Source organism: Actinopolymorpha sp. B9G3, from assembly GCF_040120725.1.
Taxonomy (GTDB): domain Bacteria; phylum Actinomycetota; class Actinomycetes; order Propionibacteriales; family Actinopolymorphaceae; genus Thermasporomyces.
On the sequence record NZ_JBEEAB010000009.1, the window covers coordinates 115,344 to 230,686 of the forward strand.

99 protein-coding genes, 1 tRNA gene and 1 pseudogene (2 of these 101 cut by a window edge) are annotated in these 115,343 nt (G+C 69.4%); 51 read left to right on the forward strand and 50 right to left on the reverse strand.

From position 1 onward, the window contains the following. Positions 1–194, reverse strand: partial view of a spermidine synthase gene (locus ABNF93_RS17370; protein ID WP_349329127.1) — the 5' end (the start) only. It extends 739 nt beyond the left edge of the window; only the first 194 of its 933 coding nucleotides appear in the window; it begins with the start codon at positions 192–194; the stop codon falls past the left edge of the window. Positions 195–352: 158 nt separating this feature from the next. Here ABNF93_RS17370 and ABNF93_RS17375 point away from each other — a divergent pair, with 158 nt between their 5' ends. Further along, positions 353–781 carry a hypothetical protein gene (locus ABNF93_RS17375; RefSeq protein WP_349329128.1) on the forward strand — a complete coding sequence of 143 codons (429 nt, stop codon included), beginning with the start codon at positions 353–355 and terminating at the stop codon, positions 779–781. 57 nt (positions 782–838) lie between these two features. Here the strand turns inward: ABNF93_RS17375 and arfB are convergent, their stop codons facing one another. The 3 genes from arfB to ABNF93_RS17390 all read right to left on the reverse strand — a co-directional run bounded on the left by arfB (position 839) and on the right by ABNF93_RS17390 (position 4,429). Then, on the reverse strand, positions 839–1,210 hold the full coding sequence (gene arfB, locus ABNF93_RS17380) for an alternative ribosome rescue aminoacyl-tRNA hydrolase ArfB (protein ID WP_349329271.1): 372 nt from the start codon (positions 1,208–1,210) through the stop codon (positions 839–841). A 298-nt stretch (positions 1,211–1,508) separates the two neighbouring features. Continuing rightward, complete coding sequence (locus tag ABNF93_RS17385) at positions 1,509–3,230, reverse strand: ABC transporter substrate-binding protein (RefSeq protein WP_349329129.1); 1,722 nt, start codon at positions 3,228–3,230, stop codon at positions 1,509–1,511. 2 nt (positions 3,231–3,232) lie between these two features. Next, positions 3,233–4,429, reverse strand: a complete 1,197-nt coding sequence (locus tag ABNF93_RS17390; RefSeq protein ID WP_349329130.1) for a LacI family DNA-binding transcriptional regulator — start codon at positions 4,427–4,429, stop codon at positions 3,233–3,235. A gap of 193 nt (positions 4,430–4,622) precedes the next feature. Here ABNF93_RS17390 and ABNF93_RS17395 point away from each other — a divergent pair, with 193 nt between their 5' ends. The 3 genes from ABNF93_RS17395 (at position 4,623) to ABNF93_RS17405 (ending at position 9,428) form a co-directional block, all read left to right on the forward strand. Next, on the forward strand, positions 4,623–5,423 hold the full coding sequence (locus ABNF93_RS17395; protein ID WP_349329131.1) for a ChbG/HpnK family deacetylase: 801 nt from the start codon (positions 4,623–4,625) through the stop codon (positions 5,421–5,423). Between the two features lie 31 nt (positions 5,424–5,454). Further along, a complete protein-coding gene (locus ABNF93_RS17400; RefSeq protein WP_349329132.1) occupies positions 5,455–8,190 on the forward strand; it encodes a hypothetical protein in 2,736 nt (911 codons plus the stop codon). A gap of 179 nt (positions 8,191–8,369) precedes the next feature. Next, entirely contained in the window at positions 8,370–9,428 is a 1,059-nt protein-coding gene (locus ABNF93_RS17405; protein WP_349329133.1) for a LacI family DNA-binding transcriptional regulator, read from the forward strand. A gap of 30 nt (positions 9,429–9,458) precedes the next feature. Here ABNF93_RS17405 and ABNF93_RS17410 read toward each other — a convergent pair whose 3' ends face one another. Both ABNF93_RS17410 and ABNF93_RS17415 read right to left on the reverse strand, forming a co-directional pair. Further along, entirely contained in the window at positions 9,459–10,541 is a 1,083-nt protein-coding gene (locus ABNF93_RS17410; RefSeq protein ID WP_349329134.1) for a glycoside hydrolase family 172 protein, read from the reverse strand. A gap of 171 nt (positions 10,542–10,712) precedes the next feature. Continuing rightward, positions 10,713–11,393, reverse strand: a complete 681-nt coding sequence (locus ABNF93_RS17415) for a GOLPH3/VPS74 family protein (protein ID WP_349329135.1) — start codon at positions 11,391–11,393, stop codon at positions 10,713–10,715. 239 nt (positions 11,394–11,632) lie between these two features. Between ABNF93_RS17415 and mgrA the strand changes: the two genes are divergently transcribed. From mgrA to ABNF93_RS17440, 5 genes are all read left to right on the forward strand, one after another. Then, the gene (mgrA, locus tag ABNF93_RS17420; RefSeq protein WP_349329136.1) at positions 11,633–12,658 is read left to right on the forward strand and encodes an L-glyceraldehyde 3-phosphate reductase; all 1,026 of its coding nucleotides are present in this window, start codon (positions 11,633–11,635) and stop codon (positions 12,656–12,658) included. Positions 12,659–12,830: 172 nt separating this feature from the next. Then, entirely contained in the window at positions 12,831–13,823 is a 993-nt protein-coding gene (locus ABNF93_RS17425; protein ID WP_349329137.1) for a methionine ABC transporter ATP-binding protein, read from the forward strand. Continuing rightward, on the forward strand, positions 13,820–14,515 hold the full coding sequence (locus ABNF93_RS17430) for a methionine ABC transporter permease (RefSeq protein WP_349329138.1): 696 nt from the start codon (positions 13,820–13,822) through the stop codon (positions 14,513–14,515). Before ABNF93_RS17425 ends, ABNF93_RS17430 begins: the two co-directional genes overlap by 4 nt. Then, on the forward strand, positions 14,512–15,396 hold the full coding sequence (locus tag ABNF93_RS17435; RefSeq protein WP_349329139.1) for a MetQ/NlpA family ABC transporter substrate-binding protein: 885 nt from the start codon (positions 14,512–14,514) through the stop codon (positions 15,394–15,396). The genes ABNF93_RS17430 and ABNF93_RS17435 overlap by 4 nt, the downstream gene beginning before the upstream one ends. A 124-nt stretch (positions 15,397–15,520) precedes the next feature. Then, on the forward strand, positions 15,521–15,676 hold the full coding sequence (locus tag ABNF93_RS17440) for a hypothetical protein (protein WP_349329140.1): 156 nt from the start codon (positions 15,521–15,523) through the stop codon (positions 15,674–15,676). Between the two features lie 44 nt (positions 15,677–15,720). Here ABNF93_RS17440 and ABNF93_RS17445 read toward each other — a convergent pair whose 3' ends face one another. The 3 genes from ABNF93_RS17445 to ABNF93_RS17455 form a co-directional block, all read right to left on the reverse strand. Next, the gene (locus ABNF93_RS17445) at positions 15,721–16,908 is read right to left on the reverse strand and encodes a carbohydrate kinase family protein (RefSeq protein ID WP_349329141.1); all 1,188 of its coding nucleotides are present in this window, start codon (positions 16,906–16,908) and stop codon (positions 15,721–15,723) included. Positions 16,909–17,088: 180 nt separating this feature from the next. After that, complete coding sequence (locus ABNF93_RS17450) at positions 17,089–18,042, reverse strand: sigma-70 family RNA polymerase sigma factor (protein ID WP_349329272.1); 954 nt, start codon at positions 18,040–18,042, stop codon at positions 17,089–17,091. A 288-nt stretch (positions 18,043–18,330) separates the two neighbouring features. Next, complete coding sequence (locus ABNF93_RS17455; RefSeq protein ID WP_349329142.1) at positions 18,331–20,106, reverse strand: ATP-dependent DNA ligase; 1,776 nt, start codon at positions 20,104–20,106, stop codon at positions 18,331–18,333. An 80-nt stretch (positions 20,107–20,186) separates the two neighbouring features. Here ABNF93_RS17455 and ABNF93_RS17460 point away from each other — a divergent pair, with 80 nt between their 5' ends. Next, positions 20,187–21,347 carry a quinone-dependent dihydroorotate dehydrogenase gene (locus ABNF93_RS17460; protein WP_349329143.1) on the forward strand — a complete coding sequence of 387 codons (1,161 nt, stop codon included), beginning with the start codon at positions 20,187–20,189 and terminating at the stop codon, positions 21,345–21,347. Between the two features lie 12 nt (positions 21,348–21,359). Here the strand turns inward: ABNF93_RS17460 and ABNF93_RS17465 are convergent, their stop codons facing one another. The 5 genes from ABNF93_RS17465 to ABNF93_RS17485 form a co-directional block, all read right to left on the reverse strand. Continuing rightward, positions 21,360–22,838, reverse strand: a complete 1,479-nt coding sequence (locus ABNF93_RS17465; RefSeq protein WP_349329144.1) for a S1C family serine protease — start codon at positions 22,836–22,838, stop codon at positions 21,360–21,362. A 247-nt stretch (positions 22,839–23,085) separates the two neighbouring features. Then, positions 23,086–24,546, reverse strand: a complete 1,461-nt coding sequence (locus ABNF93_RS17470; RefSeq protein WP_349329145.1) for an ATP-binding protein — start codon at positions 24,544–24,546, stop codon at positions 23,086–23,088. 46 nt (positions 24,547–24,592) lie between these two features. Then, complete coding sequence (locus tag ABNF93_RS17475) at positions 24,593–25,273, reverse strand: response regulator transcription factor (protein WP_349329146.1); 681 nt, start codon at positions 25,271–25,273, stop codon at positions 24,593–24,595. Positions 25,274–25,416: 143 nt separating this feature from the next. Continuing rightward, a complete protein-coding gene (locus ABNF93_RS17480; RefSeq protein WP_349329147.1) occupies positions 25,417–25,695 on the reverse strand; it encodes an acylphosphatase in 279 nt (92 codons plus the stop codon). A gap of 32 nt (positions 25,696–25,727) precedes the next feature. After that, a complete protein-coding gene (locus ABNF93_RS17485; protein ID WP_349329148.1) occupies positions 25,728–26,216 on the reverse strand; it encodes a hypothetical protein in 489 nt (162 codons plus the stop codon). Positions 26,217–26,363: 147 nt separating this feature from the next. On the opposite strand from ABNF93_RS17485, the gene ABNF93_RS17490 reads away from it, so the two are divergent. Continuing rightward, entirely contained in the window at positions 26,364–26,915 is a 552-nt protein-coding gene (locus ABNF93_RS17490; protein WP_349329149.1) for a hypothetical protein, read from the forward strand. Here the strand turns inward: ABNF93_RS17490 and ABNF93_RS17495 are convergent. Further along, entirely contained in the window at positions 26,888–28,339 is a 1,452-nt protein-coding gene (locus ABNF93_RS17495; RefSeq protein ID WP_349329273.1) for a DNA polymerase IV, read from the reverse strand. The genes ABNF93_RS17490 and ABNF93_RS17495 overlap by 28 nt on opposite strands. Positions 28,340–28,535: 196 nt before the next feature. On the opposite strand from ABNF93_RS17495, the gene ABNF93_RS17500 reads away from it, so the two are divergent. From ABNF93_RS17500 to ABNF93_RS17510, 3 genes are all read left to right on the forward strand, one after another. Next, positions 28,536–29,747: a DUF4192 domain-containing protein gene (locus ABNF93_RS17500; RefSeq protein WP_349329150.1), complete on the forward strand. Its 1,212-nt coding sequence runs from the start codon at positions 28,536–28,538 to the stop codon at positions 29,745–29,747. A 178-nt stretch (positions 29,748–29,925) separates the two neighbouring features. Continuing rightward, positions 29,926–31,410, forward strand: coding sequence for a glutamate-cysteine ligase family protein (locus ABNF93_RS17505; protein WP_349329151.1), 1,485 nt, complete (start codon positions 29,926–29,928; stop codon positions 31,408–31,410). 168 nt (positions 31,411–31,578) lie between these two features. Next, entirely contained in the window at positions 31,579–31,890 is a 312-nt protein-coding gene (locus tag ABNF93_RS17510) for a WhiB family transcriptional regulator (RefSeq protein WP_349329152.1), read from the forward strand. A gap of 57 nt (positions 31,891–31,947) precedes the next feature. Here the strand turns inward: ABNF93_RS17510 and ABNF93_RS17515 are convergent, their stop codons facing one another. Then, complete coding sequence (locus ABNF93_RS17515; protein WP_349329153.1) at positions 31,948–32,466, reverse strand: hypothetical protein; 519 nt, start codon at positions 32,464–32,466, stop codon at positions 31,948–31,950. Positions 32,467–32,602: 136 nt separating this feature from the next. Here ABNF93_RS17515 and ABNF93_RS17520 point away from each other — a divergent pair, with 136 nt between their 5' ends. The 4 genes and pseudogenes from ABNF93_RS17520 to ABNF93_RS17535 form a co-directional block, all read left to right on the forward strand. Continuing rightward, positions 32,603–32,995 (forward strand): universal stress protein, encoded by a 393-nt coding sequence (locus ABNF93_RS17520; protein ID WP_349329154.1) that lies wholly within the window; start codon positions 32,603–32,605, stop codon positions 32,993–32,995. Positions 32,996–33,068: 73 nt separating this feature from the next. Then, entirely contained in the window at positions 33,069–33,638 is a 570-nt protein-coding gene (locus ABNF93_RS17525; RefSeq protein ID WP_349329155.1) for an HhH-GPD-type base excision DNA repair protein, read from the forward strand. 203 nt (positions 33,639–33,841) lie between these two features. After that, complete coding sequence (locus tag ABNF93_RS17530; protein ID WP_349329156.1) at positions 33,842–35,509, forward strand: RNA polymerase sigma factor; 1,668 nt, start codon at positions 33,842–33,844, stop codon at positions 35,507–35,509. A gap of 232 nt (positions 35,510–35,741) precedes the next feature. Next, positions 35,742–36,971, forward strand: a pseudogene (locus ABNF93_RS17535) (RNA polymerase sigma factor); the annotation flags it as partial. 10 nt (positions 36,972–36,981) lie between these two features. Here the strand turns inward: ABNF93_RS17535 and ABNF93_RS17540 are convergent. Together ABNF93_RS17540 and ABNF93_RS17545 are read right to left on the reverse strand one after the other, a co-directional pair. After that, complete coding sequence (locus ABNF93_RS17540) at positions 36,982–38,595, reverse strand: hypothetical protein (RefSeq protein ID WP_349329157.1); 1,614 nt, start codon at positions 38,593–38,595, stop codon at positions 36,982–36,984. A 380-nt stretch (positions 38,596–38,975) separates the two neighbouring features. Next, positions 38,976–39,188: a DUF7455 domain-containing protein gene (locus tag ABNF93_RS17545; protein ID WP_349329158.1), complete on the reverse strand. Its 213-nt coding sequence runs from the start codon at positions 39,186–39,188 to the stop codon at positions 38,976–38,978. A gap of 368 nt (positions 39,189–39,556) precedes the next feature. Between ABNF93_RS17545 and ABNF93_RS17550 the strand changes: the two genes are divergently transcribed. Together ABNF93_RS17550 and ABNF93_RS17555 are read left to right on the forward strand one after the other, a co-directional pair. Then, positions 39,557–41,650, forward strand: a complete 2,094-nt coding sequence (locus ABNF93_RS17550) for a DNA gyrase/topoisomerase IV subunit B (protein ID WP_349329159.1) — start codon at positions 39,557–39,559, stop codon at positions 41,648–41,650. A 112-nt stretch (positions 41,651–41,762) separates the two neighbouring features. After that, positions 41,763–43,133, forward strand: coding sequence for an APC family permease (locus ABNF93_RS17555; RefSeq protein ID WP_349329160.1), 1,371 nt, complete (start codon positions 41,763–41,765; stop codon positions 43,131–43,133). Here ABNF93_RS17555 and ABNF93_RS17560 read toward each other — a convergent pair. From ABNF93_RS17560 to ABNF93_RS17575, 4 genes are all read right to left on the reverse strand, one after another. Next, positions 43,072–44,820: an MFS transporter gene (locus tag ABNF93_RS17560; RefSeq protein ID WP_349329161.1), complete on the reverse strand. Its 1,749-nt coding sequence runs from the start codon at positions 44,818–44,820 to the stop codon at positions 43,072–43,074. The two genes, ABNF93_RS17555 and ABNF93_RS17560, sit on opposite strands and share 62 nt — an antisense overlap. Before the next feature lie 45 nt (positions 44,821–44,865). Next, the gene (locus tag ABNF93_RS17565; RefSeq protein ID WP_349329162.1) at positions 44,866–45,567 is read right to left on the reverse strand and encodes an LppX_LprAFG lipoprotein; all 702 of its coding nucleotides are present in this window, start codon (positions 45,565–45,567) and stop codon (positions 44,866–44,868) included. A 215-nt stretch (positions 45,568–45,782) separates the two neighbouring features. Further along, positions 45,783–48,242, reverse strand: coding sequence for a DNA gyrase/topoisomerase IV subunit A (locus ABNF93_RS17570; RefSeq protein WP_349329163.1), 2,460 nt, complete (start codon positions 48,240–48,242; stop codon positions 45,783–45,785). 104 nt (positions 48,243–48,346) lie between these two features. Further along, on the reverse strand, positions 48,347–48,613 hold the full coding sequence (locus ABNF93_RS17575; protein WP_349329164.1) for a hypothetical protein: 267 nt from the start codon (positions 48,611–48,613) through the stop codon (positions 48,347–48,349). 123 nt (positions 48,614–48,736) lie between these two features. On the opposite strand from ABNF93_RS17575, the gene ABNF93_RS17580 reads away from it, so the two are divergent. The 4 genes from ABNF93_RS17580 (at position 48,737) to ABNF93_RS17595 (ending at position 52,445) form a co-directional block, all read left to right on the forward strand. Further along, entirely contained in the window at positions 48,737–49,282 is a 546-nt protein-coding gene (locus ABNF93_RS17580) for a hypothetical protein (RefSeq protein WP_349329165.1), read from the forward strand. Continuing rightward, a complete protein-coding gene (locus ABNF93_RS17585) occupies positions 49,279–49,929 on the forward strand; it encodes a GNAT family N-acetyltransferase (RefSeq protein WP_349329166.1) in 651 nt (216 codons plus the stop codon). The genes ABNF93_RS17580 and ABNF93_RS17585 overlap by 4 nt, the downstream gene beginning before the upstream one ends. 55 nt (positions 49,930–49,984) lie before the next feature. Beyond that, entirely contained in the window at positions 49,985–50,569 is a 585-nt protein-coding gene (locus ABNF93_RS17590; RefSeq protein ID WP_349329167.1) for a hypothetical protein, read from the forward strand. A 259-nt stretch (positions 50,570–50,828) separates the two neighbouring features. Further along, positions 50,829–52,445, forward strand: a complete 1,617-nt coding sequence (locus tag ABNF93_RS17595; RefSeq protein ID WP_349329168.1) for an ABC transporter substrate-binding protein — start codon at positions 50,829–50,831, stop codon at positions 52,443–52,445. Between the two features lie 407 nt (positions 52,446–52,852). Here ABNF93_RS17595 and ABNF93_RS17600 read toward each other — a convergent pair whose 3' ends face one another. Beyond that, a complete protein-coding gene (locus ABNF93_RS17600) occupies positions 52,853–53,083 on the reverse strand; it encodes a hypothetical protein (protein ID WP_349329169.1) in 231 nt (76 codons plus the stop codon). Between the two features lie 234 nt (positions 53,084–53,317). Here ABNF93_RS17600 and ABNF93_RS17605 point away from each other — a divergent pair, with 234 nt between their 5' ends. After that, positions 53,318–55,996: a bifunctional acetate--CoA ligase family protein/GNAT family N-acetyltransferase gene (locus ABNF93_RS17605; protein WP_349329170.1), complete on the forward strand. Its 2,679-nt coding sequence runs from the start codon at positions 53,318–53,320 to the stop codon at positions 55,994–55,996. Between the two features lie 173 nt (positions 55,997–56,169). Here ABNF93_RS17605 and ABNF93_RS17610 read toward each other — a convergent pair whose 3' ends face one another. Beyond that, on the reverse strand, positions 56,170–57,165 hold the full coding sequence (locus tag ABNF93_RS17610; RefSeq protein ID WP_349329171.1) for a Gfo/Idh/MocA family protein: 996 nt from the start codon (positions 57,163–57,165) through the stop codon (positions 56,170–56,172). A gap of 96 nt (positions 57,166–57,261) precedes the next feature. Next, positions 57,262–58,263 carry a Gfo/Idh/MocA family protein gene (locus ABNF93_RS17615; protein WP_349329172.1) on the reverse strand — a complete coding sequence of 334 codons (1,002 nt, stop codon included), beginning with the start codon at positions 58,261–58,263 and terminating at the stop codon, positions 57,262–57,264. 474 nt (positions 58,264–58,737) lie between these two features. Here ABNF93_RS17615 and uvrA point away from each other — a divergent pair, with 474 nt between their 5' ends. The 3 genes from uvrA to ABNF93_RS17630 all read left to right on the forward strand — a co-directional run bounded on the left by uvrA (position 58,738) and on the right by ABNF93_RS17630 (position 63,745). Beyond that, entirely contained in the window at positions 58,738–61,950 is a 3,213-nt protein-coding gene (gene uvrA, locus ABNF93_RS17620) for an excinuclease ABC subunit UvrA (RefSeq protein WP_349329173.1), read from the forward strand. A gap of 11 nt (positions 61,951–61,961) precedes the next feature. Next, positions 61,962–62,603 carry a nitroreductase family protein gene (locus ABNF93_RS17625; RefSeq protein WP_349329174.1) on the forward strand — a complete coding sequence of 214 codons (642 nt, stop codon included), beginning with the start codon at positions 61,962–61,964 and terminating at the stop codon, positions 62,601–62,603. 170 nt (positions 62,604–62,773) lie between these two features. Further along, positions 62,774–63,745: an NAD(P)/FAD-dependent oxidoreductase gene (locus ABNF93_RS17630; RefSeq protein WP_349329175.1), complete on the forward strand. Its 972-nt coding sequence runs from the start codon at positions 62,774–62,776 to the stop codon at positions 63,743–63,745. Positions 63,746–63,780: 35 nt separating this feature from the next. Here the strand turns inward: ABNF93_RS17630 and ABNF93_RS17635 are convergent, their stop codons facing one another. Beyond that, entirely contained in the window at positions 63,781–64,860 is a 1,080-nt protein-coding gene (locus ABNF93_RS17635; protein WP_349329176.1) for a Gfo/Idh/MocA family protein, read from the reverse strand. Positions 64,861–65,339: 479 nt separating this feature from the next. On the opposite strand from ABNF93_RS17635, the gene ABNF93_RS17640 reads away from it, so the two are divergent. Further along, on the forward strand, positions 65,340–66,554 hold the full coding sequence (locus ABNF93_RS17640) for a S8 family peptidase (protein ID WP_349329177.1): 1,215 nt from the start codon (positions 65,340–65,342) through the stop codon (positions 66,552–66,554). 94 nt (positions 66,555–66,648) lie between these two features. On the opposite strand, the gene ABNF93_RS17645 is transcribed toward ABNF93_RS17640, so the two are convergent. Beyond that, entirely contained in the window at positions 66,649–67,455 is an 807-nt protein-coding gene (locus ABNF93_RS17645; protein WP_349329178.1) for a helix-turn-helix domain-containing protein, read from the reverse strand. 73 nt (positions 67,456–67,528) lie between these two features. After that, positions 67,529–68,254 (reverse strand): class I SAM-dependent methyltransferase, encoded by a 726-nt coding sequence (locus tag ABNF93_RS17650; protein WP_349329179.1) that lies wholly within the window; start codon positions 68,252–68,254, stop codon positions 67,529–67,531. A gap of 35 nt (positions 68,255–68,289) precedes the next feature. Here ABNF93_RS17650 and ABNF93_RS17655 point away from each other — a divergent pair, with 35 nt between their 5' ends. Then, positions 68,290–69,681: a hypothetical protein gene (locus tag ABNF93_RS17655; RefSeq protein ID WP_349329180.1), complete on the forward strand. Its 1,392-nt coding sequence runs from the start codon at positions 68,290–68,292 to the stop codon at positions 69,679–69,681. A 60-nt stretch (positions 69,682–69,741) separates the two neighbouring features. On the opposite strand, the gene ABNF93_RS17660 is transcribed toward ABNF93_RS17655, so the two are convergent. Genes ABNF93_RS17660 through ABNF93_RS17670 form a run of 3 tightly spaced genes read right to left on the reverse strand, consistent with a single transcriptional unit; the run spans position 69,742 to position 73,809 of the window. Beyond that, positions 69,742–70,542 (reverse strand): class I SAM-dependent methyltransferase, encoded by an 801-nt coding sequence (locus ABNF93_RS17660; RefSeq protein ID WP_349329181.1) that lies wholly within the window; start codon positions 70,540–70,542, stop codon positions 69,742–69,744. Positions 70,543–70,589: 47 nt separating this feature from the next. Further along, positions 70,590–73,367, reverse strand: a complete 2,778-nt coding sequence (locus ABNF93_RS17665; protein ID WP_349329182.1) for a PEP/pyruvate-binding domain-containing protein — start codon at positions 73,365–73,367, stop codon at positions 70,590–70,592. Continuing rightward, on the reverse strand, positions 73,339–73,809 hold the full coding sequence (locus ABNF93_RS17670) for a MarR family winged helix-turn-helix transcriptional regulator (RefSeq protein WP_349329183.1): 471 nt from the start codon (positions 73,807–73,809) through the stop codon (positions 73,339–73,341). Before ABNF93_RS17670 ends, ABNF93_RS17665 begins: the two co-directional genes overlap by 29 nt. Positions 73,810–74,307: 498 nt before the next feature. On the opposite strand from ABNF93_RS17670, the gene ABNF93_RS17675 reads away from it, so the two are divergent. Next, a complete protein-coding gene (locus ABNF93_RS17675; protein ID WP_349329184.1) occupies positions 74,308–75,837 on the forward strand; it encodes an MFS transporter in 1,530 nt (509 codons plus the stop codon). A gap of 237 nt (positions 75,838–76,074) precedes the next feature. Here ABNF93_RS17675 and ABNF93_RS17680 read toward each other — a convergent pair whose 3' ends face one another. After that, entirely contained in the window at positions 76,075–77,295 is a 1,221-nt protein-coding gene (locus ABNF93_RS17680; protein WP_349329185.1) for a hypothetical protein, read from the reverse strand. Between the two features lie 368 nt (positions 77,296–77,663). Between ABNF93_RS17680 and ABNF93_RS17685 the strand changes: the two genes are divergently transcribed. The 7 genes from ABNF93_RS17685 to ABNF93_RS17715 all read left to right on the forward strand — a co-directional run bounded on the left by ABNF93_RS17685 (position 77,664) and on the right by ABNF93_RS17715 (position 83,319). Continuing rightward, positions 77,664–78,653 (forward strand): AAA family ATPase, encoded by a 990-nt coding sequence (locus tag ABNF93_RS17685; protein WP_349329274.1) that lies wholly within the window; start codon positions 77,664–77,666, stop codon positions 78,651–78,653. 95 nt (positions 78,654–78,748) lie between these two features. Continuing rightward, the gene (locus tag ABNF93_RS17690) at positions 78,749–79,702 is read left to right on the forward strand and encodes a DUF58 domain-containing protein (protein WP_349329275.1); all 954 of its coding nucleotides are present in this window, start codon (positions 78,749–78,751) and stop codon (positions 79,700–79,702) included. Further along, positions 79,699–80,652 (forward strand): VWA domain-containing protein, encoded by a 954-nt coding sequence (locus ABNF93_RS17695; RefSeq protein WP_349329186.1) that lies wholly within the window; start codon positions 79,699–79,701, stop codon positions 80,650–80,652. The genes ABNF93_RS17690 and ABNF93_RS17695 overlap by 4 nt, the downstream gene beginning before the upstream one ends. Before the next feature lie 139 nt (positions 80,653–80,791). Continuing rightward, the gene (locus ABNF93_RS17700) at positions 80,792–81,553 is read left to right on the forward strand and encodes a DUF72 domain-containing protein (protein WP_349329187.1); all 762 of its coding nucleotides are present in this window, start codon (positions 80,792–80,794) and stop codon (positions 81,551–81,553) included. Positions 81,554–81,710: 157 nt separating this feature from the next. Continuing rightward, complete coding sequence (locus ABNF93_RS17705; RefSeq protein ID WP_349329188.1) at positions 81,711–82,205, forward strand: DUF3145 domain-containing protein; 495 nt, start codon at positions 81,711–81,713, stop codon at positions 82,203–82,205. A 645-nt stretch (positions 82,206–82,850) separates the two neighbouring features. Next, entirely contained in the window at positions 82,851–83,033 is a 183-nt protein-coding gene (locus tag ABNF93_RS17710) for a hypothetical protein (RefSeq protein WP_349329189.1), read from the forward strand. A 55-nt stretch (positions 83,034–83,088) separates the two neighbouring features. Beyond that, a complete protein-coding gene (locus tag ABNF93_RS17715; RefSeq protein ID WP_349329190.1) occupies positions 83,089–83,319 on the forward strand; it encodes a hypothetical protein in 231 nt (76 codons plus the stop codon). An 8-nt stretch (positions 83,320–83,327) separates the two neighbouring features. On the opposite strand, the gene ABNF93_RS17720 is transcribed toward ABNF93_RS17715, so the two are convergent. The 4 genes from ABNF93_RS17720 to ABNF93_RS17735 all read right to left on the reverse strand — a co-directional run bounded on the left by ABNF93_RS17720 (position 83,328) and on the right by ABNF93_RS17735 (position 89,074). Next, on the reverse strand, positions 83,328–84,737 hold the full coding sequence (locus ABNF93_RS17720; RefSeq protein WP_349329191.1) for a (Fe-S)-binding protein: 1,410 nt from the start codon (positions 84,735–84,737) through the stop codon (positions 83,328–83,330). A gap of 61 nt (positions 84,738–84,798) precedes the next feature. Next, a complete protein-coding gene (locus ABNF93_RS17725; RefSeq protein ID WP_349329192.1) occupies positions 84,799–86,007 on the reverse strand; it encodes an FAD-binding oxidoreductase in 1,209 nt (402 codons plus the stop codon). Beyond that, the gene (locus tag ABNF93_RS17730; RefSeq protein ID WP_349329193.1) at positions 85,988–87,442 is read right to left on the reverse strand and encodes an FAD-linked oxidase C-terminal domain-containing protein; all 1,455 of its coding nucleotides are present in this window, start codon (positions 87,440–87,442) and stop codon (positions 85,988–85,990) included. Before ABNF93_RS17730 ends, ABNF93_RS17725 begins: the two co-directional genes overlap by 20 nt. A gap of 213 nt (positions 87,443–87,655) precedes the next feature. Beyond that, the gene (locus tag ABNF93_RS17735) at positions 87,656–89,074 is read right to left on the reverse strand and encodes an MFS transporter (RefSeq protein ID WP_349329194.1); all 1,419 of its coding nucleotides are present in this window, start codon (positions 89,072–89,074) and stop codon (positions 87,656–87,658) included. A gap of 129 nt (positions 89,075–89,203) precedes the next feature. On the opposite strand from ABNF93_RS17735, the gene aceB reads away from it, so the two are divergent. Then, positions 89,204–90,802, forward strand: a complete 1,599-nt coding sequence (gene aceB, locus ABNF93_RS17740; protein WP_349329195.1) for a malate synthase A — start codon at positions 89,204–89,206, stop codon at positions 90,800–90,802. Between the two features lie 235 nt (positions 90,803–91,037). Here aceB and ABNF93_RS17745 read toward each other — a convergent pair whose 3' ends face one another. The 4 genes from ABNF93_RS17745 to ABNF93_RS17760 form a co-directional block, all read right to left on the reverse strand. Continuing rightward, the gene (locus ABNF93_RS17745) at positions 91,038–91,805 is read right to left on the reverse strand and encodes an SDR family NAD(P)-dependent oxidoreductase (RefSeq protein ID WP_349329196.1); all 768 of its coding nucleotides are present in this window, start codon (positions 91,803–91,805) and stop codon (positions 91,038–91,040) included. Between the two features lie 47 nt (positions 91,806–91,852). Continuing rightward, a complete protein-coding gene (locus ABNF93_RS17750) occupies positions 91,853–92,956 on the reverse strand; it encodes an enolase C-terminal domain-like protein (protein ID WP_349329197.1) in 1,104 nt (367 codons plus the stop codon). 338 nt (positions 92,957–93,294) lie between these two features. Continuing rightward, the gene (locus tag ABNF93_RS17755) at positions 93,295–93,972 is read right to left on the reverse strand and encodes a DinB family protein (protein WP_349329198.1); all 678 of its coding nucleotides are present in this window, start codon (positions 93,970–93,972) and stop codon (positions 93,295–93,297) included. Positions 93,973–93,982: 10 nt separating this feature from the next. Further along, positions 93,983–96,712: a hypothetical protein gene (locus tag ABNF93_RS17760; protein ID WP_349329199.1), complete on the reverse strand. Its 2,730-nt coding sequence runs from the start codon at positions 96,710–96,712 to the stop codon at positions 93,983–93,985. A 133-nt stretch (positions 96,713–96,845) separates the two neighbouring features. On the opposite strand from ABNF93_RS17760, the gene ABNF93_RS17765 reads away from it, so the two are divergent. Further along, positions 96,846–97,331 carry an MSMEG_6728 family protein gene (locus ABNF93_RS17765; protein ID WP_349329200.1) on the forward strand — a complete coding sequence of 162 codons (486 nt, stop codon included), beginning with the start codon at positions 96,846–96,848 and terminating at the stop codon, positions 97,329–97,331. A gap of 13 nt (positions 97,332–97,344) precedes the next feature. Here the strand turns inward: ABNF93_RS17765 and ABNF93_RS17770 are convergent, their stop codons facing one another. From ABNF93_RS17770 to ABNF93_RS17795, 6 genes are all read right to left on the reverse strand, one after another. Next, positions 97,345–98,808, reverse strand: coding sequence for an acyl-CoA carboxylase subunit beta (locus tag ABNF93_RS17770; RefSeq protein ID WP_502877589.1), 1,464 nt, complete (start codon positions 98,806–98,808; stop codon positions 97,345–97,347). A 121-nt stretch (positions 98,809–98,929) separates the two neighbouring features. After that, the gene (locus tag ABNF93_RS17775) at positions 98,930–100,165 is read right to left on the reverse strand and encodes a beta-ketoacyl-[acyl-carrier-protein] synthase family protein (protein ID WP_349329201.1); all 1,236 of its coding nucleotides are present in this window, start codon (positions 100,163–100,165) and stop codon (positions 98,930–98,932) included. 120 nt (positions 100,166–100,285) lie between these two features. Continuing rightward, the gene (locus ABNF93_RS17780) at positions 100,286–100,531 is read right to left on the reverse strand and encodes an acyl carrier protein (protein ID WP_349329202.1); all 246 of its coding nucleotides are present in this window, start codon (positions 100,529–100,531) and stop codon (positions 100,286–100,288) included. A gap of 73 nt (positions 100,532–100,604) precedes the next feature. Further along, a complete protein-coding gene (locus ABNF93_RS17785) occupies positions 100,605–101,603 on the reverse strand; it encodes a beta-ketoacyl-ACP synthase III (RefSeq protein ID WP_349329203.1) in 999 nt (332 codons plus the stop codon). Further along, a complete protein-coding gene (locus tag ABNF93_RS17790) occupies positions 101,600–102,799 on the reverse strand; it encodes an acyltransferase domain-containing protein (RefSeq protein ID WP_502877592.1) in 1,200 nt (399 codons plus the stop codon). Before ABNF93_RS17790 ends, ABNF93_RS17785 begins: the two co-directional genes overlap by 4 nt. A gap of 87 nt (positions 102,800–102,886) precedes the next feature. Beyond that, complete coding sequence (locus ABNF93_RS17795) at positions 102,887–104,005, reverse strand: PucR family transcriptional regulator (RefSeq protein ID WP_502877593.1); 1,119 nt, start codon at positions 104,003–104,005, stop codon at positions 102,887–102,889. 357 nt (positions 104,006–104,362) lie between these two features. On the opposite strand from ABNF93_RS17795, the gene ABNF93_RS17800 reads away from it, so the two are divergent. Next, complete coding sequence (locus ABNF93_RS17800; RefSeq protein WP_349329206.1) at positions 104,363–105,376, forward strand: PHP domain-containing protein; 1,014 nt, start codon at positions 104,363–104,365, stop codon at positions 105,374–105,376. Between the two features lie 15 nt (positions 105,377–105,391). Here ABNF93_RS17800 and ABNF93_RS17805 read toward each other — a convergent pair whose 3' ends face one another. Continuing rightward, positions 105,392–105,853 carry a YdeI/OmpD-associated family protein gene (locus ABNF93_RS17805; protein ID WP_349329207.1) on the reverse strand — a complete coding sequence of 154 codons (462 nt, stop codon included), beginning with the start codon at positions 105,851–105,853 and terminating at the stop codon, positions 105,392–105,394. Between ABNF93_RS17805 and ABNF93_RS17810 the strand changes: the two genes are divergently transcribed. The 5 genes from ABNF93_RS17810 (at position 105,852) to ABNF93_RS17830 (ending at position 109,129) form a co-directional block, all read left to right on the forward strand. Next, a complete protein-coding gene (locus ABNF93_RS17810) occupies positions 105,852–106,094 on the forward strand; it encodes an NfeD C-terminal domain-containing protein (RefSeq protein ID WP_349329208.1) in 243 nt (80 codons plus the stop codon). The genes ABNF93_RS17805 and ABNF93_RS17810 overlap by 2 nt on opposite strands. A gap of 5 nt (positions 106,095–106,099) precedes the next feature. Then, entirely contained in the window at positions 106,100–106,957 is an 858-nt protein-coding gene (locus tag ABNF93_RS17815) for an alpha/beta fold hydrolase (RefSeq protein ID WP_349329209.1), read from the forward strand. Positions 106,958–107,125: 168 nt separating this feature from the next. Further along, positions 107,126–108,535, forward strand: coding sequence for a flotillin family protein (locus ABNF93_RS17820; protein WP_349329210.1), 1,410 nt, complete (start codon positions 107,126–107,128; stop codon positions 108,533–108,535). A gap of 36 nt (positions 108,536–108,571) precedes the next feature. Further along, the gene (locus ABNF93_RS17825; RefSeq protein ID WP_349329277.1) at positions 108,572–108,853 is read left to right on the forward strand and encodes a dihydrofolate reductase family protein; all 282 of its coding nucleotides are present in this window, start codon (positions 108,572–108,574) and stop codon (positions 108,851–108,853) included. A gap of 36 nt (positions 108,854–108,889) precedes the next feature. Then, positions 108,890–109,129, forward strand: coding sequence for an NAD(P)-binding domain-containing protein (locus ABNF93_RS17830; protein WP_349329211.1), 240 nt, complete (start codon positions 108,890–108,892; stop codon positions 109,127–109,129). Positions 109,130–109,236: 107 nt separating this feature from the next. Here ABNF93_RS17830 and aceE read toward each other — a convergent pair whose 3' ends face one another. Further along, the gene (gene aceE / locus ABNF93_RS17835; protein ID WP_349329212.1) at positions 109,237–112,002 is read right to left on the reverse strand and encodes a pyruvate dehydrogenase (acetyl-transferring), homodimeric type; all 2,766 of its coding nucleotides are present in this window, start codon (positions 112,000–112,002) and stop codon (positions 109,237–109,239) included. A 209-nt stretch (positions 112,003–112,211) separates the two neighbouring features. Here aceE and ABNF93_RS17840 point away from each other — a divergent pair, with 209 nt between their 5' ends. From ABNF93_RS17840 to ABNF93_RS17860, 5 genes are all read left to right on the forward strand, one after another. Next, entirely contained in the window at positions 112,212–112,412 is a 201-nt protein-coding gene (locus tag ABNF93_RS17840; RefSeq protein WP_349329213.1) for a DUF1918 domain-containing protein, read from the forward strand. A gap of 28 nt (positions 112,413–112,440) precedes the next feature. Next, positions 112,441–112,854, forward strand: a complete 414-nt coding sequence (locus ABNF93_RS17845) for a YjbQ family protein (RefSeq protein ID WP_349329214.1) — start codon at positions 112,441–112,443, stop codon at positions 112,852–112,854. Positions 112,855–113,125: 271 nt separating this feature from the next. Continuing rightward, positions 113,126–113,557, forward strand: coding sequence for a DUF3052 domain-containing protein (locus ABNF93_RS17850; RefSeq protein WP_349329278.1), 432 nt, complete (start codon positions 113,126–113,128; stop codon positions 113,555–113,557). Between the two features lie 21 nt (positions 113,558–113,578). Further along, positions 113,579–114,043 (forward strand): peroxiredoxin, encoded by a 465-nt coding sequence (locus tag ABNF93_RS17855; protein ID WP_349329215.1) that lies wholly within the window; start codon positions 113,579–113,581, stop codon positions 114,041–114,043. A 74-nt stretch (positions 114,044–114,117) separates the two neighbouring features. Beyond that, a tRNA-Val gene (locus ABNF93_RS17860) sits at positions 114,118–114,189 on the forward strand. A gap of 21 nt (positions 114,190–114,210) precedes the next feature. Here ABNF93_RS17860 and ABNF93_RS17865 read toward each other — a convergent pair. Together ABNF93_RS17865 and ABNF93_RS17870 are read right to left on the reverse strand one after the other, a co-directional pair. Next, positions 114,211–115,161: an SEC-C metal-binding domain-containing protein gene (locus ABNF93_RS17865; protein WP_349329216.1), complete on the reverse strand. Its 951-nt coding sequence runs from the start codon at positions 115,159–115,161 to the stop codon at positions 114,211–114,213. A gap of 96 nt (positions 115,162–115,257) precedes the next feature. After that, on the reverse strand, positions 115,258–115,343 hold the final stretch of the coding sequence (locus ABNF93_RS17870; RefSeq protein WP_349329217.1) for a Gfo/Idh/MocA family protein. It continues 946 nt past the right edge of the window; only the last 86 of its 1,032 coding nucleotides appear in the window; the start codon falls outside the window, past its right edge; it ends in the stop codon at positions 115,258–115,260.

Sequence of the window (115,343 nt, forward strand, 5' to 3'; positions counted from 1 at the left end):
GTCGGATCGTCGAGATGGACATACGAACTGGGTACGCCGTTGACGACCACGAACCACCCGGCGGGGTCATCGCGGTCGACCGTGAGCTCCGCGCTGCCGGTGCTGATCGCGTGCGCACCGGCGTACGCGGCCGGTCCAGCGTCAGCCCTGCGCGGCTGCCGCCGGGTGCGGGCAGGAGGACGGCGGTCGGGCACGGCGCCAGCGTGGCATGACCGACAGCGGCACTGGTCGGCAGGTGGGTGTGGATGACCAGGTGATCCGGACCCAGGTGATCCGGACCCAGGTCCCGGGCCTTGCCACCTCCGGGCGTGCGAGACTGCAGAGGACGGCATGATCACGGCGGAGGTGACCAGTGGCCGGCAAGGGACGGATCGCCAAGACCGCGGTGACGTACGCGATGAAGTACGGCCCGCTCGTCTACGAAGCCATCAAGCACGGCCGCGAGCCGGCACAGCGCGCGGTCCAGAAGGCGCTGGCACGGCAGGCTGATCGCAAGCGCGCGCTCACCCACGCGACAACCGTGGTCGACGGCTCGGTGCTTCGGGTGTTCCACGAGGCCGAACCGATCTGGGTGGTTTTTTCCAAGGACACGCCGGTGGCGAGCTACCCCGCCGTCGACGTGCCGCTGGCCGACGTCCTTCAACACGCCGACCTGAGTCTGCGGGTCACGCCGCCCCCGCCAGGATCGAGGCGGCTGCCCGAGTTGGACATGTCGAAGCTGCCGAAGGTCCCGGATCTCCCGGCGCTCGCTCGCAAGGCGCTCCGCCGCGGGCACCGCTGACCCCGCGCGACGGGCAAGAAAGCTCCTCGGGCGGTACGCCCGAAACGTCCCCGAGTCTCAGCTCGGAGGTTGGCGGAGTCGCTTGATGTCGCCGCGCCGCTTCTTCTCCTCGAGGCGGCGCTGGTGCGCGCCCTTGGTACGCCTGGTCGGCCGGCGCGGCTTGGGCGGTGGTGCGGTCGCGTCCTCCACGAGTGCGGTCAGGCGGGCGAGGGCGGCACGGCGGTTGGCGAGCTGCGAGCGATGGTCAGACGCGGTGACGGTGAGGACGCCGTCCACGAGCCGTTCCGCCAGTCGCCGCAGGGCACGCTCGCGCAGGACCGGGCTCAGCGCCTCCGACCGGGCGAGGTCGTACGACACACTCACCCGGGAGTCCGTCGTGTTGACCGACTGGCCGCCCGGCCCGCCCGAGCGGGAGAAGCGCCATGACAGCTCGTGTGCGTAGCCGCTGAGGTCGAACCCGCTTCCCCGCCTGGGCGTGCGGGCGGACCCGCGGTCAGGGTGCTCGTCATCACGCACGGGGGACAGCTCCTCGGTGGTGGACGGCGGGCAGGCCCGATCGTCCGTCGTCGACCAGGCCCACCTCCACCCTACGCACGGGCACGCGTACCACGCCCAGCCGCCGAGCCGCCTGCTCGGCCGCGAGCCGCCTGCTCGGCTGCGAGATCGCCTCGGTCAGCCGCGAGCCGCCTGGTCGGCTGCGAGATCGCCTCGGTGAGCCGCCGCGTGCTCAGCCGACGGCCGGACGGACCTTCTCGGCGTACCACGGCGCGTAGACCTGTGCGTGGAAGTCGGGCGCCTCCTGCTGCCACACCTTGTCCAGTGCGGCGTAGTACCTCCGGGCGGACTCGACGAACACCTCGTCGTCGATGCTCGACGTGAAGCCGTCGTTGGTCTTGTTCACCGTCTGCTCGAGCTTCGCGAGCTCGGCCCGGATGTCGCTGACCTTCCGTTCGAACGCCCACCGGTTGATTGCGTCGTCGGACGCCGTTCCCGATGGACCGGGGCTCTCCTCCGCCGGGAAGAACTGCTCCTGCGGCGGGGTCGGGTTCAGCTTGGTGCCGGCCGAGTAGGCTTCGACGATCTCCTTGCCCCACGCCTCCTCAGCGCTGCCGGGCAGGTCCTCCAAGCTCTCGGCGAACACCGGGATCATCGTGTTCGTCGGGATCATGGAACCTCCGACATAACCGCCGTAGACGTTGCGCAGGTCCTTCGTCTCCTCGTTGATCACCTTCATCTGCGTGGTGAGGCCCGGACCCATCATGTAGGTGTGCAGGTTGACCGCCTTGTCGAGCACGTCGTCCTCGGCGTCCGGCCGGAACGAGATCATCGCGTTGCCGTAGCGGGCCGTGCCGTCGTAGAAGCCGGTCTCCCCGAACGGCAGGGGGATCCAGCCAACGATCTCTTCGTACGGCTTGCCGGTCGGCGACACGAACTTCGCCGCCTCCGGGTCATTGGGGCTGTGGACCAAAGCCGCCGGGTTGCCCATCCACATCCCGACCTCGGCCCGGGTGAAGGCCGCGTTGGCCTGCCCGTCGTCGAACGTGATGTCCGTACGCACCGACTCGTCGTCGAAGACCATGCCCCGGAACAGCTCGACCGCCCGCACCCACGTGTCCGCGTGGGTCGTGAAGTCGGCGCGCCAGTTCCAGGTCGTGTCGGGGGCGGGTACGTCGGTGAGAAGCCCGTGCGCGTTGGCGGACAGGAACGCCCAGTAGTTCCAGTTGACGAGGGCGATGCCCTTGCGCTTGCCCGACGTGGTGGCCTTCGCGATCTCGCGGACCCGCTGCCACGTCCACGTCCGGTCGAACGGGATGTCGGAGATCCCGGCCTCGGAGAGGAAGTCCCGCCGGTAGTAGAGACCCTGACCGGCGCCGGAGTATTCGTACGGCAGGCCGTAGCGCTTGCCGTCGAGCTGCCAGAAATCCCATGCCGGCTTGACGACCGGGTTGAGCTTCCTGCCGAACTGGTACTTCTCCGCGAGTTCGGTGATGTCGGCCGCGAGCCCCTGGACGAAGGCGTTGCGGATGTTGCCCGATCCCCAGCTGCCCAGGACGTTGCCGATGAACAGGTCCGGCGCCGTGCCACCGCCGACCGACGCCACGAGGGCTTCGGTGTCCTGGATGTCGGCGTTGATGTGGGTGAGCTTGACGCCGGGATTCTGCTTGAACCAGCCCTGGAGCGCCTCGGCGTACCCCTTGGCGTTGGCGTCCTTCTTCCGCTTGTCAGCCGACGGCATGACGGGATAGGGGTCCGCGTTCGGCACCCCACCGATCTTGAGGGTGACGTCAGCCGAACCGCCGCCCGCTCCGGAGTCCTTCTGGCAGCCCGACAGCGTAAGGCCGCCGGTGGTCAGTACGGCGCCCGCGGCGAAGGCACGCAGCATGCTCCGCCGGGTGAGTGTGCCTCCCATCTCCTGCAGTGGCGAGTACGTCGACTGTGGATCGCCCATGGCTACGGCTCCCTTGACGGCGGTTCCGGACGTCCATCGGGCGGCCGGGGGTGGGTGTGGGGGTGGGGGTGGTTGCGGGAGTGGTGACGGGGAGGTGCGGTGGAGTCGCGGACGACCAGCGTGACCTCGAGCAGGGTCTCCCGGCCGGACATCGCCGGGCGCTGGATGCGTTGGACGAGGTGCCAGACGCCCTGGGCGCCCATGAGTCCCTTGTCCACGCGCACGGTGGTGAGTGGCGGGGCGGCCTGGCCGGCGAGCTCGATGTCGTCGTAGCCCACGACGGAGATGTCTCCCGGGACGGAGATGCCGCGTTCGCGCAGGGTGGCGAGCGCGCCGAGTGCGGTGGCGTCGTTGCAGCAGAAGACCGCGGTCGGCGGAGTCGGGAGGTCAAGCAGTTCGGCCATCTGCGCGCGACCGCCTGCCGGGCTCAGCGTGGTCGTGCGGATGAGTGCCGGATCGACGGCGTACCCGGCGTCGGCGATCGCCCGGCGATACCCGCGGAGCCGGTCGCTGATGGACGGGAACTCCGCAGGTCCGGCGATCATCGCCGGGACCGGGTCGGTGTGGCCGAGGTCGAGCAGGTGCCGGGCGGCGAGGTAGCCGCCGCGTTCGTCGTCGTTGCGTACGGCGTCGAGAGTCGCCGCCCGCGCGGCACGGACACCGCCGAGCGAGCGTGTGCCCCCGGGCGAGTGTGTACCTCCGAGGGAGACGCCGTTGTCGACGAGGACGCAGGGCACACCGGTCGCCGTGATCTGGTCGATCGTGTGGTCCGGCAGGTAACCGACGAGCAGCAGGCCGTGCGCCTCGCGGCGTTGGACGGACAGCGGAAGGGGATCGTGGCGGTCGATGCCCACGACGAGTTCGTACGACAGACTCAGCCCGAGCGTGGCGCACACACCCTGCGCACCCTCCAGGACCGACGAGTAGAACGGGTTGGTCCGCAGGGAGTGCTCCATCAACCGGATGACGAGGCCGATCGACCGCACACCTGGGACGGCAGTGTCGTCTGTGGGCCGGACCGTCGTCCGGCGAAGAGTTGGCCGGTAACCGAGTGCGGACGCGGCGCGTTCGACGGCGTGCCGGGACGTCGTGGAGACTGCCGCCTTGCCGGTGAACACCGCCGAGGCTGTCCCCAGCGAGACGCCCGCGTGTTCGGCGACCTGCCGCAACGTCGCTCGCCTCCCCGGTGGTCCGGCCACTGACATCCCCGACTCGACGCGTCGTTTCAGATCAACATTTCAGAAGGTGTTTCAGACGTTTCAGTGAACGTAGACGTCCTGATTCGGCTGGGTCAAGGCATGGAACTGGCCAATATCCGGTCGTACTCTTCTGGAGTTCAACTGAACGATCTGGTGAACGCCAGACCGGGATCCCCTCGACGACGGGAACGGTATGAGACTGCTCGTCCGCGCCGACGACGCCGGACTGTGTGACGCGGTGAATCGCGCGATCGCCGAGGTGGTCACCGGCGGCATCGCCGGCAACGTCTCGGTGATGGCACCCACGCCCACGTTCGACCAGGCCGCTGCGATGCTCCTCGCGCTCGGCGCCGACCGCACCCACGTCACGGCGGGCCTGCACGTGACCCTGAGCAGCGAGTGGCAGTCACCGCGATGGGGACCCATCCTCCCGGCCACCGACGTACCCTCCCTGCTCGACGCCAGCGGATGCTTCTTCCCGTCACCGGCCGACCTCCGGGCGACCGGCCGGTTCGACCTCGACGAGGCGGAGGCCGAGGTGGCTGCCCAGCTCGGCAAGGCGCGGACCACCGGCCTCGAGATCCGCTACCTCGACGAGCACATGGGAGTGGGCAGGGTGCTGCCCGGCCTGGGGGAGCGGCTGCGAGACCTGGCCCGGAGGGAGGCGCTCGTGTACGCGCCGGACCTCGCCCGGCTGCCGCCGCTCACGTCCGCGTCGGCTGGCCCCGGCCCCGACACCGACCTCGCCGACCGGATCCGTGCGGCTGAGGACGGCACCTACCTGATGGTGACCCATCCCGGCATCGACACACCCGAGTTGCGCGCGATCCGCGGGGTCGGTTACCCGGACGTGGGTGCCGTCGCGGCGGAGCGGGACGGCGACCGGCGGGCTCTGCTGAGTCCGGACGTGCGCAAGGCCTGCCAGGACCGCGGCGTCACCCTGATCAGCTACACCGACCTCGACGCGGTCGAGGTCCCGGCCCCACCGAGTTGACCGGAGTCCCACGCCCCGAGGAGATTCTGCCGTGACGCGAACCCGATCCACGAGCGATCCAGAGGAGAACCCGGCCGGCCGGATGGGCCGGCGCACATTCGTCCACGGTGCGCTCGGCCTGGGCATCGCGGGAGCGGCCCTCCCGCTGCCCGTGCTCGGATCCGTGCGCCCGGCGCTCGCGGCCCCGCCCGAGGTGGATCCGCTGAGCTTCCTTGTCGGCACGGTCCGCAACAGGTTTACCGCGGACACGAGCCGGGTCTGGGCGGCGGACCTGTCGGAGTACCTCGACCGGGAGCAGCAGACGATCCGCAGCGCGACCCGCGAACTCACCTGGGACTACGGCACCGGCGTCCTGACGATCGCCACCGCGCGGACCCAGGGTGCGGTCGGCTTCCTCGGAGCGGCGGGCCGGCTCGACCTGGGCGACGTCGTGCTCTCCTGCGGCAACGAGTACGCCTCCGTCCTGGTGACCGCTCTCGACGACCGCCCACTGCGTACATCGGAGCTCGTCCTCGTCCAGGCCGTGACCGAGGAGGAGGCTTACGGCTGGAGGGTCGACGGCGACACGATCGCGGGGGTGGGCGACCACCCGGTCGGCGTACGCGAGATCGACGCGAGTGTGGAGTTCGCGCACCTGCCGGGGACGCATGCGTACGTCCTCGATGGCAACGGCTATGTCAACCGCGCCCTGCCGGTGGAGCGCAGCGGAGAAGGAGGCCGGCTGGCGTTGCCCGCGGACGCCCTCTACACCGTGATCGCGCGCACGCCGCGCGACGACGATGCTCCCGACGGCGAGGACATCCCGTACGTCTGGTGGGAGGGCGAGGGGCCGGCGGAGACCAACTTCCCCGCCCAGACGGAGTTCTCGCCGACCGAGGAGGAGAAGCACCTGCTGTCCGGCGGGGACTGGCTCAGCAACGCCGGCACACGCGGGGCCGACGACCCGGAGGCCTACGCCCGTTACGACGTCGACGTGCCAGACGACGCCGACTATCACCTGTGGGTACGGAAGTTCTGGCACCACGGGCCGTTCCGCTGGCGGTTCGACGACGACGGGTGGCGGGTCGTCGACGACTCGTTCGGGCTCGCCGACTCCACCTACATCCGGCGGTTCCTGGGTGCGGACTGGGTGCACGCCGGGAAGGTCCGGCTCGCCGCGGGCAGCAGGTCGTTCGAGCTACGCCTGCTTGCCGGGCCGGGTGAGGCGCTGACGTCGTGCTTCGACGCATTCCTGCTGACGCCGGGGTTGTTCGTCCCGCGGGGGAAGTTCAGGCCGGGGGAGTACGGCCGCGTGGCCAACCCGGGTTTCACGGCGTTCGAGCCGGGAGCCGACGCGTTCGCCACGTCCCCGATCGATCTGCGCCACCTGAACGAACGCACTGCAGGCGAGCGCGGCTTCGTGACCAGCCACGGCGGTCGTTTCATCCTGGGCAGTGGTAAGCCGGTCCGATTCTGGGCGGTCAACGTCGGACCGGAGATCATCCGGCAGGACCAGGGTTCGGTCGACTACCTCGCACGGTTCCTCGCCAAGCGGGGCGTCAACCTGGTGCGGATCCACGGCCCGATCTTCGACGACGGATCGGGCGACCTCGCCGCCGTGGACATGGCCTACCTCGACCAGCTGCACTACCTCGCGGCCGCGATGAAGCGGGAGGGCATCTACACCCACCTCAGCTTCTACTTCCCGCTGTGGGTCCAGCTGGGATCCGACGTCGGCTTCCCGGCGTACGACTCGATCGGGAACAAGAACCCCTTCGCCCTGCTGATGTTCGACCCGGATTTCCAGGAGGTGCACCGGGCGTGGGCACGCACCCTGCTCACGACCCGCAACCCCTACACCGGAAAGCCGCTCGCCGCCGACCCGGGCGTCGCGATCGTCGAGATCCAGAACGAGGACAGCTTCTTCTTCTGGACCTTCAATCGGGGCAACATCCCGGCAGGGCACCTGGCGATCCTCGACACGGCGTTCGGGTCCTGGCTCGCCGGCCGTTACGGCTCGGCGGCGGACGCACTCGCCGCCTGGGGTGAGGGCAGCGAGGTCGACGGGGACACGCCGGGCGATGGCGTGATGGTGGTGCAGGAGGCATGGATGATGACCTCCGACGCGCATCCGGCCGACGGACCGATGAGGCGGCGGATGCGGGACCAGCGGGAGTTCATCGTCGCGCAGCAGCGTGGGTTCTACGCCGACACGGTGCGGTACTGGCGCGAGGACCTCGGAGTCCGCAGCCTCATCACGGCGAGCAACTGGATCACCGCACAGCCGTCGACGATGGACGCCCTGGAGCGCTACACCTACACCGCAACGGATGTGGTCGACCGCCATGACGCGTACTTCGGCGGCCGTCACGAGGGATTCGGGTCGAGCTACATGATCGACGTCGGGCAGACCTTCGACGACCGGTCCACGCTGACCGAGCCCGACGCGGCCGTGGTGAAGTTCCACCGGATCGCGGGGTTCCCGCAGACCGTGTCGGAGACGGGTTGGCCCAACCCCAACCGGTTCAAGGCCGAGTCCGTGGCGCTCTGGGCGGCGTACGGATCCCTGCAGGGCATGGGCGGCGTGGAGTTCTTCGCGCTGGACCGGATCGGCTGGCGGGGGAGCCCCGGCAAGTTCACCACGATGGTGCCGAGCATCGCGGGCCAGTTTCCGGCGTACGCCCTGGCCTATCGGCGGGGTGACATCACCGAAGCCAAGCCGGTGGTCGACCTCACCCACTCGCTGGCGGAGCTCTACGACTTCGGCGAGACGCCCGTGGTCGACTGACTTGCTGGCCGACGGGCAGAGGAGACGGGCAGAGGAGGCGGGCAGAGGAGGCGGGCAGAGGAGGCGGGCAGAGGAGGCGGGCAGAGGAGGCGGGCGACAGCTGCCTGGATAACATGCCGGCAGTTACGCGGAGTGGCCAGGTCACCAGGCCGGCCGTCACAGGGAGTGGGTGCGAGCGGATGTCGTCGGAGCGGCGGCCGACCCTGCGGGAAGTGGCCGAGCGCGCGGGAGTCTCCATCGGCACCGCGTCCGGCGTTCTTTCCGACAAGGGTTCGGCTTCCCGGGAGACCAAGGCCGCGGTGGTCGCCGCCGCGGAGGAACTCGGCTACACCCGACGTCCCCGCCAGTCGACCCGGGCCGCCGGTTCCGCGCTCACCACCGCCGGGATCCTCGCCCGCCGCCTGCACTTCCCCTCGCCGGGAAATCCGTTCTACATGGAGGTGCTCAACGGCGCCCAGCGCGCCTGCGCCGACCTCGGGATCGCCCTCACCCTGGAGACGGTGGAGGACGCCGACGACAGACAGCTTCCGCTCATCGTCGCGCGGCGCCAGGCGCAGGGCCTGCTGATCCTCGGCTCGCTCGACGACCGGTTCATCCGCCGCCTGCTGGACGCGGGAACGCCTTGTGTCACGGTGGATCACACTGTCGAGGACCTTCCGGTCGACTGCGTACGCAGTGAGGACGAGCACGGCGGGTATCTCGCCACCCGGGCGCTTCTCGATCTCGGACACACCGACCCGCCGCCGGCGATGATCGTCGGGCTGCCCGAGCTGCGGCCGCTCGCGGACCGGGTGGCGGGATATCGCCGGGCACTCGCCGAGCGAGGGCTTCGGGTGCCGCCGCGCTACGTGCAGCGGTCGGCCGACCTCAGCTTCCCCGCCGGTCGCGCGGCCATGGACCAGTTGCTCGACCTGCCGACGCCGCCTACGGCGGTCTTCGCCAGCAACGACTCGACCGCGTTGGGAGCGCTCGAGGCGCTGCGCACGCGGGGGATCGCGGTGCCTGAACAGTGCTCGGTGATCGGGTACGACGACATGGAGATGGCATCCCACAGTCCGCCGCCGCTGACGACTGTCCACGTCGACATCGACCTGCTGGGCGCGCAGGGGATCTGGCACCTCGTGCAGCGGGTGGCCGCGCCGGCGATGACGCGGCGGGTGACCTGTCTGGGCGTACGCCTCGTGACACGAGACTCGACCGCGCCACCGCCGCAGCAGCGCAGCCGTTCCGCTGGATGAGGGCGCCCCTCATCCAGAAGGCAGGCCCGCTCAGATGATCTCGAGGTAGTCCCGGTCGGGCAGCTCCGGGAATGCCGCCGTCGGCAGTGCCTGGTACCAGTACGCCACCGACGCGATGTCGTCCTGCAGCGGGAGATAACGGGTTCCTGTGCGCCAGCCGAGTGCCTGCATGGTGACGCGGAGTCCGTCGCGGAACCGGATCGGATCGGTGATGTGCCAGCGGTAGAGGCTGAACCGGCTCTGCGCGGCGTTCGGGTCCTTGCCGTCGGGCATCACGACGAGCGGCATTCCGGCGTACGGCGTCGTGAAGGTCTGGTAGTTGCCGTCGACGTGGAATCCCCACGCACCACAGAAGTAGTCCTCGGTTCCGGTACCACAGATCGTTGGTGCATCCTCACCGTCGATGAACCATTTCAGCTCACCCTCGCCCCACCAGCCGTTGTTGTTGACGCCCCACGCGACGTAGGTGCCGACGAAGTGGCCGGACCCCGAAATCCCGTCGATGATCGTGTAGTCCTGTTTGTATGGCAGCGGGTTCGTACGCCGGAACTGGGCGTGGAAATAGGCCGCGTCCTCGGGCACCTGGGTGAGTTGGTAATTCACCTGATAGAAGAGGACGGAATCCTTTTCGGAAAGGTTCTCCACCGTGATCCGGCAGCGGCGCCGGAATGGCATCTGCCAGTAGCAGTTGAACCCGTTGCGTGGATTGACGCAGACCGGGAGTGAGGAGATCTGTGCGAAGGGTCCCCAGCCCGAGGCGAAGAAGTCGCCGAGTGGGGTCTCCACCGACGGCTGCTCCTGGTCGTCCCAGTAGATCCGCAGGATGAGGAAGCGGATCTCGCCCGCAGGGGTCATCCAGATCTGCTGGATCGAACCCGGCCCTTCGATGTCGGCGACCTCGAAGGTCGTTCCCGCCTTGATACTCACGGCCGGGCTGACCTTCCAGCCGGTACCGAGGTCGCGTGCCGCGTCAGCGCCGAGGCCCTCGGTCGCCAGCGCTCCCTTGCCTGGCTCACCTGTCGGGTTCTCCGCCGAGATCGATCGCGACTGCGCATCGGAGAGGCGGTAGAGGTTGCCGAGGTTGAGACCAAGGCCGTCGAAATTCGAGGTCACGAGATCAACTCCGTCAGGTCGCTGTGTGGTGCGGATGTCAACGTTTGTCGGGGCCCACGTCGCGTGGTGAAGAAAGAAGGACACATCGACCTGAAAGGCTAGTATGTTAGATTGTGAATGGCATCCCCGTCGGTGGGCAAGTTACGGGGGGCGCGACCGTTATCGGCGCTCTCAACCGCCCGAGCCTGATGTCGCTGCCGCCGTCGCCGCGATCGTCGCGACAGTGGCCGCGTTGACCGCCTCGACCGCCCGTCGTACGGCGTCCGCGGCCCAGGCTCCCTCTGCTATCTCCTCCGCGCGTCGCTTGAGTGCGCGCCTGTCCAACGACTCGACGACCTTCGGTACCACGTCGATGGCCGAGAGCAGCGAAACCAGCGCCCCGATCCGGTCGTCCGGCGTCAGGCCGACCACGAGGACGTCGTGCAGGCGTTCACGCAAGGCGTTCTCGTGACGGGAATCCTCGGCCGGCCACCTGGTCGTCGGGAAGATGCCCAGAATCCTGCCCTCCTCGCGGCGGAGGATGCCTCGGTCCGCGAGGCCACTCAGGAGCCGGGCGCGCAGTCCCTTGCCGAGCGGCCCTATCACGCTGTCGGGCTTCTTTCCGTTCTTGCCCGCGATGAACGTCAGAGCGTCGTCGAGGACCGGTTCGCCAACGGGTGCGTGGTCGCGGACGACGAGCCGCCCCTTCCTGACGTTCTCCTCCCGGGTTTCCGCGACGTCAATCTTGCCTTGCAGGGCCAGTTCGAGAAGGAGTGCACCAGCGATCGCGTGGTCCAGTTTCGTCCCGTCAGTCACGGGTTTTCCGGTGGCGTCGTCGACCAGGAGGAGGAGAAGGTCTTCAGCGAGGAGCATGTGGGAGCACCTCTTCCGTCTGCCGGGTGCCGACGAGCAGCCCCGGTCGTCGGTCATCGGTCATCGGTCGCATCTGGTCATCGGTCAACACATGGGGGCATCGGACATCGACCGAAGTCCCAGGATAGGCACCGCGTCCACCGGCGGACACCTGAGCGGACTCCGCCGCTTCCCGGTCGTTGTCCGGCTCCGGAAGCCGGCAGAGGGCCTGTCCCACCCGCGTGGGAGACTCCTCGGCCATGGGATATGACGCTGCAGCAGATCGCTATGACCGGATGACATACCGCCGCTCCGGCCGCAACGGGCTCCACCTGCCCGCCGTGTCGCTCGGGCTCTGGCACAACTTCGGCGACGACATGCCGCTCGAGCGGCAGCGCGCGATCCTGCGCCGGGCGTTCGATCTCGGCGTGACCCACTTCGACCTGGCCAACAACTACGGGCCTCCCGCCGGGTCGGCCGAGCTCAACTTCGGCAAGCTGTTCCGCCAGGACTTCGCGCCCTACCGCGACGAGCTCGTCATCTCCACCAAGGCCGGTTACTACATGTGGCCCGGGCCGTACGGCGAGTGGGGATCGCGCAAATATCTGCTGTCCAGCCTCGACCAGAGCCTTTCCCGGATGGGACTGGACTACGTCGACATCTTCTACTCCCACCGGTTCGACCCCGACACTCCGCTCGAGGAGACGATGGGAGCGCTCGACTCCGCCGTCCGGCAGGGAAAGGCGTTGTACGCCGGCATCTCGTCGTACTCACCCGAGCACACCAGGCAGGCCGCCGCGATCCTCGCCGATCTCGGCACGCCCCTGCTCATCCACCAGCCGTCGTACTCGATGCTCAACCGCTGGATCGAGGAAGCGCTCGTCGACACGCTCGGCGAGCTGGGAGTCGGTTGCATCGCCTTCTCGCCCCTGGCCCAGGGCATGCTCACGGACAAGTACCTCGGCGGCATCCCCGAGGGATCGCGGGCGTCGCAGGGGAAGTCACTTTCGCCCGACCAACTGTCGGAGAAGAACCTCGCGCACGTCCGTGCGCTCAACGCGATCGCGGCCCGACGGGGTCAGTCGCTGGCGCAGATGGCACTGGCGTGGGCCTTGCGGCATCCGCAGATGACGTCCGTCCTCATCGGTGCCAGCAGCGTCGAGCAGTTGGAGGACAACGTCCGCGCACTCGACACGTTGGACTTCAGCGCTGACGAACTCGCCGAGATCGACGGCCACGCGGTCGAGGCCGGCATCAACCTCTGGAAGCGTTCCAGCACCAGCTGAGTGCCTCCGGCAAGGGGCGCCGCGCCCCTGGTGTCGACAGAAGTTGATCACGCTGGTTGACTACGCGCGTGCTTGTGCCCGACGATCTCCTCTCGTCGGTCGCCGAACCCGCGACGAGTCACCTCCTTCGAGCGGACGTCCTCACGACGTACCCCCTTCGAAAGCCCTGCCCGTGATCGAACTGGACGACATCCAGAAGAACCGTCGGCTCTCCGGCCGCGAGAACGTGGAACTCGACGGCGTGGACCTGCATGTCGAGGCCGGCGAGATCTGCGGCGTCATAGGCGAGTCGGTGTCCGCGCTGCGGACCCTGGTGCGCTGCGTCAACCTGCTCGACCGCCCCGACGGCGGCAGTGTGGTCGTCGCCGGGCAGGATCTGACCGCGGCGAGCCGGTCCGCGCTCAGATCCGCTCGCCACGGCATCGGGATGCTTACCGGCGATGCCGGATTGCTCGACCAGCGGACCATCGCGCGGAACGTCGGCCTGCCGCTGGAGTTCGCGGGCGTACGCCAACGGAAGCGTGACCTGTTCGTCGACGAGATGCTCGACCTGGTGGGCCTGGCGGAGTACGCGGGCGCCTACCCGGCCGAGTTGGGCGTCCTGGACCGCTCGCGCGCTAGGATCGCCCGGGCGCTGGTGGCCGGTCCGCGGGTGATGCTCTGCCACGAGCCGACCAGGGACCTCGACCCGGCGACCGGTTCCCACGTCCTCGACCTGGTACGAAACCTCGCGCGACGGTTCGGTGTCACCGTCCTCCTGGCCACCCAGCACCACGTTGTGGTCAAGGCCGTCTGCGACTCCGTGGCCCTGCTGCGTGACGGGCGAGTGGCCGAGCACGCCATGGTGACCGACGTGTTACGCAGGCCCGACTCCGACCTCGCCGGAGCACTCCTGCCCACCCTTCCCGACCCTGTGACAGGCGCCGACCGTGACCGGCTGCTCGCCGACCTCACCTTCACTGGCGATGCCGAGCACGAGATCGCGCTGACCGAGACAGCAAGGGCCTGCGGTATCGACGTGTCAGTCGTTGCCGGCGGCGTCGAGACGATCTGTGGGCTGTCCGTCGGTCGGCTGCGTGTCGAACTGATCGGACCGGGGGAGGACTGCCAGAGGGCCCTGCTCAGGTTCGCCGATCTTCACCTCACACCGAAAGTGCACATATGAGTCAGGCCATACAGCTGAGTCAGGGACGGTTCAGTAACTGGAACGCGGTGGGGCCGGAACTCGCCGACGCGACACTCGCGACGCTGTCGATGGTGTCCCTCGCGACGCTGCTCACTGTCGCCATCGGCCTTCCACTCGGCGTACTCCTCATGTCGACCGGGCAGGGCGGGCCGCTGCACATGAGCCGGTTCCACCGGATCCTCGGTGTGGTCCTCGATACGGGCGGAAGCCTGCCCTTCCTCGTCCTCCTGATCGCCGCGATTCCCCTCACCCGCAGGCTGGCGGGTGAATCGGTCGGCGTCCTCGCGGCCATCGTCCCGCTGACGCTCGCAGCCGTCCCCTTCTTCGCCCGCCGGGTCGAACGGAGTCTCGGCAAGGTCGACCGAGGCCTCGTCGACGCGGCGTACGCGATGGGCGGGCGCACCCGCCATATCCTCGTGACTGTGCTGCTCCGCGAAGGCCTCTCCCGTATCGTCACCGCGCTCGCGTTGACGATCGTGGTTCTGCTGGGCTACAGCGCCATCGCCGGCTTCGTCTACCCCGAAGGTCTCGGCCGGTTGGCGATCACCTACGGCTACTCGACGTTCCGGGCAGACGTCATCGCCGCGATCGTCGTCGTGTTCGTCGTCCTCACCCAGCTCGTGAAAGTGGGCGGGGACCTCGTGGCCCGGCGGCTGGAGCACCGGCGATGACGGCGCCGGCGCGAGCGGCTGCAACACGCCGGGGCACCGGGCGGATACCGTCGACACCCGCCCGGTGGGTCCGCGGGCTCTGTGCGTTCCTTCTCCTGCTGACTCCTACGGCCTGCAGCTCCGAGGCGATCGGGCTGTCGTTCAGCACCCCGCGAGTCCTCAAGGTCGGCGTCACGCCGCGCCCGGACGGCGAGATCCTGGCCCATGTCGACAAGGCCGTCGCCCCGGCCCTCGGATTCGAGCTGGATCCGGTGCGCTTCACCGACGCGGCCGCGGCGAAGGAGGCGCTCCGCGACAAGCTCATCGACGTGGCGTTCGTACGCAACGACCCGGAGGCGGCGGCCCTTGGACAGGTGACGCCGGGTCGAGGTCTTGCCTTCGTGGCACCGGTCTTCGTCGAACCGCTCGCGGTCTACTCCTCGACCATCGCGCGCGTGTCCGATCTGGAGGAAGGCGGCGAGGTCCTGATCCCGAGCGAATCGGCAAAGGCCGGTCGCGCCCTGCGGCTCCTCGCGGCGCACGGCGTGGTTCGCCTCCGCGAAGGTGCGGGAACGCAGGCGACGGTCCGTGACGTCACCGCAAACCCGAAACACGTACGGATCACCGAGGTGCCGGCGGAGGAGATGCCGCGCGGCTACGACGACGCCGTCGCCGCGGTGGTCGACGTGTCAACCGCCCAGCGGACCGGCCTGACGGCAGCAGGGGGCAAGGTGCTGGTGCTGGAGCCCGCCGACGGTAACGCCTACGTCAACGGGCTCTTCGTCCGTGCCGGCGACGAGGACGATCCGCAGGTCAGCAAGCTCGCCGAACTGCTGCGGTCGCCGAGCGTGAAGGCGTTCATCGAAGACACCTACGACCACACGATCATGCCGGCGTCCTGAGACATGTGCCGCCGCCGTCGCGGGACGTCTCCAGATCCGAGTAACCCCTAGGGGGAGGTTCCGGGTTCTTGGGCGAGGTGGATGATCGTCCTACGCCGTAGAGTGGGGCACCAGGAGGTGGACGATGCTGAAGATCCTGCTGGTGATTGCCGCCGTCTGGTTGGCGATCGCCGTGATCAGCTTCCTTTTCAAGTCACTGCTGTGGCTCGGGATCATCGCTCTGGTGCTGTTCCTCGCCACGAGCGCCTGGGGCTGGGTCAGGCGCAACTCCGGCGGCTGACCTTCTTTCCGCGCCGCCGCGGACGCACTCCGCGCGCGGCGCGCTCAGGGCTCGATGCCCCCGGTCTGGAAGCCGATGGTCGCCGACGCCCTGCGCACAGCACCGACGGGAGCCTGCGGTACGACGTCGTCGAGGAACGCGTAGTCCTTCGCCACGTCGCCGAGTCCGGGCACCCGCTTGGCCACCTGCCACCAGCCGGCGATGTCCGCCCACCCGGGCGCGGACAGTGACCCACCGAAATGCTGCACCGACAGGGCGGCACACAGGTTCGCGAACCGCAGCCGGTGCAGCAGCGGCCAGCCGGCGAGCGTGGACGTGACGAATCCGGCGGCGAACACGTCACCCGCACCGGTCGTATCCAACGCCTCCACTGGCAGCGCCGGGACGTCGGCGCGTTCACCCGTCTCGTTGTCGACCGCGAGCGCGCCCCGGCTGCCGCGGGTCACAACGGCCACCGGTACCAGGTCACCGAGCTTCGAGAGCGCATCCTCAGGTGTCGTCGTCCGGGTGTACGCGAGCGCTTCGGGGGTGTTCGGCAGGAACGCGTAACAGTCGCTGAGCCGATCCAACAGGGCCGGCGACCACTGCTCGGTCGGGTCCCAGCCGACGTCGGCGAAGACCCTGGCGCCGTCCGCGGCGGCCCTGCGCGTCCAGTCCTCGGCCTCCGGTCCCAGATCGACGAAGCATGCCCGGGTGTGTGCGACGCCCTGGCAGCTGATCATCTCGTCCGCGCTGAGCGGCGGGTCGTGGGCATGTGTGATGAGACTCCGGTCGGACTGGTAGGCCAGCGAGACGGTGACCGGTGAGTGCCAGTGCGGGAACCTCCGCGATGCCGAGAGGTCGACGTCCTCCTGCTCGGCAAGGGTTCGCCAGCAGAAGTCGCCGTAGACGTCGTGCCCGAACGCCGCCGCCAAGGACGTACGCAGACCCAGCCGGGAGAGCGCGATCGCGAGGTTGGCGACGCCACCGGGCGAACACCCCATGCCCTCGGTGAAGATCTCCGTACCGCTCTCCGGTGGTGCACCCAGGCCGGTGAAGATGATGTCGAGGAAGACCGTCCCGGAGACGAAGACGTCGAACGGCGGATCGTCAGCGGTACGAAGAACGGCCAAGGGGTCATGCGACGGACCTCGACCGACCACCCGGCCGAGCTCCCAGGGGGTCGAGCCGAGCTGACCGCCTGCGGCGGCGTCGCCCAGGTCCGGACCCGGCTGCTCTTCCGCCGTGTCCATCGACTCTCCCTTGCTGATCGCGCGTTCTCCCCGATGTGGGGACCCACCGTAGCGTGGCGGTACCACCGATGTCGGGCGGATAGCAGACGTTGCCTTGCGCCCGACCTGAACCCAAGGCGTCCCGGCCGGAAGCACCGGCCGGGACGCCACGGGGGTTGGGAACGTAGGAAAAACGTCAGGTCAGGCCGCGTTGGGCCCCACGAGATCTGGCTCGGCGAGCTTGCGGAGGCGGTGGAGGGCGTCGCGTTCGAGCTGGCGGACCCGCTCGCGGGACAGTCCGAAGCGCTCGGCGATCTCGGCGAGCTTCCACGGCCGGCCGTCGTCGAGGCCGTAGCGCAGCCGGACGATCTCCGCAGACCGGGCGTCGAGGGTCTCGATCAGCGCGGCGAGACGGGAGCTGGACTCCGCCGCGACGACGGTCTCGTCCGGGCCAGGCATCACGTCCCGCGCCACCAGGTCGCCGAGCGAGGTCTCGCCGTCGTCGTCGACCGTGACGTCGAGCGACACGTGGTCGCGGCCCCAGCTCACGAGTTCCTCGACGCGGCTCTCGCCGACGCCGAGTTGGGCGGCGAGCTCTGCGTTGTCAGGCTCGCGGCCGAGCTCACGCTCGAGCGCGCGCCGGGCGGCACCGAGCGCGTTGAGGTCTTCGACCACGTGGACCGGCAGCCGGACGACCCTTGCCTGCTGTGCGATGCCGCGGGTGATCGCCTGGCGGATCCACCAGGTGGCGTAGGTGGAGAACTTGTAGCCCTTGGTGTAGTCGAACTTCTCGATTGCCCGGATGAGTCCGGTGTTGCCCTCTTGCACCAGGTCGAGCAGGGGTAGGCCCGATCGGCCATACCGGCGGGCGATGGAGACCACCAACCGCAGGTTGGCCTCCAGGAAGTGCCGCTTGGCGCGGCGGCCCTCATCGCTGATCCACACCAGCTCGTCGGGGGTCGGTTGCGCCGGAACCCGCCCGCGGTCGCCGAGGCGGTTGTCCAGCAGTTGCTCAGCTAGTTGACCGGCTTCGATCGCCTTGGCAAGCTCGACTTCCTGGGCCGCGTCGAGCAGCGGCGTACGCGAGATCTCGTCGAGATAGCGACCCACAAGATCGCGATCTTCGACGTAGTCCTCGGCATGACGACGGCGCAGTGGCAAAGTGTGTCCTCCCAGCTCCGACACGCGGATCACCGAACCGCTCGGGTGATCCGTCACCAGCTCAACGTCTCAGGTGTCCGACCGAATTCCCGGTGCGGGCCTGTTCATGCGTACCGGCCTGCCCCGAGTCCCGAAGCTTGATCGTCTGGGCGTCGTGACGAGGCGTGGATCCGTCCCTTGTCGGGCATACCGCGGTCTTGCCGCTGGGCATTGTCCGGGCGTGGCCAATCACCCACATCGGTCTCCGGACGGATTTGCAGTGCCGTGGGACGCCTCGGGCAGCTACGGACCACTGCCGGCGTGGATCGCCCGGACTGTCTCGACCGTGTCGGCTTCGGTGGCCGTCTTGTCGTCGCGGTAGCGGAGCACGCGGGCGAAGCGCAGTGCCATCCCACCGGCGTACCGGCTCGACGTCTGCACGCCATCGAACGCGATCTCGACCACCAGCTCCGGCCGGACGTAGACGGTCCAGCGGTCGCGGTGCGACTCGAGCGCGAGCAGGCGCTCGGTCTGCCAGCGCAGCAGCTCGTCGGTCAGTCCCTTGAACGTCTTGCCGAGCATGACGAACTCGCCGGTCCGCGGATCGCGGGCGCCGAGGTGGAGGTTGGACAGCAGTCCGGTACGCCGGCCGTGACCCCACTCGACGGCGAGGACCACCAGGTCGAGGGTGTGGCGCGGCTTGACCTTGATCCAGGCAGCGCCGCGCCGGCCTGCGTCGTACGGCGCGGTGAGGGCCTTGACCACGACCCCTTCGTGGCCACGTTCGCAGGTGTCGGAGAAGAAGGTGGTGGCCGCATCCAGGTGAGATGTGACGATGCGGGGGACCCGCAGGTGGGAGGGGAGCACGCGTTCGAGCACCGCCCACCTCTCCGTTCCGGGCTCGCCCAGGAGGTCGCGGCCGTCATGGTGGAGGACGTCGAAGAAGAATGCCCGGACCGGCACCGCCTCCCTCAGCTTCGCGACGTCGGTGCGGCTGCCCACCCGGCTGGCAGTCACCTGGAAGGGGCGCGGCCGATCGGCGTCGTCGAGGGCGATGACCTCGCCATCGAGCACGATGGCACCGCTCGGCAGCGCACGTACCGCCTCGACGATCTCGGGGAGTCGGCCGGTCACCTCGTCGAGTGTGCGGGTGAAGATCCGGACACTGTCGCCCTCGCGGTGCACCTGGACCCGGACGCCGTCGAGCTTCCACTCCAGCGCGGCCGGCCCGTCGATCTTCGCCAGCGCGGCGGCCATGTCGGGCGCGGGTGAGGCGAGCATGGGCCGCAGCGGCCGGCCCACCGCCAGCCGGAACTGGTCCAGCACGCTTGCCCCGACCCGCGCGGTGGCCCGGACAGTTGCGCCGGTCTTCGCGTCGGAAGCCCCATCCGCGGTGCCACTGTCGGAGCCAGTGCCGCTGTCGGTGCCAGTGCCGCTGTCGGTGCCGGTGCCGCTGTCGGTGGGAGTGGCGTCGTTCGCCGCGGCGACGGCCGCGCTCGCGACCGGAGCGATCGCTCCCGCGACCATGATCGCTCGACGGACGTCGGCGGCGGGAAGGGCGCTCGCCTTGATCACGGCGTCGACCATGACGCCGTCGAGCGCGCCCTGGCGGAGCTCGCCACCGATCAGCCCGGCGAGGAACCGCTGCTCCGGTGCGGTCGCCCTGGCCCAGATGTCGGAGAGCAGCTGCCGGCGACGCGCCTGTGAGCCCGGACCCGCGATGCTCGAGATCTCCTCGAACGCCCGGTCGACCTCGCTCACCCCGAGGCTGGCCGTCTCACTCGGCGCGGGAAGATCCCGCAGGGCGGCGTAGCCCACTCCCGTGCGCCGCTGCCGGAGCTCACCGGCGAGATAGAACACCACGAGCGCGACCTCGTCGGGATCGGCGGCCCGGAGGCAGTCGGCGATCTCGCGGACCTTCGCGAGCCGCGAGGACGTGCCGGACACGGTGGCGGAGGCCTGCGCCAGGTCGACGAACAGCATGACACCATTCTCGCGGAGCCCGCCGACACCAGGCCTGACCAGCCCGATCGCCGCTGCCCCACCGACCGACTGTCCCGACCGAGAGCCCTGCCCCACCGACCGACTGTCCCGACCGAGAGCCCTGTCCCGACCGAGAGCCCCACCGAGCCCACCGCCGCCGACCTGCCGGAGCGAGGATGTACAACCTGCTGTTCGCGTGGGTGCTGAAGCGCCTGCCGGCCGAGACCGCGCACCGGCTGGCGTTCGGACTGATCCGCCTGGTCGGCGCGACACCGGGAGCCGCTCGTATGCTCCGCCGGTGGCTCGGACCCGTTGATCCGGTGCTCCGCGTGCACACACTCGGGCTCGATTTCGCTGGCCCTCTCGGTCTCGCTGCCGGTTTCGACAAGGACGCGGTCGGAGTCGAGGCGATGACCGCGCTCGGGTTCGCGTACGTCGAGGTCGGCACGGTGACCGCACGGTCCCAGCCGGGCAATCCGGCTCCGCGCATGTTCCGGCTTCCGGACGATCGCGCCCTCGTCAACCGGATGGGGTTCAACAACCACGGCGCCGCCGTCGCGGCGCAGCGGCTCCGGAAGTGCCAGGACCGTCGGCGGGGCGGGGGCGAGCCTGGCAGAGGCCCGCTGGGTGCCGTCGGGGTCAACATCGGCAAGAGCAAGGTGGTTCCGGAGTCCGAGGCTCTCGCCGACTACGCGAGCAGTACGCGGCTGCTCGCCGACGTCGCCGACTACCTCGTCGTCAACGTCAGCTCGCCGAACACGCCCGGGCTGCGGAACCTGCAGGCCATCGAACACCTGCGGCCGCTTCTCCTCGGCGTACGCGAGGCACTGGACGAGGCGGCGAGCCGGCGGGTACCGCTGCTGGTCAAGATCGCCCCCGACCTCGCCGACGCCGACATCGACGCTGTGGCCGACCTCGCGCTCGAACTCGGCCTGGACGGCATCATCGCCACCAACACGACGACCGCGCGCCAGGGACTGCAGACGGCGCCAGCCGCGGTCGAGGAGATCGGAGCGGGCGGGCTGTCGGGAGCTCCGCTGAAGAGGCGTGCGCTCGAGGTGCTCCGCCGCCTGCGCGCGCGGACCGGTTCCCGGGTGGTCCTCGTCGCGGTCGGCGGCATCGAGAACGCCGAGGACGCCTGGGAACGCGTCAGGGCCGGGGCGACCCTGGTCCAGGCGTACACCGGATTCATCTACGGCGGGCCGCTGTGGCCGCGCCGACTGCACCGCGACCTCGCGCGGCTGGTGCGGGAGGCGGGTTACTCGTCCATCGGCGACGCCGTGGGCACGGCCGGTCCTCCCGAACCGTCCGTGCCCACCAGGTCCCCTCGGCGGTAGTCGCTCGCCAGCTCAGCGCGGCAGGGGGAACGGGAGCCCGCCCTCGTCCTGCTCCTGCTCCGGCGCCTGCTGTGGCGCCCGGCCGCCGTCGCTGCCCAGGGTTGCGGAGGCGGTCTGCGTGCGGCCGTCGCGGACGAATGTGAGAGTCACCTTCTCGCCCGGGCGATGCGAGCGTACGGCGGCGATCAGCGCGTCGGCGTCGGCGATCCGGCGGTCACCCAGCTTCGTGATGACATCACCGTCGCGAAGCTTGGCGTCCGCGGCCGCACCTCCCGGCGTGATCGAACGGATGGCGGCACCTTCGGTCGTACCGTTCTCGGACGTGGCAGGTGAGACGGTCACGCCGAGCTGGGCGTGTTCGGCCCGTCCCTTGTCGATCAGCTCCTTGGCGATCGGGCGGGCCTGGTCGATCGGGATCGCGAACCCGACGCCGATCGAACCCGACTGTCCGCCCATCGAGCCGCCGACCGTCGCGATGACGCTGTTGATGCCGACGACCTGCCCACCCATGTTGACGAGAGCGCCACCGGAGTTGCCGGGGTTGATGGCGGCGTCGGTCTGGATCGCGTCGATGACGGTGTTGGACGAGGCCGAGTCACCCGCGCGTACCGGCCGGTCGAGGGCGCTGACGATGCCCGACGTCACCGTGCCGGACAGGCCGAGCGGCGAACCGATGGCCACGACGTTCTGTCCGACCGAGAGGGCCGAGGAGCTCCCCAGCTTGGCGGGGGTCAGGTCGGTGACGCCGCTGGCGCGGATGACGGCGAGGTCGGTCGTGGGGTCGAGCCCGACCACCTCCGCCTTGGCGCTCCGGCCGTTGCTGAACGTGACGCTCATCTCGCCGCCCTGCTCGGCCGGAGCGGCGACGTGGTTGTTGGTGAGGATCAGCCCGTCGGCGCTGAGCACGATCCCACTTCCGCCTGTCGCACCCTGCGACGAGGCGACCGCTATGGAGACCACGCTCGGCAGGAGCTTGTCCGCGACCTGTTGCACGCTTCCGGGCGGTGCGTTCGAGGCGTTCTGCCCTCTGGGTACCTCGTCGAGAGCGGTCGCCGTCGGTGTGGCCTGCTGGTCCCGGGTGAGCAGATACGTGGCGGCCGTCCCGGTGCCGCCGCCGACCAGGCCGGCCGCGACGGCCACGGCCACGACGGTGGCGGCGGCCATGCGCCTGGGCCTGGGGGCGGGCTTGTCGGGATGACCACCGGACATGCCCGGCGGGTACGGCGGCTGGTTGGGTGACGGCCCGCCGTAGGGCTGCCCGTACGACGGTCCGCCGGCAGGTCCTCCTCCTGGCGAGTCATGGCCGTACGCATGGTGGGCGGGGGGCCCGTACGCCGGCATCTGCCTGGTGTCCTCGCGCCCGCCGGAACCTCCAGGTGGCTGTCCCGGGCCGGTTTGACGCTGGGCCGTCTCGTCGTTGCTGCCCTGGGGCGCCGGGTCCGGCGTTCCCTCAGGGCGGCGCGGCTGGCCCGAAGGTGTTGTCTCGCTCATGTCCTCAAGGTTCGGCCTGGTAGCTGAGATCACACTGAGAGGGTGCCCAGAGGTCCCGAAGAAACCCCCATGTCCGGTCAGTCCGGCTTCGGGCTCCCTGGCCCCGGCTCCTGACGCCGGCGACGCCGGGAGCGAAACGCCCACCGTACGACATGACCGCGACCACCGGGCGCGCGTCCCCTGGTGGCACGCTTCCGGATCCGGCGGCGATGGGTGGAGACCAGAGCCGCCGGAAGCCCGTCCTTGCTCAGCGGTCCGGTGCGGTGGGTGGGGTTCCGGGCTCGCCCGCACGCGCGTGGCCCGGCGTACCGGGAAGCTGCAGTGTCAGCAAGGCGCCGCCACCTGATGCTCGGCCCGCGCTGACGCTGCCCCCGTGGCGCTCGGCGACCTGCTTGACGATCGACAGGCCGAGCCCTGATCCGGGCATCGTCCGGGCCTCCTCCGAACGGTAGAACCGCTCGAACACGTGCGGCAGATCGGCGTCGGCGATGCCGGGACCCTGGTCCGCGACGTCGAGCACGCCTCCGCGCAACGTGACCGTCACGGCGGCCTGCGGCGGGCTCCACTTCGCGCCGTTGTCGAGCAGGTTAGTCACCGCCCGTTCGAGCGCCTGTGCGTCGCCGAACACCGTCCACGGTTCCGCGCTCACGTCGAAACGCAACCCGGGTGCGCGCCGGCGTACACGTTCCACGGCGTGCCCCACGATGTCGGCGAGGTCGACGGGAGCGTGAGTCGCGGCCGGCGGGTCCTCCCGCGACAGTTCGACCAGGTCACCCACCAGCGACGAGAGCTCCGCAACCTGGGCGCGGACGTCGCGCAGCAGTGCCTCCCGGTCGGCGGGCGACAGCCCCGGTCGGCCCTCGCTCTGCGCGAGCAGGTCGAGATTGGTCCGCAAGCTGGTGAGGGGTGTACGCAGTTCGTGGCCGGCGTCGGCGATGAGGCGGCGTTCGCGCCCGCGGGAGTCGGCCAGTGCTGACAACATCGCGTTGAACGCATGGGCGAGCCGGGCCAGCTCGTCTGTGCCCTGCACAGGAATCGGTCGCAGGTCACCGGTCCGGGCGACGTGCTCGGCGGCGGCGGTGAGACGGCGTACGGGGCGGAGACCGGTCCGGGCGATGCCCATCCCCGCCCATGCCGCGACGGCGACTCCCGTGCCTCCGACGAACAGCAGCACCAGCCCGAGCCGCTTCAGCAGCGCTTCGGTCCGTTCGGTCGACTGGCCGAGGACGAGCGCGAATCCGCGGACCCTGGAGGCCGGCACCGCGACGACGCGGTAGGTCTTGCCGTCATCGCCTTCGGCCGTACGCACGCTCGAGGGGAGGAAGCCGCGCGCGACGTTCAGCTCGGGCCTGCCGAGCGGGGGATTGCGGAACCTGCCCTCCTCGGTCTTGGACGCGATGACGCCGGTGTCGGCGCGGAGGAGGGCGATCCGGATGTCGGCCGCACCGAGCGCCTCGGAGGGGATCTGGGCAAGCACCTGCTGGTCACCCAGCGGGCTGGACGCCGCCGCCTGAGCGCGTTCGAAGAGGCTGGCGTCGATCTGGCGGAGAAGTGACACGCGGACGGTGACGTAGGCCGCGATGGAGACGAGGACCACGATGAGTCCCACCCCGAGCGCGGCGAGGAGCCCGACCCGCGCGCGCAGACTGAGACTGCGCTCGCGAGGCCCGGACGGGCGGGGAACGGACGGGCGGGGGCCGGAACTCACGGGAGGACTCTCGGCTGGAGGTTCGCGGCGCGTCTCATGGCGCGACTCACGGTGGGGTGTCACGAAGGACGTAGCCGACGCCTCGCACAGTGTGCAGCAGCCGAGGTTCCCCGCCAGCCTCGGTCTTGCGGCGGAGGTAGCCGACATAGACCTCCAGGGAGTTCGCCGAGGTCGGGAAGTCGAAGCCCCACACCTCCTCGAGGATCTGCGTACGCTCCAGGACCTGCCTGGGGTGGCGGAGGAAGAGCTCGAGGAGCGCGAACTCGGTACGTGTCAGGCTGATCGCCCGTTCACCGCGGAGGACTTCCCTCGTGCTCGGCTCGAGCGTGAGGTCGGCGTAGGCCAGCGTCGTGCCGTCAGAGCCCGGCGTCGCGCGCCGGAGCAGGGCTCGCAGCCGGGCCAGCAACTCCTCGAGCGCGAACGGCTTGCTCAGGTAGTCGTCCGCCCCGGCGTCGAGGCCGGTGACCCGGTCCGCCACCGCGTCGCGCGCGGTGAGGACGAGGATGGGCACATCGTTGCCGGTGGCCCGCAGCGCCCGACAGGTGGCGATTCCGTCGAGGCGCGGCATCATGACGTCGAGGATCACCGCGTCGGGATTCTTCGCGGCGACGCTTCGCAGCGCCTGCTCACCACTCTCGGCAAGCTCGACCTCGAAGCCGTTGAAGACGAGCGACCGGCGCAGGGAGTCCCTGACCCCCTGATCGTCGTCCACGACAAGGATCCGCACGAGACGCAGTCTGCCCCCTCGACCTGAACGCACGCTGAGCGCAATGCGGTGCTGACCTGCGTGGTCTCGGGTGTGCGTTGCAGGCCCGCCCGCACCGGGGTGGTTTGCGACGTACGTCCGCGTCATCGTGGTTTCCGGGCCGCTCAGCGGCGGATCTCGAACGACGTGAGGCCCTCCACCCGCTCGTCGTGCGACTCGAGGTGCAGGACTTGGGCGGTGGGTGGACCGGTTCGGCACCAGTCGAGCATCGTGGCGACCTGGACCTCGGTGCCTTCGAAGACGGCCTCGACGGCGCCGTCGTGGCGATTGCGTACCCATCCGGCCACTCCGGCGGCGTTGGCCGCGCGCCGGCAGCTGTCCCGGAAGAACACTCCCTGGACCCTTCCACGGGCGACGACGCGGGTACGAATGATCGCGGACATGCCACCAGCATGCCCAAGGCCGCACGGACAGGTCAGGCTGCGAGGGCGGGGAGCTGGCCGGCGGTCGTCCCGGACCGGCAGCGCCAGCCGTGCTCGGTCACCAGGAAGACGTCCGCCACCGGCAGGCCGTACAGACCTGACTCGTCGGTGAGAGCGTGCAGCCAGGCGTCGTCGGTCGGAAGCCAGACGACCCGACCACGCCGGCAACGGACCATGACGACCGCATGGGTCGGTGGGCTGGGCCGTTCCTTCGGCGCCATCGTGGCGAGCATGCCGCGGAGGGCGGTGCGTGCCTCCGCAGCACCGATTGTCCCGCCGGACGAGCCGGCGGGCGACCTGCCGGACGAGGCGGCGGGCGACGGTGGCGGCAGGTCGATCCAGCCGGCATGGTCGACGTAGGAGCGGGACAGTCGGATGATCGCCAGGACGACGCGATCGCGGCCGAACGGCACGTGTCGGCCGATCCGGCGCAGGAGCGTCCCGGGATCACGCTGGGCAACGGAACGACTTGTTCTGGTCACACAGCCAAGCCTGCCCGATTTGCGCCAGATGCCCCGGTAGTTATCCACAAGTAGCACGCTGTGGATGATCGACACCTGACAGTGCCGCCGATCGGGCATGCTTCCGTCCACCGTTTCACCGGGAGGAAGCCGCAACGGGGAGGAAGCGTGGAGAGATTCCATCTGGTCGGTTGCATCCGAGTAGATCCGCCGCTGCGGCGGGTTGAGTTCGAGTACCTCACGGCGTTCGCCGAGTCGCGCCGGTGGAGCCGGCCGGATGGCCCTTACGCGGTACCCGGCAACCCGCTCGCGGAGTGCCTGGACTCGTCGCTCGACCTGGCGAGCTACGGCGTACCAGCGGAAGGGCAGCCGGGCCTGTTGTGTCCGTGGATCCCGAGCCGGGCCGGGGAGATCCTCGTGCCGGTGGACGGCCTGCCCGGTGGCAACGGGCTGCCACCCGGCGAAGTGGCCGGGTGGCTGGACTATCTGAGCGAGCACTTCCTCCGTCCGGGCGCGCTGACCGAGAAGGTCGACGAGGGCCCGTCGGCGGAGACGTTCGTCGACTTCGGTTTCGATCACGTGCTGAACGGTGCGGCGGCGGTGTCCAGTGACCGCACCGGGCTCTTGACCCTTGTCCGGGTCGCGGCCAACCAGATCAGGGTCGAGGCCGTTTCCGAGAGCGTGCCGTCCGGTCAGTCGGACCAGGTCAATAGTGTGTAGGGCGCGAGGTCGGGGTCGTCAGCGGCAAGGGTGCGCACGACGCCCGGGGTGGTTGTCGCGGTCTCGAACCGGACCGTCACCCGACCGAGGCCCGCTCCCCAGACCCAGCCTCGGCCGTACGACGCGTGAACGGCGTCCGCGCCGGGCATCCAGCGCCGCGCGCCAGGCTCCTGTGTCGCGTCACCCGCGTGAGGTCCGCCGGCATCTGTGCTGACGTCGGTCTTCCGCCCGCTGGCCTGACCCGCTTCGCTGGCCTGACCAGCGCCGGCGGGCGGCTCGGTCATGTCCGCCTGCCCCCACTCCGCACCGGCAGTGCCCGCGGAGGTCGCGTCCTGGGGGAGGGCGTCGTCGCGGGAGGAGAACAGATCCTGCTGGGCCCAGTCCGCGAGTCCTGACACACCCACGCCGAGCAACCGCACCCCGGCCGACGTGTCGACCTCCTGGAGCAGGCGGCGGGCGAGGGCCGTCACCGTCCGGCGATCGTCGGTGGGGCCGGCGACCGTGGCCGAACGGGTATGAGTGGTGAAGTCGAAGAGCCGGATCTTCACCGTGACAGTCCGGCCGGACAGTCCCTCGCCGACCAGACGTTCGCAGACCCGGGTGGCGAGCCGGTCCACTATCACGGCGAGCAGGGCCGGGTCGGCGATGTCGCGGTCGAAGGTGTCCTCGACGCTGATCGACTTCGACTCGCGTTCGGCGACGACCGGCCGGTCGTCCTGCGCCCGGGCGAGTCGGCTCAGCGACTGCCCGTGAGCCTTGCCGAGCAAGGAGACGAGTTCGTTCTCCGGGACCCGTGCGAGCTCACCCACCGTGTGCACTCCGATCCGGCGCAGGCGTTCGTTGGTGGCCGGTCCCACGCCGGGGATTCGCGACACTGGCATCGGCCGCAGGAGCGCGCTCTCGGTGCCGGGTGGGACGACCACGAGTCCGTCCGGTTTGTCGAGGTCACTCGCGATCTTGGCGATGAGCTTGGAGGACCCGGCGCCGATCGATGCGGTGACGCCACCGCTGGTTTCGCTCACGCGTGCCTTGAGCTCACGGCCCAGGTCCTCGACGTCCGCGGCGCTCAGGTCGGTCTGACCGGCGGCCGCCAGATCGACGTACGCCTCGTCGAACGACACCGGTTCGACCAGCGGGGAAACTTCGCGCAGAACGGCCAGGACCGCGCGACTGGTCAACCGGTACGCGGCGAAACGCCCGCTGAGGAACGCCGCATGTGGGCAGCGCGACCGCGCCTCCGCCATCCGCATGGCCGAACGGACACCGAACGCGCGCGCTTCGTACGACGCCGTGGCGACGACTCCGCGCGGCCCCAAGCCACCGACGATCACGGGCTTTCCGCGCAGCGACGGCTTGTCGCGTTGCTCGACCGCGGCGAAGAACGCATCCAGGTCGAGGTGGAGGACGCTCGGCTCGGTGCGCACAGGCGTCATCCTCGCAACCTCGGGAGGCCGGTGACGTGAGTGGACGACCGGTTCGGCCGCCGCGGTACTCAGGTGGGCGTGGGACCCGGCGGCGCTTGGCCGGCCACATTTCATCCACAGGTACGTGATCGGCGGGTTCGTCCACAGGCCGGCGAACATGCCGGCTGCCCGACTCCCGCGCTGCCACGCTCGACCCATGAACACACCCACCCGTACCCACCGTCCCGGCCTCACCCTGCGCACCCCCGAGGACGTCCTCGCCAAGGTGCCCTACCTCGTGGGCTTCCACCCACACGAGAGCCTCGTCGTCCTGGCCATCCGACCGGACCAGGAGGTGCACTGCACGCTGCGGGCCGACTTGCCACCCGACGTCAGCTGGCCCGACCCGGAGAGGCGAGATGATGCCGGTGACGCCGCGGTCGCTGACCTTGTGGACCTCGATGTCGCCTACCCCGGCGTTGACCGCGGCGTTCACCCGGGCACGGAGACAGGCGTTGAGCAAAGCACACAGGCAGGCGTTGACCCGGGCACGGAGACAGGCACGGAGACAGGCATCGGCGGGCGGATCGACGAGAGCGAGATCCTCGACCTCGCCGTGCACCTCGCGGACGTTCTCTTCGGCCAGGAGACGACCCATGCCCTGCTGATCGCCTACACGTCGAACTCGTTCCGCGCGGGCCCGGTGCTGCGGATCGTCCACGCCGTTCTCGAGGCCGCCGGTATCACAGTGCTCGACCGGCTGATCGCAGATGGGCAGCGCTGGTGGTCTGACGCCTGCCTGGACGCGGGATGTTGTCCGCGGTCCGGCACTCCGTACGATCTCGCGCACCATCCGGTGACGGCCAGGTCGGTGTTCGCAGGCGAGGTCGCGCTCGCCGACGAGGAGGCCTTGCGCCGTTCGATCGCGCCCACCGACGGGGAGTCGGCGTCTGTCATGCGTGCACTCATCGCACGGGTGGGGGAGGAGGTCGCGGGCCGGTCGAGTGCCTGTGCCACCGGAGACGCCGTACGCACGACGGGCCAACGCATGGACGATGCATGCCACTATGTCGCCACCCTCGTCGAGACAGGTGCGGGTGTCTCCTCACCCCTGACCGACGAGCAGGTGGCAAGGGCCTGCGTCCTGGTCGCTGACCACAAGACGATGGCAGCGGTCGCAAAACTCGTCACGCCGGAGACAGCGGGCGTCCACCAGGACCTGTGGACACGCGTGCTCCGCCGGACCGTGGCACCTCACGATGCGGGTCCCGCGACGTTGTTGGCGTTCGCGGCGTGGTCGGGCGGGCATGGGGCCCTTTCCCGCTGTGCGCTCGAACGCGCCCTCGCGAGTGATCCGGACTGTCCGATGGCCTACTTCGTTGCGGAGCTGTTGACCCACGGCGTTTCTCCGGGGCACGAGAGGGTGTGAGATGCCTTAAGCAGGGGTGGTCCGCCGTCCTCACCGATGCCGGATTCTGTTGTCCAGCTTCTTCGTTTTCTGATGAGATCTGAGGAATTCTGGTCAAGACAGTGCCTCGCGACCCCTTGGCGAGAAGTGCATTCGATGCGACTCTCGCGGTGAGGGGTTCCTGGGGGAGGAGCGGCGGATGGGGCAGGAGATCGAGGCCCGGGCCTTCACCCGTGAGGACCGTGCCAGGTTCCGCAGCAAGCTACGTCGCTGCACCGAGGCGTGCACGCAGATGCTCGACGAGTCGTGGTTCGAGGGCGACTCGAGGTCGACCGGATTCGAGATCGAGCTGAACCTCGTCGACGAGCGCGGCGATCCCGCTCTCCGGAACGCCGAGATCCTCGAGGCGATCGACGATCCCGCCTTCCAGACCGAGCTGGCGCAGTACAACATCGAGGTCAACATGGCACCGCGCCGGCTGTACGGCAGTGCCCTGAAGGACTTCGAGGACGACCTGTGGGCGCGCCTCAACGCCGCTGACGCGAAGGCCCGTGAGCGCGGTGCACGGATCGCCATGGTCGGGATCCTGCCGACGGTGACGGCCGGCCACATGTCGGTCGACGTACTCTCTCCCAACACCAGGTACAAGCTCCTCAACGACCAGATCATCCTCGCCCGTGGCGAAGACATCCGGATCGTCATCGATGGGGTCGACGAGCTCGTGATGACGACCGACACCGTGGCGCCCGAGTCTGCGTGCACGAGTACCCAGCTCCACCTGCAGGTGAGCCCGGACGCCTTTGCTGCCTACTGGAACGCCGCCCAGGCCATCGCCGGCCCGCAGGTCGCCGTCTGCGCCAACTCCCCGTTCCTGTTCGGCAAGGAGCTGTGGAGAGAGACCCGGATCAAACTGTTCGAGCAGGCGATCGACACCCGCAGCGACGAACTCGTGGAGCAGGGCGTCCGGCCCCGGGTGTGGTTCGGCGAACGCTGGCTCGGTTCGGTGAGCGAACTGTTCGACGAGAACGTCCGGTACTTCTCTCCGTTGTTGCCGGTATGTGACGACGAGGATCCGCTGGAGTCGCTGGGCAGTGGGCGCACCCCTGACCTGTCGGAGCTTCGCCTGCACAACGGCACGATCTACCGCTGGAACCGACCGGTCTACGACGTCGTCGACAACCAGCCCCACCTGCGGATCGAGAACCGTGTCCTGCCGGCCGGGCCGACCGTCGTCGACGTCCTCGCCAACGCCGCGTTCTACTTCGGTCTGGTTCGCCAGCTCGCAGAAGCCGACCGTCCGCTCTGGTCGCAGATGTCCTTCGACGCGGCGGCGGAGAACTTCGTACGCGGTGCGCGCCACGGCATCGGTGCCGAGCAGTACTGGCCAGGTTCCGGATGGCTGCAGGCCGCCGAACTCGTGCTCCGCAAGCTCCTGCCGCTCGCCCACGAAGGGCTCGCCAGCTGGGGCGTCGACCGTGCCCAGCGCGAGCGCCTGCTCGGCGTGATCGAGCAGCGCTGCCTGTCCGGGCAGAACGGCGCCGCTTGGCAGGTGGCCACGTTCCACCGCATCTACGACCGGGGTCGTATCTCGCGCCTCGACGCGTTGCGCGAGATGGTGCGCCGCTATCTCGAGTACATGTCGACCAACGCGCCGGTGCACACCTGGCCTGTCGACCAGTCCTAGCCGGACCTGCGAACCCCGGGTCCCGGCCGGAGCGATCCCCGGGTCCCGGCCGGACCAGTTGACCCGGCGCGCACACCCCAGCCTCCGGACATACCTCGCTCGGAACTCGGACCGGGAGGCAACCGTCATCCGGGGAAAAGCGTCTGAAGGCCCGAGAGGAGGTCGATCATGCCCAACCAGCGTCGTGTCGGCCGGGGTGGCCGCCATCCCGTCCTGCGCGGGTCGTCCTGGACCTGGCAGGAGCATGCAGCCTGCCGGAGCGAACCTGCCGACATCTTCTTCGGCCCGGAGGGCGAGAAGCCGGCAGAACGCAATGAGCGCGAGCAGCGTGCGGTCGAGATCTGTGCGGGATGTCCGGTCCGCCAGCAATGCCAGGGACACGCGGTTCGGCTGCCCGAGACCTACGGCGTCTGGGGTGGGACGACCGAGGCCGGGCGGCAGACGTCCCGACGCGGCCGACTGGCCTCTCCCGCCGCGTAGGGCCGGCCGTCTCCTCCTCTGATCGGCCATCAACCACCCGAGCCCCGAGCGCTGCGGCTAGCGACTGCCCACCGTCCGGCGCACGCGAGGCACGACCACAGGTTCGGTGCCGGTGACGTCCAGCCAGCCCAGCCGGGTCGCGGCATAGATCGGCGCCGGTTCCACGCCCACGATGTCGCAGGCGACGAGCCAGGAACGCCACCAGTCACGATCGTGTTCGAGGAACTCGAGCGGCCCCGGGCGAACGACGATCATGGTGGCGCGCACAGGTGAGGCCGCTCCGCCGGTCACTGGCTCGCCGGCGGCGTCTCCTGGTGACACCAGGCTTTCCAGTGTCCTGACGGCCAGGTCGACCCGCAATGCATGGTCGAGCGGGGCATGAACCGCGCCGGCAAGGAGGTCGCCAGACGGGTCCCCGGCAGGTGCACCGTCGCGGGCGAGCAGGTGGACCTCGGCGCTTGAGGTGAAGATCCGGCGGCGCGTCCGGCAGCGGAGCCTCCACACGGCGCCGGTCAGGTGGCTCACCAATGCCGGGTGTGGACTGCAGGGACCGTCCGGTCCCGATGTCACGGGCATGCCCGCACTCTGCCGCAACCCTCCGACCGTCGGCGGAGGTCATCCACAGGCAGCGTGCCCGTGTAGTAGCGTCCGGGCGCAGGCCCCCTGGGCCTCTCTCGTCCGTACGACGTGCAGTCTGTGGGAGGTGCGCCCGATGGCGGCGATCGTCGTGGGCTATGTCGACAAGCCCGAGGGGCGCGCCGCCCTGCAGCGTGCCGCCGCCGAGGCGAAGCTCCGCCGGGCGCGGCTCGTGGTGGTCAATTCCCAGAGCGTCGCTGATCCGACCACGGACGAGGCCCTGGCGGCCGTGCGGGCAGAGCTCACCGAGGACGGTCTCGCCCACGAGGTCCGTGAACCCGCCCCCGGGCTCGAACCGGCGGAGGACCTCATCGCGGTGGCAGGGGAAGTGGCCGCCGACTTCATCGTGATAGGGCTCCGCCGCAGGTCACCGGTCGGCAAGCTGATCCTCGGCAGCAACGCCCAGCGGGTTCTGCTCGACGCTTCGTGCCCGGTCCTTGCGGTGAAGGCGGATTCGGGCCACGGCTAGTCCGGGCGGTGTCGGGACCGACGATCACGCACCTGCCCCTGGAGACAACGACAACGATGTGAGGAACGCGTTCATGGCCATCTCGATCACCGGCGATCCCGCGGCTGACGCCGAGCTCGACAACCCGTTCTCGCTACTCTCCGGCATGCTCCTGGACCAGCAGGTCACCATGGAGAAGGCGTTCTCCGGCCCGCGGGTGCTGGTGGAACGACTCGGTGGTCCGCTGGACCCGCAGGTCGTCGCCACCTACGACCCGGAGGCCTTCGTCGAGGTCTGCGCCCGCCCGCCGGCAGTCCACCGTTACCCCCGGTCGATGGCAGCGCGGCTCCAGACGCTGGCCCGCCTCGTCGTCGAGACGTACGACGGAAAGGCGGAACGGATCTGGACCGACGTCGCGACCGCGAAGGAGCTCCACGCCCGGCTGAAGAGCCTGCCCGGCTTCGGACCGGCCAAGGCGACGATCTTCGTCGCGCTCCTGGGCAAACAGGTCGGTGTCCGCCCGGAAGGCTGGCGGGAGGTCACCGGGAACCTGGGCGAGGAAGGCACTTTCCGCTCGGTCGCGGATGTGGTCGATGCGGATTCGCGGGCCAAGGTGCGGGCATACAAGCAGGAGCAGAAGCGTGCTGCCAAGGCTGGGCGCTGAGACCGGGCGTCACTTGGTGGCCGACGTATGCTGGAACATCGAGCATCCGGGCCGACCGCGTGAGGGATCGTGCCGCGAAGTCATCGTGATCTGCCTCTAGCGGGTGCCGCGCGGGTAGCCCCGTCGGCACGTGCCAGAATGCTCCCTTGCACTTGGCCCGGTGTCCCGGTCACTCTCACCACGAGTACGACGAGAGGAAGTTCGTGTCGTCCCGCACGTCCCGGTTTGCACCACTCCTTGAAAGCCCCGAAGTCCAGCAACTGGTCGCGCATGGCCGGGAACGCGGGCATGTCACCGCTGAGGAGGTGCGCGGCGCGTGCGAAGAAGTCGGGATCGACAAGACTCAGTGGGCGAACCTGCTGCGATACCTCGGCGAGGAAGGAGTGACCGTGTCGGTTGACTCCACCACCCAGACCACCCGCAAACGGGTCGCGGCGGCCGCTTCGCGGCGCGCGGCCGCGGTAACGCAGAACGCCGCGACACCGGCGAAGCGGGCGAATTCGGCACCGAAGTCCCGCGACGCGAAGGGGTCCGGCCCGTCCGCGCCCGGCCGCCCGGGCGGCCGCTCCACAGACGCCCCCAGGCTCGCCACGGACGCCGCGGTGGAGCTCCGGGCCGGCGAGGAGGCCCCGGCCGCCGAGCAGGCCAGAGCGCTCACGAGCGTCCCTGACGAGCCGGTCCGGGCAAGTGCCGACCCCGCCGACCCGGCACCGTCCGGGAAGGAGGGCGCGGGAGCCACCAAGTCGGCGGAGGCCAAGACGGGCCCGAAGTCGCGGGCGAAGGCGGCTGGCACCAAGTCCAAGAAGGGTGCGTCTGCTCCCGCGAAGCAGAAGAAGGCCGGCGACGCCGACAGCGAGGTCGCTCTCGAGATCGAAGGTGCGCTCGAGGAAGAGGGCTTCGTTCTGTCCGAGGACGATGACACCGACGAGCCGGAGCAGCAGGTGGTGGTCGCCGGTGCGACCGCCGACCCGGTGAAGGACTACCTCAAGCAGATCGGCAAGGTTCCCCTGCTGAACGCCGAGCAGGAGGTGGAACTGGCCAAGCGGATCGAGGCGGGGCTGTTCGCCGAGGAGAAGCTCGCGCCCGAGGAAGGCACGCCGCCGCCGGCAGAGGCCACCACCGAGCTCGAGTGGATCGCCGAAGACGGTCACCGTGCCAAGAACCATCTGCTGGAGGCGAACCTCCGCCTCGTGGTGTCGTTGGCGAAGCGCTACACCGGCCGGGGCATGCTCTTCCTCGACCTGATCCAGGAGGGGAACCTCGGGCTGATCAGGGCGGTGGAGAAGTTCGACTACACCAAGGGCTACAAGTTCTCGACGTACGCCACGTGGTGGATCCGCCAGGCGATCACCCGGGCGATGGCCGACCAGGCGCGCACGATCCGGATCCCCGTCCACATGGTCGAGGTGATCAACAAGCTCGCCCGCGTCCAGCGGCAGATGCTGCAGGACCTGGGCCGGGAACCTACTCCGGAGGAGCTGGCCAAGGAGCTGGACATGACTCCGGAGAAGGTCATCGAAGTCCAGAAGTACGGCCGCGAGCCGATCTCCCTGCACACGCCTCTGGGTGAGGAGGGCGACTCCGAGTTCGGGGACCTGATCGAGGACTCCGAGGCCATCGTCCCCGCGGACGCCGTGTCGTTCACCTTGTTGCAGGAGCAGTTGCATGCGGTGCTCGACACCCTGTCCGAGCGCGAGGCCGGCGTCGTGTCGATGCGGTTCGGGCTGACCGACGGCCAGCCGAAGACGTTGGACGAGATCGGCAAGGTCTACGGTGTGACCCGCGAGCGGATCCGCCAGATCGAGTCCAAGACGATGAGCAAGCTCCGCCATCCCAGCCGGTCCCAGGTGCTCCGCGACTACCTCGACTGACCAGGGTTCGGCGGTGGCGGCGAGCCGCGCCACCACCGCCGAGTTGGCGGTCGACCGCGAGGTGAGATAGTGATAGTTCCGTGACACACGCCACCATGCCCCGTACTCCCGTCCTGGCGTACGGGGCTCTTTGGTTTGTCCAAGAAGCACCGAGGGTTGTCCAAGCACCGTGGGTTGCCGAAGCACATGCTGCTCGTTGGTGTCAGCACGGGGCGGCTCATGATCCGGCGCATCGACCTGTCCGTTTGCTGCTGTCCCGCCCCCGGGACGACGGCAGGAGTTGAAAGGGAAGCGCGTGAGCATCGAAGGCATCGAGCAGACGCCGGCGCAGAAAAGCCGAAAGCGGGTCCGCAAGACGGCGCGCAAGTCGGCCAAGGCGCCTGCGGCAGCGGCGGTGACCGCGGTCGCGGATCCGAAGAGCGACTCGGCCGAGCCGCCTGCCAACGGCGAGGTCGTCGGCGACGTCGACCTCGAGGCCGACGGTGAAGGTTTCGTTCTGTCCGAGGGTGATGACACCGACGAGCCGGAGCAGCAGGTGGTGGTCGCCGGTGCGACCGCCGACCCGGTGAAGGACTACCTCAAGCAGATCGGCAAGGTTCCCCTGCTGAACGCCGAGCAGGAGGTGGAGCTGGCCAAGCGGATCGAGGCAGGGCTGTTCGCGGAAGAGAAGCTCGCGATGGCCACTGACCCCTCGGTCGTGGAGGCGGGCAGTGAGCTGGACTGGATCGCAGAGGACGGCCACAAGGCGAAGAACCATCTGCTGGAGGCGAACCTGCGGTTGGTGGTGTCGTTGGCGAAGCGTTACACCGGCCGGGGTATGGGTTTCCTCGACCTGATCCAGGAGGGGAACCTCGGGCTGATCAGGGCGGTGGAGAAGTTCGACTACACCAAGGGCTACAAGTTCTCGACGTACGCCACGTGGTGGATCCGGCAGGCGATCACCCGGGCGATGGCCGACCAGGCGCGCACGATCCGGATCCCCGTGCACATGGTCGAGGTGATCAACAAGCTGGCTCGGCTGCAGCGGCAGATGCTGCAGGACCTGGGTCGGGAACCTACTCCGGAGGAGCTGGCCAAGGAGCTGGACATGACTCCGGAGAAGGTCATCGAGGTACGCAAGTACGGCCGCGAGCCGATCTCCCTGCACACGCCTCTGGGTGAGGACGGCGACTCCGAGTTCGGTGATTTGATCGAGGACTCCGAGGCCATCGTGCCCACCGACGTGGTGACCTTCGCGCTGTTCCGCGAGCAGCTGCTCTCGGTCCTCGACACGCTGAGCGAGCGCGAGGCCGGCGTGATCTCCCTCCGCTTCGGGCTGACCGACGGCCAGCCGAAGACGTTGGACGAGATCGGCAAGGTCTACGGCGTGACCCGCGAGCGGATCCGCCAGATCGAGTCCAAGACGATGAGCAAGCTCCGCCATCCCAGCCGGTCCCAGGTGCTCCGCGACTTCCTCGACTGACCGGGTTGGTTCACCTGTGCCGGTCGGCCAGTTGGGCTTCGTACAGTGAGGCCGGCACGAGACCGGGTTGGTTCGCACCCTCGATGTGGCCCGTCGGCTGCTCGAACGGTCCGTCGCCGGTGACCTCGCCCGCACATCCGATCGCGTAGTTCTGCGCGGTGGGTGGTCTCTGGACGACGAGTCGACGGCCGGCCATGTCGGCGTTCCACGCCACCGAGTGCGCCGACGCCCAGCCGTGGCCGGTGCCGTAGTCGCCGCGGTTGTAGATACCGAGGGTGATGCCGGTGGCTGGCGCGACCTCGCGGTGGTTGTCCCAGAGCAGCGCCTGGCTCCACCGCCGGTGACCCTCGCTGGAGGCGAGGCTGCCTTCGGAGACTCCACGCAGGAAGACCACGCCTGAGGCGGTGGAGGTGCCGTTGGAGATGTACGCATGGCGGGCCCTGCTGGCGTAACAGTCGGCGAAGAGGACCTGCTGGGAGTACTTCTCGGTGTTGAAGTTGTAGCGCAGCCCACCGGTGACCACAGAAGCCGGATCAAGTGCGCGGCTTTTCACGATCGTGGCCCGGGTGCACTCGTCGGTTTCCACGCCCGCCTTCGCGAAATGCAGCATCGTGCAGCCACTGACCCACACGTCCTCGACCTGGCGGAGCTTGATGGCGACCCAGGCGTGATCCTCGTCCTGGTCGGGATCCCCGGCGAACTCGATGTCGATCCGGAGATCCTCCACGCCGACCTCTGCCACCACGCCGGTCCGGTCCCACGCATAGACGTACGACGGCGACAGGTCACGGCGTAGGTGGTTGAAGAGGGGTACGTCGACGGTGATCCGGTTTCCGCGGATCTCGGTGATCCGCCGGTTGTAGACGATCGGCTGACTGTCCACGGTCCACGGTTCGTCCCTTCCCGTGGCGCCGTGGTCGATCGCTGCGAGCCACTCGGCCGTGCAGGGGTGGACGAGGATCAGGCTGTCGCCAGGGGAGAGCGCCGAGGCGTCGGCGACGTTGAACGAGCGCGCACCGACCTCGACGACGTCGGAGGTGACGGTGGTCCGGGTGCCGGGGAACTCACCACGCCACTGCGTACTCGCACCGCCGCCGACAACGAGGACGTCGCGGTGCTCGGGCACGTTTCCGACCGCACGGATGACCGTGTTGGACGCCGGATCCACCTCGTCGCCGACACCACGCAGGACCACGCCGTCGTGGTTCAGGCGTACGGTCCCGGCGACGGGATAGATGCCGGCCTCCAGCAGGACAGCGCCGCGCAGACCGTCCGGGTCCTTCGGGAGCTGGCCCACTGCGTCGATGGCGGCCTGGATGTGGCCGGTGTTGTCACCCTCGACGGGTCCGATCCGGCGGACGGTAGGCACCTCGGGGATCGGCTGGTCGGCGTTCCGGTAGCCCGCGTGGCTGAAATCGGGGATCCGGTTCTGTTCGGCGTCCTGGTGGTAGCGGAGGCGGCCGTCGGCGTCGTAGTGGACGAGCCGCGACTGCCAGCCGGTCTCGGTCGCACCAGCCCCAGATCCCGTCGCCCCGGCCGGGAGCTGCCCCGCAAGCTGACCGAGCACCAGGCCTCCACTCATCGTGAGAAGCGACCGCCGGTTCACCGCGTCGAACGACGCCATGGTGACACCCACCTTCGACATCTGCGACGAGAGCCACGGACCGGCCTCATCAGACGGTGAGTACGTGATCGACGCTGAGTATGGTCGGCCGGGCGGATCGGTGGAACCGGGCGGCCGGGACAGCCGTGGCGATAACCGGACGAGGTCTCCCGAGGACGCTCAGTACGGTCGGTTCCGGCGGTTGCGGCTCAGGGTCCGCCGGCTCAGGGTCCGCCGGCTCGGTGGAGTAGCGCCCAGGTCCGCACGCCTGGCCGGGGCCGGGTGACCGCGCCTGGGGCGCCTGCGTGGGGTCCTGGACGTGAACGTGCCGGCCACCACGTGGATGGCCGGCACGGACGTGCGTGGCGTCGGGGGCGGCACCGCGGGGGCGCCGCCGTAGGTCAGTTGGGGGTGTCCGTTTCCACACCGAGTCGGTTGGTCTCGTCCTGGATGTCGGTCGCGACCTCGCGCAGCTTCGCAGAGTGCTCGCGACCGTGATGTGCGCAGAACAACAGCTCGCCGCCAGACCCCAGGGACACCCGGACGTACGCCTGGGCGCCGCAGCGGTCGCAGCGGTCCGCGGCCGAAAGTGGCGTGGCAACTGCAGCAGTCACGTGATCTTCTCTCCGTTGTCGAGGACTCCAACTCCGTCAACATCCAACCAGGTGCCAGCTCTTCCCGCCCAGCTGCCGGAACCTGTGGTGCCGTTAGGGCAAGCTTGACCCCGCCAGGCGGACCGCGCCACTCCGAAGGGCCCGAATACGTTCCGCGCTCCGCGCAAAAAGGGACCCTTGGCGGCCGGATATGGTCGTATGGCGCTTGCCGATGTGGCCAACGTCACTCCCTCCTTCCGGCTCGGCGTGGGAGTCCTGGCCTGTCCCCGCAGGTCGGTAGCCTGAGAGCGCTCAACAGCCCAGGAACGGTCTCCCAGACGACAAATATCTACGAAACGTAGTGATGAGACCACGGAGAGGAGCGGTCCTTGTCCACTCGGCCGGCGGACCTCGATCACTCTGGCTACACCGCGCGCCACCTCACGGTGCTCGAGGGCCTGGAGGCCGTACGCAAACGGCCAGGCATGTACATCGGTTCCACCGACACCCGGGGGCTCATGCAGTGCCTGTGGGAGCCGATCGACAACGCGGTGGATGAGGCGCTCGCGGGCGCGTGCAGTCGGATCGAGGTCATCCTGCACCCCGACGGCTCGGCAGAGGTTCGTGACAACGGGCGCGGCATCCCCGTCGACATCGAGCCGCGGACGAAGCTCTCCGGCGTCGAGGTGGTCTTCACCCGGTTGCACGCCGGCGGCAAGTTCGGCGGCATCTCCTACACCGCCTCCGGCGGCCTGCACGGTGTCGGCGCCTCGGTGATCAACGCCCTGTCCGAACGCCTCGACGTCGAGGTCGACCGGGCGCCCGCGACCTGGGCGATGAGCTTCCGCCGCGGCGTGCCGGGGTCCTTCTCCGCCGAGGGACCCAAGACGTCGTTCAGCAAGGGATCGGGACTCTCCAAGGTCGGCAGGGTCAAGAAGGGCACGACCGGAACCCGGGTGCGGTTCTGGCCGGACCGGCAGATCTTCACCAAGGATGCGGTGTTCGCCTTCGACGAGTTGGTGACCCGCGCGCGTCAGACCTCGTTCCTGGTTCCCGGGCTCGAGGTGGTCGTCCGCGACGAGCGGGTCGGCGCTGACGACGGCGGTCCGCGGGAAGAGAGCTTCCGCCATGACGGCGGCATCGCCGAGTACACGGAGTTCCTCGCCCCTGACGAGGCCGTCACCGGTGTCATCCGGCTACAGGGCGAAGGCCACTTCACCGAGACGGTGCAGGTGCTCGACGACAAGGGCCACCTCAGCCCTCAGGAGGTGGAGCGCGACCTCGGGGTCGACGTGGCCGTCCGCTGGGGGACCGGCTACGAGACCGAGATCCGTTCGTTTGTCAACGTCATCGCCACCACCAAGGGCGGTACGCACCTGCAGGGCTTCGAGCGGGCGCTGACCCGCACCGTCAACGACGTGTTGCGCGGTTCGCGGCTCCTGCGTACCAACGAACCCGACGTCACCAAGGACGACATACTCGAAGGCCTCACGGCCGTCGTGGCCGTACGTCTGGCCGAGCCGCAGTTCGAGGGCCAGACCAAGGAGATCCTCGGCACCCCGGCGGCCACGCGGATCGTGTCCAATGTCGTCAAGAAGGAACTCGACGCGTTCCTGACCTCCAGCAAGCGGGGCCAGAAGGCACAGGCCCGCGCCGCACTGGAGAAGGTCGTCGCGGCGGCCCGTGCGCGCGTCGCGGCGCGCCAGCACCGTGACGCACAACGGCGCAAGAACGCCCTGGAGTCCTCGGCCCTGCCGGCGAAGCTCGCCGACTGTCGGTCCTCCGACGTCGACCGCAGCGAGCTGTTCATCGTCGAGGGAGACTCTGCGCTCGGCACAGCCAAGCTCGCCCGCAACTCCGAGTTCCAGGCGTTGCTGCCGATCCGCGGCAAGATCCTCAATGTCCAGAAGGCTTCGGTCTCCGACATGCTGAAGAACGTCGAGTGCGCGGCGATCATCCAGGTGGTCGGAGCAGGTTCGGGTCGTACGTTCGACATCGACAGCGCGCGCTACGGCAAGATCGTCTTCATGGCCGACGCGGACTCCGACGGCGCCCACATCCGCTGCCTGCTGGCGACATTGTTCTGGCGCTACATGCGGCCGCTCGTCGAGGCCGGGCGCGTCTTCACCGCCGTACCGCCACTGCACCGGATCGAGCTGGTCAATCCCAAGAAGGGCCAGGACAAGTACCTCTACACCTACTCCGACGCGGAGTACCACCGCACCCGGGTCCAGCTCGACAAGCGTGGTGTCAGGCACAAGGAGCCGCCGCAGCGTTACAAGGGCCTCGGTGAGATGGATGCCGGCCAGCTGGCCGAGACCACGATGGATCCGCGCCGGCGCACACTCAGGCGACTCACGGCCGCGGGGGCGGAGGAGGCCGAGCGGGTCTTCGAACTCCTCATGGGTAACGACGTGGCGCCCCGCCGGGAGTTCCTCGTTGCCAGTGCGCGCGACCTCGACGAGGCGCGGATCGACACCTGATCCTTCCCCGACGCAATCCCTCCGCGTCGTTGAGCGACCACACCTGAGCCGGTACGGTGCTTGAGCGGATGATCTCGATCACGATTCACCGGCGCTAAGGGGGAAATGGCGGGTGTCTGAGTCCACCGGGACGGCGGCGACCGAACCAAACGCGCAGCCTGAGCTTCGCCGGGTCATCGGTCCCAAACTGCTGCTCTTCTTCGTCATCGGCGACATCCTCGGCACCGGCATCTACGCGCTGACGGGCACTGTCGCCGGCGAGGTCGGCGGCGCCGCGTGGATGTCGTTCGGGCTGTCGTTCATCGTCGCGATGTTCACCGCGACGTCCTATGTCGAGCTGGTCGGCAAATACCCCAAGGCCGCCGGCGCCGCGCTCTACACCCAACGTGCGTTCGGGATCCACTTCCTCACCTTCATGGTGGCATTTGCCGTCATGTGCTCGGGGCTCACCTCGGCGGGTGCGGCGTCACGGGCGTTCGGTGGCGACTACCTGCAGGAGTTCTGGTCGGTGCCGACGCTTCCCGTGGCGATCGGGTTCCTCATCGTCCTTGCGCTGATCAACTTCCGCGGTGTCTCGGAGTCGGTGAAGTTCAACGTCTTCCTCACCTGCGTCGAGCTGTCCGGGCTCATCCTCATCATCGTGATCGGTACGCTCGCGCTGACTCGCGGCGTCGGTGATGCCGGTAACGCGCTGGAGTTCAACTCCGAGGGCACGGCGTTCGGGCTCGTGGTCAGTGGTGCCGCGCTGGCATTCTTCGCCTTGGTGGGTTTCGAGGACTCGGTCAACATGGCCGAGGAGACCACCGACCCACAGCGGACCTTCCCTCGCGCGCTGTTCCTGGGCATCACCCTCACGGGGATCGTCTACATGCTGGTCGCGTTCTTCGCCACCGCGCTGGTCCCGCTCGGCGTGCTGGGCGAGTCGACCGGCCCACTGCTCGAAGTCGTCCGGGCGGGTGCAACCTGGTTCCCGCTGTGGCTGTTCTCGCTGATCGCACTCTTCGCCGTGACCAACTCCGCACTGATCAACATGATGATGGCGTCGCGACTGGTCTACGGGATGTCCCGGGAGCAGATCGTGCCGTCGGTCTTGGGCACTGTGCACCCGTTCCGGCGTACTCCGTGGGTCGCGATCTTCTTCACGTCGGTGCTCGCCATCGGCCTGGCCAGCTGGGGTGGCGTCAGCGACCTCGGCGGTACGACGGCGCTGCTGTTGCTGTGCGTCTTCACCCTCGTCAACGCCGCCGTGCTCGTCCTGCGCAAGGACCGGGTCGAGCACGAGCACTACCGCGCCCCGACCGTCTTTCCGGTTCTGGGCATCATCAGTTGCTTCTATCTGGCCACGCCATGGTCCGGTCGCGACCCTCAGCAGTACCTGATCGCCGGCGTCCTGCTCGTCATCGGACTCGTGTTGTGGGTGGTCAACTGGCTGGTGCAGCGGGCCATGGCTTCGCGGGCGAGTGGTGAGGAGCCCCGCGCCTGAGGCCGGTGCGCCGCAGGGTGAGGATCGCGACCACGCCCGCGATCGCCGCACAGGAGGCGGCTCCGGCGAAGATCGTGTGGAGCTGGACGAGTGCCGCTTCGCGGAGCGCGTCGGCGTACGCGGGACACTGAGCGGGAGTGTCCGGGCACAGCGCTTCTGGCGAAGGGATCCGCGTCTGCTCGGCGAAGAACCGCCGCAAGCCCACGGCCGTGAGCGCGGACAGCCCCACCAGCATGCCGACCATCCGCGCGACGACCAGCAGGGCGCTCGCGACCCCGTGGGTCTCGGCTCGGGTCGCGGCGAGCAAGGCGGCGTTGACGGGCGCGATCGCGAGTCCGAAACCGAGCCCGCCCACGACAAGGGCGACGTCGCTCCATGCACTGTCGAGAGCGTCCTGCCGCCACATGGCCATCGCGACGAACGCGCCTGCGCTCATCGCCATGCCGGCGGCGGTGAGCAGGGCCGACGGGAGCCGGCTCGTGAGCCAGCCACCGACGAGGGCCCCGACCGGCAGGGCGACGAGGAAGCGCAGCAGCACGAGCGCGGCACCGAACTGCGAGTCCGGATAGTGGGTGGCCCGGGCGAAGATCGGCACGTCGACGAGTGCGGCGATGAGCGCCGCGCCAGTGAAGAAGCTGACGACCAGTGCACCCCACGCGGCAGGTGCGGCGAGAGTGTCGCGAGGCACGATCGGGTTCGTGGCGCGACGCTGACGCCAGGTGAACGCCAGCGCACACAGCGCCGCCGCTCCGAGCAACCACGGTCCGGCCGGGGAGAGGACCTCCGTCGCCGGATCCGCGACCGCGAACGCGAGGACCACCCCACCCAGCGCAAGGCCCAGCAGGAGCGCCCCCGGGAAGTCGGCGGCCGCGACGACCGCGGGAAGCCGCCGAAGGCTCAGCAGCGGACGGTCGGCCGTGGCCTGACGGGCGAGGAAGAGGCCGGACAGCACGAGGGTCGCGATCCCGATGGGCGTGGCGAGCCTTGACTCGCCGGCGAGCGGGAGGAACGCCAGCCCGAGCGTCACGTCCGTGACCAGGCGCCCTGGTGCGGTGAGGGTGAGCGTGAGCGCGCTCAGTGCGAGCAGCCCGAGCAGGATGCCCGGCAGGTCACGAGGCGGGCGCGCCGGCGCCGTGGTGGTCGTGCGCCGGAATCCCAGCGCCAGGAACAGCCCGCAGCCGAGGTTGATCCAGAAGATCATCCGCCAGTCGGCGACGAGCAGGATCACGGCGCCGTAGAGCGGGCCGATGACGCTTCCGAGCTCCTGCACCGCCCCGACGACACCGAGAGGGAGGCCGCGGCGTTCGGGAGGCCAGAGGTCGGCGACCAGGGCGAGTGTCGCAGGCACGAGCCCGCCGCCGCCCACCCCTTGCAGGAACCGCCCGGTGACGACGATGCCGAGGTCGTACGACGCCGCGGTGAGCAGTGACCCCAGGGCGAAGAGCAGCACCGCCGCGACCAGCACAGGCGTACGGCCGAACAGGTCGGAGAGTCGGCCGATCAGCGGCAGCATCGCCACATAACCGAGGAGGAAGCCGGAGATGACCGGTGTGGCCCGTTGCAGCTCGTCGACGTCGAGGCCGACCCCAACCATGATGTCCGGCAACGCGAGGACGACGACGTAGGTGTCGGCGGCGGCAAGGAGGACCGCGACGCAGCCGAGGGCCAGGTGCGAGCGGGACCCCATGCGGCCCGGAACCCTCCCGTGGGTGTCAGGTGTGCCAGGCACTCGTCAGGCGCCCTTGTGGGGCTTGGTGATGGTCGCCGGCTCGCCGTAGCGGTCGAGTACGACGGTGTAGGTGGTCGTGCTCTTCTTGTCGTAGAACGGCCCGCGGAACGTCGCCTTGCGCAGCTGCCCGGTGTCCTCGGCGACGAAGAAGTTCGTCTCGAACGTCGCCCGCGGATCGGCCACGACCAGCAACCGGCCGACGACCTTCGCGGGGAGGCGGGCGCTGACCTGGGTGACGACCTCGCGCCCGGAACGGGCTCGTCCGACATGCCTGACTCGTTGCGCATCGGTCAGGAACGACGACAAACCCTGTCCCGGATCGAGCATCAGCGCAGGGTCGGCGATGCCGAGGCGGTCCGGGTCGGTGGCGGCGAAGCGTTCGGTGAACGGGATCTGGGTGTACAGCGTGCCGTCGAGCGAGACGACCTTGAGGGTGAGCGCGACACCGCCCGTGGCCACTCGGAAGCGACCGGAGAACGCGGCCGGTCGCTTGGCGATGCCGTCGCCGCCGACGAGCACGGCGCCAGCCTCGGGGAGGCCGGCACTTGTCACCCGGAAATGCACCGTCCTGGTCGCGTCGAGTTCGCGCTTCGCCTCGACGAGAGTGGACCGCGGGTTCGCCGGGGGATCCTCGGCGCAGCCGACTAGGACGGTGGACGCCGTCCACGCAACGAGGGCGAGGAGGATGCCGACACGTCGACGCACCCGCATAGCCTGCCATGCCCGCGGGTCGGCTCGGCAAATGACCACGCTGCCTATGTATGTGGCATCCGGACCAGGCGCCGGTACCTGTTTTGGTTGCAGACACCTGCTCAGCGTGGTCAATTGCGGCGTAGGACAAGAGCAGAGCGCTTCACCCGCAGGGCATGGGCAGTGACCGTTCCCGCAGGACATTGGGGCGGTACGCCGCCCCGACACGTCTAGCTGAGAGGGCCGGCGACGGCGGCGATCGGCTGGCTGGCCGCGACCCCCGAACCGTCCCGCTTGCCTGTCGCCTCCGGCAGGTCGATGACCGCACCACTCGCCGCCGCCGCCCGGGCCGGACCGACGCCTGTCCACGCGAGCAACAGCGCGTCTTCGCCCTTGAGTAGTCGGTGGCAGCGGACGCCACCGGTGGCTCGGCCCTTCGCGGGATACTCGGAGTACGGCGTGACCTTCACCGTGCCCGCATCCGTGCCGGGCAGGGCCGACAGCGAGCCGGCGACGGTGACCACCACCGCATCCCGGACCGCGGCCTTGCCTGACGGTAGGGCGCCGAAGAAGACCACCCGCGCCTTCGCTCCGAGCCGGATCCCTGCCATCCCGCCGGCCGTCCGTCCCTGCGGGCGTACGACGGATGCAGAGAACCGCAGCAGCTGCGTATCGCTGGTGACGAAGACCAGGTCCTCGTCGCCGGTACCGAGCTCAGTCGCCCCGACGATCTCGTCGCCGTCCTTGAGCGCGATGATCTCCCAACTGTCCCGGTTGGTGAGGTGGTCGGGCTGGACGCGTTTGACCACACCGTCCTTCGTTCCCAGGGCGAGGCCGGCAGAGTCGGGATCGAACGTCGTCAGGCACAGTGGCCGTTCGCCGGACTCCAGGGAGACGAACTCACTGAGCGGCGCACCACCCTGGAGGTTGGGCGAGTTGGCCGTCGGCGGGAGCGCCGGCATGTCGAGGACGCCGAGCCGGATCAGCCGGCCGCGACTGGTGACGAGCCCGACCTGGCCGCGCGCGGTGGCGCGTACGGCCGAGATCACCACGTCGTGCTTTGCCCGTGGGCCGTCGGTCGGCAGCGGGTCGGGACCCGCCGCCCGGGCCAGCAGCCCGGTGGACGAGAGCAGTGCCCAGCACGGGTCGTCGGCCACCTCGAGTGGGACCGTGCTGGTGACCGTCTGGCCGGAAGACTCGAGCAGGACGGTACGCCGCTCCGTTCCATACGCCTTCGCCACGTCGGCCAGCTCGCCGGACACGAGCCGCTTGAGCAGGCGTTCGTCTTCGAGGATCGCGGTGAGCTCGCCGATCTCCTTCTCCAGCTCCGACTTCTCCTTCTCCAACTCGATCCGGGAGAACTTCGTGAGCCGCCGCAACTGCATGTCGAGGATGTACTGCGCCTGCGCGTCGGACAGGTCGAACACCGCGATCAGGCGTTCCTTCGCGGCCGCCGCGTCGTCACTGCCCCGAACGATCTGGATGACCTCGTCGATGTCGATGATCGCGATCAACAGACCCTCGACGAGGTGCAGGCGGTCCGAGGCCTTCGTGAGCCGGAACTGCGTGCGTCGGCGGGTCACGTCGTAGCGGTGGTGGAGGTAGACCTCCAGCAGCTCCTTCAACCCCAGCGTGCGTGGCTGCCCCTCGACCAGCGCGACGTTGTTGATGTTGAACGAATCCTCCATCGGCGTGAGCTTGTAGAGCTGCTCGAGGATCGCCTCGGGATGGAAGCCGTTCTTGATCTCGATGACGAGTTGCAGGCCGTGCTGGCGGTCGGTGAGGTCCTTGAGGTCGGCGATGCCCTGGAGCTTCTTGCTCTGCACGAGGGCCTTGATGCGTTCCATGATGCGTTCGACGCCGACGTTGTAGGGGAGTTCGGTGACGACGATTCCCTTACGCCGTGGAGTGACGCTCTCGACCCGGGCGGTGGCGCGCATCTTGAACGCACCGCGTCCGGTTTCGTACGCGTCCCGGATCCCGGCCAGGCCGATGATCTTGCCGCCGGTCGGCAGGTCGGGTCCGGGGATGAACCGCATCAGATCGTCGAGGCTGGCGTTCGGCCTCTTGATGAGGTGCCGAAGCGCCTGGACGACCTCGATGAGGTTGTGCGGCGCCATGTTGGTGGCCATACCGACGGCGATCCCGGTGGCGCCGTTGACGAGCAGGTTGGGCAGCGCAGCCGGCAACACGCCGGGTTGGGTCTCGCGGCTGTCGTAGTTGGGCACCCAGTCGACGACGTCCTCGTCGAGGGACTCCGTCATGGCAAGAGCCGGCCCCGCCATCCGACACTCCGTGTAGCGCATCGCTGCCGGACCGTCGTCCAAAGATCCAAAATTGCCGTGCCCATCGACCAGCGGGACCCGGAACGCCCAGCTCTGGGCCATCCGGACGAGTGCGTCGTAGATGGCCAGGTCACCATGCGGGTGCAGTTTTCCCATGACCTCGCCGACGACGCGGGCGCTCTTCACGTGCGCGCGGTCAGGACGCAGCCCCATGTCGGACATGGTGTAGAGAATCCGGCGCTGTACGGGCTTGAGTCCGTCGCGGGCGTCGGGCAACGCCCGGAGGTAGATCACCGAGTAGGCGTACTCGAGGAAGCTCTTGCGCATCTCGTCGCCGACGTCGATGTCGGCGATCTGCTCCTCGAAGTCGTCCGGCTGCACCATCGAACTCTTGCGGCGGGCCATAGCGGTTGTGCACTCCTCGGGTCCGGGTGAGAAGAACCAGTAGGGCTCCTACGAATAGTGGCATCCTCCGCCCACAGCCCGGCTGAGCGACGCGCGGTGGTGCCTCAGCTGGATGCCGGCCGGACAGGGCGAGCAGCGAAGGCCGTCCGCTCCAGCGTGCTCCACGCGGTGCTGACCAGCAGGTAGACGCCGGCCGCGAGTGGGACGAAGGCGGCGACGACCAGCGTGGCGTACGGCAGCAGGGGAGCGAGCCTGGCCGCCAGCGCCGGAGTCTCCTCGGGGAGGGTACGCCGAGTGAGCCGGGACGACCACCACGCGACCCCCGCGAGCAACGCGAAGGAGCGCGCAGTAGACGAGCACAGTCGGGTCATCGAGGGCGGGAGCGAGGACGGACGTGAGAAAGGTGACGATCTGGCGGTACGCCTGAGCCGGCGCGACCCGATCACCAGGGCACCGGCAGGAGCGCCAGGGCCGCCGGGCCGAGGCCGACGTCGGTGAAAGTTGCCGTAGGCAAGGATGAGCCGGACGAACTCGCCGTGCCTGCCGGGCCCTTCCGAGGCGCCCCGAGGAGAGCCGGCGGCTGGTGGAAGGCGGACGCGATGCTGGTGACGTCTCGATCGGCGGCGGAGTACGCCGCGATGTTCGACCTGGCCTCGGAAGAGCTCGCACACGCGACGATCCTCGACTGTTGCGCGGGTGGATCGAGCTTCGTCGCGGAGACCGGGACCTTCGTGGTCGCCGCCGATCCCGCCTACGCCCAGGACCGCCACGTGTTGGTGGCCGACGCGACGGCAGGACGACTCGACGGCGACCGGATCATCGAGGCGCATGCCGACCGCTTCGAGTGGGGTTGGTACGGCGATCGCGCACATCGTGAACCGGCGGCGTTCCTCCCGGTCCTCCGCGAGCAGTTGCACGCTGGTGGTCACCGGACCGAACTGCGACGGGTGCCCTACCAGTTCCAACGGGGCGCGGACCAGATGCTGGTCATCAGCGTCACGGGAACTGCGGACGACGCGCGCACAGAGGCTGGGCGATGAGCGGACACAGGGTCCGCACGCTGGCGCGGGTCTTCGCCGACGTGGAGGCGGGAAGGCTGCCGCCCGCAGATGGGTCCCTCCACGTCGTTCCTCCGCCGTCGTCACATACCAGCGCGGTCGTGGGGTTCACCGCGCACATCGTCGTGGCCGCCGACGTCGACCCCGACTGGGTGGACTCATTGGTCCCTGCCGGTGACCTGTCGGCGCCGCTCAACCCGCCGTTCCTCTCCGCTCTGTGCGCACGGCTCGACCGCAGGATCAACGCGATCGACATGGTGACCCTGGCGACCCCGCTCGGCGGTGAACCGCCGCTGCCGTTGGAGAGGCTCGATGACGCCGACCATCCGCGCGTACGAAGGGCCCACCGGTACCGCGACGACGTACGCGTGTGGAGCGTCGAGGGCGGTGTCCTCATCCTGGGGCGTGGCCTGGCCGGTCGCTGGGAGGCGGCGTTCGAGGTCGATCCGGCACACCGGGGCCGTGGACTCGGCCGCGCCCTGGCCATGTCGGCACGGCACCTGGTCGGAAGCGACGCCGTAGCCGTGTGGGCGCAGGTGACGCCCGGCAACGCCGCGTCCGTCCGTGCCCTACTGGCCGCGGGCTACCGACCGGTCGGCTCGGAGGCACTGCTGACTCCTGCGCGGTGACCGGGGGATTGGTGACCGGGGGATTGGTGACCGGGACTGGTGACCGGGGATTACGGTGAGTGCCGTGCTGGTCCAGGCCCGGCTCCGGGAGCCGATCGAACGCGGTGAGGTGACGCTGCTGTTCCGCCGCTGGCGGAGGTGCCAGGCAGTGGCCGGGCACCATTACCGTACGGCGGCCGGACGGCTTGCGGTGGACGCCGTCGACGAGGTGGCGGGGTCCGCGATCACCGACGGCGATGCCCGCCAGGCGGGCTATTCCGACGCCGCCGCGCTGGTCGCCGACCTGCGGGGCAGTGCCGACCTCCCGATCTACCGGCTTGCGGTGAGGGCGCTCGCCGGGCCCGATCCGCGAGACGTCCTGGCCGGCAAGTCCACCTTGACGGCGCAGGAACGCCGCGACCTCGACCAGCGACTGGCGAGGCTGGACCGGTTGTCGTCGCACGGACCCTGGACAGCCGCGACCCTGCGGCTGATCGCCGAACGGCCCGGCGTGCGGGCGCCAGACCTCGCGGTCGAGCTGGGTCGGGAGACCCTTCCGTTCAAGACAGACGTACGCAAGCTGAAGAGTCTCGGGCTGACACTCAGCCTGCCCGTCGGTTACCGCCTTTCACCGCGCGGCGAGGCCTACCGCGGGCGCTGACGAGTCCGGCTGGCGCTGACGAGTCCGGCAGGCGCTGACGGGTCCGGCAGGCGTGACCCGCTGCCGACGCGGCCGGCGGAGGGGCGCCATGATAGGTCCGACATCATGGAGCTCCGAACCCGGCAATCCGGGCGGCGGCGCGCCTCTCGGGCGCTTTCGTGACAGCGGGGTTGCGTGATGAGCTGTCTTGCGTTTCCCGCCGCTGGCTCCTCGCCGGCCCGGGTACTGTGGTCGCGAACTCCCAGGGAGGCTTGTGTCGATGTCTGGCTCGAGCAGGCGGACTTTCCTCGCGCGCTCGCTGGCGCTGGGGATAGGAGCGTCCTCGCTCGGCTCGTTGGCCGCCTCGTGTACCGATGCCGACGGCACCGGTTCGGAGCAGAAGCCCATCGTGCCCAAGTCGGCCGCCTCGACGAAGCGGTTCAAGGGCCGGATCGTCGTCGCCACCAAGCAGAACCCTTCCGCACAAGCGAGACAGGCGCTGACACGCGCCTATCGACGTCAGCAACCCGGTGTCGAGATCGTGTGGGATACCCGTGACTACACCGATTCCGCTGCCTACACCGCGTGGCTCGACTCGCAGCTGAGCAGCGGTCCGATCCGCCCCGACATCGTCTCCGGGTCGTACGCGCCGGCTTTTCGTCGCTATGTCAACCTCGACGAGTACCGCGCTCAGGTCAATCCGTACACCGGCCATCGCTGGGACGACGACTACGACTTCGAGACCTACCGCGACCTGAACGACCGTGGTGAGCGCACCGAGATCGGCACGGAGACGGCCCATCTGTACTGGTTCTACAACAAGGACCTTCTTGCCGGTGTGGATGCCGAGCCGCCGACCACGTGGGACGAGCTCGTCAGCGTCTGCGCCAAACTCCGAATGGCGGGGCAGCTCCCGATATCGACGAACTTCGCCTCGATCATGCCGGACTGGGTGTCCTCGACCTACTTCGACCAGTTCCACGACGAATGGATCAGTACCGTGCAAGCCCAACCGGGCGACTGGAATTGGGATCCCGAGCTCGACGCGAAGTTCCGCTACCGCAAAGACAACCCGCGCATCCACGCCACCTACACCTACAGCCCACAGCGGTTCTACCGCGGGCTCAAGGACAGGACGCTGCGGTTCGACACGCCTGCGATGGTGGATCTGGTCACGGGCCTCTCACGCGTCTTTCCGCGCTTCGCCTCGGCGGACTTCTTCACCGGCACCGACCACTACCGGCCTTTCCTGCAAGGGCAGGCGGCGATGATGGTGGACGGTTCGTGGTCGCTTCCCACGCTGCAGCGCGACCTCGAGGAACTCACGCCTGAGCGGCTCTCCGAACTCGGCATCGAGCAGGCGTCGGTGCAGCCGTTCGGGTGGGACGTCTTCGAGTTCCCGCCGATGGTGAGTCCGTTGGCACGTCGGAACGTACGACCGACCGAAGGTACCGGCGGTGCTTCGATCTGCGCGGTGGACAAGGATCCTGCGCACACCGAGATGGTGATGGACTTCCTGATGTTCTGGTTGTCCAAGCCGGGCTTCACCGCCTATACGCAGGCGCAGGTCGAGGCCGAGGACTTTCGGCCCTCCGGGCCGACCCTGGTCGCTGGTGTGCCGTATCCGAAGGAGATCGAGGACCTGTTCGCCAGGGTGGAGCAGCGGGGGACCGTGGCTCCCGCCTACGGCGGGTTCTGGCTCAACGGTGCGGGGGGAAAGTCGGCCGAGGATCTCCGGAGCCTGTTCCTCGCCCTGCTCCAGGGCGACGTCGAAGGTGAGGCCTACGCCAAACGGGTGCAGCAGTACGTCCAGCGCAACTACTCGGCGCTGTTGCGGCTGGCGCATCTCACGGACGACGACGTGGCCAACCCGTCGCGCCGGCCCGTCGCCGTGTGACGCCGCTGACGCAGGGCCCTTGCTCAGCTCGAGCCTTGCCCCGGACCCGGCCGGCGGCCGCTGGTGACATCGACGAACTCGTCGCGTGGCTCCGGTGCGCACGCAGCGGCCGACCCGGCGTCGGGGCGGGGATTACTCGGTTCCCGCACGCCGCCCTCGGGCGGGCCTCCGGCATCCGGCGGGCCACCGCCGTCGCCAGGGCGTGGACGTGAGGGTCGGCCTCGCCTGAGCCGGGACAGGAAGCCGAACCGGCCTCGGCGGGTGGCGCCTGAGTGACCTGAGCGGGGCGACCGGAGCCGCTGCGGCCCGCGGGCTGGGGACATGGACGGAAACTCCCTCCGGTGGCAGGACGCCGGAGAGGCGGTGCTCCTCGACGGTGGGATCCCGCGGAGGCCGGTGTGCCGCAGCTAGCGACGTCCCCGGCGGAGGAGGCCCTTTCGTCCGGCGTACTTCTTGTGTGCGGCCTGGCGGCTGACTCCGAGCGCAGCCGCGATGATCTCCCACGAGCAGCCCTGGTTGCGGGCCCGGCGTACCTGGATCGCCGTCTCGGCCTCGAGCGTCGCGTGTGTGGCGGCGATCTCGGCCAGGGCCTGGAGTGGATCCTGGGCCCTCAGGGTGGCGACGAGTGTCTCGGTCATGACGGAAAGGTAGGGCGGTCGGATCCCGGCTGTCAACTTGCATTGACAGCCGGGTCGGTTGTCAACCTACGTTGACCTGCCCGGACTTGTCAACCTATGTTGCGGCGGCTGTGCTCGGCCGTGTGCGTGCGGCCGCCGTCGCGGGCGTGTGTGCGCCCGCCGCCGTGCTCGGCCCGTGCGGAGGTGCCTTTCCCGGTACGCCGGGATGCCGTGGCCCGGGCTACATTCGTACGCGTGGATGCCACGGGCGGGTTGCCCTACCCGGCGAGCTGGGAGGCCGACGTCGTGCTCCGCGACGGGGGTACGGCGGCACTCCGCCCGATCCGGCCCGACGATGCCGAACGTCTGGTCGCGTTCTACGGGAGGGTCTCGGCCGAGTCGAAGTACTTCCGCTTCTTCGCGCCGTACCCCCGCCTGTCCAAGGCCGACGTCGACCGCTTCACCCACGTCGACCACCGCGACCGGGTGGCGCTCATCCTCACCGTTGCCGACGAGATGATCGCCGTCGCACGTTACGACCGGACCGGGGCCACGACGGCGGAGGCCGCCTTCCTGGTGCAGGACGCCGACCAGGGCCGCGGCGCCGGGAGCGTCCTGCTCGAGCACCTCGCCCAGGCGGCGCGGGAGAACGGCATCGAGAAGTTCACCGCCGAGGTGCTTCCCGACAATCGCCGCATGGCCGTGGTCTTCCGCGAGGCGGGGTATGAGACGGCGGGCGAGATCGAGGACGGCATCGCCGTGTTCGCACTCGAGATCGAGCCGACCGCGATGAGCCTGGAGGTGATGGCCGCGCGGGAACACCGGGCCGAGGCGCGGTCGGTCGAACGCCTGCTCACCCCACGCTCGGTGGCCGTCGTCGGTGCGAGCCGCTCGCGGGACAAGGTGGGCCAGACGTTGGTGCGCAACCTGGTCGTCGGCGGATTCACCGGCCCGGTGTACGCCGTCAACCCGGCGGCCCGCGCGGTGGCCGGTGTTCCGGCGTACGGCAGCGTCCTCGACATCCCGGGTGAGGTCGACCTCGCCGTGGTCGCCGTGCCCGCCGACGCCGTGCGCGACGTCGTGACGGACTGCGCGGCGAAGGGGATCCACGGCCTCATCGTGGTGTCCAGCGGCTTCGCCGAGACCGGACCGGAAGGACGCGACCGCCAGCGGGAGCTGACCCGGTTGGCCCGGGCGCACGGACTCCGGGTGATCGGGCCGAGCGCGCTCGGCATCATCAACTCCGACCCTGACCTCTCGCTCAACGCCACCCTCGCCAGCGTGGTCCCTGGCCGGGGTGGCATCGGGTTCTTCTGCCAGTCCGGCGAGCTGGGCACGGTGATCCTGCAGACTCTCGCCGAGCGTGGACTCGGGTTGTCGACGTTCGTGTCCGCGGGCAACCGCGCCGACGTGTCGGCCAACGACCTGTTGCAGTACTGGATCGACGACCCGTCGACCGACGTCGTACTCCTGTACCTCGAGTCGATCGGCAACCCGCGCAAGTTCGGCAGGATCGCTCGGCAGATGTCGCGAACCAAGCCGGTCGTCGCCGTACGCTCGGGGCGTTTCACCCAGGGCGTCCCCGTCGGCCACCTCGTACCGCAGACGTCGGTACCCCAGGCCGCCGTCGACGCGATGTTCCGGCAGGCGGGTGTGGTGCTGGTCGACACGTTCGACGAGTTGCTCGACGTCGCACAGCTGCTGGCGTACCAACCGCTGCCCACGGGGCCCGACATCGCGGTGGTGGGCAACTCCGACGCGCTGGGCATGCTCGCGACCGACGCGGCCGCCGGGGCCGGCATGCATGTCGTCCGTCGACTGCCGGCCCTGCGCCCCGACGCGACCGCGGAGGACTTCGAGCAGGCGTTGACCGACGCGGTGGCAGACGACTCCGTCCACTCGGTTGTCGCCGTCTACGTGTCACCCATCGACGTGACCGGTGCCGACGTGGCCGCCGCGATCGGTCGCGTCGCGAGCGGGTGTACGAAGCCGATCGTCGTCACCTTCCTCGGCAGTCAGGGCGTGCCGGAGCCGCTGCGCCGGTACGACGAGCGAGGGAGGGCCGGGCGAGGTTCGGTGCCGTCGTACGCGACCCCGGAAGCCGCGGTGCGTGCGCTCGCCAAGGCCGCCGAGTACGCACGGTGGCGGGCGCGGCCCCAGGGCCGGATCCCGACGCTCGACGGCGGCGAGGAGGACCGCGCCCGGCTTGTCGTCGAGAGGGTCCTCGCCGAGTACTCCACGGGTACCGACATCGAGGGAGGGACGCTCGAAAAGCTCCTGGGCTGTTACGGCATCGACCTCTGGCCGGCGTACGAGGTGGACTCGGTAGACGCGGCCGTCACAGCCGCCGAGCGCCTCGGCTGGGACGTCGCCCTGAAGGCGACCGCACCGCACCTGCGCCAGCGTCCCGATCTTGCCGACGTGTGGCGCAACATCGACGTCGAGGCCGAGATGCGCGATGCCTGGGAGACGATGGTCGCGAGCCTCGGCGCCCCCGACTCCGCCGGCTTCGTGGTGCAGAAGATGGCGCCGCCCGGGGTGCCGGTGCTCGTCAAGTGTGTCGAGGACCGGCTCTTCGGGCCGATCGTGTCCTTCGGCCTGGCGGGAGTCGCGACCGACCTGCTCGACGACCTGGCGTACCGGATGCCGCCGCTCACCGATGTCGACGCCGCCGAGATGATCCGGGAGGTGCGGGCGGCGCCCCTGCTCTTCGGCCACCGCGGCGGTGAGCACGCCGACGTCGATGCGCTCGCCGACCTGATGCATCGCCTGGCGCGGCTGGCGTACGACATCCCCGAGGTGCTGGCTGCCGAGCTCGGACCGGTGATGGCGGGGGCGTCCGGCGTGGCCGTGCTCGGCGCACGGGTGCAGCTCGTGCCGGTGGAGCCGCAGGCCCGCAGCGACTGGTACGCCCGCCGCCTCACCCGCCCGTGAGGAGTTGACGGTCGTCGTGCACGGGCACGGTGATGGTTCTGCATGGCCGCCGGGGCGGTGGTGCGTTGCCTGGTCGGCCAGGCGTGTGGAACCCGGGCAGGCGTCGACGCCTGCCCGGGTTCCACGAACCTGCCTGGCGTGGTCATATGCGCCAGGATGGTCCGTTCGGGGGCCTACAGGTCGGCGAGGGTGATGATCCGCTTCTCCCGCACGGAGGCGTACGCACCGAGGATCACCTTGAGGACGTGCACGCCCTCCACCTCGGTGTTGATGGGCCTCCGCCCCTCGGTGATGCAGCCGATGAAGTCGGCGATCTCCGCCGAGAACGCCGCGACATCGGGGAACTCGGTCGTCGTCTCCACTCCCTCGACCGTCCGGTGGTGCAGCGTCTTGCCGTCGCTCCAGAGGGTGCCCTTCTCCGCGACGACGGAGAACCGTTCGGTGTTGGACGACGGGATGTACGCCCAACTCGTCACGATCTCACCCACGCTGCCGTCGGCGAAGCGGACGAGTACCCGCGCGGAGTCCTCACCGTCCATCTCCAGCCGGTGCTTGCTCGTCATCGCGACGACCTCGGAGGGCTCCGACGTCGCGAGGTGGAGCAGCAGGTAGGTCGGGTGGTAGCCGGTGTCGATGAGTTCGCCACCGCCCGCCATCTCGAGGTGCCCGCGCCACCCCATGTCGGAGTTCAGGCCGCGGTTGAAGAAGCTGTCGGTGGTCCGCAGTTCGTAGACCTTGCCGAGCGCACCGCTCTGGATCAGCTCCCGCGCCTTGGCGACCGGCGGCATGAAGAGCTGGTTGTGCGCGCACATCAGCGTGATGCCGGTGTCCTGGACGACCTTGGTGATCTTGTCGGCTTCCTCGGTCGTGATACAGAGCGGCTTCTCGCAGAGGACGTGCTTGCCCGCCTCGGCCGCGGCGATGATCGCGTCGGCGTGCAGGTGGTGGGGGAGGCAGATGTCGACCGCGTCGACACCGCCGTTCGCGATCAGGTCCTTGTAGTCGGAGAAGATCTTCGCGCCACCTACCTGCTCGGCGCGGGTGCGGGCGTTGTCCTCGGAGACGTCGGCGACCGCGGTCACCTTCGCCTGGTCGGGGATCTCCAGGTAGCCCCGGACATGCGGGTTGGAGATACCGCCGCAGCCGATGAGCCCGACGTTCACGGTCATATGGATGTTCCTCCTTGATGCGTACTGCAGGTGTGAACCAGCACAGGCGGGCGGCGCTGCTCGTGACTCCCGTGACGTGGAACGTGGTGGCTTCGTTCAGTCGCCGATGCTGTCGATGCGTACCGGTGCGTCGATGGCGACCGAGTGGTTGGCGGCTTCCATCAGGCGGGTGAGGTCGAGCCCGATCTCGACGTTCGCGGTCGGCTTGGAGCCGTTGCCGATGTGGGTGACCCACTGCTCGAACGCCGACGGCTGGCGCTCCGGGATCGGCAGCTCGACCCAGGACTTGCCGTCGTCGTGGCCCGGGCTGCGGACGAGGAGCTTGTCCTCGGGCGTGCCGTAGAGCAGGCTCCCGAGGGTGCCGTGGATCTCGATCGAGAACGGGGAGTACGTCGTGGCGAAGCCGGCCTCGACGACGGCCAGGGCACCGTCCGGATAGCGCAGCGTCGCGACGGCGTTGTCCTCCACGGCCCGGCCCGTGACGTGGCCGTAGCTGGCGCTGACCGACTCGGGCAGCCTGCCGAGGAAGAGGCGGGCGAGGTACATCGGGTGGCAGCCGAGGTCGATCAGCGCGCCGCCACCACACTGCTCGGGGTCGTAGAAGTGGGCGGGCAGCCAGCCCTCGCCGACCGCGCCGCCGTGGGACAGTCGGGTACGGACGACGGCGAGATCGCCCAGGTGACCGGCCTCGAGCACCTCGGTGACCGCCTGCGTGTAGCCGTCGTAGAGCCGTGGCAGGGACAGCATCAGCGTCACGCCGGCCTTGTCGACCTCGGCCAGGATCTCGTTGCACTCCCGGACGGTCAGGGCGAGGACCTTCTCCGTGAAGATGTGCTTGCCGGCACGGGCCGCCGCGCCGATGACCTCGGGGTGGATGTTGGTCGGAGTGTCAATGATCACGCCGTCCACGTCGTCTCGCGCCAGGAGCTCGTGAAGATCGTCGTGGAAGGGGATGCCGAGCTTCTCGGCCTCGGCGCGGCCGCGGTCGGGCTCCTCGTCCCAGGCGGCGGTGAGGGTGGTGTCCGGGTGTTGCTGTGCCTGTCGGGCGTACCCGCCGGCATGGACGTGCCAGAAGCTCAGCATGGCAAGACGAAGCATCGATACCCATTCTGTGGTGGTACGGACCCCCCGGTCGTACGGAACGGATCCGGGGGATCCGGGCGTTCCGGGGAGCGGACTCGTTGTCCATTCTTTCCGGCGTACGGGCTGCTTCGTCCAACCCGGCAGCGTGGAGTCGGCCGGTTATGGCCGCATGTCGGTGGCATGGAGGACACTGGGCTCCCTGATCCAGGACGGCCGACCGGGAGGTTCGACACCCATGCACGGGGAGACGGTGTGGCCCGGCCCGATGCCACGCAAAGATCGTCCTTCGCCGGGACCGATTGTCGGTCGTGCGTTCACCGAGAGAGGCTTGTCGGTGGGCGCGGTTAGCATGTCCGAGCGTGTGGTCATCCCCTGCGGCCCCACCCCTCACCTGATCCTACGGAATCCTGCCTTTTACCGCCCTGACCAGCACAAACGCCAACGACCTCCTATCCACCAGCACCGCCAGCCGAGGACGGAACCGCCGACGTGGCCGACCAGCTCATCATTCGAGGCGCTCGCGAACACAACCTGAAGGACATCTCGCTCGAGCTGCCACGTGACGCGCTCATCGTGTTCACGGGGCTGTCGGGATCCGGCAAGTCGAGTCTCGCATTCGACACGATCTTCGCCGAAGGCCAGCGGCGCTACGTCGAGTCACTTTCGGCGTACGCCCGGCAGTTCCTGGGCCAGATGGACAAGCCCGACGTCGACTTCATCGAGGGCCTCTCGCCGGCGGTGTCGATCGACCAGAAGTCGACGTCGCGCAACCCCCGGTCGACTGTCGGCACGATCACGGAGGTCTACGACTACCTCCGCCTGCTCTATGCCCGGATCGGGCACCCGCACTGCCCGAAGTGCGGCCAGCCCATCGCCCGGCAGACGCCGCAACAGATCGTCGACCGGGTGCTCGAGCTCGAGGAGGGTTCGCGGTTCCAGGTGCTGGCACCGTTGGTGCGGGGGCGCAAGGGCGAGTACCTCGACCTGTTCAGGCAGCTCACCACGCAGGGCTACTCCCGCGCACGGGTCGACGGCACCGTCTATCCCCTTGCCGATGTGCCGAAGCTCGACAAGCAGAAGAAGCACACGGTCGAGGTGGTTGTCGACCGGCTCACCGTGAAGGGTTCGGCGAAACGCCGGCTCACCGACTCGATCGAGACGGCGCTCCACCTGGGCGGGGGACTGGTGACACTCGACTTCGTCGACCTCCCCGAAACCGACCCGCACCGGGAGCGGGTCTGGTCGGAGCACCTGTACTGCCCGGTGGACGACCTGTCGTTCGAGGAGCTCGAGCCACGCTCGTTCTCCTTCAACTCGCCGTACGGCGCCTGCCCGGAGTGCACCGGGCTCGGCACCAAGATGGAGGTCGACCCCGACCTGGTGGTGCCCGACCCGACGAAGTCCCTCGACGAGGGCGCCCTGGCCCCGTGGACCGGCGCGCACATGTCCGACTACTTCGGCCGGCTCGTCGAGGCGCTCGCGACGACGATCGGGTTCCGCACGGACATGGCGTTCGAACGCCTGCCGGCCAAGGCGCGCAAGGCCCTCCTGCACGGATACTCCGACCAGGTCCATGTCGGCTACAAGAACCGCTACGGGCGCGAGCGGTCCTACTACACCACGTACGAAGGCGTGATCCCGTACGTCTCCCGGCGCCATGCCGAGGCCGAGTCCGACTCCAGCCGTGAGCGGTTCGAGGGCTACATGCGCGAGGTGCCCTGCCCGGCCTGCCGGGGTTCCCGGCTCAAGCCGATGTCGCTGGCGGTGACGATCGCCGGCAAGTCGATCGCCGAGGTCTGTGCGCTGCCGATCGGCGACGTGGCGGAGTTCCAGCGGTCCATGGACCTCAGCCCGCGAGAGAAGCAGATCGCCGAACGCGTGGTCAAGGAGATCGGCGAGCGGCTGCGGTTCCTGCTCGACGTCGGGCTCGACTACCTCACCCTCGACCGCCCGTCGGGATCGCTGTCCGGTGGCGAGGCGCAGCGGATCCGGCTGGCCACCCAGATCGGGTCGGGTCTCGTCGGGGTGCTCTACGTCCTCGACGAGCCGTCAATCGGGCTGCACCAGCGCGACAACCACCGGCTGATCGAGACGCTCGTCCGGCTCCGCGACATCGGCAACACCCTCATCGTCGTCGAGCACGACGAGGACACCATCCGGACCGCCGACTGGGTCGTCGACATCGGTCCTGGTGCTGGCGAACACGGCGGACAGGTCGTGCACACCGGGCCGTTGAGCGGCCTACTCAAGCACCCGGACTCGCTGACCGGTGCCTACCTGTCGGGCCGCCGGGAGATCCCGTTGCCGGACATGCGGCGGCCTCGCACGCCCGGACGGACCCTCACCGTGCACAAGGCGTGGGAGCACAACCTGCGCGATGTCACCGTGTCCTTCCCGCTCGGCACCTTCATCGCCGTGACCGGCGTCTCGGGTTCCGGGAAGTCGACGCTGGTCAACGACATTCTCTACACCGCGCTCGCGAAGCAGATCTACGGCGCCCGCGAGGTGCCGGGCCGGCACCAGAAGATCACCGGAACCGAGCACGTCGACAAAGTGATCCACGTCGACCAGTCGCCGATCGGGCGTACCCCGCGGTCCAACGCGGCGACCTACACCGGGGTGTTCGACCACATCCGCCGGTTGTTCGCCGAGACGCCGGAAGCGAAGATCCGCGGCTACCAGCCGGGGCGCTTCTCGTTCAACGTCAAGGGCGGCCGGTGCGAGGCGTGCTCCGGTGACGGCACGATCAAGATCGAGATGAACTTCCTGCCGGACGTCTACGTCCCCTGCGAGGTATGCCACGGCGCGCGGTACAACCGGGAGACGCTCGAAGTCCACTACAAGGGCAAGACCATCGCCGAGGTCCTCGACATGCCGATCGAGGAGGCATTGGAGTTCTTCGAGGCGATCCCGCCGATCGCGCGGCACCTGCGTACCCTCGTCGACGTCGGGCTGGGATACGTGCGCATGGGCCAGCCCGCGCCGACGCTCTCCGGTGGCGAGGCTCAGCGGGTCAAGCTGGCGTCGGAGCTGCAGAAGCGGTCGACCGGCCGCACGCTGTACGTCCTCGACGAGCCCACGACGGGTCTGCATTTCGAGGACATCCGCAAGCTGCTTGGCGTGCTGGGGCGTCTGGTCGATCAGGGCAACACCGTGATCGTCATCGAGCACAACCTCGATGTGATCAAGACGGCCGACTGGCTGATCGACCTCGGTCCCGAAGGCGGCAACCGCGGTGGCGAGGTGATCTCCGAAGGCGCACCGGAAGACGTCGCGGCCGACGAGGACAGCTACACCGGCCAGTTCCTGCGGCAGGTGCTCCCGGACTATGCGGAGCACTCGAGACGTGCGCTGGCCGCCGCCCGGGAGACCGGTGCCGTACGGACCACCAAGGCGAAGGTCACTGACCCCAGGAAGGAGCGGCCCAACGCCGGCAAGAAGGCATCGACGCCGACCAGGGCAGCGGGGTCCAGGGCAGCGGGGAGCAAGGCAGCGGGAAGCAAGGGCAAGTCGGCCGGGGCCGGGACCAAGACAGCTACGTCGGAGAACACAGCGAAGAAGGCCCCGGCGAGGAGGACGGCCGCGCAGAAGAGTGCGAAGAAGGCTGCCGTGAACAACACCGCTGGAGGAGCGACGAAGAAGGCAACCGCCGGCCGTTCAGCTGGTGGCCGCTCGGCGTCCGCACGGCGGAGCGGCCGGTAGGGTCTGCCGGCATGGGCGTGCCTTTCGACACCGCGACAACTGACAGGCTTCTCTCCACCACGCGGGCCGTACGCAAGCGCCTCGACCTTGACCGCCCGGTCGAGCGTGACGTGATCCTCGACTGCATCAGGTTGAGCCAGCAGGCGCCGACCGGCAGCAACAGCCAGGGCTGGCGTTGGGTCATCGTCACCGAGCAGGACAAACGGGCGAGGCTCGCCGAGCTGTACCGCTCCGGCGGAGCGGCCTACATGCGGGCCGCCGCATCGGACGAGGCGGTACCCGTCGACGAACAGCTGGCGCGGGTGCGGGAGTCCGCACGCCACCTGCTCGAGGTCATCGACCTCGTACCGGTCCTGGCGATCCCCTGCATCCATGGCCGGGTCACCGACGTGCGGTATGCCGCCTCGTTCTTCGGTTCCATCCACCCGGCGATCTGGAGCTTCCAACTCGCCCTCCGTTCACGCGGGCTCGGCTCCGTGTGGACCACGTTTCACCTCGCCCACGCGCAGGAGGCGGCGGACCTGCTCGGAATCCCAGCCGACGTCACCCAGGCCGCGATGCTCCCTGTTGCCTACACCCTCGGCACCGACTTCAAGCCGGCGAAGCGCCAGCCGGCCGAGGAGATCACCTTCTGGGAGACCTGGCAGGGCTGAGAAGTCCAGTCGCCGGACGGCGGCGTCGTCGTGGTCGCGTGTCGCGATCGGGTGAGGTGCGCGTTTCCCCCGGACCCGCGGGTCCTCCACGTAGGGTGAAGGCGCGGGACACCGAGTGACGCACGCTCCGACCCGGGCCGTTGCACGTCGGGCCGCGGAGAGTTCTACGCATGATCGAAACGGATCTGCTGATCATCGGCGCCGGGCCCGTGGGGCTGTTCGGCGCCTACTACGCCGGCTTTCGAGGCCTGTCCGTGGCGGTCATGGACTCCCTCCCGGAGCCGGGCGGCCAGGTCACCGCGATGTATCCCGAGAAGCTCATCTACGACGTCGCCGGTCTCCCCGCGGTCAAGGGCCAGGAACTGGTGGACCGACTGGTCGAGCAGGCCGGGCAGTTCGACCCGGCCTACCTCCTCGGGCAGCGTGCCGAGGTGCTCGACCACGGCCCCGAGATCGTCGAAGTGAGCACCGAGCAAGGGCTCGAGTTCGCCGCCAGAGCCGTGCTGATCACCGCCGGGATCGGGACGTTCAGCCCGAAGCGGTTGCCGGTCGGACAGGAGTACGAGGGCCGGGGGTTGCGCTACTTCGTGCCCAAGCTCGCCGAGCTGGCTGACCTGGACGTGCTCATCGTCGGCGGGGGAGACTCGGCGTTCGACTGGGCGATCAGCCTCGAACCGTTGGCCCGGTCGATCACCCTCATCCACCGGCGGACGAAGTTCCGCGCCCACGAACACACCGTCGAGCGGGTACGCACCTCACGCGTACGCCTCCTCACCCCCTGGGAGGTCCGCGACGTCGCCGGGGACGATCGGATCGAGGCCGTGGAGATCGTCAACAACGCCACCCAGGAAAGCGAGCGGATCGAGGTCCAGGCCGTCGTCGCCGCCCTGGGCTTTCTCGCCGACCTCGGGCCGATGAGCCGGTGGGGCCTTGACCAGCGGAAGCGCCACATCGTTGTCGACTCGGCGATGCGGACGAACCTCCCGCGGGTGTTCGCGGCCGGGGACATCGCGGACTACGACGGCAAGGTCAAGTTGATCGCGACGGGATTCGGCGAGGTCGCGACCGCGGTCAACAACGCCGTGCCGCTGATCCGGCCGGGCGCGAAGATCTTCCCCGGCCACTCCAGCGACGCCCACTGAGGCGTCGCTGGAGTGGACCTTGCGCGTGGCATGGGTCAGGAGAGCGTGACCAGCTCGACCTGCCCGGACACCACCGACCGGGCCGCCGCCTCCGAGATCGCGAGGCTCGCCAGGTTGCGGCGCCCCGAGCTCTCCGGCTCGTCCCCGGCGGCGATGGCCCGGGCGAACTCCGCCAGGGCACCGGCCCGGCCTACATACTCCACGCCTGCCAGAGCCACCGGATCAAGGACTTCCACCTGGTCACCGCCGATGACACCAGCGGCACGGCCGGCCCCGGGGAGATGGCGCACGGACAGCACGTCGGCCTCGGTCGCGCCGGCAGGGCCGTCCCGGCCGGTCCAGTAGATCTCGCCCTTCTCGCACTCGAGGTGCCAGTCGCCGGACCAGGTCGTCGGTTCGCCACTGCTCACCCAGCTGCCGCGGTAGCTCACGACCGTCCCACCATCGAAGGCGATCGTGAGCGTCGCCGCCGCCGGGTCGTTGAAGTTGCTCCACGGCGGGTCCGTCACCTGGGCGAACACCTTGACCGGTTCCTGGCCGGTCACCATCCGCATCAGGTCGAAATGATGGATCGCCATGTCATACAGCAGTGGGTGGACGAGCTGATAGTGGCGGTGTGCGCCGACCGGCGCCGCGTTCGCCCACTTCCGGAAGTCCACCCTGACCAGACCGAGTGGGCCGACGTACTCCTTGGCGACCAGCCCGGCGGCCGCGCGTGCGGCGGGATAGAAGCGGTAGTTCTGGCTCACCATCACCGTGCGACCCGCCTCGTCGGCGACGTCCACGACCTGACGGGCTTCCGCGACCGTCGGTGCGAAGGGCTTTTCCACGAGCACATGCTTTCCGGCCCGCAGCGCCTGCACCGCCAGCGGGACATGCGCCGCCACGCTTGCGGTGATCAGGACGGCATCGGCATCGGTGCGTTCGAACGCAGACCGGAGATCGGTGAAGCACCTGTCGGCGCCGAGTTGCAGCTTCTCCCGCGCCGTGGCGAGGTTGGTCTCGTCGGCGTCGACGATCGCCACCCGGTCAACCGTCGGTACCCGGGGTACGGCGTTGCGCGCCCAGTCGCCTCCCCAACCACCGAGTCCTACGTGGATCAGACGTAATGCCACGGGTCGTGTCTCCTCATCGTCGGAACGTCACGTGCTTCTGCGCGGTCGCATCCGCCGACTACGAGCCTCGGCGAGGTTCCGGACATGACGCGAGCGGATGCCCGATGGTGGCCACGATCGCCGGCAACCCCGCGGGCGGGAGGACTCCGCACATGGACCTGATCAGTGCTGCGACATGCGCGTTCATCTCGGTCCCTTTGATCGGGTCCTTCGGTGCGCGCGTTGTTACCCTCAGGTAACCGAAACCGGACAAACGCGCCGATTCTCGGCAGGTTGGTGCCGAATCGGTGACCTCTCACTGGACAACACAAGGGACGGGCCCATAGAAAACAGGATCAGCCCGGCAGTCGGGGCGGGGACGACAGAACGCGGTGTCATCGCAGAACCTGCGCGGGCGACGTGCTTTGGACCATGACACCTCACCCCTTCTTCACCGGCGTCCATACGCAGGCACACGAGACGCAAAGGAGGGGCCCCCAGTGACGAAACTTGCATGGCGGCGACCAGTCGCCGTCGTCGGAGCCGCGCTGCTCGCTGTCGCAGGCCTCGCTAGCTCCGCAGTGGCCGCGCAACCGAATGAGAAGGGAGGGTCCGACCAGGCGCCGCTCATCGGCACCGAGCGGGCGACAGCCATCGACGGCCGCTACATCATCAAGCTGCGCGACGGAGTCACGTCCGCCGACGCCAAGTCGGCTCGTGTCGAGGCACGAGACGCGGGCGGCACGGTCCACGCGACGTACTCCAGAGTCCTGGACGGATTCTCGGCATCCCTGTCTCCGACGGCTCTGGAGCGGTTGCGGTCCAACCCCGAGGTCGAGTACGTCGAGGCAGATCAGCGGGTCCACACGACCGAGACCCAAGAGCCCGCGACGTGGGGGCTCGACCGGATCGACCAGCGGAGCCTTCCGCTCGACAACAGCTACACCTACAACGCCACGGGCGCCGGCGTCACGGCGTACATCATCGACACCGGCATCCGCATCAGTCACCAGGACTTCGGCGGCCGGGCGGTCAGTGGTTTCGACGCGGTCGATGGCGGTAGCGCCGATGACTGCAACGGGCACGGCACCCATGTGGCCGGCACGGTCGGTTCCGGGACCTACGGCGTGGCCAAGGGCGTCGAGCTCGTCGCCGTTCGGGTGCTCGACTGTGGCGGAAGCGGCACCATCGCGGGAGTCGTCGCCGGCATCGACTGGGTGACGTCGGACCACGAGGCCGGCGCTCCGGCCGTGGCCAACATGAGCCTCGGCGGTGGCGCATCGACCGCACTCGACGACGCGGTCGTCAACTCGATCAACGATGGCGTGACCTACGCTCTCGCCGCCGGAAACGACAGCGGTGGGGACGCCTGCGGAAGCTCGCCGGCGCGGGTCACGGACGGAATCACAGTCGGTGCGACCGAGGACTCCGACGCACGGTCGTCGTTCTCCAACATCGGCACCTGCGTCGACATCTTCGCGCCTGGTACGGACATCGAGTCGACGTGGAACACCAGCGACACCGCGACCAATGTCATCAGCGGTACGTCGATGGCGACGCCGCACGTGGCAGGTGCCGCGGCGTTGTACCTCGAGGGTGACCCGGCGGCCGCTCCCGCGGCAGTAGCCGATGCCCTTGTGGCGGGCGGAACCCCGGACGTCGTGAGCGACCCGGGTGCGGGTTCGCCGAACGTTCTGCTCTACACGGGTTCATAGCGCGTCTCACCGGGGTTGGGAATGATCACGCATGCGTGATCATTCCCAACCTCACGCCGTGGATTCGGAAACCGCAGCGTCGCTCGAGGCCGCGTCAGGCTACGTGCTCAGTGGCGCTGTCCTGCGCCGGCCGGCGCAGGAGCGAGGTCGCGGACATGCCCGCCAGGTCCCGGCAGTCGCGGGCGAGATGGGACTGGTCGGCATAGCCCGTCGTAGCCGCCAGGTCGGCCAGTGAGGCTGCGGGTGCGATCCGCGCGAGGTGCCGGATCCGCAGCATCCGGACCACGCGCACGAACAACGCCGGACCGTAGCCGACCCTGGCGGTGAAGCGCCTCCGGAGCTGCCGCTCGCTGAGGCCGACGTCGCCCAGCACCTCTCCGAGGCGGGCGTCGCCGGCCAGGAGTGTACGCACGGCATGATCGATCTCGCAGTCCACCTCCGGCGCCATCGCATGGTCCCGCCGCACCGTGACGAGAGGCGCGAAGCGGCGGGGGTCGGTGTTCACCTGATCCACGACCTGCCGAGCCGCCGCGGATCCCCACAGGTCCGCGAGGTCGACGCGCTGGTCGCGCAGGTCGGCGGCTGGCACCCCGAGGATCCGGGGCGCTCGGCCGGGTCGGAACCTGATGCCGTGGATCACCATGCCGACAGGGATCGATGACGTCCACGCCCGCGTGTCGGGTCCCGCGACCACAGCCCGGTCGGGCGTGACCATGATGTCGAGGCATCCGTCGGGGAGGATCGGCGAACGGTCGCCGAACGACGACCACCACAGACAGGCGACATCGTCGGCGAGATGTGGCGGCGGCGCCCACTCGTCGTAGGTCGCCGCGGCGTTGGTGTGATCGCCGCCCGGTCGCGCGGGCGCGGAGGCGCGCGGACGGATCTGGACTCCGTGCACTCTCGAACGCTAGCCCGGACCTCGGACAACCGCGCCCGACGGCACGGCGTGCGAGCCTGTCGCCCTCTCGCGCTCAGCGCAGGCGCAGCTCGGCAAGGTAGCCCGGCCCCTCCCGGTCGACGCCAGCGAGTCGCCACGGTGAGTGCTGGGTCAACCGCGCCAGCTCGTCGCGGGAGCAGAAGAGGTAGTCGAACCACGGATCGGCGAGCCGGCCGAACCGACTGCGGAGGCGCGTCTGTCCGCCCGCGCGGCCATGTCGCCGGTTGTGGGCGTGATAATCGAGATGGTCCGGATCGTCGGTGACGTACGGATCGCGGCATCCACCGAGGACCTGCGCGTTCGGTGTGGCCGACCGGGCGAGAGCGTCCAGAACGACGTCCGCATGCTCCGGCGTACCCAGGAGGGCGAGGTTGTTGCCCAGCAACAGGAAGGTGTCGAAGCGCTCGCCGAGTACGGGAAGCTCCTCCAGGCATACCTGATGGACCTTCCGGACTCCTCGTGCGCGGGCCACCTGGCAGGCGCCGGGGGAGGGGTCGATCGCGGTGACGTCGAGTCCGCGTTCCTGCAGGTAGAGACTGTGCCGCCCGGCACCACAGCCGGCGTCGAGCACGCGACCGGTGGAACGGTCGCAGGCAGCCCTCTCGAGGTCGGACCAGTCCGCCGACCCCGTGAAGTAGATCTCACCCGCGTGGGGCGTGAGGAGGCCGTCGTCGCGCTCGATGGCGCCGTAACCGCTGCGTCCGGCGTACGTGGCGAGCAGCAGCTCGCCGAAGGCGTCGACGATCCTCGGGCCGTCCATGCCGGAAGACCTTAGCGATGGACGACACTGTGAGCATGTCCTTTCGCCGCTGGCTGACCGCGTTCGCAGCGCGCGGCCCCCGCCCCGACGTGCGCACCAGGGCCGAGGTCCTCGAGGCATTGGGTGGCGAGGGATGTCCCGTCTGTCGGAGTACGGAGCAATCCGTCCGCCGGTGGTTCTTCGCGTACGAAAACGACACCCGGGTCGATCCGGACATGCGGGAACGGCTGGAACGCTCAGGCGGCTTCTGCGCTCCCCACACCCGACACCTGCTCGACATGGGTGCGTCGGTCTCGTGGCTCGCCCGCTGGGTGTTCGCGGACGTGGCGCGGGCGGGTGGGAACGCGCTGGCAGCTGAACGTCCGCCGAGTGTCGGCGCGTGCCCCGCCTGCGAAGCGGCGGCGCGGGCGACGTCCGACGCCCTGGCAACGTTGGCCGTCGGACTGGTCGATCCGGAGGCGCGCCAGCTGCTCGAGGCGGGCGACGGGCTCTGCCTCACCCACGGTCTCGCCGTCGCCGAGAGGGGCGCTCCGATGATCGGACGGGCGATCGTGGCGATGCTGGACGCCCGCCTCGCCAAGGACCCGGTCACCGCGAGAGACCAGTTGGTGAGCGCGGACCCGGACATCGCCCGCCGACGGCGCTACCGGGAGACCCGGATGGTGGAGGTCCTGGATGCGGAGGAGGTGACGCGGGCGAGGCCAGCAGGTGACGTCGACCTGGTTCTCGACTGGCCGTGCTGCCCGTTGTGCGCGGCGGCCGGCCTGGTGGAATGGCGGTACCTTCGCTGGCTGTCCGGAACGGCGAGCGCTGAGGCGACCGATCCGCGCGGGGATGTCGCACTGTGCGTCCGGCATGTGGCAGACCTGGCCGGCTTCCGGGATCACGGGGATCCTGCGCGTCTCACACTCACCGAGGACGGTCTCCTGGTCCCGGTGGCCGCGGCGATCGAGCATGTCGCCGGCCTCTGGCGGGTGGAGCTCCAGGCGTACCTTCGCCGGCTCGAGGCTGGGTCTCTGTCGCAGGTCAAGGCGCCCAGAATGCTCGGGCACGGACTCTCGTGCCAGTTGTGCGGCGCGCAGGAGGCCGCGGTCCGGCGGCAGCTGCGCCTGATGGGTTTGGTGGCCTCGGACCAGGAGTACGCCCCGCGGATGGCCAGGTCCCACGGGGTGTGCCTCCGGCACGGTCGCGCCGGCGGTGGATCGGCGGACTCGGGAGCGGACCCCACGAGCCTCGCCATGCCCTGGCGCCGACTGCTCCAGACGCGGATCGGACTGCTGTCGTACGCACTGGACGAAGCCGAACGCAAGTCCAGCTGGGACGCCCGCTGGGAGGTGCGGGGAAGCGAGATGGTGGCCTGGCGCCGGGCACCGACGATGCTCGACGGCGCGGTGCTCGGCCCCTTCGCCCCGGAGCCGTCGGTCTGAGGCGCACCACAGGCCGCTGACCGGTCGTACGCACCAACCAGCGCGCGCCGAGCGACGGGTTCAGGCCCGGGGGTCGCCAGCGCTGGGAGCGTCGACCAGCACGGTGTCGACCAGCACAGCGTCGACCAGCACAGCGTCGATCCGGAGTCGGCGGTAGTCCGCCCACCAGGAGCCGTCGCGGTGGAGTTTCGGGCGAAGCCGGGCGACGAGGCTCTCGACGAAGCCGACGCTCTCCGACACATCCGCCACGAGATGCTGGCCGAACATCCGGAGCCAGTTGGCAAGACCGTCGTCACCCACGAGTCTCGTCGGGCGGTCGAAGAGCCACGCCTGACGGACCTCGAAGCCGGACCGTTCGAGGACCGCGGCGTACTCTCCGATCGTCGGGAAGTACCACGGACAGCTGGAACGCCCGACGCCGTGGTCCACGCGCAGCTCCTCGGCTGCCTCGACGATCGTCGCGACGTTGCCCGCACCGCCGAACTCCGCGACGAACCGCCCGCGAGGGCGTAGCGCCCGGGCGATCGAGCGGGCGGCTTGATCTGCCTCCTGCACCCAGTGCAGCGTCGCGTTGCTCAGAACCGCGTCGAACGCGCGGTCGTACGGCAGGTCACGCGCGTCGGCGACGTCGACCGGCAGGCCGGGATGCTTTTCGCGGGCTCGCTCGATCATCGCCGGACTCGCATCGGCACCGACCGCGAGGACGCCGGCCTCGCGAAGTTGGGCGACATGGTCGCCGGTGCCGCAGCCGAGGTCGAGGACGTGCTCGCCTGGCCGTGCGGCGAGAAGGTCCACGACTTCAGCGCCGAGCGCTGTCACGAAACTGTGCTTGGCGTCGTAAAGGTCGGCGTTCCAGGCCATGCCGGCAGGCTAACGCGCACAGACCAACATGCGAGATATCAGTCTCGCTATTCGGTCGACGGGGAGGGCCGGGGCGCCGACGGTCGGACGGTGCCGGTGGTGCCGTCGACGGTGACCTGCTGGCCGGTGGTGAGACGCTCGGTGGCGTCATGGACACCGACCACCGCCGGGATGCCGTACTCGCGTGCGACGACCGCGCCGTGCGAGTTGGCTCCGCCCATCTCCATGACCAAGCCTCCCGCGGTGAGGAACAGCGGCGTCCAGCCGGGGTCGGTGGACGGCGCGACGAGGATCTCGCCCGGTTCCAGCCGTGCGCCGACCGGGTCGAGGATCACCCGCGCGGTGCCGGTGACGATGCCCGCCGAGGCCGGCGTGCCCACCAGCCGCCCGTCCGACCCAACGTCGGACTCTCCGCTCGGACCACCCTTCTGACCGTCGGCCTGCAGCTGCGCCTCGGGCTCGGTGCCGTCGGAGAGCATGACCCGTGGGATGCGCCGGCGGCGGAGCTCGTCGTCGTAGGCCTGACGTCGTTCCGCGACCACCTCGGCCAGGTCCGCACCGTCCAGCGCCGCGCGGGCCTCGGCCAGGTCGAGGAAGAACACGTCGTCAGGTTGGGCGATGCGGCCACTCGAGGTGAGCGCGGCTCCGACCAGCGCGAGCTGGTGTCGGGCGGTTGCGATGGCCTGGACGAGGTGGAACTTCGGCAGCTCCCGGACCCCGGCGAGCTGCCGTGCTCGGCCGAGCAGTGCCCGCACTGCTCGGCCCCGCAGTCGCCCGCGACGCGCGGCCCGATCGGCCAGGGTCCCGACCATCGCCTCCGCCTCCGCGACACCCCTGGCGAACAGCCGGTCCGGTGAGGCGGCCCCAACGTCAGGCTCGGCCATCCGTAGGTAGTTGGTGAGGACGCCGAGGAGGTGGCGCGGGTCGTCGGACCATCGGGGCATGCCGAGGTCGATCTCCGCGACCGCGCGATGGCCGTAGCTCCGCAGGAAGTCCTCCAGACCCTGCTGTGCCGCGGGCGGCAACGAGCCGGCGTTGTAGCGCTCGGCCAACTCCTCCACCCCGGCCGTAAGGAACAGCCCGGTCGCGGCCGCGTCGGCACGCACGCGGGAGGCCACCTGCCACAGGTCGAGGTCCATCTCGGTGGTGACGTTGTGCGGAATGCCACGCAGGACCGTCGGGAGGTCTCCGGGTCGCGCGTCGTCGCCGAGCAGCCTGCCGGCTAGGTGCAGGGCGGCGAAGCCGGCTCCGAACACCGGAAGGATCCGGGGCACGAGCGGGGCCACCTCGCCGAGGATGCGTACGGCTGCGTCGAGGCGCTGCGCAGGCGTCGCGTCGTCCGGCACGGCGAGCCGGCGGTCCAACTCGATGCCGATGCGCCTGAGCGCTGCTCGGGCCTTCGCCGGCCGGATCAGTGCGTACGCCAGCCGCGGCGGCACGTGGTGGCGCAGGGCGACCCGCCCTACCCGCCGCAGGAACGGCAGCCACGACGGGTGGGCCATCGTCAGGCGCGGATCTGCGAACAGGTGCCGCATGATCGCCGCGGACCTCGCCTCCATCACGCCCAGGATCCGAGGGAGGAGGGCGCGCCCCACCCGGCTGCGCACGGCCGTGGTGACGTCGATGAAGAGCCGTTGCCCGGCCGTGGTGAGGACCGTCGGACCGGCTAACGGGTCGGTCACCGGGGAGCCGAGCAGCCGGGACGCCCCGGACGCCATGACCCGGAAAGCGGCGATTCCCATCGGCGTGATCGGTCGGTACAGGCCCTGGGCGACGCTGAAGCAGAAGTACACGCGTGGCGCGGCAGCGGCGTCGCCCTCTCCGGGAGCGGATGCGCTCGACGGCAACGGGTACAGCGTCGTGACCGGGCGGGCCTGGGTGAGCCACATGGCACCGTGCTCGTCGACGGCCCACTCGATGTCCTGGGGCGCGCCGTAATGGTCCTCCACCCGGTTGCCGAGGCCGGCCAGTGCCACTACCTGGTCGTCGGTGAGGCACGCCCGTCCGCTGGCGTCGCCCGCGTGGAGCTCGACCTGTTTGGTGCCGCCGCCTGGTACCGACCGGATGACCAGCCGCTTGTCGCCGATTCGCCGGTCGAGGATCGTGCGGCGACGTACGTCCACGACGAAGTGGTCCGGGCTCACGGCCCCGGAGACCACGGCCTCACCGAGTCCGGGGCTCGCGTCGATGACCGCCTCGTGGCGTCGCCCGGTCACCGGGTTGGCGGTGAACAGTACGCCTGCGATCGCCGAGTCGACCATCCGTTGGACCACGACGGCGAGCCGAACGGTGCGATGGTCGATGCCGTTGCTCGCCCGGTACACCACGGCACGGTCGGTCCACAGCGAGGCCCAGCAGTGGCGTACGGCGTCGATGACCGAGGCCTCGCCGACGACATTGAGGTAGGTGTCCTGCTGTCCGGCGAAGCTGGCGAACGACAGATCCTCCGCCGTGGCCGACGAGCGCACCGCCACGGGCACGTCGTCACCGAGCCGGGTGTAGCCGGCGATGACCGCGTCGGCGACGTCGGCGGGAACCGGAGCGGCCAGCAGCGCCGAGCGTGCCCGCTCGGCCAGCAGACGCAGCGCCGGAACGTCGGTCGGCGGGGTGTCGGCCAACGCATGCTGCACCTCGTCCAGATCCGCGGATTCGGCCACCCGCCGGTACGCCTCGGTGCGTACGCACATGCCCGGCGGCACCGGGAAGCCCGCACGGGTCAGCTCGCCGAGGTTTCCGGCCTTGCCCCCGACCTCGGCGAGCATGCTGCCGTCGAGGTCGGCGATGTCCAGGACGAGGTCAGTGCGCCGCGTCTGCGTCACGCTCATCGAGGTGTCTCCTGGAAGCCTTGCCGAGCAGCGCCATGGCCTCGCTCACCACGCGCTGCTCGTCGTCGGTCAGGTAGGTCATCAGCTGGCGTTGCGCCTGCGCGCGTACCTGCTCGAACGCGCGGAGGTAGTCGCTTCCCGCCGTGGTGATCCGCAGTCGCTTCGCCCGCCGATCGTCAGGGTCCTCGTCTCTGTCCACCCAGCCGCGGCGTACGAGAAGGTCGATCAGTCGGCTGGTCACCGACATCGACCGCCCGATCTGGGCCGCCAGGTCGCGCACGGTGGGGTCGGCGCCCGCGTCGAGGACGTACAACGTCGCCACCTGGAGGAGGTTGGGTTCGGTGTCGTCCATGCGCCGGAGCATGCCGAGCAGGAGGTCGGGGATGACCGCGCGCCGGAACTGCCGGATGTCGTCGGCGAGCTGGTCCTGACCGGTGGACACTGCGTCTCCAATTGCTTGCGAACTCACAACTAATTCATGAGCGCAAACTTAACAGTGGTTGTCCGGTGACACAACGCAGGAGGCGCAGCAGATCGCAGCAGGGCTGAGAGGACTCAGCGGGCGGGTGTCCCTCCGCGGCCGCCGGTGAGCAGGCGACGTAGCGCCGGGAGCGCCCGGCCCACCTGCACATCACCGTCGGGCCCGTCGAGTCCGCGCCACGCCGGCGAGTACCTGATCGTGAGGGCTGAGCTCAGGGTCCTGGCCGAGAGCAGGTCAAGCGCTCGGAGGTACGTCCACCAGGAAGCAGGTCTCGCGCACGACCGCCGCACAGACCCGCGATACCGTGCCCGCCACACCGCTCACCCCATCATCGGGGCCAGCGAACGACACAGACGACCACGTTGGCAACGGCCACAGGCGCGATGTAGGCCCGGTGTCGGACACCACGTCGGTCCTCCGGCCGATATCCCGGCATGTATCGGGAGCTAACGTGGCGCGGTGAGTGTTTCCAGGGAGTCGGCGGGGCCAGGTGGCACCCGGCCTGACGGGACGGGGCCAGGAGAGAACGGGCTGGCAGAGAACGGGCTGGCAGAGAACGGGCTGGCAGAGAACGGGCTGGCAGAGAACGGGGCGGCGGAAGGGGCCGCCGGTGAGCGGCTTCTCGGGCCCACCTACCGGTCATTGACGATCGGGATCGTCGCGCTGGTCCTGCTGGTCGCGTTCGAGGCGATGGCGGTCACGACGGTCATGCCGGTGGCGGTCCGCCAGCTGGACGGGTTGGCGTTCTACGCCTGGGCGTTCTCCGGCTTCATGACGGCCAGCATGTTCGCGACGATCGTCGCAGGCGAGGTGTGTGACCGGATCGGTCCGGTGGTGCCGTTCGTGGTCGGCGTCCTCCTCTTCACCGTCGGACTGGTCGTCGCCGGCGTGGCGGAGACCATGCTGGTCTTCCTGGTCGGCCGGATGATCCAGGGCCTCGGGGGAGGCGCACTCGTCGTCACGCTCTACGTCATTGTCGGGCGGGCGTTCCCTGGGTATCTCCGGCCGCGGGTGTTCGCGGCGATCTCCAGTGCCTGGGTGCTGCCGTCGATCGTGGGTCCGGTGATCGCCGGCTCGGTGACCGAACAGTGGAGCTGGCGACTGGTGTTCCTCGGACTCGTGCCGGTCGCGATCGCACCGGTCGCGCTGGTCCTGCCGCGTCTCCGCGGCCTCCCGGTCGTGCCGCCAGCGGCCCGCCGGCAGGGACGCAAGCGGCGTGCGCTGGCGGCGGCGGTCGGGATCGGCCTTCTGCAGTACGCAGGACAGCGGCTCGTATGGTGGAGCCTGCTCCTGCTCGCGGTCGGGCTCGCCCTGATGGTGATCAGCCTGCCGAGGCTCCTTCCTCCAGGAACGCTCCGGTTCGCTCGAGGGCTGCCATCCGTCGTCGGCATGCGCGGACTGTTCGCGGGCGCCTTCTTCGGGGCGCAGGCGTTCATCCCGCTGATGCTGGTGGAGCACCGCGGGTGGTCGACGACGGTCGCCGGCCTCACCCTGACCGTCGGCGCGCTCGGCTGGTCGACGGCCGCGTGGTGGCAGGGCCGGCCCAGCGTACGGACCTCCCGGCCGAACCTGATCAAGGCAGGTGCGACGTTCCTCACCTGCGGGCTCGTCCTGGTCCTGTGCTCGGCGTTCCCTGCGGTTCCGGGTTGGGTCGCCGCACCGGGCTGCGTCCTTTCCGGTCTGGGCATGGGGCTCGCCATGGCGAGCCTGTCGGTCCTGCTCCTGGAGTACGCGCCGACCCACGAGCACGGCGCGAGCGGTGCCGCCGCCCAGATGGCCGACTCGCTCGGCAACGTCTCCTTGGTCGGCGGCGCAGGGGTGATCTTCGCCCTGCTGCACGACCGGGCGGATCTGGTCGCCGTCTTCGTGGCCATCGACGCCGTCATGATCGCCGTCGCCGTCGCCACCGTGCTCCTGGCCCTCCGGGTCAGGCAGCCGGACTGTCTCGACCAGGCGCTGCGCACCACCCGGGTGACTTCCACCGGGTAGCGCCGGGTTCTGCCGGTCTGCCTGGATTCGCTCCGTGGCGTGGCGTGTCAAGGTTCCAGATCAACCGGTCGATGCCCGACCGTCCGTGTCATGGTGGGGTGGACGGACCGGGGGGATTCGCCAATGAGGCTTTGGACGACCGTGCGGACCACCGCGGTCGCCATGGCGACCGCGGTGTCCAGAGTGCCGTGGCACCCGCGTCCGAAGGGCCTGTCAGCAACGGCGTCAGCTACGCCGTCAGGGCGTCTGCGTACGGATGTCGTTGACGATCTTCTGCAGGGTCCGCTTCTGATCAGGGGTCCCTGCCAGCCGGACGGCGACGTGGGTGTCGGCGTGGCCGCGCCCTGCCTCCGCGAAGACATGACTCAGCGCGACCGACGTCCGTGCGGTCGCGCCGGAGCCGACGGTCCATTCCACATACATCGTGGTGTCGTCGGTACGCCGCCAGTTGGCAGAGAGCTCCGGCAGTTGGTCACGGATCTTGCCCCACTGGGCGCCGTCGCAGCGTGGCCGGCAGCGTTGCACCTCGACGATGCCGCCCGGTGGGTCACCCGGGTGTCCGGAGAACGCGTAGCTCTCGTCCACGCAGATCCACCGGACCGCGTCGGGTCCGGCCTTGCTGCTGCGCAAACACCCCCACGACTTGGGAACTCGGAAGTCGAACGAAAACCCACGCAGATCCATGAGGTAGGTCGGCTCGTCCTTGCCGAAGGTGGGACCGGCAACTGGTCCGGCGGGCCCATCGGGTATGTGGGAGCGGGGAGACGACGACGGCGACAGCGGGTCCTGCGGGGAGGTGGAGTCGCCGTCCGGCGGGGATTCGCTCGGTGCCGGAAGCGGTTCGGTCTGACCGGCCTGGGGTGCCCGCGGACCGGCCACGTCGTCGCCGGAGTCTACGAGTGCGCGGGCGAGGAAGCCCCCACCGCCGATGACTGCGCACGCGGCGAGGATGCACGCGGCCACCACGAGGAGCGAGTGGGAGGACCCCGTCTGCTGGATGACCGGATTCGCCCCCCCTGGTGTACCCGACGGCGTGATCGTGGTCGCGGCGGGGGAGCCGGCCCAGTGGGGTGCGAAGTCGGGACCGACCGCGGTGCCGAGCCCTGCGGTGGTTGTCGACGCCTCGTCGCCGAGCCCGGCGGCACCGAGCAGGGCGAGACCGGCGGTCGGGTGCGTCCCCGGTGCGTACGCGGTCGCCACCCAGGGGACGGTCTCGTGTGGTGCACCGGCGACGATCGCCTCCGGGGACTGTGCGGCGAGGCGTTCGACCGCGCTGACGAGCCGATCGCGGGCGGCCGGGTCGGCGGCAGCCGCCGTGTGGAGGACGGTCAAGGCGACCGCACGTCCGGCGGGGTCATAGCCCACGAGGACCACACCGGCATCTCGTGCGGCGAGCCGGCCGTGCACGCGAAACGGCCCGAGCAGCGTCGGATCGCCGGGACGCAACGGCTCGACCATGTGGACCCCCGGTGTGCTGATGCCCCTGGGACAGGTGGCGTGGCCTGGCTAATGGCACGCTTGGTTGCGTGGCCGACGATACGACGTGCAGGCCATTGGAGAGGAATCGCCACATGACGACGCCGGATCGCAGCGAGCTGGCCGCCGGCCGCCCGGAGGGGGTGAACCCGCAGGTGCGTGGTGCGCAGCCACCAGGTCCATCCCAGGGCCACCCATTTCCGCAGGAGTCGGGCCAGCGGGATGCCGCGAGTCCGGGCGGGGCGCCGCCGGCGATGTCCGACGGGCACGCGCCGGATGCGGGCGGAACCGCACCACCAGGAGTCGGCTCCGGCAAACCGGCGGACGGTGGTGGAATCGTCGCGGAGGGAATGGTCCTCGCAGACGCTCTGAACGAGGTGAAGCGGGTCATCGTCGGCCAGGACCACATGGTCGAACGCCTCATGGTCGCCCTGCTGGCCCGGGGGCACTGCCTGCTCGAAGGCGTTCCAGGCGTGGCGAAGACGCTCGCGGTCCGTACGTTCGCGAAGGTCGTCGGCGGCAACTTCGCCCGCCTGCAGTTCACGCCCGACCTGGTGCCGTCCGACATTGTCGGCACGCGGATCTACCGGCCGAGCAAGGAGGCGTTCGACGTCGAGCTCGGACCTGTCTTCGTCAACTTCGTCCTGGCCGACGAGGTCAACCGCGCGCCCGCGAAGGTGCAGTCGGCGATGTTGGAGCTGATGGCCGAAGGGCAGGTGTCGGTGGGCGGCAAGACGTTCCCGTTGCCGGCGCCGTTCATCGTCATCGCGACCCAGAACCCGCTCGAGTCCGAGGGTGTCTACCCGCTACCGGAAGCGCAGCGGGACCGGTTCCTCGTCAAGGTCGACGTCGACCTGCCCGACGCCGAGGAGGAGTTCCGCATCCTCGAGCGCATGAGTGTCAACCCACCGTCAGCGCGCCAGATCCTTGCCCCTGAACGGATCCTGGCACTCCAGCACGCCGCCGACCGGGTGTTCGTCCACCGGCTGGTCGCGGATTACGTCGTACGTCTGGTCCTCGCGACCCGCCGTCCGGCCGACTACCACGTCCCGGATCTCGCCGGGGTCATCGAGGTGGGGGCGAGCCCGCGGGCGACGCTCGGGCTGGTGTCGTCGGCGCGGGCGCTGGCGTTGACGCGCGGCCGCGACTACGTACTCCCGCAGGATGTCCAGGACGTCGCGCGCGACGTCGTACCCCATCGGCTCGTTCTCGGTTTCGACGCGCTCGCGGACGGTGTGGGGGCCCGCTGGGTCGTCGAACGCATCCTTTCTGTCGTACCTCCACCACGGCCGGTCTGGCGGCAGGACATCGGCGGGAGTGGCCGGCCGGAGTTCCGGTGACCTGGCCACCGACACCCGGACCGGCGGGTACGCATGGACCCGCACCGGTTCCCGTCGAGGGCCGGCACCATGAGGGACGCCACAGTGAGCGGAGCATCGCCAGACTTGCGCCGGAGCGCGCGCTGCGGCGGCTCGAGCTCACCATCGTGCGGCGGCTGGAAGGCTTCCTGCACGGCGAGCATCTGGGACTCCTTCCGGGACCGGGCACGGAGCTTGCCGAGGCGCGCGTCTACCGCCCGGGCGAGGACGACGTACGCCGGATGGACTGGTCGGTGACCGCCCGCACGACGACACCGCACGTCCGCGACGTGATCGCCGATCGGGAGCTCGAGACGTGGGCACTGGTCGACATGTCGGCCTCCATGGACTTCGGCACGGCAGCACTGGAGAAGCGCGAGCTGGCGGTCGCCGCTGTCGGCACGGTCGGCTTCCTGACCCACCGGCTGGGCGACCGGTTCGGCGGGCTCGTCGTGCGCGGTGGTCGGGTCCGCCGCTGGCCGGCCCGGTCGGGCCGGCTGGCGCTCTACGGCTTGCTGCGTTCGCTGCTCGGCGAACCACGTACGCCGTCCGATGAACCGGCGGACGACTTCGCCACTGCCCTGGACACGCTTTCGCGCGGCCCGCAACGCCGGGGCCTGCGGTTGGTGGTGTCGGACTTCCTCGACGGATCCGCCGACGATCCCACGCTTCCACTGCCCTGGGAGCGGGGAATGAAGCGGCTGTCCGGTCGCCACCAGGTCCTTGTCGTCGAGGTCCTCGACCCCCGGGAGCTCGAGCTGCCACCGGTCGGCGTCGTCTGGCTCACCGATCCCGAGACTGGAGTCATGCAGGAGATCAACACGTCCGACCCGGGCCTGAGGGCGCGCTACGCGGCCGCCGCGCATGCCCACCGCGAACGGGTACGGGCGACGTTGCGCCGGGCGGGTGCGGCGCACCTGCTGCTGCGTACGGACCAGGACTGGGTGGCCGACACCGCCCGCTTCGTCCTGGGGCACCGGCGGGTCGCCAGGCGACTGCACGCCCCACCGACGAGAGGAGCCGGCGCGTGAGCTTCCTGGCACCGGAACGCCTGTGGCTGCTGCTCCTCGTACCTGCCCTCGTTGCCGGCTACCTCGTGGTGCAGTGGCGCCGGAAGAAGTACGCACTGCGGTTCACGAACCTCGCCCTGCTGTCCCGGGTGGCACCCCGCAACCCGGGCTGGCGCCGTCACCTCGCCGCCGCGCTGATGATCGTCACCGTGGGCCTGTTGGCGACGGCGTTCGCCCGCCCGCAGACCCAGGTGGACGTCCCCCGCGAACGCGCGACGATCATCGTCACCGTCGACGTGTCGATCTCCATGCGCGCCGACGACGTGGATCCCACCCGGCTGCGCGCCGCGCAGGACGCGGCGAAGGCGTTCGTCGACAGTCTCCCGCCGAAGTTCAACGTCGCGCTGGTGTCCTTCGCCGGGACGGCGAGCATCCTCGTACCGCCCACGACCGACCGGGCCGCTGTCGTCCGGGCCATCGATGGGCTCGAGTTGGCGGAGTCGACGGCGACCGGTGAGGCGATCTTCACGTCCTTGGACGCGTTGAAGCAGGTGCCCGCCGACCCGAGCCGACCCGCCGAGCCGGCTCCGGCGCGGATCGTCCTGCTCTCCGACGGCTACCGGAACATCGGGCGGAGCGTGCAGGACGGGGTGGCGGCTGCCCGGCGCGCGCAGGTGCCGATCTACACGATCGCGTTCGGTACGCCGTTCGGCTCCGTGGAGATCGAGGGGCAGCGGACACCGGTACCAGTTGACGAGGAGACGATGCGCCAGATCGCCGAAGCGACCGGGGCGAAGACCTACACGGCGGCCTCGAGTGAGGAGCTGGAGGAGGTCTACACCGACATCGGCTCCTCGGTCGGCTACACGACGGAAGAGCAGGAGATCACGTCGCAGTGGACGGGCTACGCCCTGCTCACCGCCGTCGTCACGGCCGCCGCGTCCCTGTTCCTCCTCGGCCGCCTGCCGTAACGCGGGCTCGTCCGCTGGGGCGGGAATGATCACGCATGCGTGATCATTCCCCACAGGCATGGCAGATTCGGAGTGCAACCTGGGGAATCGGCGTGCATCGTTTCGATGCGCAGGCCGCTTGACCGGGAAAGTCACTGGCATGGCGATTCTCGTGGGCACGTGCGGGTGGAGCTACCGGGACTGGCGAGGCCCGTTCTATCCGCCGAAACTGCCCCAGCGCTCTTGGCTCGACTTCTACGCCGAGCAGTTCGCGACGCTCGAGCTCGACAACGCGTTCTACCGGTTGCCGACGTACGACGTGTTCAAGGGGTGGCACGACCGGCTGCCCGCCGACGTCATCGTGGCGGTGAAGGCGAGTCGGTTCCTCACCCACATGAAGCGGCTCCGGGAGCCGGAGGAACCCGTGCGGCGGTTGCTCGACCATGCGGGTGGACTCGGCGACCGGCTCGGCCCGATCCTGCTACAGCTCCCGCCGAACCTGCGCGCGGATCTCGATCTGCTCGCCGGGTGCCTCGCCGCGTTCCCTGCCGGCGTGCGCGTCGCGGTGGAGCCTCGGCACGAGTCCTGGTGGACAGCCGAGGTACGCCGGCTCCTCGAAGACCATGGCGCCGCCCTCACCTGGGCCGATCGCCTGGGCCGGCCGGTCACCCCGTTGTGGCGTACGACCGACTGGGGTTATCTGCGGCTCCACGAGGGTCGTGCGCGACCGTGGCCCCGCTATGGTCGAGGGGCACTGAGTTCGTGGGTGACGCGGATCGCCGAAACCTTTGACGACAAGGCCGACGTCCATACGTACTTCAACAACGACCCAGGTGGCGCAGCCGTCGCGGACGCCGTGACGTTCGCGGAACTGGCGCGGCGCGCTGGTCGTTCGGTAACGCGCACACCGGAAGGAATCTGAGCGCTTCCGCGCGGCGACGGAACGAAATCCCGCACACATGCGGTGTCGCTTGGGCGTGTCGCGATGGGTTCGTGCACAATGATCGCGGTACCGGACTATCCCGTGCTGGGACGAGGACGCTGGGGAAGGCGCTCCCTCGACCAGAGAGGTGGTCTCGGTGACAACTCGAGGTGTGCTGTTCATCCATTCGGCGCCGTCGGCGGTTTGTCCCCACGTGGAGTGGGCCGTCGCCGGCGTTGTTGGTGCGCGGGTGAACTTCGACTGGATACCCCAGCCGGCATCTGTCGGCGCTTACCGCACCGAGCTCTCCTGGCAGGGCGAGCCGGGCACGTCGGCGACCCTCGCGTCCGCACTGCGTGGCTGGCAGCAGCTCCGGTACGAAGTTACCGAGGAACCCAGCCCCGGTGTCGAGGGCGCGCGGTACTGCTACACGCCGAGCTTGGGGATCTTCCACGCGGTGACCGGACCGCATGGCGACATCCTCATCCCCGAGGACCGGCTCCGGGCGGCGATGGTCCGAGCGAGCCTGGGTGAATCCGCGCTCGAGGATGAGGTTGATCGCCTGTTGGGCAAGCAGTGGGACGACGAGTTGGAATCGTTCCGGCACGCCGGTGACGGTGCGGCCGTGCGCTGGCTTCACCAGGTGGTGTGACAGGTGCCCGTGGTACGTGCATCCTCGACTCTTGCGGCAACCCGCCCCGAACTGGGCGGATGGGCTTTTTTCAAACGTCGTACAGACTCGGAAGGAAATTGTCTGAACTTACTGACCCGTCGGGTCTACCGCACCATCGTGCACATGGGTAGTGTCCTGGTGACGCAGGGCGCATTGCGGACTCACCCTCCGCGATAAGGGCAAGACCACACCAGACGTGGCCGCGCGGCACCGACAGGGGCGACCTCGGCAGCCGGGAACGCGGCCGCACCACGTGGGGCGTGGCCTTCGGGTCACGCCCTCGCCCTTTTAATCGTTATTCTTCCCGACCGCTTGCCGGTATCGTTCTGGCTGGTTCGGATGCGGCCGCCCAGGGTCTTGATCGACTTCCTGCGGGCTCGGCCATACCCCCAGGTGTATTCCGCTCGCCGCCCGGGTTGGGGCTGCGTGGCATACAGGCGCGGGTACGTCCACTCACCGATCGGTCCGACGGCATGGCTTGCCGAAGGCATGGCCGACTGAGCTGCTTGATTGGTCTGGGGGTTTGATTGGTCTGGGGTTTGGACTCGCCATCGGCCCGGGTTTCCGAACCGATTCTCCGTACGGTGGGGACGTAGGAGACGAACGACATCCGGAGGAATGGACATGGAGTGGAGCTTGCTCTACGTCATCGCGACGCATGAGGAGACGAAGGCGGACGTCGAGCGGATCGCCAAGGCATACCCGCGGCTGAACGCCATCGGGGACGTGGTCGCGCGGCTTGCTCGCACGGCGACGGCGCCCAAAGGGCTTCACGCACGGCGACGTGCGCCCGCCGTACGCACATGAGGTCACCACGAGCTGAAGTCGACACGAAGAAACACCAAGGAGGAGTCGCAGCATCATGAACGGGAACAACTACCTGTTCATCAGCACCATCCACGAACAACGACTGGCCGACGTCGAGCGGATGGCGGGGGCCTACCCGCTGCCCCGGCTTGGCGGCCTGGGGAGCGCCCTCGTGCGCTTCGTCCGGGCCGTACGCCGGCTGACGGCACAGGGTCTGCGAGGGAGCGCGGCCCTGCTGGGCTGGCTCGCCAACCTGCTGGACGCCAGGCCGCATGCGTTGAGCTGAGCCAGCTCTCAGCCTGAGAGGCCGCGACCACGGATGGAGGCGTCGACGAGCTCGACCGGGTGCATGAGGGGCAACGCGTCCGCGCCCAGGTGCCGGCGGATCTGGAGCAGGCATCCTGGGTTGGCGGTGGCGATCGCATCAGGTTCCACGGTGCGTACGTTGTCGACCTTGCGCCGGCCGAGCTCTTCGGCGGCGTCCGGCTCCAGCAGGTTGAAGACACCGGCCGAGCCGCAACAGAGCTCGGCTTCGGGGATGTCCACCACGTCCAGGCGGGGGATCGCGTTCAGCACAGCACGCGGCTGCGCGCGAACCCCCTGGGCGTGCCCGAGGTGGCAGGCGTCGTGATACGCCACCCGGGCCTCGATCGGATGCCGCGGAGCCTGCGGCTCCAGGTCGGCGAGCACCTCGGTGACGTCGCGCACCTTGGCACTGAACGCGGCCGCGCGCTCGGCCCAGGCCGGGTCGTCGCGCAGGAGCGTGCCGTAGTCCTTCATCGTCGAACCGCAGCCGGCGACGTTGACGACGATGGTGTCGACGTCGTACGCCTCGAAGATGGCGATCGTGCGACGGGCCCGCTCGAGCGCCTCGGGCTCACGGCCGGTGTGCATGCTGAGCGCGCCGCAGCAGGCCTGGTCGCGGGGGATGAGGACCTCGCATCCCTCGGCGGCGAGGACGCGTACGGTCGCGGCGTTGACCCCGGAGAAGAACACCCGTTGGACGCAGCCGGTCAACACCGCCACCTTCAGCCGTGGCGTACCCACGGCGGCCACCCGCGCGGGCGGTCGCGTCGCCAGTTCGCGCAGTGTGACCGGTGGCAGGAGCGACTCGGCAGCACGCAGCCGCGCCGGCAGCCGGGCGAAGAGACTGCTCCGTCGTAGCAGGCTGGCAAGACCCGAGCGCTGGTAAAGGATCCCGCCCAGTGCCGCCACCCGCAGCCGGCGCGGGTACGGGAAGAGCGCGAAGATCGCCCGGCGGAAGGCCCGGTCACGCAAGCTACGCGGGTAGTGGCGTTCGATCTGCGGGCGCATCGACTCGAGCAGCTTGTCGTACTGCACGCCGGACGGGCAGGCCGTCACACAGGCCATGCAGCCGAGGCAGGTGTCGAAGTGGCCGACCAGTGTGTCGTCGATGCGCGCATCGCCCTGTCCCACCAGGTCCATCAGGTAGATGCGGCCGCGGGGGGAGTCCATCTCCTCGCCCCAGAGCGCGTACGTCGGACAGGTGGGGAGGCAGAACCCACAGTGGACGCAGTCGTCGATGAGCGCCTGCTCGGGTGGGTGGTGGGCGTCGAAGTTTCCGCGGGCGCCGGCGGGCGCGAGGTCCGTGACCGGGGCGCTGGTCGGAACGGCGGCGCCGTCCGGGCGTTCACCAGTGCCAGCGAAGATGTCGCCGGACTCGGGAACATTGTCGACGCTCATCGCGATCTTCCTTCTGCCGCTCGTGGCGACGACGTGGTACCCATCCGCTGCTCCCTGGGGCTCAGTACCACGGCGCGAAGCGGCCGGGGCCGAGCCTGTTGTCGCGGTCGAGCTGGGTCTTCAGCGCACGCAGGAGCGGCAACGTCGCCGGCGCCGGGCCCCAGCTGGGGACGAGGTCGTCGAGGCCGGCGATCCTGCGGTGGAGAGTGACACTGCCGCCGCGTTCCAGTACCGCACTTCGCCAGGCCGCGACAACGGCCGCGTGCGCTGCGGCCTCGTCGCCGCGGATGCGTACGGTGTGGACGCCGATGCCGACGCTCGACGTGAGCGTCGCGTCGATGTCGTGGTCGGTGGCGAGGGCGTCGAGTCGGGCGGCAAGGTCGGGCAGGTCGCTGGCCCGGCTGCCGACGCGCAGGACCGTGTCGCCAGGTGCTCCGCGTACGACGTCGGCGACCTCGTCCCAGGCGGCCGATTCGCCGGCACCGTCGAGGACGTCGGCGCCGCCGTGTGCCAGACCGGAGTCTTCGCGGACGAGGTCCGTGGCCTTGCCCATGCGGGTGGTGACACCTGCCCGCGTGCCCTCGAAGCGAACCAGCAGGCGTCCTGCGTACCACTCGACCGCGACAGGCTCGAGAGGCGATGCGAGGAGGCCGCTCGCGCACGTGAACGCCGTCGGGACGTCACATACCACCGCGAGCGTGCCGGTCGCCTCGGGCAGCGGATGGACGCGGAGGACCACCTCGACCACGAGTCCGAGGGTGCCGAGCGAGCCGGAGAGGACCTTGGCCAGGTCGTATCCGGCGACGTTCTTGATGACGTGTCCACCGGAGCGGGCGACGGTGCCGTCGGCGAGGACGACGGTGACGCCGATCACCAGATCGCGCAGGGTGCCGTAGGTGGCGCGGAGTGGTCCGGCGTCACCGGTGGCGAGCAGCCCGCCGACCGTCGCGCCTTCCGGCACCCTCGCGGCGTCGAGAGCGACGCGTTGCCCGTCGAGCTTGGCCTGCAGGTCCCGGAGCGCGATACCCGCACCCACCGCGACGGTCATGTCAGCCGGGTTGTACGCAAGGATCTGGTCGAGCCCGGTGGTGTCGATGATGGCGGCCGCGTCGCGGACGGGCCCGCCCCACGACTGTGCGGTGCCGGCGCCACGAAGCAGGACGCGCTGACCGGCACCAGCGGTATCAGCCACGGCGTCCCGCGCCTCGCGCAGGTCGACCGGCCGCTTCGCGGGAAGCTCCGGCGTGGACTCAGAGCCGCTCGATGACACCGGCGGCCTCCAGCGGATGTGGACGGTAGGGTCCCGCTCGCTCGCCGCACAGACGCGGCGTCGGCAGGACCTTGCCGGGATTGCATACCCCGAGGGGATCGAACGCACGGCGCACACGGTCCATGGTCGCGAGGTCGTCCTCGCCGAACATCACCGGCATGGAGCACGCCTTGTCCGTACCGATTCCGTGCTCGCCCGACAGCGACCCGCCGAGTTCGACGCACAGTTCGGCGATCTCCTTTGAGAGCTTCTCGGCCCGCTCGTGCTCGCCCTGCTTCTCGTCGTAGAGCACCAGCGGGTGCAGGTTGCCGTCGCCGGCGTGGAAGACGTTGGCGACCCGCAGCCCGGCCTCGTCACCCATCGCGCCGATCCGGCGGAGGGCCTCGGACAGACGGGTACGGGGGACCACGCCGTCCTGGACGAAGTAGTCGGGGCTGATCCTGCCGACGGCGGCGAACGCGGCCTTGCGACCGGTCCAGATCCGGGCGCGTTCGGCGTCGTCGGCGGCGACCCGGATCTTCGTCGTACCGTTCGCCTCGCAGATCTTCTGCACCGCCTCGAAGAGGCCGGCACACTCGTCGGCGGGCCCGTCGAGCTCCACCACCAGTGCCGCGGGGGTCTCGAGGGTGTACCCGGCTCCGACCGCGGCCTCCGACGCCACGATCGCGAGGTGGTCCATGATCTCCATCGCGGCCGGGACGATGCCGGCGCCGATGATGTCGGTCACCGTGTCGCCGGCCTGCTCGATGGACGGGAAGTCCGCCAGCAGGGTCTGGACCGACTCGGGCTTGCGGAGCAGGCGTACGACGATGCTCGTGACGATCCCGAGAGTGCCCTCCGAGCCGACGACCACGCCACGCAGGTCCGGACCGGCGACCTCGGGCGACGGGCCGCCGAGGGTGACGACGGCGCCGTCGGGGAGGACAACCTCCATCGCGAGGACGTGGTGGGTGGTGAAGCCGTACTTCAGGCAGTGTGCGCCGCCGGAGTTCTCGGCCACGTTGCCGCCGATCGTGCAGACCTGCTGGCTCGACGGGTCGGGTGCGTAGTAGAGGTCGTGCGGCGAGGCCGCCCGGCTGATCGCGAGGTTGGTCACCCCTGGCTCGACGGTCGCGGTGCGGTTGACCGGGTCGACCCCGATGATCGAACGCATCCGCTGGAGCGAGACCACGATCCCCTCGGCGACGGGGAGAGCGCCTCCGGACAGGCCCGTGCCCGCACCTCTCGCGACGAACGGCACCTTCGCCTGGTGGCAGGCTGCGACGACCGCCGCGACCTCCTTCCCCGACGTCGGGAGGACGACCAGTGCCGGCGTGACGCGGTAGCCGGTGAGCCCATCGCATTCGTAGGTACGAAGCTCGCTGGGCTCGGCGATCACGCCCCCTGGACCGACGACGTCCTGAAGCGAGGTGCGTAGGCGTTCGATGACCGTCATGACCCTCCGGCTCCTGCTGCGGCGCGCACCACCCACGCTAACGTGTGCCGATGCACGCGGGCGGCAGGCTCGATGCCTGGTGACGCTCTTGGCCACCGCTGCGCGCCCCCACGTACTCCCGCCGCGCCTGGCACACATTCCGCCCGCTCATCCCGTGATCATGATGGTGATCATGAAAGAAACCTGGGTCCATACGCCGAGAAACTTTCATGATCATGGAACAGGGGCAGTCGGGGGAGGGGCTGGGGTGCTGGGGCGTGGGCGCAGGAGGAGGGCCAGGAGCACGAGCGCCACGGCGACACCGGTCATGATCCAACCGATCCGGTGCAGGCCCGCGCTGCTCAGATCGTGCTCGAAGACCACGCCGAGCACGCTGGTCGCCGAGATCGCTCCGAGGTAGCGGAACGTCTGGAACAACCCGCCGGACGAGCCCATCCGGTCCCCGGGACTCGCTTCGTACAACGCACTCTGCAGGCCGAGGTTGTTGAATCCGCCCGGGATACCGAAGAGCAGGGCGACGGCGACGAGGACCACGATGGGTGTCGCGTCCGACAGGACCTGGACGAGGACCGTCGCGAGCAGGAGGACCAGCGACCCGAAGACCAGCGTCGCCCTGGATCCCCGCTGGCGGACGAGCCGGGCCGCGACGGGCGTCATGAGAACACCCATCGCCGCGATCGGCAGCACCAGCAGGCCGACCGTGTCCGCCCCGAAGCCCCGGACGGACCCCAGCCACAGCGGCAGCCCGAAGAAGACGCAGTAGAACACCAGGTTGAACCCGCCCTGCTGGCCGAGTACGGCCGAGAGTCCGCGGTTGGCCACCAAGCCGCGTATGTCGAGGAACGGCGTCGCCGTCGAGCGCTCCCGGAGCACCAACAGGACCGCCAACCCGGCGACGACCACCGCGAGCCACCACAGTGCCCCGCTCTCGATCGAGAGGACGAAGACGAGCAGCCCGGTGAGTGTGCCACTGAACAGGAGGATGCCCGGCAAATCGACCGCGGCGAGGAGGGATGTGTCGCCCGCGTGCCTGGTGGGGACCTGAGGGAGGACCCGGAGTGCGAGGACGATGCCGGCCAGCGTGAGGGGCACGTTGACGAGGAACACCGCCTCCCACCCGGCGAACGCCACCAGGAAGCCGCCGAGGACGGGACCGAGGGCGGCGCTGGTGGAGGCCGCGATGCTGAGGAAGGCGAGGGCGGCGGCCGGCGGCCGAGGCTCCGCGGTCGTCGAGTCAGGGTTTCCCATCGCCGCGGCGCGGATGAGGACGAGCGCCGCGGGGAAGGCGGTGGACGTACCGGCCGCGAGGAGGACGCGGACTCCGACCAGCCACCAGAAGCCGGGAGCGAAGGGAGCGAGTACGCAGGAGGCGCACACGAGCGTCAGCCCACCGACGAACAGCCGACGCGCCCCGAAGAGGTCGACGAACCGTCCCATCAGCGGTTGGCCCACCGCGGCGGCGAGGTAGAACCCGCTCACCAACCAGGTGGCGGTCGCCACGCCGACGTCGAACTCGTGCTGCAGGGGTACGAGCGCGACCGCGATCATGGAGGAGTTGAGGGGATTGAGCAGCGTTCCGAGGACGACGGTGGCGAGCAGCCGGGTCGGCACTCCCCATCGGTCCTCTGACACGCCCTCCATCCTCCTAGAGGGTCGCAGCGAACGGTCGGCGGACTGTCGACCGGAGCTGCCGCGTTTGTGGCCGATGTGCTAGACGTTGCCAATAGCCGGGAGAGTAGTCCGGAAAGAAAGGTGCAGATCGTGGCCGACATCACGGTGGCAGGCCCCCGTGTCGAACGAGGCGAGGAGATCCTCACCAGCGAGGCGCTCGCATTCCTACGCGACCTGCAGGAGCGGTTCGGCGCTCGGCGCGACGAACTGCTGGCCAGGCGACGAGAGCGGCGTGCGGAGGCGGCGCGGACCGGCCGGCTGGACTTCCTACCGGAGACCCGTGAGGTGAGAGACGATCCGTCCTGGCGCGTCGCACCGGCACCCGCTGACCTCCAGGACCGTCGCGTGGAGATCACCGGACCGACCGAACGCAAGATGACGATCAACGCCCTCAACTCCGGCGCCAACGTGTGGCTCGCCGACCTCGAGGACGCCAACACACCACACTGGGCCAACGTCGTCGGCGGTCAGGTCAACCTCCACGACGCGATCCGGCGGCAGATCACCTTCAGCTCGCCGGACGGCACGACCCGCACGCTGCGCGACGACGCGCCGCTCGCGACGATCGTCGTACGCCCCCGCGGGTGGCATCTCGACGAGCGGCACCTGCACGTCAACGGCACACCGCTCGTGGGTGCGCTCGTCGACTTCGGGCTGCACTTCCTCCACAACGCCCGGGAGCTGCTCGACCGTGGCAGCGGACCGTACTTCTACCTGCCGAAGATGGAGAGCCACCTCGAGGCCAGGCTCTGGAACGATGTCTTCACCTATGCCGAGGAGCGGCTCGGCATCCCGGCCGGCACGGTCCGGGCGACGGTGCTCATCGAGACGATTCCGGCGGCGTTCGAGATGGAGGAGATCCTCTACGAGCTGCGCGAGCACGCCTCGGGGCTGAACGCCGGCCGCTGGGACTACCTCTTCAGCATCATCAAGACCTTCCGTGACGTGGGCCCGTCGTTCGTCCTGCCCGACCGCAACGCCGTCACGATGACGGCACCGTGCATGCGCGCCTACACCGAGCTCCTGGTGGCGACCTGCCACCGGCGGGGGGCGTTCGCGATGGGCGGCATGGCGGCGTTCATCCCGAGCCGGCGCGATCCCGAGGTCAACGAGCAGGCCCTCACGAAGGTCCGCGCCGACAAGGAACGCGAGGCGAACGACGGCTTCGACGGTTCCTGGGTCGCCCACCCCGACCTCGTACCCATCTGCAAGGAGGTCTTCGACGCCAAGCTCGGCGACCGGCCCAACCAGCTCGACCGGCAGCGCGACGACGTGCACGTGATCGCCGAGGACGTGCTGGATGTGAAGTCGACCCCCGGGTCGGTCACCGAGGCCGGCCTGCGCAACAACATCGCGGTGGCGTTGCACTACCTGGCGGCCTGGCTCGGCGGCAACGGCGCGGTCGCCATCTTCAACCTGATGGAGGACGCCGCGACGGCCGAGATCTCGCGTTCGCAGATCTGGCAGTGGATCAACAACGCGGTGACACTCGACAGCGGCGAGGTCGTCACGGCCGAGTTGGTGCACCGGATCGAGGACGAGGAGCTGGCGCACATCCGTTCCACCGTGGGCGACGAGGCGTACGAGTACGGCCAGTACGACGAGGCGCGGGACCTGTTCGAGCGCGTGGCGCTGTCCTCGGACTATGTGGACTTCCTCACGATTCCGGCGTACGACCTGATCGACTGACGTGGCGGCTGGCGGGGGAATGACCACGCTGAGCGGGTGAGTCGCCTCGCCTGATGGGTGGGTGCCTCGCTTGGTGGCGACTCGACCCGCTCGGTGGCGGCTCGCCTCGCCTGGTGGGTAAGTAGCCATGCCAGCGAGGCCAGAGGAATCTCGACGGGTGTCGACGCCTTGCTGAGGTCCCATTTGCCTGCTCAGCGTGGTCATTGCCGCCTGGGGACAGTGGGGCGGGTCGCGGTCAGAAGAGCGTGAAGCCGCCGTCGATCACCATGACAGACCCGGTCATGAAGCTCGACGCGTCGCTTGCGAGGAAGACGACGGCAGGTCCGAGCTCGTCAGGCAGGCCGTAGCGTTTCATCGCGGCGGGTTCGACGCACCACTCGTGGTACTCCGGCTGGTCCACCGGTGACATCTCGGTGAGGAAGTAGCCGGGCGCGAGGGCGTTGACCCGGATGCCGTGTGGTGCCCACTCGGCGGCGAGCGCCTTGGTGAGCTGGTGGACCGCAGCCTTCGACGCGAGGTACGACGGCTGCCACCGCGGCTGGTTGACGATCATCGCCGACATCGAGCCGACGTTGACGATCGTGCCGGTGCCGCGCTCGACCATGTGCCGGGCGACGGCGCGACTGCAGTACCAGAGTCCGTCGACGTTGGTCGCGAAAACCTCGTGCCACGCGGTATCAGGTGTCTCCAGTGCGCGGCCGGGCGCGCTGATCCCGGCGTTGTTGACGAGGATGTCGACCGGTCCGAGGTCGTTCGTGACGGTCGCTACCATCTGCTCGACCTGGGCGGTGTCGGTGATGTCGGCCTGGACGGCAATCGCGCGGATCCCCTTCCGAGCCAGGTCATCGGCCGCCTGGCGTGCGGCGTCGATGCCGCGGGCCGCGAGCGCGACGGCGGCACCGGCCTCGCCCAACGCCTGCGCCATCGCCCGACCGAGCCCGCGGCTGCCGCCGGTGACGAGGGCGACCTTTCCCGCGAGCGAGAACTTCTCCAGCACTGTCATGGCAGACAGTTCAGCACTGTCATGAGAGTTCTGTCACGGCCGTCCGGTCACGGCAGGCTGCCGGACACCGGTGGCACGGGTAGGCCGAAACCGGGAGCTTCGGACAGGTGGAGCATCCCGTCGACCAACCGGTAGCTGTCGGCGCGGACTCCTTTCGTCCGCCCTGGTACGCCCTCGACCGCGACGACGTTGCCGAGCCCGGCGGCGAGATGCGCGGCGTACAACGTCTTCAGCGGTCGGCCCCATGCGTGCGGTGATGCCTGCGCGCCGGCTGCCCGCAGGCGAGGCATCACCTGGCGCCAGGCGGTGAATCCGAACGTCACGACGTCCATGAGCAGAACGTCCAGCAGTCCGTCGGCCGCCAACTGGAGAAGGAAGGGGACGTCAGGATCGCGTTCCCCGTCGGCGACGAGCGGGCGTGACTCGAGTTGGTCGAGATAGCGGCGCAGCCGGCGCAGATAGGCGCGGGTCTCCCGGAACGGCTCCTCCACCCAGAACAGCCCGCAGTCGGCGACCGCATCGAGGTAGGCGAGAAACTCGCCGGTCGTGTAGCCGTCGTTGGCGTCGACGAGGATCCGCGCATCGGGGTGGGCCGCCCGGACCGCGCGGGTCACCTCGATGTCGCGGCGGATCCCTTCGCTGGCCGGCATCCAGCGGTGGCCGCGTCCGATCTTGAGCTTGAACGCCCGATAGCCGAGTCGCCGGTCGGACGCGCAGTTGGCGAGGACCTTGTCGATACCGCGGGCCGGGTTCTTGACGGTGAGGTCGTCGAGGTAGATCGCCCCGTCGTAACACGGAACGGCCGTCTGTCCCGCATCTCCGAGGAGACGAAACACCGGCTTGCCGAGGATCTGGCCGGCCAGGTCGTGGAGCGCGAAGTCCAACGGGAGGGCACGGGGATCGGTCACGCCGACGTCCGGGTCGAACAGGTCGACCACCCGGCGCCCGACCAGGTGGTCGGCGGGCCCGACCTCGCCGGCGGCGATGCCCCAACCGATGGCTCCGGCGTTCGTCTTGACGACGGCGACCTGGAAGGTTCCGCCGGCACCGTGGGATCCGAGTCGGGCGTTGCGTCCGATGGTCCTCGGATAGCGGTCACGGAGGTTTCCGGTGATGACCCGAGCAATGCGGTGACCCGCGAGCGCGGACATCAGTGCCGGATGCAGACGTACGGCATCACGGTCGGGAGGTTCCGGCGCGCGCCGCCAACCGCGACATCGCGACGCCAGTGCAGTTGGGGACTTCGCCCGCGACGACGGTCTCCGCGCAGGATGGTTCTACGGTGACTGGTTCCCTGCCGGGGCCGATGTCTCGCCGTCACCGCGCACACCTCTTATCTGCCGATTCTCTGCCGAGAGTTCACCGGATGCCGTCGACCGGGAACTACACCCGTGTCGGCCGGAATGTTAATAGCGCACTAGGCCTGAAGTGTCCAGAAAGTCCCGGTTCACCCGGGCTCAAGTGGCCGCTGCCGGCCGCAACCAGTCCGCTACCGGCGGCGTAGGGACGTCGAGGGCGCCTTTGCCGCCCGCCGTGCCTGCGCACGCATCACGGCGAGTTCGCCGCGCTCGTGCCAGGCGAGGCGACGCAGGAGCTTGACCGAGGTCCACGTCGCGCCGTTCGTGGTGCGTACGAGGTCGGCGGGCATGGTCTCGACCGCCTTGCGTACGTGCGCTGCGGACAGTTCAAGCTCGGCGAGAAGGTCTCCGGCCGGTTCGCGGTAGCCGAGCCCGATCATCGGTAGGTAGTAGCGACTCTCGGTGTCGACGATGTGCCAGGCGACCTGCCGGACCGTCCGCCAGGAGGCGTACGAGGGAAGTGCCCGGTGCGGGTCGTCCCAGTCGAGCACCGCGTCCGGGCAGGCACGCACGAGCGCCATCACGTCCCGGCGACTGTCGGCGAGGACCGCCAGGGTGGCGCGCCGTTCCGCGTCCGTCGCCGGCCGATGGTCCCGATGGAACGCCCGTTCGTCACCCCGGACGCGTTCGGCGACCACCAGGTCGGCATCCTTGCCGAGCTGAGAGTTCAGGTCGCCGAGCGCCTTCGCCTCATCCGGACCCTGGCCACACCGGCCCCACACGTCGACCTCGAAGCTCCAGGCGGCCGACCCGTGGTCGAACGCCATGGCGACATCGTTCTCCACATACACCTGGACCCGCGTGCGCATGCGTCCAGGTCTACCTCGTCACGCGCACCTCGTGGGCGGTGGTGTCGGGCAGGTCGATCGTGGCATTGGCATTGCCAGCGGCCAGGTCGACCGGCACCGGCTCACCGTCCACGGTCACTCGCGGGTCCTCACCGAAGCCCGACACCGTGAACGTGGCCGAACCTGCTGCGTAGCCCCGGACCGACAGGTCCAGCGTGCGACCGGGGGAGTACGCCGTCACGTCGATGTCCACGTCACTGTGCGGCGCGACCGCCACGGGGAACGGTGTCAACTCTCCCTTGCCACCGCCCCTCACCTGGTAGAGCACGGGGAAGCGGAGCGAGTCGGCCTTGATCGCGAGCCGGTAGGCCTCGACGTACCGGTTCTTCGCCAGCGCCACCCTGGCGGCGGCGAGCAGCACCTTCGCCTGGGTGTCGCCGGGACCGAGGTCGTCCCCTACATTGTCGATGGCGTCGGCGGCGTCGCGACGCCACTGGATCACCAGGCTGCGGTCGCGTTCGGCCGTCATGTCGAGTCCGACGCGAAGCGCGAGCTCCCCGCCCGTCGTTCCGAACGCGTACGCCGGAGCCGATCCGCCACCGACCTGCTCGACCGTCACCGTGTACGCCCGTCCCTTGTCCAGCGACACCACGGGGACGTCGAAGGAGGTCCAGCCACTCGCCGGGATCTCCGCGCCCGACAGGTGCCGCATCGTCACCACCCGGCCGGTGTCGTCGGTGACCGTGAGCCGTAGCGGGGTTGGGGATCCGGTGCGTTCGGTCCGGACGTCCACCTTGCTCATCAGTCGCAGGTCTCCGGCCGTGAACGTCGTCGACACCGACCGGCGTCCGGTCAGCTCGCCGTCGGGTGGGGCATCGCGGACCACGTCCCACGGATGCAGGTCGTCGACGAACGGGTTCACCCAGGTCGCGACCGCGTCCGGCGAGTCGGCTCCCTGCCAGTTGTAGATGGACGTGTAGCGCGATCCGTTGACGTAGGTCTGCCGAAGCAGCATCGTCTTGTCGGGTGCGTAGCCGGAGACGGAGTTCTCGAGGTTCGGGTTGGCGATCCGGCCGAACTCCCGGCTCTTCTGCAGGTGCCAGAAGCCCCCCTTGGTGTAGTCGTCGAGCTCGATGTACTCCGAGCCGGGCCTTGCCCGATGGACGATGCCCTGCGCGATGCTGGGGTGTACGTCGTCCCAGTACGGCTCCTGCATGCGGGAGTACACCTCGGCGTGCACGTTGTGCCGGAGCCCGTCGGTCGGGAAGACAGCGCCGTCGGCGCCGGCGTCGATCCGTTGCCGCGGAAGGCCCGCGTAGAAGACGTCGGCGAACAGCTGCTGTGGGTAGGACTGGTTCCTGAAGAGCCAGCGCTTCTCCGCCTCCGACAGCCCGTCGGCCGGATCCAGCACGACCCCTTCCGCCTTGGCCGCCGCGACCGTGCTCGGGTTGTAGTCGGCATACAGGTCTCGCCGTTCGACGCCCCCGTTGTAGTCCGTGTACGCCTGGTCGGCCACACCCTTGCCGCCCCGCTTCGACCAGTACGTGCTCTCCATCGTCGTCGAGAAGTCCAGCACCCGATCCGCCTCGCCGCTGCGCTGCAGATCCCAGACCAGTGGTCGGACCACGCCGAGTGACTCGTCCGCCTTCTCCTCCAGATAGGCGTTCAGGTCGGGGTTCCGCCACGTGAGCCACGGCGTGCTGCCCCAGATGTTGGGCACCGAGAGCCCGTAGCGTGGTTCGTACGCCTCACCGAGCAGGTCGTCGAGGCGCTGGTCGCGGAACACGTCCTTGTCGGGCCCGGTCTGGTCCTGCGGGCTCCACAACACCTGGTGGTACTCGAGGTCGCCGAACGTCCCGCCCTTGCCGTCGGGCACTCCACCGGGTGTGCCCTCCCAGTCGCTCGTGGACTCGATGCCGAAGGGCAGGCCGTACTCGCGGGAGAGCCGCAGCCACAGCTGGTAGTTGGCGCTCATCTGCGCGGCGCTGCGTACCGGGAAGTAGTCGAGGACCGCCATGCCGCGACCCACCTCGGGACTCTCGTGGATGGCGGACTTCACGTAGTCGAGCCGGCTGCGGAAGTACGCCTCGCCGCGGTGGTCCTGGCCCAGCACGAACACCATCCGGTCGGGCACCCGCATGTCCTGGGCGTTGACCATGCCCGGCAGGTCGGCGTACGCCCAGATCTCCCCGACGTACGCCGGCTCGGAGCTGCTCCCTTCGACAGTGACGACGACCTCACCGTCGCCGATGACGGCCGGGTCGGCGGAGTCGAGGAAGAACGAGGAGTACGGACCGCCTCCGGGATCACTGGTCGCGGGATCCCTGACGTAGAAGAGGGTTCCGTCGAGGAGCACCCGGAAGCCGAACGTCTCACCCCACGCGTCGTTCGGCCGGATCTCCCTGAACTGCAGGGTCAGCGGTTGCGTGCGGTCCACGTCGAGCCGCACGCTGAAGCGCCCACCATCGCGGACCGACCGGGCGGAGTACGCCTCGGTGAGCTGGCCGGCCTCGACCTCGCCGCGTGCGGACTTGGCAGGGCCGCTCGTGGAGAGGCGATGCGCCCTCTCGCTGCCGGCGTCGCCGAGCCGAACCATGTCGGTGACGCCCACGGCCGCCGAGCCCGCAGTGCGCGCGGCGCTCGCTGGCGGGTCGGCGGCGACTGCTGCCGGCGTCCCACCGATGGCGATGGCTGCGCAGCAGAGACCGAGAGCGAGGGCCGGGCCGAGCAGCCGGCGAGCACGCAGGGCGCGGGTTGGCATGCTTGCATACCTCCATGGCAGGAAGGACGCGGTGCCGGAATAGTCGACGCCCGGCAGGGCGCGGTCAACGCGCATGGCGCTGTCCGGACGCCTGCCGACCGCCACCGGTCACGACCCGACCTACGCTGAAGGGATGCAGACGTTTCTGCCGTACGACGACTTCGCGGCCAGCGCCCGGGTCCTCGACCGGCGCCGGCTGGGCAAGCAGCGAGTCGAGGCCCTGCAGGTGCTCCGCGGACTGACGAGAGCCGGCTACGGATGGCGCCACCACCCGGTCGTACGCATGTGGACCGGCTACGAGGAAGCGCTGGTGCGGTACGGCCTGGAGGTCTGCCGGGTGTGGGCGGAAGCTGGCCGAGGCGACACCTGCGCTGCCAGCCTACGGACCGAGTACCTCAGCCGCACCGGCCGCGACGTCGTACGTGTCCAGGAGGAGTTGGCGCGGGCGAACGAGCTGCCGCCCTGGCTCGGCGACCAGGCGTTCCACCACAGTCACCAGTCGGCGCTGGTTCGCAAGGACCCCGCCTACTACGGCGCACAGTTCCCCGACGTTCCCGACGACCTGCCCTACGTGTGGCCGGCGTCAGACCGCGGGACAGCGCAACGACGCGGTGCGTGACGCGGGTCAGTCCTCACAGCGGGATGTTGCCGTGCCGGCCCCTGGTCGCCTCCGCCTCGGCCAGCGCTGACGCCAGCCGGGTCCGGGTCTGTTTCGGGGAGACCACCTCGTCGATGACACCGAGCGAGACGGCCTTGTCGAGCCCGCCGACGAGCTTCTCGTGCTCGACCGCCAGCTCGGCCTCGACCTGCGGCCGGATCTCCGGCTCGACCTCGGCCAGCTTGCGCCTGTGCAGGATGCGGATCGCCGCGATCGAGCCCATCACCGCGATCTCCGCGGTCGGCCAGGCGAACGTCCTGGTCGCGCCGAGCGCCCGGGAGTTCATCGCGATGTACGCACCGCCGTAGGCCTTGCGCGTCACGAGCGTGACCCGTGGCACCACCGTCTCGGCGAACGCGTGCAGCAGCTTCGCCCCGCGCCGCACGACACCATCCCACTCCTGCCCCACGCCAGGGAGGTAGCCGGGCACGTCGACGACGACGATCAGGGGAACGCCGAACGCGTCACACATCCGGACGAACCTCGCAGCCTTCTCCGCCGAGGTGGAGTCGAGGCAGCCGCCCAGCCGGAGCGGGTTGTTGGCGATCACCCCGACGGTACGCCCACCGAAGCGGCCCAGGGTCGTCACGATGTTGGGCGCCCAGCGGGGATGGAGCTCGACGCCAGTGCCCTCGTCGAGTACGGCGTCGAGCAGCGGGTGGACGTCGTACGCCCGGCGGGCGGACTCCGGTAGCAGGTCGGACAGGTCGGTGTCGTCCACCGCCGAGATGTCGACCTCGCCCTGCGTGCCGAAGAGATCGGCCAGCCGGCGTCCCTCCTCGAGCGCTGCCTGTTCGGTCTCGGTGACGATGTGGACGACGCCGGAGCGGCGACCGTGCGGCTCCGGACCGCCGAGCCGCAACATGTCGACGTCCTCACCTGTGACCGAACGCACGACGTCGGGGCCTGTGACGAAGATGCGGCCCTCCGGACCGAGGATGACCACGTCCGTGAGTGCCGGACCGTACGCGGCCCCACCAGCCGCCGGCCCCAGCACCACAGAGATCTGGGGGATCTTGCCGGACGCGCGGGTCATCGCGTGGAAGATGCGGCCGACCGCGTGCAGCGACAGCACTCCCTCGGCGAGCCGCGCACCGCCGTTGTGCCACAGACCGATGACGGGTACGCCGTCGGCGAGGGCGCGATCATAGGCGGTGACCACGACCTCGCACCCTTCGTGGCCCATCGCCCCGCCCTGGATGGTGGGATCGGAGCAGAAGGCCACGACCGGTCGACCGTTCACGCGGCCGGTGACCGCGAGCATGCCGCTGGCGTCCTCGGGTGTGAGGAACTCGATGCTCTCCGGGTCGAGCAGGGCGGCGAGCCGGTTGCGCGGGTAGCGCGGGTCCTGCTCGCGTGGCGGCCTGGCCGGCTTGGCAGCGGAGCCGCCTGCCGCGGGATTGGCAGCGGTGCCGGCCTGGTTCTCGGTGACGGTCACGTTCCTTTCACTCCGGTCGCTAGGTCGAGGGTCTCGCCGGGTGGTCGACCCGCGCTGTCGCGCTCCGACCACTGTCTCACCCAGCGCCGGTCAGCGACACTCAGCGTCGACCGGAGTCTCCTCAGGGCGTACGGAACGCGATGACGAGGTTGTGACCACCGAACCCGAACGAGTTGTTGATCGCGGTGAGCGGGCCGTCCGGCAGCTTGCGCGGTTCGGTCGCGACGTCCAGGGCCACCTCGTCGTCGAGGTCGTCGAGGTTGGCCGTCGGCGGGACGACGCGGTGGTGGAGGGCGAGGACGGTCGCGATCGACTCGGCCACGCCCGCTGCGCCCAGCAGGTGCCCCAGCGACCCCTTCGGCGCCGTGACCAGGACTCCGTCGGCCGCCTTGCCCAGGACGGTACGGATACCGACCGCCTCGGCGATGTCGCCGGCCGGCGTCGAGGTCGCGTGCGCGTTGATGTGGCTGAGCTCTGCCGGTTGGATGCCGGCGTCGGCCAGCGCCTCACGCATCGCTGCGGCGTTGCCCTTGCCCTCGGGGTCGGGTTGGACGATGTGGTGACTGTCAGCAGACGCACCCGAACCCGCGACCTCGGCATAGATCCGGGCGCCACGCCGCAGGGCGTGCTCTTCGGACTCGAGCACCATGGCGGCGCCGCCCTCACCGAGGACGAAGCCGTCACGCGCCTTGTCGAACGGCCGGGACGCCCGCTCCGGCTCGTCATTGCGGCGGGAGAGCGCCATCATCGCGCCGAACGCCGCCACCGGCAGCCGGTGGATGGCCGCCTCGGCGCCCCCCACCATCGCGACGTCGGCCTTGCCCGAACGGATGATCTCGAGCCCGTGTCGGATCGCCTCGTTGCCCGACGCACAGGCCGCGACCGGCGTCTGGACCGCCGCGCGAGCGCCGATGTCGAGGCCCACCCAGGCAGCGCCACCGTTCGGCATGATCATCGGGATCGTGTATGGCGACACGTGCCGGGGGCCCTTGGCCTGCAGGACGTCGTAGATGTCGAGCATGCTGATGAGACCGCCGATGCCCGACGCGACCGAGACCGCGATGCGCTCACCCGGAACGTCGGCACCGTCCAGTCCCGCGTCCTTCCACGCCTCACGAGAGGCGACGAGCGCGAACTGTTCGTACCTGTCGAGCTTGCGCGCCTCCACCCGCGGGATGACCTCGGTGGGGTCGACCGCGGCGGGAGCGGCGACTCGGGCGGGCAGGTCGGCGAAACGCTCGTCGGTGAGGGTTCTCGCCCTGGAACGCCCTGCCAGCAGGCCCTCCCAGGTCGAGGCGACATCGCCGCCGAGCGGGGTCGTGGCACCTAGTCCTGTGATGACAACCTTGGTGCTCATCGGGATCTCCCCATTTCTTCGTACTGCAGAAACATCTGTGCTTTTCCCATCGCGTGGTGCGGACGCGGCCGGCGGGTGGGATGTTCCGGGTCATCACCCACCCGCCCGGCCGCGCCGTCGTCAGCCCTGTGACTGCTCGATGAACGCGACAGCGTCGCCGACGGTCTTGAGGTTCTTCACCTCGTCGTCGGGGATCTTGACGCTGAACTTCTCCTCGGCCGCGACGACCACTTCGACCATCGACAGCGAGTCGACGTCGAGGTCGTCGGTGAACGACTTGTCGAGCTGGATGTCCTCGGCCGGGATTCCCGCGACCTCGTTGACGATCTCCGCGAGCCCTACGCGAATCTCCTCGGTGGTGGCCATACGTTGATGCTCCTTCTTCTGTTTCGAGTGTGATGCCGCGCCCGGGGATCGAGGGCGAGGTCGGCTGGCGGTGTTATGGAATACGGATGACCTGAGCTGCATAGACCAGGCCGGCCCCGAAACCGATGATCAGTGCGGTGTCCCCGCTCTTCACCTCACCGGCCGCGAGCATGCGCTCCATGGCCAGCGGGATGGACGCCGCCGAGGTGTTGCCCTGTTCGGCGATGTCGCGGGCGATGACGACATGGTCGGGCAGCTTCAGTGCCTTGGCCATGGCGTCGGTGATGCGCATGTTGGCCTGGTGCGGGATGAAGGCGTCGAGCTCGGCCGGGCTCACGCCCGCTGCGTCGAGCGCCTGCTGTGCGACCTTGGCCATGGCGTACGACGCCCACCGGAACACCTGGTTGCCCTGCATCATCAGGTGCGGGAACTCACCAGAGGCCAGGGCGTCGTCCCAGTTCTCCTGCTGGCGGATGACATCGGCCTGGTGGCCGTCAGAGCCCCAGACGACCGGCCCGATGCCCGGTTGGTCCGACGGTCCCACGAGCGCCGCCCCAGCGCCGTCGCCGAAGAGGAACGCGGTCGACCGGTCGGTGAGATCGGTGAGGTCGGACAGCCGCTCGACACCGATCACGAGCACGTAGGTCGCCGAGCCGGTACGCACCATCGACTGAGCCAGCTCGATGCCGTAGCAGAAGCCGGCGCATGCGGCTGAGATGTCGAACGCCGCGACGCCGCCGGTGCCGAGCTCGGCGGCGATCGTGGTGGAGATGGCCGGCGTCTGGGACAGGTGCGAGACCGTGGAGACGAGTACGCAGTCGACCTGATCGGCCTGGACGCCCGCGTCGGCGAGGGCCTTGCCGCCCGCGGCGACGGACATCGAGGCGACCGTTTCCTCAGGCGTGGCCCACCGGCGGCTCACGATGCCGGACCGGGTACGGATCCACTCGTCGGACGAGTCGATCCGTTCACAGATCTCGGCGTTCGACACGATCCGGGACGGTCGGTAGCCACCGACGCCCAGGATGCGCGCATGGGACACGCCGGTGGCTGACCGGATCGCACTTGTCACGTGGCACTCACCGCCGGGTGGAGCCGGACGATCGGTTGGCCGGGCGAGACGGGATCGCCGTCCTCGACCAGCCACTCGACCACGATGCCGCCATGTGGGGCGGCGACCGGTAGGTCGTCACGCAGGCTTTTGACACTGCCGACGACCGCTCCGGGCGTCAGGGAGGCGCCCGCCGGCTGATCGAGAGCGAGATCAGGTGCGAGGCTGAACACGCCCTTCATCGGCGCAACGAGGAGCCGCCAGGTGGGATTGCCCTCCAGCGGTCCACCTTCGCCGTGTTTCTCGACGAACGCACGCGCGTCGTCAAGCTGGTCGGGAGTCTTGAGGGCGAACGTCTCGATGCCCTTCAGTGCTCGCCGTGCGATGCCGGTAAGTGTGCCTGCCGGCGGCATCTCCAGCATCCCGGTGACCCCGAGATCCTGCATGGTCTGCATGCAGAGGTCCCAACGCACCGGTGAACTCACCTGGGTCACGATCCGGTCCAGGACCTCACGGCCGTCGTGGACGATGTGCCCGTCGCGGTTGGACAGCAGGCGGGTCCGCGGGTCATGCGTACTGATCGCCTTGGCATAGCCGCCGAGCAGGTCGACCGCGTGGGCGACGTACTCGGTGTGGAACGCGCCGGCGACCTGCAGCGGGACGAGGCGGGTCCGCGCGGGCGCCTTCTTGGAGAAGTTCTCGAGGTCCTCCAGGGTGCCTGCGGCGACGACCTGGCCGGGACCGTTGTTGTTGGCGGCGACGAGGTGGTGTTCGGCGATGGCGGCGAGCACTTCCTCAGAATCCCCACCCAGCACCGCCATCATGCCGGTCGGTGCCTTGGCGGCGGCGGCGGCCATCGCCTTGCCGCGCTCGCGGACGAACACCATCGCCTGTTCGGCACTGATGACGCCCACGCCAGCGGCCGCGGTGACCTCACCGACGCTGTGCCCGGCGGCGAGGTCGATCACGCGGAACGCGTCCGCCGGATGCGGGAACAGTGCGAGAGCGGCGACCAGGCCCGCGCCCACGAGGAGCGGCTGTGCGATCGCCGTGTCGCGGATCGTGTCCGCGTCGGCCTTGGTGCCGTAGTGCACGAGGTCGACGTCGCAGACGGCGGACAGCCAACGCAGCCGTTCGGCGAAGGTCGGGTCCTCCAGCCACGGCGTGAGGAAGCCAGGCGTTTGCGCGCCCTGGCCTGGCGCGACGATGACGAGCACGGTTCCCACGATGACGAATGAACGCCGCCAAGGGGCGACGTGGCGGGACGAAACTTGCCGGCAGTTCGCTGTAGGAACCCGACAAAGTCACGGCGTGTGAGGAGCCTCCGGTGGGTGCAGCCGGCCCAGTGTCAACGCAATCCTGAGCGTGTACGCATGTCGCGGATTGGACGGCGAATAGCCGGACAGCTCGGTGATTCGGCGCAATCTGTAGCGGACCGTGTTGGCGTGGACGAAGAGCATCCGCGCGGTGGCCTCGACCGACGCGCCGTTTTCGAAGAACGCCGCGAGGGTCTCGAGCAGGACCGGGCCGGCCTGGTCCAGCGGTGCGTAGACGTCGGTCACGAGCTGCCGGCGGGCGTTGCTGTCACCGGCCAGGGCGCGTTCGGGAAGCAGGTCCTCGGCGGCAACCGGTCGCGGGGCGTCGAGCCAGGCGGGGGCGGCGCGGAACCCCGCGATCGCGGCGCGCGCCGCCGCAGGCGCGGCCAACAGGTCGGGAACGACCGGACTCGCGACCACGGGTCCCGGCCCGAAGTGGGCGGCGACGGAGGCGGCGGCCTTCTGCGGGTCCTCGACTCCACCGAGGATGACGATCAGCCGATCCCGTTGGACGCCGGTGAGAACGTCGAGGTGGGCGTGCCGGGCGTCGCGCCGGATCAGCTCGACGGCCGCCTCGGCGCCGCCTTCCGGGGTGCGCCCGACAACCACGAGGATCGCCGTCGCGTCCGACCAGCCCAGCGCCGAGACCCGCGACCGTACCGCCTCGTCGGCCTCGCCGCGTAGCAGGTTGTCGACGATGAGTGCTTCGAGGCGGGCGTCCCACGCGCCGCGCATCTCGGCGGCGCGGGCGTAGACCTCGGCCGCGCCGAAGGCGATCTCCCGGGAGTAGAGCAGGACGGCCTCGCGGACACTCGGCACATCCTCGGCGGGAACGATCTCCTCGACGCGTTCCTCGACCACCTCGATGCCGATCCGGATCATCTCCACCGTCTGGTGCAGGGTCACCTTGCGGGTGAGCTCGCGCGGTGCCGTGCCCAGGACGTCGCCGGTGAAGACGGGTCCGTCGGTAGGGGTACGGAACCATGCCACGAAGGCGGCGAAGAAGGTCTGCGCGACGAGCCCGATCCACGACCGGTCCTGCGGCGCCATTCCGCGGAACCAGTCGAGGCGTTCGCGCATCCGCTCGATGGTGGCCGAGGCGAGCATGCCACTCGCGCGTTCGAGATGGGTTGCGGTGACCGCACGGTTGAGACTCGACACATGGGCAGTCTCCCACGCGAGTGCCGGGAAACGGTCACACGTGGTGATCGATTCGGCAATTCTGTCGTACTCTCTGTCAGACTCACCCGATAGGGGGCGAGATCGCCACAGGGTCTGCTGGGAATGATCACGCATGCGTGATCATTCCCCACGATGCGCGGCAAATTCGCCGCGCATCGTGGGGAGTTGCCGTGCATCGTAGGGATCGGTGCGGTCCCGGGGGGCCTGCCCGGCATCTGTCCTTCCTGTCCAGAACGCCGCCACCCGGAGCGGTGAGATCGAGTGGTGCGAGACGCTGTGACCGTGGAACCCATTGACCAGCTGAAGCGCATCGCCTTCCTGCTCGAACGCTCCCGCGCGCAGACCCACCGCGTCCGTGCGTTCCGGAAGGCGGCATGGGCCCTGGAGGAGCTGCCGTCCGAGGAGATCGCCCGCAGATCCACCAGGGGGACGCTCACCGAGCTCGCCGGCGTCGGACCCGTCTCGGCGAAGGTCGTGGCGGAGGCCCTCGCCGGTGAGACGTCCGGTTACCTCGCGAAGCTGGAGGCCGAGACCGACGCTCTCGTCGACGGCGGTGACGAGCTGCGTGCGGCGCTCAAGGGCGACCTGCACACCCACTCGGAATGGTCCGATGGTGGCAGCCCGATCCGTGAGATGGCCGAGGCGGCCCGCGGCCTCGGCCACGACTACCTCGCGCTCACCGACCACTCGCCACGGCTCACCGTTGCCCGGGGCCTGTCCGCCGAACGCCTTCGCCAGCAGTTGGACGTCGTACGCCGGTTGAACGACGAGCTGGCGCCGTTCCGCATCCTCACCGGCATCGAGGTGGACATCAACGAGGACGGCTCCCTCGACCAGGAGCCCGACCTCCTCGCTGAACTCGACATCGTGGTGGCGAGCGTCCACTCCAAGCTGCGGATGCCCGCGACGGAGATGACGCCTCGCATGGTGGCCGCCATCGCCAACCCGGCCGTCGACATCCTCGGGCACTGCACCGGCCGGCTGATCACGGGCAATCGGGGAACTCGACCGGAGTCGGTGTTCAACGTGGAGATCGTGTTCGAGGCGTGCCGGCGGTTCGGCGTCGCGGTGGAGATCAACTCCAGGCCGGAGCGCCTTGACCCACCGCGGCGACTGCTGCGCCAGGCGGTGGAGCAGGGCTGCGACTTCACCATCGACACCGACGCGCACGCACCAGGTCAGCTGGACTGGCAGCCGTACGGATGTGCACGGGCCGAGGAGTGCGGCGTACCCGCCGACCGGGTGCTCAACACTCTGCCCGTCGACGACCTGCTCGCCCGGACCCGACGCGACTGATGCGGCGCCGCGGCCTCAGCGGCGGCGGAGGCCGGCGCCGATCCGTTGCACGGTCTGGGTGACCCGGCGGGCGCGGGTCTCGGGGCGCGCCGCCTGGCCGATCCACTCGACGTACTCCCGCTGATGGGAGTAGGACAGCCGGCTCCAGTGGTCGAGTACGCCACCGGAACGCAATGCCGCGGCGAGATCATCGGGCAGCTCGACCACCCGCGGCTCATCGTCGGAGACCAGCGTGACCGTCACTGTGTCACCGACCTCGGCTCCCGCGGCCTCGCGGTGGGCCCGGTTGATCCCCACGTAGTACTCCCCGCCGTAGACGGCGACGGTTGTGCGGAAGGTGTGCGTACCGATGGTGACCCGGACCGCCGGCCGCGCACGGCCGAACGCCGCCCTGACATCGAGCGGTACCTTGACGAACGTCCCTGTCCCGGACTCCTCCGAGCGGTCGAGCGTCGCCTGGAAGGTGTGCGCGTCCATGGCTGGGATCATAGGAGCCTCGGCGGCAGAAGGGGTGCGGATGGTTGGCAAGCAGGGGAGGGTCACCGGCACGATCGGGCCCGGCCTCGTCGGCGAGGTCATGGTGGCGATCCGCGGCGGCGTGGAGGCGTTCTACGCCTACCCGAGCGTCCCGGGCGAGACGTTCGAGATCGGTACCCAGGTGATCGTCGTCGAGTACCACGCACCACGCACGGTCTACGTGGCTCACGCACTCGGCTGAAGCTCGTGGCCTGGACTCGCGCCCGCGATGGGCTCCCGCTGTACTACGAGTGCTTCGAACCCGCGAGCCGCCCCCGGGCCGCGGTCCTCCTCCTGATGGGCCTGGGCGCCAACGCGCGGATCTGGGCTCCCGTCGTCGCACCGCTGCGGGCGGCCGGCCACACGGTGGTGGCGATGGACAACCGTGGCTGCGGCAGGTCCGGTGTCCCGTGGCGACCGTGGTCGACGCGGACGATGGCCGCCGACGCCGTGGCCGTGCTGGACGCGCTCGGTGTCCGTCGTACGCACGTGATCGGTGCATCCATGGGCGGGATGGTGGCGCAGGAACTGGCCCTCGCGTTCCCCGAACGCGTCCACTCGCTGGTGCTGGGATGTACGTCGGGTGGCCTGCCGCGCGGTCCCGCGCTGGTGACGCGACGCGGCGTCCGGGAGGTGCTCGCGCTCGCGGTCCGCACCGTCAAACCGGTGCCGTTGGACGTCCAGGTCGAGCGGTTCCTGTGTGCGAACATCTCGGGCGACTTCGCGGCGACTGCGCCGCGCGACGGAGAATGTTGGCGGGCGGTCGAGGCGATGCTCGCCGAACCGACCTGCCTGCGCGGCCTGCTGCACCAGTCCCTCGCAACGGTGCGGCACTCGAGCTGGTCGCGCGTCGGCGGGTTGCGGCCAAGGGTCCTGGTGCAACACGGCACCGCCGACCCGGTGATCCCGGTGGCGGCCGGCCGGGAGCTCGCCCGACGGATCCCGTCGGCCGATTTCCAACAGCTCGACGGTGCCGGTCACGCGCTCGGACTCGAGCGTACGGAGGAGATCACCCAGCGGGCACTGGCGTTCATGCGAGCGGAGGAGTCCGGTAGCCGAGTCTGAGCCTCGCGACTGTCGGCCGCACACGGTTCCTGTCGACGTGTCCTGTCACGAAGGTGCCGCACCCGCCGCGAAATCCCAGTCGATCATGAAAAGTCGTCACCCGGGTCCTAGGCTTGGCCAGCCTCATGTGGAGGCGTAGGTCTTGGCTAAGGAGCTCTGACGTCACTCATGCCGTGGTACCTCTACGTGGCCATCGCGCTCGGCGCTGTGGTGGTCATCGTCCTGGCGTTCCGCGCCATCTGGAAGGTGGCCGAACCCAACGAAGCGCTCATCATCTCCGGGCTGGGCGCCCGGGGAGAGAACACCGACACCGCTGAGAGTCTCGGTTTCAAGATCGTCACCGGCAAGGGCAAGCTCGTGCTGCCGGGCTTCCAGACGGCCCGTCGGCTGCTCCTCGACTCCCGGTCAGCGACGCTGCAGGTCGGCTGCGTCACCAAGCAGGGGATCCCTGTCCACGTGCGCGGCGTGGTGATCTACAAGGTGGGCGACGACTTCGCCTCGATCGCCAACGCGGCCCGGCGTTTCCTCGACCAGCAGGCCACGATGGACAGCCAGATCCACGAGCTGTTCGCCGGGCACCTGCGTTCGATCATCGGCAACCTCACGGTCGAGGACCTCATCCTCAACCGCGAGCGCCTGGCCTCGGAGATCCGCGGTTCGTCGGCCGACGAGATGAGCAAGCTCGGCCTCGTCGTCGACTCGTTCCAGATCCAGGAGATCGACGATTCCACCGGCTACATCACCAACCTCGGCAAGCCGCATGCTGCGGCGGTGGCCGCGCAGGCGCGGATCGCCGAGGCGCAGCGTGACCAGGAGGCCACCACGGCCGAGCAGGACGCCGCGGCCGAGAAGGCAGGTGCGGTCCGGCAGAGCCAGATCAAGCAGGCTCAGTACCAGGCCGAGGTCGACCAGGCGGCCGCGAAGGCGCGGCAGTCCGGCCCTCTGGCCGAGGCGTCGGCCCGCCAGGACGTCATCAGGGCAGAGACAGAGGCGGCCGAGCTCGCCGCCCAGCTGGCCGAGCAGAAGCTGCAGTCGGACGTACGCAAGCCCGCCGATGCGCGTGCCTACGAGACCCGGACGATCGCCGACGCCGACCGCGACGCTCGCATCTCCGCCGCACAGGCTGAGGCCAAGGAAACCGAGCTGCGTGCGCAGGCCCAGGCGCAGGCGACCCGCACCACCGGTGAGGCGGACGCCGCCGCGGCACGGGCGCGGGGGCTCGCGCAGGCCGAGGCGGCCCAGGCTCAGGGCCTGGCCGAAGCCGAGGCGATCAAGGCGCGCGCGGCCGCGCTCGCGGAAAACCCGGACGCGGTCGTGGCGCAGCAGCTGGCCGAGAAGTGGCCGGAGATCGTGGGCGAGGGCGCGAAGGCGTTCGGCAACGTCGACCACATGGTCGTGCTCAACGGTGCCGACGGCGTCTCGGACCTGCTGGCCAAGGCGCTCACCATGGGTGGCACCGGCCTCGGCTTGGCTCGCACCCTGCTGAACGGGATGCAGGACAGCGCCAACGCTCCGAAGGCGGAGGCCAACGGCACGGCGCCGGTCACCACGCTCCAAGACGGCGAGCAGACCGGCTGAGATCGCGCACCTGGGTGCGCCCGGCACCGACCGTCCCTGACAGCCGGTGCCGGTGCACCCGGATGGGTCGTTCGCCCGTCGAAGGCAAGGAGGGGGCTTGCGGCCGAGGGCCGGGACGTGATGGTACATGGCGCGTACACCGCGCAGCGGGCACTCGAGACCGGGGTGCTCGACGAGTTGCAGATCCACCAGATTCCGGTGCTGCTCGGCGCTGGTCGTCGGTTGTTCGAAGTGCTTCCGTCGCGCATCGAGTTGGAGATCGATCGGGTGATCGACACCTCGGATGCCACCCATATCCGTTACCGCGTCCGCCGCTGAGCTGGCCGCGCGTCTCACACGAGAGGGTCAGCCACCATGCCGCACATCGGACTCATCGGAGTGGGCGAGATCGGCCGAGCCGTCGTGATGGGTCTGTGCGGCGCTGAAGACGAGTCGCCAGCGGTCTTCCTCTCCCCGCGGGGAGCCCGCACCGCTGCGGAGTTGTCCGAGCGTTACGAGCGTGTACAGGTATGCGTCGACAACCAGGAAGTCGTGGGCCGCTCCGAGATCGTGATCATGGCCGTACGCAGACGCAAGCAACGAACGGAGCCCTGAAACTGAGCCCGCCTGGTCACCCGGCCCGACACAAACAAGCGGGCGGTGGATCATAAGCCCGCGAGGCTGTCGATCCACCGCCCGCCAACTCAGAGGTTGTCGCCTTCTCAGGCGTCGCCGCCCTCCTGCGCGACGTCGCGTACGGCGGTGGGGTCGGCGATGGAGTAGCGGTCCGCGGCCTCACGTACCGTCGACGGCTTCACCTCCCCTCGCCGCGCCAGGGCGGCGAGCGTACCCACCACGATGGACGGCGCGTCGACGTTGAAGTACCGCCGGGCCGCCGGCCGGGTGTCGGCGAACCCGAACCCGTCCGTGCCCAGCGAGGTGTACTCGCCCGGTACCCATCGGGAGATCTGGTCAGGAACCGCTCGCATCCAGTCGCTGACCGCCACGAACGGCCCGGGGGCGTTCTCGAGTTTGCTCGAGAGGAACGGGATCCGCTGCGGGCTGTCGGGGTTGAGGAGGTTCCACCGCTCGCAGCCGACCGCCTCGCGACGCAGCTCGTTCCACGACGTCACCGACCAGACGTCGGTCGCGACGCCCCACTCCTCGGACAGCATCCACTGCGCCTCCAGCGCCCACGGCACCGCGACGCCGGACGCGAGCAGCTGCGCCCGCGGTGTACGCCGATCGGTCGGGCGGGGATAAGGCGCGCAGAGGTAAATGCCGCGGAGCAGGCCGTCGACGTCGAGGTTGGCCGGCTCGGCGGGCTGGACCTGCGGCTCGTTGTAGACGGTGAGGTAGTAGAAGACGTCCTCGCCGTGGGGGTGTTCGTCGGAGGAGCCGTACATCCTGCGCAAGGCGTCCTTGACGATGTAGGAGATCTCGAACGCGAACGCCGGATCGTAGGCGACACACGCCGGGTTGGTCGCTGCTAGCAGCTGGGAGTGACCGTCGGCATGCTGCAGACCCTCGCCGGTCAGTGTGGTCCGCCCGGCGGTCGCGCCGATGAGGAAGCCGCGGCCCATCTGGTCGCCCAACGCCCACATGAAGTCGCCCGTGCGCTGGAACCCGAACATCGAGTAGAAGATGTAGACCGGGATCATCGGCTCGCCGTGGGTGGCGTACGACGTGCCTGCCGCCGTCACCGAGCCCATCGCGCCAGCCTCGCTGATGCCTTCGTGCAGCAGCTGGCCCTGCTCGGACTGCTTGTACGAGAGCAGCAGCTTGCGGTCGACTCCTTCGTACGTCTGGCCGTGCGGATCGTAGATCTTCGCCGTGGGGAACATCGAGTCCATGCCGAAGGTCCGGAACTCGTCCGGCGCGATCGGCACGAACCGCGCGCCGATCTCCTTGTCCCTCATCAGGTCGCGCAGGAGCCGGACGAACGCCATCGTGGTGGCGATCTTCTGCTTCCCCGACCCCTTCCGGATATCGGCGTAGACGGGGTCGCCGGGCAGCTTCAGCGGCGTCGGGTGTGCCCGACGCTCGGGCACAGGCCCGCCGAGCGTACGCCGCCGCTCCAGCATGTACGCGATCTCCTCGTCCTCCGGCCCGGGGTGGTAATAGGGCGGGAGGTCGCTCTCGTCGATCGCCTTGTCGGAGATCGGGAGGTAGAGCCGGTCGCGGAACTTCTTTACGTCGTCCTTGGTGAGCTTCTTCATCTGGTGGGTCGCGTTGCGGCCCTCCAGCGCCTCGATCGTCCAGCCCTTGATCGTGTGGGCGAGGATGACCGTGGGCTGGCCGACGTGCTCGGTGGCGGACTTGAACGCCGCGTAGACCTTGCGGTAGTCGTGCCCGCCCCGGGACAGCTTGCGCAGGTCGTCGTCGGACATGCCGTCGACCATCGCCCGCAGTCGGGTGTCGCCGCCGAAGAAGTTCTCCCGGATGTACTCACCGGTCTCGACGGAGTAGGTCTGGAACTGCCCGTCGGGGGTGGTGTTCATCTTGTTGACGAGCACGCCGTCGGTGTCCTGGGCGAGCAGCGGGTCCCAGTCGCGTCCCCAGATCACCTTGATGACGTTCCACCCGGCGCCGCGGAAGAAGGACTCGAGCTCCTGGATGACCTTGCCGTTGCCGCGGACGGGTCCGTCGAGCTGCTGCAGGTTGCAGTTGATGACGAACGTGAGGTTGTCGAGCTCCTCGCGGGACGCGACCCCGATGGCGCCGAGCGACTCGACCTCGCTCATCTCCCCGTCGCCGAGGAACGCCCACACATGCTGGTCCGACGTGTCCTTGATGCCGCGGTGGGACAGGTAGCGGTTGAAACGTGCCTGGTAGATCGCGTTGACCGCGGTGAGGCCCATCGAGACGGTGGGGAACTCCCAGAAGTTCGGCATCAGCCGCGGGTGGGGGTAGCTCGACAGGCCGTTGCCGAAGCCGTGCGAGACCTCCTGGCGGAACGCGTCGAGGTGGCTCTCGCTCAGCCGGCCCTCGAGGAACGCCCGGGCGTAGATACCGGGGGAGGCGTGGCCCTGGATGAAGACCTGGTCCCCGCCGCCGGGGTGGTCCTTGCCCCGGAAGAAGTGGTTGAAGCCGACCTCGTAGAGACTCGCGGCCGACTGGTAGGTCGCGATGTGCCCGCCGACCTCCAGGCCCTTGCGGTTGGCCCGCGACACCATGATCGCGGCATTCCACCGGATATAGGCCCGGATCCGGCGCTCGACGTGCTCGTCGCCCGGGAACCACGGCTCCTTCTCGGGCGGGATGGTGTTGATGTAGTCGGTGCTGCGTACGCCTGGAACGCCCACCTGGCGCTCGCGGGAACGTTCGAGCAACCGCAGCATCAGGTAACGGGCACGCTCCTGCCCTCGTTCGTCCAGGACGGCGTCGAGGGACTCGATCCATTCACGGGTTTCGTCTGGATCGGTATCAGGGAGCTGGGTGGGAAGACCATCTGTGATGATGGGCCTACGCTCTGCTCCGGAAGCCACGGCGATCCCTTTCTCGGGAGGTGGGGGGTTCTCCCCACGAAGCCACTGCTGTCGTCCTTGACCTTCATAGTCTCTCGCGGCAGCGGTGCCGCAGTCGAAAGACCCTGGTGTGGCGTACGGTTTCGGACGTTCGCCATGCCGTCAGTTTTCATCCGACCGGTAACCGGGCAGTCTCTGTGAGGTCACAACCACGTCTGGTGGAGGTCGTCATGCACGCGCGGGTCGGTGATCGGCTTCACGTCTTCGGACGGCATGTCGGGAACCCCGAGAGGATGGGTCAGATCGTCGAGGTCCGCGGAGAAGACGGGAGCCCACCCTATGTCGTCCGGTTCGACGACGGCCACGAGGCGCTCGTCTTCCCGGGGCCGGATGCGGTCGTGGAGCAGAAGGGATCATCCCGTAGGACCTGATCGGCCCCAGGGCCCGGGAGGGGTACGCATGCGCAGCGAGGTCGTCGACGTCCAGACCGGTCCGGAGGAGAGCGTCTACGACCTGACCGGTGACTGCGAGCGGTTCCTCGCCGGTATTCCGGGGCGACCGGACGGGTTGCTCCACGTCTTCGTCCCGCATGCGACGGCCGGTCTCGCGACGATCGAGACCGGCTCCGGTAGTGACGACGACCTTCTCCAGGTGCTCCAGCGGGTCCTGCCGCCGGAGCTGGGGTGGCGCCACCGGCACGGGTCTCCTGGTCATGGGCGTGATCACGTCGTGCCGGCGTTCCTTCCTCCGTACGCCGTCCTGCCGGTGCTGTCGGGGGTACTGGAACTCGGCACCTGGCAGCGCCTCTGCCTGGTCGACACCAACCGCGACAATCCGCGCCGAAAGGTGCGCCTGTCCTTCGTCGATGGCTGATTCCTGGTTTGCAGCGCTGCAACCCGTTCCGCGCGGCTGGGACCCGCGGGCGATAGGTTCGTGCAAAACTCCCTCCACACTTGCGTACGACCGCACCGACACGCTGGACTACCGGCCAGCGTTCCGGGGGGTGTCTTGGGGGATCATGATCTGAAGGGGACCGACCGGACGGCGATCGCCGGAACAGCGAGCGTCGCCTGGTGGGTCGGGTAGTCGATCGAATTCCCTGATGCGACCATAAGCACTGATGACAGAACAGGAGGACGGCGTCGTGAGTGCGACCGCAGGCGAGGCCGAGGGCCAGTCTGGGCCGGCAGAGCGGCTGGGATTGCGGCCGGGCATGGTGGTGCAGGAACTCGGGTGGGACGATGACGCCGACGAGGACCTGCGCCAGGCGATCGAGAAGCACACCGGCAACGAGCTGGTCGACGACGAGTACGGCGACGTCGTCGACGCCGTGATCCTCTGGTGGCGTGATGACGACGGCGATCTGGTTGATGCGCTGGTCGACACCAAGACCGACCTCACCGACGGCGGGGTGATCTGGCTGCTGACGCCGAAGGTCGGTCGGGACGGCTACGTCGACGCGAGCGAGATCGCGGAGTCCGCGCCGACCGCCGGGCTCTCGACGACAACCAGCCTGTCCGTGGCACCCGACTGGCTGGGCACCAAGCTCGTCACGCCACGCGCCCGCCAGCGCTGACGGCGCCCACGAGGGGGACGCATGCCGATCGGGGTCGGCGAGGTGGCACCGGACTTCGCGTTGTCCGACCAGCACGGGGCTGACGTACGCCTCAGCGGCTTCCGGGACATCAGGAACGTCGTCCTGGTGTTCTACCCGTTCGCCTTCACCGGTATCTGTACCGGCGAACTGCGGGCGCTGCGTGACCACCTGCCCTTGCTGGAGGGTGCTGACACGGCGGTGCTGGGGGTCTCGTGCGACACGATGTTCGCCCTCCGGGTCTTCGCGGACCGTGAAGGGCTGACCTATCCGTTGCTCGCGGACTTCTGGCCGCACGGCGCGGTGGCACAGGCGTACGGCGTCTTCGACGAGGAGCGTGGGTGTGCGCTGCGTGGCACGTTCGTCATCGACCGGGCCGGCGTGGTCCGGTGGACCGTCGTCAACGCCATCCCGGATGCCCGGGAGGTCACGACGCTGGTGCGAGCCGTGGAGGAACTGCCTCGCTGACCGTCGATGACCGCACCGGGGTGGGCACCCGGTAACCTTTCGCCTCGACCGGGTGTTTCCGGTCACCATCTCCCGGGGCCGTAGCTCAGTGGTAGAGCGTCGCGTTTACACCGCGAGTGTCGGCGGTTCGATCCCGTCCGGCCCCACCGTCCTGGTCCGGTGACATGTCAGTGGAGGTCCGGGCGGCCGCAGCACTTCTTGTATTTCCGGCCCGCGCCGCACCAGCAGGGTGCGTTGCGGGGCGGTGGCCAGTCGATCACTCCGCCCTCGTCGGCGATCTCCTCCATGCACGCCTTTCGGGTCGCGTCGTCGGCGACGTCCTTGCCCGTGCGTTCTGCGTACTCCGTCAGCTTCGCCACGGTCAGAGGCACCATGACGATCCTGGTCCGGTTGGGGGCAACCGCGAGTTGGCGGTTGGCGAGCTCCCGTTCGCGGAGGAAGGTGTCGGCGTCACGGTGCTGCACGAGTTGTGGCCAGCGTTCGTGCGCCAGGGGAATCTCTGGGCGGGGCCAGAAGAGGACCCGGACCTGCACCGAACGCGACGCGTTGTCCGAGAGGGCGTCATCAAGGCCGGCTTGGTCGACGAACGGCGGGGCGGCACCAGGCTCAACCACCTTGTTGTCCAGGTTGTCAGCCGGAAGGCCCAGGGCCCTACGGACTCGTCGGCGACCCGCCAGAATCATTCCGGCGAACGACAGTGGTCCGGGATCTCGGTCCGGGCCCGGCAGGTCCTCCTCTGTGCAGCGGGACACCGCGATGTTGAACCATCGCAGCGCCTCGTCGTACTCCCGACGCTCCTCCAGCAGCTCTCCCACCAGGAAGTACGGCGTGATGGACGCCGGCCGGTCCCGGCGGAGGGCGTCGAGCTGGTCCTGTGCTTCGTCCCCGCGACCGAGGTCGAAGAGGACGTCGGCCAGGCTGCACCGCGCGAGGCCGCCATCTTCGCCACCCAACTCGACACACTCGGTGAGCAGCGCAATCGCCCGCCCGTGCTCACCGGCTCGGTGCCAGTGGTGTGCGGCCTCGAGGAGGATCTCGCCCCTCTCGTCTGGGTAGTCCGGGAGTTCCCGCTCGAGAGCTCGAGCGTGCCGTGCATCCGCAGAAGATCGCGTCACCATCCGAGATACGGTATCCGCGCCCCGGCCGACTGACCACGGGACATTGCCCTGGCGGTTTGGCGGAGGCCGCGAGCCGATCGTGATCCGACAGATGCCCTAGGGAAGCGGTGCCGGTGTGACGGCCACCCCGGTGGCCGTCGACTCGTAGAACGCCCGGCAGGCGGCGAGGTTGTGCCAGGCGT

Bases quoted from the DNA above. Each gene is read 5' to 3' on its own strand.
- ABNF93_RS17385 (WP_349329129.1), bottom strand. From the start codon at position 3,230: ATGGGCGATCCACAGTCGACGTACTCGCCACTGCAGGAGATGGGAGGC.
- ABNF93_RS17395 (WP_349329131.1), top strand. From the start codon at position 4,623: ATGAGACTGCTCGTCCGCGCCGACGACGCCGGACTGTGTGACGCGGTG.
- ABNF93_RS17405 (WP_349329133.1), top strand. From the start codon at position 8,370: ATGTCGTCGGAGCGGCGGCCGACCCTGCGGGAAGTGGCCGAGCGCGCG.
- ABNF93_RS17415 (WP_349329135.1), bottom strand. From the start codon at position 11,393: ATGCTCCTCGCTGAAGACCTTCTCCTCCTCCTGGTCGACGACGCCACC.
- mgrA (WP_349329136.1), top strand. From the start codon at position 11,633: ATGGGATATGACGCTGCAGCAGATCGCTATGACCGGATGACATACCGC.
- ABNF93_RS17430 (WP_349329138.1), top strand. From the start codon at position 13,820: ATGAGTCAGGCCATACAGCTGAGTCAGGGACGGTTCAGTAACTGGAAC.
- ABNF93_RS17435 (WP_349329139.1), top strand. From the start codon at position 14,512: ATGACGGCGCCGGCGCGAGCGGCTGCAACACGCCGGGGCACCGGGCGG.
- ABNF93_RS17440 (WP_349329140.1), top strand. From the start codon at position 15,521: ATGCTGAAGATCCTGCTGGTGATTGCCGCCGTCTGGTTGGCGATCGCC.
- ABNF93_RS17445 (WP_349329141.1), bottom strand. From the start codon at position 16,908: ATGGACACGGCGGAAGAGCAGCCGGGTCCGGACCTGGGCGACGCCGCC.
- ABNF93_RS17460 (WP_349329143.1), top strand. From the start codon at position 20,187: ATGTACAACCTGCTGTTCGCGTGGGTGCTGAAGCGCCTGCCGGCCGAG.
- ABNF93_RS17465 (WP_349329144.1), bottom strand. From the start codon at position 22,838: ATGAGCGAGACAACACCTTCGGGCCAGCCGCGCCGCCCTGAGGGAACG.
- ABNF93_RS17480 (WP_349329147.1), bottom strand. From the start codon at position 25,695: ATGTCCGCGATCATTCGTACCCGCGTCGTCGCCCGTGGAAGGGTCCAG.
- ABNF93_RS17500 (WP_349329150.1), top strand. From the start codon at position 28,536: ATGAACACACCCACCCGTACCCACCGTCCCGGCCTCACCCTGCGCACC.
- ABNF93_RS17505 (WP_349329151.1), top strand. From the start codon at position 29,926: ATGGGGCAGGAGATCGAGGCCCGGGCCTTCACCCGTGAGGACCGTGCC.
- ABNF93_RS17510 (WP_349329152.1), top strand. From the start codon at position 31,579: ATGCCCAACCAGCGTCGTGTCGGCCGGGGTGGCCGCCATCCCGTCCTG.
- ABNF93_RS17515 (WP_349329153.1), bottom strand. From the start codon at position 32,466: ATGCCCGTGACATCGGGACCGGACGGTCCCTGCAGTCCACACCCGGCA.
- ABNF93_RS17520 (WP_349329154.1), top strand. From the start codon at position 32,603: ATGGCGGCGATCGTCGTGGGCTATGTCGACAAGCCCGAGGGGCGCGCC.
- ABNF93_RS17525 (WP_349329155.1), top strand. From the start codon at position 33,069: ATGGCCATCTCGATCACCGGCGATCCCGCGGCTGACGCCGAGCTCGAC.
- ABNF93_RS17540 (WP_349329157.1), bottom strand. From the start codon at position 38,595: ATGGCGTCGTTCGACGCGGTGAACCGGCGGTCGCTTCTCACGATGAGT.
- ABNF93_RS17560 (WP_349329161.1), bottom strand. From the start codon at position 44,820: ATGGGGTCCCGCTCGCACCTGGCCCTCGGCTGCGTCGCGGTCCTCCTT.
- ABNF93_RS17570 (WP_349329163.1), bottom strand. From the start codon at position 48,242: ATGGCCCGCCGCAAGAGTTCGATGGTGCAGCCGGACGACTTCGAGGAG.
- ABNF93_RS17575 (WP_349329164.1), bottom strand. From the start codon at position 48,613: ATGACCCGACTGTGCTCGTCTACTGCGCGCTCCTTCGCGTTGCTCGCG.
- ABNF93_RS17585 (WP_349329166.1), top strand. From the start codon at position 49,279: ATGAGCGGACACAGGGTCCGCACGCTGGCGCGGGTCTTCGCCGACGTG.
- ABNF93_RS17595 (WP_349329168.1), top strand. From the start codon at position 50,829: ATGTCTGGCTCGAGCAGGCGGACTTTCCTCGCGCGCTCGCTGGCGCTG.
- ABNF93_RS17600 (WP_349329169.1), bottom strand. From the start codon at position 53,083: ATGACCGAGACACTCGTCGCCACCCTGAGGGCCCAGGATCCACTCCAG.
- ABNF93_RS17610 (WP_349329171.1), bottom strand. From the start codon at position 57,165: ATGACCGTGAACGTCGGGCTCATCGGCTGCGGCGGTATCTCCAACCCG.
- ABNF93_RS17615 (WP_349329172.1), bottom strand. From the start codon at position 58,263: ATGCTTCGTCTTGCCATGCTGAGCTTCTGGCACGTCCATGCCGGCGGG.
- ABNF93_RS17625 (WP_349329174.1), top strand. From the start codon at position 61,962: ATGGGCGTGCCTTTCGACACCGCGACAACTGACAGGCTTCTCTCCACC.
- ABNF93_RS17630 (WP_349329175.1), top strand. From the start codon at position 62,774: ATGATCGAAACGGATCTGCTGATCATCGGCGCCGGGCCCGTGGGGCTG.
- ABNF93_RS17650 (WP_349329179.1), bottom strand. From the start codon at position 68,254: ATGGACGGCCCGAGGATCGTCGACGCCTTCGGCGAGCTGCTGCTCGCC.
- ABNF93_RS17655 (WP_349329180.1), top strand. From the start codon at position 68,290: ATGTCCTTTCGCCGCTGGCTGACCGCGTTCGCAGCGCGCGGCCCCCGC.
- ABNF93_RS17660 (WP_349329181.1), bottom strand. From the start codon at position 70,542: ATGGCCTGGAACGCCGACCTTTACGACGCCAAGCACAGTTTCGTGACA.
- ABNF93_RS17665 (WP_349329182.1), bottom strand. From the start codon at position 73,367: ATGAGCGTGACGCAGACGCGGCGCACTGACCTCGTCCTGGACATCGCC.
- ABNF93_RS17680 (WP_349329185.1), bottom strand. From the start codon at position 77,295: ATGGTCGAGCCGTTGCGTCCCGGCGATCCGACGCTGCTCGGGCCGTTT.
- ABNF93_RS17685 (WP_349329274.1), top strand. From the start codon at position 77,664: ATGGTCCTCGCAGACGCTCTGAACGAGGTGAAGCGGGTCATCGTCGGC.
- ABNF93_RS17700 (WP_349329187.1), top strand. From the start codon at position 80,792: ATGGCGATTCTCGTGGGCACGTGCGGGTGGAGCTACCGGGACTGGCGA.
- ABNF93_RS17710 (WP_349329189.1), top strand. From the start codon at position 82,851: ATGGAGTGGAGCTTGCTCTACGTCATCGCGACGCATGAGGAGACGAAG.
- ABNF93_RS17715 (WP_349329190.1), top strand. From the start codon at position 83,089: ATGAACGGGAACAACTACCTGTTCATCAGCACCATCCACGAACAACGA.
- ABNF93_RS17720 (WP_349329191.1), bottom strand. From the start codon at position 84,737: ATGAGCGTCGACAATGTTCCCGAGTCCGGCGACATCTTCGCTGGCACT.
- ABNF93_RS17730 (WP_349329193.1), bottom strand. From the start codon at position 87,442: ATGACGGTCATCGAACGCCTACGCACCTCGCTTCAGGACGTCGTCGGT.
- ABNF93_RS17745 (WP_349329196.1), bottom strand. From the start codon at position 91,805: ATGACAGTGCTGGAGAAGTTCTCGCTCGCGGGAAAGGTCGCCCTCGTC.
- ABNF93_RS17750 (WP_349329197.1), bottom strand. From the start codon at position 92,956: ATGTCCGCGCTCGCGGGTCACCGCATTGCTCGGGTCATCACCGGAAAC.
- ABNF93_RS17755 (WP_349329198.1), bottom strand. From the start codon at position 93,972: ATGCGCACGCGGGTCCAGGTGTATGTGGAGAACGATGTCGCCATGGCG.
- ABNF93_RS17760 (WP_349329199.1), bottom strand. From the start codon at position 96,712: ATGCCAACCCGCGCCCTGCGTGCTCGCCGGCTGCTCGGCCCGGCCCTC.
- ABNF93_RS17765 (WP_349329200.1), top strand. From the start codon at position 96,846: ATGCAGACGTTTCTGCCGTACGACGACTTCGCGGCCAGCGCCCGGGTC.
- ABNF93_RS17775 (WP_349329201.1), bottom strand. From the start codon at position 100,165: ATGAGCACCAAGGTTGTCATCACAGGACTAGGTGCCACGACCCCGCTC.
- ABNF93_RS17780 (WP_349329202.1), bottom strand. From the start codon at position 100,531: ATGGCCACCACCGAGGAGATTCGCGTAGGGCTCGCGGAGATCGTCAAC.
- ABNF93_RS17795 (WP_502877593.1), bottom strand. From the start codon at position 104,005: ATGCTCGCCTCGGCCACCATCGAGCGGATGCGCGAACGCCTCGACTGG.
- ABNF93_RS17810 (WP_349329208.1), top strand. From the start codon at position 105,852: ATGGCTGGGATCATAGGAGCCTCGGCGGCAGAAGGGGTGCGGATGGTT.
- ABNF93_RS17805 (WP_349329207.1), bottom strand. From the start codon at position 105,853: ATGGACGCGCACACCTTCCAGGCGACGCTCGACCGCTCGGAGGAGTCC.
- ABNF93_RS17820 (WP_349329210.1), top strand. From the start codon at position 107,126: ATGCCGTGGTACCTCTACGTGGCCATCGCGCTCGGCGCTGTGGTGGTC.
- ABNF93_RS17830 (WP_349329211.1), top strand. From the start codon at position 108,890: ATGCCGCACATCGGACTCATCGGAGTGGGCGAGATCGGCCGAGCCGTC.
- ABNF93_RS17840 (WP_349329213.1), top strand. From the start codon at position 112,212: ATGCACGCGCGGGTCGGTGATCGGCTTCACGTCTTCGGACGGCATGTC.
- ABNF93_RS17845 (WP_349329214.1), top strand. From the start codon at position 112,441: ATGCGCAGCGAGGTCGTCGACGTCCAGACCGGTCCGGAGGAGAGCGTC.
- ABNF93_RS17855 (WP_349329215.1), top strand. From the start codon at position 113,579: ATGCCGATCGGGGTCGGCGAGGTGGCACCGGACTTCGCGTTGTCCGAC.
- ABNF93_RS17865 (WP_349329216.1), bottom strand. From the start codon at position 115,161: ATGGTGACGCGATCTTCTGCGGATGCACGGCACGCTCGAGCTCTCGAG.